The organism is Shewanella sairae (genome assembly GCF_023283535.1).
In the GTDB taxonomy this organism is placed as follows: domain Bacteria; phylum Pseudomonadota; class Gammaproteobacteria; order Enterobacterales; family Shewanellaceae; genus Shewanella; species Shewanella sairae.
In genome coordinates this window covers 57,672-173,014 of record NZ_JAKILT010000002.1, presented here as the reverse complement: position 1 = coordinate 173,014, position 115,343 = coordinate 57,672, and the positions used below count along the sequence as shown (strand labels likewise).

The following is a 115,343-nucleotide window of genomic DNA, read 5'->3' as shown; positions in this document are numbered from 1 at the left end:
AAGGTCGTTCTGAAACGTCTATTACTGCTAATATCGTCGGTGCGCTAGCAATGAAATTTGCTGTAATTGTGCGTTATAACGATTCACCATTAGATGATAAGAAAAGTACCGACACAGAGACCAATATGACTTTGTTATACGCTTTTTAAATGCGTTAACAAATGGCGCAGTGTTAACGCTTGAAATTTGACACTTTACGCTGTGCTGTAAAGTTTTGTCACTACAAGGCATCTTATGGATGCCTTTTTGTTGATTTTTGGTTTGTGTTCATAGTGCTTTTTGTTGTCTTTTTTGTGGGGTGGTTGGTTTTAATTATCAAAAGTATCAGAATGTTACGTGTTCGATTTAACATGTAGTAACATTTATGTGCGAGAAATCACGAAAGCAAAAACCGCTTTGCCTAAGCCCCATTAAATCAAGGACTCAACCTTAGAATAACAGTACACTGTTTACCAGTTATTTAGCCAGAGTTGTTAAAGTGTATATAGGTCCATATCGATTCGACCTCGAGCTTAGAGAGCTAGTCCATACTCGAACAGAATCAGCCCCTTCGTTTAAATTATCCGATATTGAATATCTAGTTTTACATCAATTGATGATGGCTAGAGGACAAGTCGTGTCTATTGACTCGATGTGCGCAGATCTATTACCTCAAGTCGTTAGCTATCAGGACATAGCTACTGCTGTGCAAAGTATCAAACGCTTTCTTGGCGCTGAATATGCCATGTTGATTGAAGATGTCGCTAAGCAAGGCTATATGCTGCATGTTAAGGCTAAAGATAAGCCAATGCTGGCATGCAGCTTAAGTGCTATCTCGATAAAGAACTATGTATTGTGTCTTATCTTAGGGGTTTTGCTGATCATCTTTTTAGCAACCAACCTAAAGACCACTTCAGATATTAGTTTATCGATTCCCTATAAATTACATATTAAGGATAGTGGTTCGGTTCTCGTGCCTATTTACGCAGCTGATGCTGATAAAGCGAAGTATAAAGCGAGAGTAGAGCAATTGGCTTTGAAGTTGGCGCGTTGCGAAAAGCTAAAGTGGCAGCGGATTTATGTCGCACCTTCAAGCAATGGTAATAAAGTTGACTTTTTAATGAATGATATAGCAGATGATGGTAAGGCTTGTAACAATTTGAAAGTGAGAAATGTAGAGGACAACTGGAACTTTATTGATGTTACTTGGCTGAAGGAAGCTGGATTCTGTGAATAAAATTATGCGTAAAAATCCTTTTGCAGGGTTCCAATCTACCCCTATTCTTACAACATTGACCTTTATTTTTGGTCTGTGTTTATTTCTTGAACATACGATTTCTTTGGATGATAGCAGCAGTTTAACCTGCACTTCCGGTGTTTATCGGGTGGGCACAGGCTTTGAAGAAAGCCAGCGTCTTGAAATGGTGAATACTGGGAATGGACTAAACGTATCACTGAGTTTTTTTAAAGGTGATCAGTTGACTAATAAAATTATGGCAAGAGGAACAGTTGAAAAGGTTCAAGCACCAATTTTAAGTTATGAAATACAGTTAGTAAGAGGGCAGCACTTAAAAAGGCTACTACAAAGTGAGTCGAGTGAAACTTTTCATGAAGCCATTGAAGATGTAAAGTATGCTGTTGCCGACAATCAAAGTGAGCCCTTTTTGATTAAAGTGCTTGAGATGAATAAAGCCGCGGGAGTGGTCACCTTGCAGGTTGAGCCTAATAATAACCTGTGGGCTTGTAAGATACAGTCATAAGATTCATCACGCCGGACTCAATTCAAATAGGTTACACTATATATAGGCTAAGGGAGCGACAAAGCTCCCACCTAGATGTAGCATATGGCATTAGTTTTATCTAATCTCTCAATTATTGTTTTTAAACCGCTAAAATATAAAATACACTCGCTTTAGGCTTACAGTAATAAGCACTACCTGTTTTGCATGTAAGCATCGTTAACTCGCTACATCATTTGTTCACAACTGTACCCTTGTCTCTGCTATTACAATTAAAAGGTGTCTGTGTCTAAAGTCAGGATAAAACAAGAAGAATCGCTGTCGATAAAATTTCTCCATCAGATGCAAGCTGGTGATAATCGGCGCTTGGATCTGTATTTTTTTCTGCCAAAAGAGATGGGGATTAACTCTCAAAGCCTCAATGAGGAGGAGTACTTTCACTCTTCAGTGGTTGGGCGGCGTTCCTACTATTCTTCTGGTCTGCATTTACCCTTAGTACAAAGTCGTTTTGCTAGTCAGAAAAAACGCACTATTGAAGAGTTTAGGCTCTATTTGAACCTGTTTGCTTATCAGTTTGCTGTAGCCATTGAGACTGACAGCAAAGAGTTAGCTCAAGTTGAAGAGTTTGATAAGTTCTATAGCTCTTTGGATGAATTAAGTGAACAGGTAGAGCATCTGCTTAAGCGTTTTAGGCGTAACGAACCTAGCGATGAAAAGTGGAAATCTTACTTTGAAAACGCCGATAATTATCTTTCGTGGCTTTGTGAGCAACGCTTACTAAAATTATTGGCCCATGCGCCAAGAACCAGCGACTTTAATGAAATTAACGATAGAGTAATAGCACTTTGTCGAGCTGAATCCCTTTATCGAAAAGAGCGTAATTACAACTCTTCGCAAACGGTGAAAGATCCGAATCGTATCGCCAATAAGATGCTGCTTCTGCGCCGCCTAATACAGCAAGGTGTGGTACTGAAAGAAGATCTTAAAACCTTGGGTGTGGGCTTGAAAAAGATGACCACAGGTATTGCGACAGGTATGGTGATGTTAGTGGTATCAGCCTTGATCATTAAGGCGCAAGGCTTCTTTAGTGGGTTAACCATCGCTCTAGTGCTGACGTTAGCGGTGATTTACGGCTTTCGTGAAATTTTTAAAGACGATATTCGTAATGCGATGTGGCGAGTGATTCAAAAAGGCCGGCCACGTTGGAGCCGTATGCTTAGCGACACCACCAGTAAAAACATTATTGCGCGCCAGCTTGTTTGGCTTGAGTTTATGCGTAAAAAAGAGCTGCCTAAACCGGTTGCTGAAATCCTCACTAAACGTCATAGCCAAAACAAAGTCGATGCCGAAATTTTGCATTACGGTATTCATACTCGTGTATCACAAAAAGATTTTCTTGCGGGTTATTCGACAATTCAGGAGCAAGTTAACTTTAGCTTTGTGCCCTTTGCGCGTAATTTAGAGCGCGGTAAAGACAAAATCTATAAAGAGCACGAAGGTAAAATTAGCAATGAGTCAGTTGAGCGGCGCTACCAAGTTAATTTGATTTTGGCTTTGAAAGAGGGCAAACAAGCTCCGCAATATGCGCGTTATAAGGTTACCATGAACCGCTCAGCTATTATTGAAATAACAGAAAGTGACTTGCCTAGTGGTGTACAAAATATGGAAGAAGCGCCCTATCAAGAAGAGCTAGAAGCTAAAGGGCCGCTAAAAGAGTAGTCGGCCCCAAAAGGGTATATACATACTTATGGGCTTAGCCCATAAAGCGAGTATATGCCTGACAAATATTTTGTTCTCCAGACTGCTTAGCGCGCTTTAACGCGACTTCAGCGTTGGCAATCAATTCATCCAGTGTTTGGCCGTCTTGATAAGATGCAATACCGATACATATCCCTTCACCTAGGCCGTTTTCATTAAGCTTGTTTAGGTTTTCAAGCGCAAAGTAATGCGCTTGATCTGAGTTGGTATCAGGCAAAACGATAATCAGCTTACCTAGCTGCCAATGGGACATTTGGTAGCGATGGGGGAGGTCGCGTAATAAGTGGATCTCAACTTCTTTTTGGCGTGACTCAAGTTGGCCAAGGTCACTCATATGACTTAGCATTTCTTCGGCACTGACATTGATTAATAACAAGCTAGAAAAGTCTTTACAGTTCTGGCTTAAGTTATTGAAGTAGCTTTCTAAATCAGCCTGATGGTTGAAGATAGTGCTACGTTGGGGCACGAGATTTCTTCTATCTTTATCGGCTATTCTACTGGCTGATTGCTCTAGGCTACAAACAATGTATTCCAGCTCGCCAGCACTATCTAAATGGCCTTTTAATGTGGCTTGTAAACAGTGGTCTTGGACATGATCGATGACGGCGAAAACCTGACCTTTCCAGCAACCTTGAATTTGCAGTTGCTGGGCTATTTGCGGCCACTGTTTGCTAAAGTCATCATTTAATAGACTCGCAATATTGAGTGCAGTTGAGTCCTCAATTTGCAGTAATTGATTAAAGGCTTCATTGGCTTTTAATACAATACCTTTAGGGTTGGTCAGCACGTTCGCCATAGGAACATCATTAAGTAATTGGTTCAACATCGCTTGCTCTTGGCTTTGCTTAAGCTGGCTTATATCTTCAAAGCTCACCAACATATAACGTCGCTTATTATCTGCACCAATTTCAATACGGATCCGCACAGCGAGCCAAGAGGCTAAACTAGCATCGACTAGCAGCTCTCCGCGCCATTCAAGATTGGTTTGGATTTGGTTTAAGAAGACACTGTATTCATCTTCATCCATCTCTAAAATACGTTGTAAGCTGCGGTCTGAAAGTTCTTCAATTGGCAGTGAAAGTAACGATGACGCAGCTTTGTTCGCAGTGACTATTCGACCACTGTCACTTGCAATAATGCAACCCACATCAGTATCGAATAAGCGATTGGTCATATAGATACTAAACTCACGCGAACGCTGTACTAGACGGTAAAGGTGGCTGAGGAAAATGACTAAGCAAGCGAGTAAAGTGAGCAGGGTTGCGCCAGCAATCAGAATATTACGCCACTGAGCAAACTTGGCTGCAATATCATCATTTTGAATGTATGAAACTAAGAAATATTCTCGGCGAGTTTCATATTGAGTTGTTAGCTCCACCTTTAAATAGACAAAGGTGGCTAAATCACCGTGAAACTGACCAAAGTTGCTCATGGCCATTTTGCGCCAAAGAGCCGGATAGGTCTGTTTTAGGCTACCGCCCATGGTTTCGGGTAGTCGGGTCACTTTGCCATCTTGTGGCACACCTGCGTATAGCAGTCCCTGTGTGTCTAGCATCATTAACGGCGACTGCTTACTTGAATAAGCGGGTTTAATGCTTCTGAGCATTTTCGCCATCGAGTTATAGGTGACTAGGTAGCCACGGATACTTTGATCGGGGTTTTCTAACCAAGCGAATTGGTATAAATAGGGCTCTAATTGACCATTGATGGGAGTGAACTCTAGCGGCGAAGTATAGATCTCGTTGCCGCCCATATTTCTGGTATTGCCCAGCAATGCCGCGGGTAGGCTCTCTTTGCCAAAGTCGTTACTATTGGCAAACTTGTGCTGACCTTTGGGATCATAAAGGGCAATACCTAATAGTTCAGGTACATTATCAACCAGCACATCCCAATTATTCAGTAGTCTTTTTTGGTTTTCAGCTGAAGGCAGCGCTAAATATTGTTTTAAGAGCTCTGACTTTGCAAACATCTGGGTTCTAAATTGCTGAAAAGTGACTTTATCAGAGATCAATGCGCCTACCGCTTGTAGTTCACTGTATCTTTGCGTAGCCCAGTCAGCCTGCAAACGTCTCTCACCTAAGGTGATAATAATATTAGTCAGAATGATCACCGTCACCAGTAGCATACAGATCTGACTGGCGGCGGCTAATATACGCTGTTGAGACCAATGGATCCCTTGAGCACTGATTAATAGAGGTAGTTTGCGGCTTAACATGTATTGAATTTTATTACGGTTATTATGGGCAGCATCTTAACACGAATTGCCCCCCTAACCAGTGTTTGTTAACCGACAATATCGAGCTCTCTTTGTTTAAACTGAGCGCCTCTCGACTCCACAATATGGCGGCAAGCTTCGATATTTACGCCTGTTAAGCCATTAATAGCAGATACTTGTACCTCGCTAATATATTGTGGCGCGAGGGCAATAAAATCGAGTAATGCTTGGTATGAGCCAGCCAGCTTTGGCTGACAATGCTGCTGGTAACCTATCTCGGTATCGGCATTAAGTGAAATCGATAGACTATCAACGCAGCTGGCTAATTCTGGCAAGATATTACGTTTATGGAATAGGTTACCTAAACCGTCGGTGTTGACTCTCACTTTGCCGCCACGCTGTTTAATCTCGGTCGCAACGCTAAGCAGTGTGGGTAGATTAAGTGTTGGTTCCCCGTAACCACAAAATACATACTCATCGAACTGCGTCACATCACCAAGCTGGTCGATAATCTCTTCGGCTTTAGGCTGACGGTTCAAGTCTAATTGATATTCATGTACTTGCTTACTGCCATTATGTTTTGGACAGAATTGACAGCGCAAGGTACAGCGGCCGGTAATATTGAGATAGCGGCTATTACGAATATCGTAAACAAGAGTCGGTTGGCTGGTGGTCATGATCACGCCTAGCTTGGTTTTTTATCGAATAAGAATAGCGCGTTGCTTAAGGGAAATCTGTTTGCTAGATCGAGTTACTTCATGTTCAATGAGAAGCAATGGCAATAGAAAAGGAGGCTTATAGCCTCCTTTTTGCATCAAACTGCCCCATTTTAAATAAGGTTAGCGCATGTTAATTGACGGGCTCTGATACGTTGTCGCCCTTAGGTTGCCACCACCAATTGAATACGCGACGTGAAGTGCGCCTAATATCATCTAAGATGATGTATAGCAGCGGCACTAACACTAAGGTCACCACAGTCGAGAATAAGATACCGAATGCTAGCGATGCAGCCATTGGGATCACAATCTGCGCCTGTAAACTCTTTTCTAGCAAAATAGGCACTAGACCAACAAAGGTGGTGAGTGAGGTTAAGATAATCGCTCTAAAGCGGTAACAACCCGAGTCGACAGCCGCCCTGACAATACTATGGCCTTCTGCCCGAGCGCGGTTAACAAAGTCCACTAAAATCAGCGAGTCATTTACAACTACCCCAGCTAATGCCACGATGCCACATAGGCTCAAAATACTCATGTTGAGACCTAAGATAAAATGACCAAACAGCGCACCAATCATACCAAATGGAATGACCGACATAATAATTAGCGGCTGGCTATAGGATTTAAGCGGAATAGCCATCAGCGCATAGATAGTAAATAGCGCAAAGAAGAAGCCCTGCATTAAGCTAATCAAAGCACTTTGCTCATCAGCGCTACCGCCATCTAAAGAGGTCGAAATCGTTGGATACTTAGCTTGCAATTGCACTAAGAAATCATCTTGGATTTCAGCGACAACTTTAGAGGGTTCAACCTTGTTGGTGTCAGCATTGGCATTAATGGTAATCGCGCGGCGACCATCAACTCGGGTAATTGAAGAGTAAGAGTCACCTAACTGCAAGTCGGCGACTGTAGAGAAAGGTACCGCCACGCCGCTTGGGGTGCGAATAAGCATATTCTCAAGATGCCCCACTGTGCGTCGCTGTTCTAGTGGGTAGCGCACCATCACCTTCACTTCTTCTTTATTACGCAAAATACGCTGGGCTTCATAACCGTAAAAGCCATAACGGACTTGGCGAGCAAGATCGGACAGGGTCAAGCCAAGCGCCTCCGCTTCGGGGCGTATTTGCAGTTTGATTTCCTGACTGCCCGATGAGAAGTTATCGGATACATCGTAAACGCCTTCATAGCTGCGTAGCTTGAGTTTAAGCTCTTCTGATGCTTGCGCCAGTTGCTCAAGGTTACTTGAGGTTAATCTAAACGAAATATCACCGCCGTTATCATTGGTGCTGGCATTGATATTGAGCTTTTTAACAGCGAGCAACTCGGGAAGTTGTTTACGCCATGCTGTGGCAATGGTTTCGCCGTCGACATCGCGGTCTTCACCTTTGGTTAGTTCAGCAAACAGAAACGCTGAAGTGCGTGAGCTCATATTAATAAAGCTGTGCTTAACCACCGGGTACCCAAGCTCTTTTTCCATTTCATCGTTCATGGCATAAAGCGCTTCTTCTACTTCTTGTACGACTTTTAAGGTATTTTCTTCTGAGCTACCTTCTTCCATCTCTAGGTTAACCTGAATAAAGTCAGACGGTAGGTCTGGGAAGAATACCCAACGCACTTGCCCGCTGAGTACCAGCGAGATCGATAAAATCAATACGCCAATAAATACTGCTACCGCATTATAACGCTGCACGATACAACGCTCTAAAAACGGTCGGTAATTATTGTGGATAAAGTACTGCACTTTATCATTGAGTTTTGCTTTTAAGCGCCCAAGTAATCCAAGCTGAGCACGGGGCTTACGCGGTTTCATATGGGCTAAGTGAGCTGGCAGGATAAGCTTAGATTCAATCAAAGAGAAGATAAGACATAGCACCACGACCATGCCGATGGATTTCCAGATAATCCCCTGTGGGCCAGACACCATCAACATTGGCATAAAGGCGGCAATGGTAGTGAGTACCCCGAAGGTGGCTGGCATGGCGACTTTATTAGCGCCCTTAATCACATTCTCAAGTGAGTGACCCTTTTCCTCAATTTCACTATAGGCACTCTCGCCAATCACAATGGCGTCGTCCACCACTATCCCTAGCACCAGAATAAATGCAAATAGGGTTAACAGGTTAATCGATAACGAAAACGGCTCAAGCGGCATAAACAGCATAGCGCCAAGGAAGCTAATCGGTAGCCCCATCATGACCCAAAAAGCCAACTTGATTTCTAAGAATAATGCCAAAATCAGGAACACCAATAAAGCACCGTAGAACATGTTAGATAACATCATGTTTAAGCGGCCTTTAAGGTAGTGGGTTAAATCGCCCCAAGTATCTAATTTAGCGCCTGTTGGTAAGGCATCACGCTTTTGCTCTATGTAGTCTTTGACCTGAGCAGAAATATCCAGTGCGTTTTGGTCATCGACACTGAGGATCTCGATAATCGCCGCGGGTTGACCATTAAAGCGGGTGTATTCTAGGCGCTCTTCAAAGCTATCATTGATGGTCGCCACTTGAGGCAGCATGATACGGCTACCATCAGGGCGAGTACTCACCACGATTTGCGCAAAGTCTTCGCCGGTATAGGCTTGGCCTTTAGTGCGTAGCAGGATGTCGCCATCTTTAGCGCGAATTGAACCGCCAGGCAGATCGATTGACGAGTTTTGTACTGCTTGCGCCACTTGCGAGAATGTCAGTCCATATTCACGCAGTTTATCTTCTGAAAGCTCAATGCCAATTTCATAGTCGCGTACTCCAGTGACCTGTGCTTTGGTAATGGCAGGCAGGGCGGCGACTTCATCACGAATGGTCTTGGCGAGCTCTTTCATTTCTTGCAGAGACTGGTCGCCATAAACAGAAATCCAAATCACATTGTTTTCTGGCTTAACGCGGTAGATATCGGGTTTTTCAATGTTTACCGGAAAGGTGGAGATCGCATCAATACGCAGTTTAGCTTCATCTAACACGTCTTGGGGATCGTAACTATCTTCCACTTCAATCGACACCGAACCAACGCCTTCACTGGCGACAGAGGTGACTTTCTTAATGCCATTAATATCTTGAATCGCTTCTTCGATTTTAATGGTAATCCCTTCTTCAATTTCTTGTGGCGCAGCGCCTGGGTAGGCAACGGTGATCCGCAGGTAATTAAGTTCAAACGAGGGGAAGATTTCTTTATTAATAATTAGCGTACTGAATAAACCACCAATGATCAGGATCCACATAAGTAGGTTAGCAGCGACATTGTTTCTAGCAAACCAAGCGATGATACCGGTTTGTGGCTCGCTAGGCGTATTGCTTGGTTCGGTTGTAGCGTGGTGATTATTGTCTGTGGTCATTATTGAGCACCTGCATTGGCAAGTTGCTCTTCTGTGTTATTTGTCTCTGAATCTATGTCTTGTGATGAACTCGACTCTTCACCTAGTACTTTAACGATTTGACCATTTTCGGCATTGGTCAGGTTAGTGAGTGAAATGCGCTCACCACTTTCAATGCTGCCTTTAATGTACACATTTTCTAAATCACTTTTAACCACATTGACGTTGCGTAGTTCAATGCTGTTGTCTTTATTAACGATAGTCACTTGGTTGTCACGCACTAAATGGCGCGGTAATTTTACAATCCCCTCAACAGTACGACCTTTAATAACGGCAGTAACAAAGGTGCCGTATTTAAGGGGTAACTGACCTTCAAGACGGTTATTACGTAGATAAGGATCTTTGACTTCTGCCACTAAGTAAACCATACGGTTCTCAGCATCAATTACCCCTTCGCTGCGGATGATCTGTCCTTGCCAGGTGATCGTTTTGCCGGCTAAGCCTGCACTTAAGCTCACATCGGTATCTGGGTTATCAACTGACTCTAGGTAGGCAAGATCATTATTTGATAGTGGCAGTCTGACTTCTGCAATACGCGTATCGTATAGCTCACCTAGATTCGTCCCTAAGGTAACGTATTGGCCTAAGTCGACAATACGCGATTTGATAATGCCATCAAATGGTGCGCGAATCACCGCGCGTTCTAAGTTACGCTGAGCACGGGCAAGGGCGGCTTGTTGGAACTTCACATTAGCTTGCTCTTGTTTAAGCTGAGGTAAACGCAGACCTAACTCAGGTGGCACGCCGCCGTCATAACCTTTCCAGTCATTTTTAGCGACTTCACCTTTTGCGCGCTCTTCTTCAAGTGCAGCTTTTGCTTGGGCAAGTGAGGCTTGCGCCTGCATCAAGTCCGCTTCGTAATCTGAAGGCTCAATGACTGCTAGCTCATCGCCTTTTTTAACAACGCCGCCGGCAACAAAGTTTGCCGATATGCTGAGCATACGACCTTTTACTTCGGTGACAAGCTGGGTTTTATATTTAGGGCTAACAACGCCGTATGAGGGTAAGTTTAACGATACAGTTTGTTGCTGCACTTCTGTGACATCAACAATGGCAACCGGTACTTCATCTGGTTTCTGCTCAGGGGCTTCTTTTGTGCCGATCAAAATCTGCGCAACAACAATAAAGGCAATAAGAATGAACAGTGGGCTCATTCTCCGCAGTAAGGTTTTTATTTTATTTATCATCTGATCCGCTAATCCATGCAAAGGTTCTTTCTAATTGCATAAATTACCAGAGTCAAAGGCAAGGTTAAATCATTATTTGTAAATGAAATATTTCAAGTTGTTGGTGGTGAGCAGAGGTATTTTGCAAGGGATAAAAAATGCATATTAAAAAGGGCCACATAATGTGACCCTTTAAGAATAAGCTGAAGTGTTTTACTTCTTCTTTTTCTTCTTGTTCTTCTTACTGAAGTTTTTGCTGTTATCTGGGCCAGGCTTTTTCTTTCCTGGTGGCTTAGCTTCTTTGTTCTTTGGACGCAGATCTTTAACGAAGCGGCGTTTTAGTGGTTGCTCGATATAACGCTCGATTTTACCCACAACGCGGATATCATGCGCTTCAACTAGCGAAATAGCAGTACCTTTTGCGCCAGCACGACCAGTACGACCAATACGGTGTACATAAGTGTCAGCAGAGCGAGGCATATCGAAGTTGATTACGTGAGTAATGTCGTCAATGTCAATACCACGTGCTGCAACGTCAGTCGCTAGCAAGATATTCACTTCGCCTTTAGTGAAGCGACCAAGGGCTTGGAAGCGCGCTTTTTGCTCCATATCACCACGCATAAATGCACAAGTGATACCTTCTTTTTGCAATAGACCTTCAAGGCTTGCAACTGCTTCACGGGTCTTTACGAAGACAATGGTGCGTTGCACATCTTCTTGTTTTAGCAGTGCGCACAATAAAGCAAACTTGTGAGCTTTATCGTCAGCAAGGTGGATCCACTGGTGGATCTTAGCTTTTTCACTGCGCGGTGCTTCAGCTTCTAACTTAACAGGGTTAGTCAGTAGGTTATGCGAGAAACGACCTACATCGCTGCCTTCAAGGGTGGCAGAGAACAACATCGTTTGTTTACGACCAACTGATTCGATAGCAATACTTTCAACTACGGCAGAAAAGCCCATGTCTAGCATGCGGTCAGCTTCGTCGATAACAAGTACTTCTACTTCTTCAGCGTTGAAGTGACCTTTATCTAGGTACTCCATTAAACGGCCTGGAGTCGCAACTAAGATATCAACGTTCTTTTGTAGTGCTTCTTCTTGCGGACCATAAGGAACACCACCAGTGATGATCACTGTGTCTAAACCTAAGCCTGTAGCCAAGTGGCTAGCGTAACGGTGAATTTGGCTAGCAAGTTCACGCGTTGGCGTTAGGATTAGTACGCGTGCACGGCCGCCGTATCGACGAGGGAAGTCGATAAGGTGTTGCAACGCAGGCAGAAGGAAGCTTGCTGTCTTACCCGTGCCAGTAGGCGCGCGAGCTAAGATATCTCTTTGCTCCATTGCGACTGGGATTGTTTGCTGTTGTATCGTAGTGGGTTTGTTATGACCCATTGCTTTCAGTGACTCTAACAAACAAGGGTCAAGCTGGAGATCTTCAAATTGCATGCGTGGCATCTCAATAAATAATAGCCGGACATTATAAAGCTTATAGAAGAGACTTTAAACGATTAGATCGTCGATCCTAGAGCTTTAAATAAAAATCCTGACTGAGTTGGATAAATTGGTCGCTGTACTGGCCGTTTTTCTGACGAATAGTCAGTTGCTGCTCAATCACTTCCGCCTTAACCGCATTCGCATTTAGGTGGCCGAGAAGCAGGACTTGTCTATTAGGGGCCTTACCTTCAACGCTTGCGGCTAAAAGTTTGCCTGTCAACATCAGCTGATGAGCGTTGAGCTTAGCCTCTAGTATAGCAACCGACTCGGTCGGCAGAATTAGGCTAGCGTTGCCGTCTGTAGCCAACAGTTGCTTAATAGACTGCAGTAATGTGTCAAAGCTTAGGCTGTCGGTATGTCTAGCACTTGCTCGGGCCCCTTTGCTTGATTGCGGCCCATTATCAAAGTAAGGCGGATTACAGATGATATGGTCAAACCGTTGCGCCTGATGCTGGCAATAGCTTTGGATATCGCAGCACACTAGCGATAAGCGTGCCGCCCAAGGGCTAGCGCTGAAGTTGCTAAGGCAATCAAGCGCCGCTTGTGGGTCAAGCTCAACGGCGGTAATGGCCGCGTGACTGCGCTGGGCTGCCATTAGACTCAACAGACCACTGCCAGCGCCAAGATCAAGAATGTGTTTGGCTTGAGTTAACGGCGCCCAAGCACCTAATAACACACCATCAGTGCTAACTGGCATACCGCAGCGAGTATCATCGATATGAAAACGTTTAAAGGTGAATGGCATAGCAGCAATATCGAATATATGAATGAAGCTAATTGTACGCTAAACAAGCCAAGCCTGAAATTAGTCGATGTCATGGAATTTGTTAATTGTTAAGCAAACGGTGAATTTTGCTGCTGGTAAGTGGTTACTAGCTTTAAAACGCTTGCTGGCTATTAAAGCAGATGTGTCTTGTTGTGGCGGCTAATAGGGCTAATGTAAGTTATGAAAACCACTTGTTAATAATGTGTTTTTGTTTATATCGAGAATGCGGTTTATTCCGTATGCTTGCTTGTTAATTAGATATTACTCTGATAATAGTATGCCCCTCTTTACTCGGTAAAAGCCCAGTTTTAGAGTCGGTAAACCAGTTTTAAAGCAATTTTAGCGTTAGTATTTTCCGCTGCTGTTCAAAAACTCGCCAAGAATAGGCCGTATTTACCACGGAACCATGTAAAGTAATAATTACACATTTTTGATGTCGTCCTAACGGGGTGCCTTAAAGGCATGACGGCATAAAATCGTTAACTAAATAAAAAATCTAGATGGGGAATAAAGTGCAGAATAATCAGTTGAGTATTGCAGATACGTTGGGGTTAGGGTTTATGACCTTTGCGTTCTTTTTGGGCGCGGGTAACCTAATTTTCCCACCTTTAGCAGGCTTCTTAGCCGGCGAAAACATCACGCTTGCCATGTTTGGCTTCCTTATTACTGCAGTGGGTCTGCCACTGATCACTCTGATTGCTGTCGCTAAAGCGAACGGTAAGATTATGCAACTGCTGCCTCCCATCGCTGCAACTGCACTTGCTGTGTCGATCTTTATCATTATAGGTCCTGCATTTGCGGCGCCTAGAACCGGTCTAGTTGCCTACGAAGTTGGCTTTAAGCCGTTTCTAGAAGATACCTCTGCTGTATTTATCATCGGTGGTCTAACGTTTAATATCACTCAACTATTTTATACGTTAGGTTTCTTTGGTCTTTCAATGGTGCTTGCTCTATTCCCTGGCAAGTTACTAGACAGTGTCGGCAAGGTATTAACGCCCATCCTTATCCTATTGTTAGTTGGTCTTGCTATCTCTGTTATTGTTATTCCGGGCAGTGACATTGGCGCTGCAGTTGGTGATTACCAAACTAACCCGCTAACTAAAGGTATTTTGGAAGGTTACAACACCATGGATACCTTGGCATCGTTGATTTTCGGTATGTTAATTATCGATATTCTACGTAAAAAAGGTATCAGCGAACCTGCTGCGCAAACTAAGTATCTAATTAAAGCAGCGCTGATTGCTGCTGCCGGTCTAGCTTTTGTTTATATCTCACTATTTTTCCTAGGTGCTACAGCGGGTGATTTAGCTGCGGGTGCTGAAAATGGTGGTGTAATTTTAACTAATTACGTGATTGCTAAGTTTGGCGCTAGCGGCATGATCTTGTTGTCATCAGTAGTTACCCTTGCTTGTTTAACCACGTCTGTTGGTCTAATTAGTGCCTGTGGTGAGTACTTTAACGAGCTAGCGCCAAAGGTTTCTTACCGCCGCTTTGTGATATTGGTAAGTGTTGTTTGTGCAACGGTTGCTAACGTTGGTCTAGCGCAGTTAATCGATATTAGTGTTCCAGTACTAATGACTGTTTACCCGGTTGCGATTGCTTTGGTTGCGGTAACTTTCCTAACAGAACGTTTTGCACACCCGAAAACAGCGCACCGTTTAGTGGTTAGTGTGGCACTATTCTTCGGTATTATTGATGGCTTTAAAGCCGCTAAAGTTGATGTAAGCTTCTTTAACTTTATGCCGCTACATAACGAAGGCATGGCGTGGTTACTGCCAACGGCTATCGTGATTATTGCTTGTCTAATGGCGAAGAAACCAAGTCAGCCAGTAGCTGCGAGCTAGAAACTGATATAGCCTAATTGCTGGTTTGATTAAGATAGCGAACCACAACGCAATGGCATAATATTGAGGCGATGATTCATTGAATCATCGCCTTTTTGTTTAAAGAAGGTTTAAACAAGGTTTAAAAGCAGAGGCTAGAAATAGCTAATGCGGCAGAACGCTTTTGTCGGTCGGCATTTATGCCGTCGTTGCTGTCGTTATTGATATTGCAGTTGATGATGGGCTAAAGCCCAACCTGCATAAGCATGACAGAGTTTCTGTGTAGGTCGGCATTTATGCCGTCGTTGGTATCGTTATTGATATCGTGATTGATGCCATTGTTGATATCGTGATTGATGCCATTGTTGATATCGTTGCTGTCGTTATTGATAGCGCAGTCGATGATGGGCTAAAGCCCAACCTACATAAGCATGACAGAGTTTCTGTGTAGGTCGGCATTTATGCCGTCGTTAATGCCGTGATTGATGCCGTCATTGGTATTGTCATTTATGCCGTTGTTGATAGCCTTGCTGTCGTTATTGATATTGCAGTTGATGATGGGCTAAAGCCCAACCTACATAAGCATGACAGAGCTTCTGTGTAGGTCGGCATTTATGCCATTGTTGATAGCGTTGCTGTCGTTATTGATAGCGCAGTTGATGATGGGCTAAAGCCCAACCTACATAAGCATGACAGAGTTTCTGTGTAGGTCGGCATTTATGCCGTCATTGGTATCGTTATTGATATCGTGATTGATGCCATTGTTGATAGCGTTGCTGTCGTTATTGATATTGCAGTTGATGATGGGCTAAAGCCCAACCTACATAAGCATGACAGAGTTTCTGTGTAGGTCGGCATTAATGCTGACTAGATTTTAGATTGGAATATTTGGATAGGAATGAGAAGTGTCAGATAAGTACACGCCTGATAGCATTATTGATATTTTCTTAGATGATCTCTGGTCAACCAAGGGGCTAAGCGATAACACCTTAAGCGCCTATCGTACCGATTTACGCCATTTAGACCGTTACTTGCAGCTGCGTGGTGGCAAACTGCTCTGTTGTTCGCAATTTGAGGTGCGTGACTACCTTGAAGAGCGTTTTGACAAAGGGGCGGCCAAAACCAGTAGCGCGCGCATGATGAGCAGCCTTAGACGTTTCTATAACTACTTAATCGTGAAAAAGCAGATAGAAACAGACCCGATGGCGTTAATAGAATCGCCAAAACTGGCGCGTAAACTGCCTGACTCGCTAAGTGAGCAAGATATCGACCGTTTGCTGGCAGAGCCGGTTGATGACGATCCGCTAGAAAGCCGCGATAAAGCCATGTTGGAACTCTTGTACGCCACAGGTTTGCGTGTCTCCGAGCTGGTGGGGCTCACCATGGAACAACTCAGTTTGCGCCAAGGTTTAGTGCGCATTACCGGTAAAGGCGGCAAAGAGCGCTTGGTACCGCTGGGTGAGTTAGCGGTGGCTGAGCTAGAGGCTTACTTAAAATTTGCTAGAGCAGAGCTACTGAAAGGCAAGCAAAGCGATGTGTTGTTTCCATCTAAACGAGCCCAACAGATGACGCGGCAGACATTTTGGCATCGAATTAAGCTATACGCATTAAGAGCTGGCATTAGCACTGAATTGTCGCCGCATACCTTGCGTCATGCCTTTGCCACTCACTTATTAAATCATGGTGCAGACCTGCGTGTGGTGCAGTTATTACTTGGCCACAGCGATTTATCAACCACGCAAATTTATACCCATGTCGCCACCGCTAGGCTTGCAAGCCTGCACAGTGAGCATCATCCTAGGGGCTAGTTTAACTTAATCTAATAGCATTAAATTGAATTGAGTGAGTGCTTTAGCTTTGTTGACTGGTAAATACAGCTTGGTCAATTTAGGCTTTAGCGGACACTCATTAGCACAAATATTTGATGGGTTTCACGTCTGTATGATTTAGTTACAGCAAATAATTTGCTTTAACTTGGTTGAGTCTGTAACTTTTCAGCTCCAAACTAGGTCTAATCGTTTATATCCAATAAGTCTGACCCTTACAAAAGAGTAGGAATACCCATGAAGTTCACTCGAACGTTTTCTTTGATTATGGCAATGTTAATTGCACCAGCCGCTAGCGCAGCTTCAAACACTAGTGACGACACTGCAGCGTTAAAGCAAAAGCTAAGCGACACCCTTAGCGTTGAAGTGATTTCAATTAAGCCATCACCGGTTGCTGAGTTATACGAAGCGTTTACCGATCGTGGCGTGCTGTATATTACTAAAGACGGTTCAAAGTTATTTCACGGTAACCTTTATGACTTAAATAAGGGCATGAAAAACCTAACTGAAGCGGCAATGGCGGGTCCTCGCATCGATATGATGAAGCCGCTTGAAGATCATATGTTGGTTTACAAGGCTAAGAATGAAAAGCACGTAGTAACTATCTTTACTGATGTCAGCTGTGGTTATTGCCGTAAATTACACAACGAAATGGACGGTTATAACGACTTAGGTATTACTGTACGTTACTTAGCGTTCCCACGCGCAGGTGTTCCATCTGCAAATGCTGATGAAATGGAATCAGTATGGTGTGCTAAAGACCCACTAAAAGCGATGGGCGATGCTAAAAATGGCAGAGCAGTTCAGAAAGCCTCATGTGATGCTAAAATTAAAGAGCAATATCAGTTAGGCCAAGCATTTGGCATTAACGGTACACCAGCAATTATTTTAGACGACGGCACTTTGATCCCTGGTTACCAGCCACCAGAGGCATTATTACGCACACTTGAATCGCAGCAATAATAGCGATTTTAGTTAAGCGACAAAAAAAGGTGAGCCAAGGCTCACCTTTTTTGTGCCCCTTTAGCGGCAGTCTTGTTATGCTAATCGAGTCAATTTTTCAGAGGATTTAATCTCACGTGATCCATCAGATAGTACGCCGTCCAAGAGTGGATGATAGCCACCTTCCCGATACGTTTTCGCCGATCTTAAAACAGATTTATGCCAGTCGTGGTGTTGCTGCATCTGACTGTGAATTGAGCTTAGCTAAGTTGCTGCGCCCAGATACTATGGCGGGATTAGCGCAAGCAGCGAAAATTGTTGCTGATGGCATAGAAGCGCAAAAAGCGATTCTTATTATGGGCGACTTTGACGCCGATGGTGCCACCTCTACCAGTGTATGTGTGCTTGCGCTGCGGATGATGGGCGCGCAAAAAATTGATTACCTTATCCCAAATCGCTTCGATTACGGCTATGGTTTAAGCCCTGAAATCGTTGCGGTTGCTGCGAGTAAAAATGCCGAACTGCTGATCACCGTTGATAACGGTATTTCATCGATTGAAGGCGTCGCTGCAGCTAAAGCACTGGGCATGACAGTAGTGATTACCGACCATCACTTGCCGGGCAACACAGTACCAGATGCCGATGCAATTGTGAACCCTAATCAAGATGGCTGCGAGTTTGCCAGTAAATCGATTGCAGGGGTTGGCGTAGCGTTTTACTTAATGTCGGCGCTTCGAGCCGAGCTAAGACGCCGTAATTGGTACCAACAGCAAAACATCGCGGAGCCGAATCTTGCTCAATTGTTGGATATTGTTGCCCTTGGTACTGTCGCCGATGTGGTATCACTCGACACCAATAACCGTATTTTGGTTGAAGCGGGTTTGCAGCGAGTCAAAGCAGGACGCTGTCGCGTGGGGATTACTGCGCTGCTTGAAGTGGCTAAACGTACACCATCGCGCATTGTTGCCTCTGACTTTGGTTTTGCCGTAGGTCCAAGGCTAAACGCCGCAGGACGTTTAGATGAAATGGCATTAGGGGTTGAAACCTTACTGTGCGATGACATCATGCTAGCAAGACGCATGGCATCTGAGCTTGATGGTTTGAATGCTGAGCGCCGCGATCTTGAAGCGGATATGCAACAAGAAGCGCTCAAGAGCCTTGAGAGTATCGAGCTTAATGAAGCAGAACTGCCTTGGGGCATTGCCATTTATCAAGCGGATTGGCACCAAGGGGTTATCGGTATTTTAGCCTCGCGTATTAAAGATAAATATCACCGCCCAGTGATCGCCTTCGCCGAAGCGGGCGAGGGTGAGATTAAAGGCTCTGCACGCTCGATTAAGGGCCTGCACATGCGCGACTTGTTAGAGCTAATCAACAGCCGCCACCCAGGAATGATTTTAAAGTTTGGTGGTCACGCTATGGCGGCGGGTTTGTCGATTCAAGCAGGGCAGTTTGCCCAGTTTGCTGATGCGTACGACAAAGCCGTACGTGAGGTGTTAGCGCCAGAATTATTGACCGGTGAGTTGGTATCTGACGGCGAACTAGTGCCTGAGCAGTTTAAACTGGATCTTGCTAGTGAATTACGTGCAGCTGGCCCTTGGGGACAGTCGTTCCCTGAGCCGTTATTTGACGGTTACTTTAGAGTGATACAGCAACGAATTGTCGGCGAAAAGCACTTAAAGCTGATTCTAGAAACGGAGTGCGGCCGGGTGATGCTCGATGCCATCGCCTTTAATGTGGACTTGAAGACTTGGCCTGATGCTACGATTCAATATGCGCAGGTGGTGTATAAACTCGATGTAAACGAGTTTAGAGGCAATCAGAGCTTGCAGTTGATGGTTGAGCAGATAGAGCCTAAGTAGCTATCGTCTAAAGCTAACGTTAACGGATTCTATATTCAGAGAAAGGATGCATTGATTGCATCCTTTTTTGTTTGATATTTACAGAATAAAACTTGGTAAATCAGCAAACTAGGCAGGTTTTAATGGTAAAACCGTGCTGAACTTCAATGACTCCATAGCAAAGGTTGAAGTGACATTGGTGAGGCCTGCAACTTGGTTAACCAAGCGCTTATAAAAGTGGTCAAAAGCCGCCATATCTTCAACTTGTACCCGCATCATATAATCATATTCTCCCGCCATGCGGTAAAACTCCATCACTTCAGGCATAGCGTACACAGCTTCAATAAAGGTTTCATACCAAGCGTGAGAATGGTCGCAAGTCTTAACCTGTACGAATGCGGTGAAATCAACGCCAATTTTACTTGGATTGAGCAGGGCGACACGCTTACTAATAACGCCTTCTTCTTCTAAACGCTTTAGGCGTTTCCAGCAAGGCGTGGTCGTTAAATTAACCGCTTTAGCCAACTCGTTAAGCGATAAGGTCACATCGTGCTGCAGCATGGTGAGCAGCTGGCGGTCTACTTTATCTAACTTTACTTTTTCAACCACAAGGTTTTCCTAATGCGTTTATTAATTGATTATCTATAGTTGCTTAATTAAGCATTTCTATAATTTAAGAATGTATTTTAGTAGAAAAAAATTCTCTTTGTTGTGTTATTTGTAGAAAAAATGGAAAAATATTTCTTCAGTCAATCCATTACAATGAATCAAAGATTGCAATGACGTTATTTAAAGTAGTGTCGATGACTAAAAGCGAGTAGAACAATGAACCAACACTTATGGCCTTTATTTCTTGAAGCAGTAAAACGTGATGTCGTTCCAGCCCTTGGCTGTACAGAACCAATTTCAGTGGCATTAGCTGCAGCCATTGCTATTGATGAGCTTGGGATAAAAGCTCAAGCTAGCATCGTTTCATCGGACATCAAGATTGACGTCAGTGTCTCTGCTAACTTAATGAAAAATGGCATGGGTGTTGGGATCCCAGGCACTGGTATGGTTGGTTTGCCAATTGCTGCCGCAATCGGCGCTGTTTCAGGTGATCGTGATGCTGGTCTTGAGGTGCTAAAAGGCCTGACCGCAAGCGATGTTCAAATCGCTAAATCGATGCTGGATAACAATCAAGTGACTGTCGGTGTGGCTGATGTGGCTAATGTCTTGTACGCTAAAGTTACGGTTTATTATCAGCAACAAACGGCGAGCGTAACCATTGCCGATAGCCACACCAAGGTTATTGCGATTGAAAAAAATGGCGAGCAATGCTTAGTTGAGTCAAAGGCTGAGGTTGTTAAAGGCAAGGCCAAAATCGACCCATTTATCGAAGCCAAATTGCAAGATATTTATGATTTTGCCATTCATGCACCTTTGGATGAAATCGATTTTATTATGCAGGCTAAAAACCTAAATGATGCCTTATCGGTTGAAGGCCTTAGCGGTAACTACGGTTTAAAAATTGGCGCGACTTTTATTAAAAACCAAGAAAGAGGTTTATTGTCAGGCGGCTTATTAACTGAAGTATTAACCCGCACCGCTGGCGCATCTGATGCGCGTATGGACGGCGCTATGATGCCAGCCATGAGCAACTCAGGCTCAGGCAACCAAGGTATTGCGGCCACTATGCCTGTGGTTGTCAGTGCCGACTTTTTAAAGTCGAGCGAAGAGAAAACCGTCCGCGCATTAATGTTGTCGCATTTAACCGCTATCTACATTAAGAGCTATCAAAACAAGCTGTCAGCGTTATGCGGTGCAACTACGGCAGCCATGGGCTCGGCTGCAGGCATTACCTATCTGCTTGATGGCGAGATTGAGCAAGTCAGCGCTGCCATTTGCAGCATGATTGGCGATGTCAGTGGCGTGATTTGTGATGGCGCCAAAACTGCTTGTGCCATGAAAGTATCTTCATCGGCAGGCGCTGCGGTAAAAGCGGCCTTAATGGCGATTGATGGTATTCGAGTTACTGGCACTGAAGGGATTGTTGCTGATGATGTTGACCAAACCATTCGTAACCTTGCAGCATTAGCCAATGGCGCGATGACCCAAACCGATGTGCAGATCTTAGAAATTATGATGCACAAGTAAGCCACTCCTGCTTAAATCTAAAGTCAAAAGTTTAAGCCAAATCGATTGTTCGTTGAGCATCGATTTGGCTTTTTAGTTTCTGGCTCATGCTCTTTCTCTGTCAACATTATCCTCTAGCCACTCTATCCCCCAGTATTAAAACGCTTATTCAAGCTCTCATTCAAAAATGCCAATCAATATAATTACCTCCTCTGTGACTCGGCTTTAGTAGCAACTGGCTTAAGTGCTTCTGTTAAAAAGTACTCTACAAGTTTGATTTTTAAGCAGATTTATCTTGTTGATGGGCACGTGACTTTACTCACACATCAATTTGAATTAGCCGTGGCTATCACTTTAATTGGCGAAATGTGCGCTGCACCTCTCTAAGTTAAAATCTAAAATATTGAAATAAATCACATTTTTGTGCTGTTGTAAGCTGAAGATTAATGACTAATAAGGTGAAGGGTATCAAACTATTGGGCGGTTAAAAGTGATTAACTCTTGATCTGGATCAGTACGGATAAATCATCTGAAAAATTCACTTAATTGAGAGCATGTTTTGCTAAATTTACGCTGATTGATGGCATTTTAAATAAAAAAATTCTCTCCATCCTTGAGTATGCTCAGGCCAAGCAAACGCTATAAAACCATGTGTTCTCATCGGCACAAATATAATTATAATTTTTATCATATCAGTGGCTTTAGCCAAATTTAATGGAATTGATATATGAGTGAAATAGTCCAAGGTGCACCAAGTGCTGACCTACAAGCGCAACCCTTACACGAACGCGCCAATATGACCAAAGCTGAATGGCAACAAGCGACCAAGTTTGACAGTGTCGACCTTGGCTGGATTGTAATGAGTATTGGTATGGCTATCGGTGCCGGTATTGTATTTTTGCCTGTTCAAGTTGGCGTAATGGGATTATGGGTATTTTTACTGTCATCCATCATCGGTTACCCAGCCATGTATCTCTTCCAAAAGCTATTTATCAATACACTCGCTGAGTCAAAAAAGTGTACCGATTACCCTGGCGTAATTGAAAACTATCTTGGTAAAAACTGGGGCATCGCACTCGGTGTGCTGTACTTCTTGATGTTGGTTATTTGGGTGCTGGTTTACTCGTTAGCGGTAACTAATGACAGTGCCTCTTACCTGCATTCATTTGGGGTGACTGAAGGCAAGCTTAGTGACAATGTGTTCTATGGTTTAGGACTAATCTGTGTGCTCGCTTTTATTGGCTCAAAAGGTGAGAAGCTGCTGTTTAAGCTGTCAGGTTTTATGGCGGTAACGGTACTGACATTAGTCGCGGTAATGGGCATATTACTGATGGCACGTTGGGATATGGCCAATATTCCAAGCATGGGTGAATTTGGCCCTATGCTAAAAAATGCCATTATTACCCTGCCATTTACCTTAACTTCAATTCTGTTTATCCAGTCGTTAAGCCCAATGGTTATCTCATATCGCTCACACGAAAAGTCGATTGAAGTAGCACGTTTCAAGGCTGAGCGAGCAATGAAAATTGCCTTTGCTATTCTGTTCGTGGTGGTGTTCTTCTTTGCAATATCATTTACCTTTGCCATTAGCCAAACCCAAGCGACTGAAGCGATGAATCAGAACATCTCTGCTCTGGCGATTATTGCGCAGTACTTCCCTGGCAGCTGGGCGACAGTGACGGGTATCGTGATTAACATCTTTGCGGTAGTGACTTCTTTCTTTGGTGTGTTCTTAGCATTCCAAGAAGCGTGTCGCGGTTTGGCGATGAACGTGTTACTGCGTAGTCGTAAAGAATCACAGATTAATAAAGAGCTAGTGAATAAACTCATCACTGTGTTCATTATTTTACTGGCTTGGTCGGCGATTGCGTTGAATGCACCAATTCTGTCATTCACTTCGATTTGTAGCCCAATATTTGGTTTAGTGGGGTGTTTGATCCCAGCTTACTTGGTGTACAAAGTACCGCACTTGAACAAGTACAAAGGTTGGGCGACTAACTTGATTATTGTGACGGGTGTTTTGTTGTGTATCTCGCCTTTGTTGGCGTTCATGTAGTTACCTTTTTCGCTGATTAGCGATTGGGTAATCAAGCTGGCGCTTGGGCTTTGGGTTAGACAGGGTCTAACTGACGCTTACAGCGATAGACAGTCAAACTTCGTTTGATAAAAGTGATTAAGTTAGACTGCGTCTAACAACTAAAGTCGTGGCGCTTTGCCCCACATTAGGGGCATCAGGCTGCGCCTGACCAACGCTTTACATCTATAGACAATCAAGCTGCGCTTGATAAACGTCGTGGGATTCCATCCCACACCCGGGCAAGAGGGGGACAACAGCTTCCCCCTCTTGCATCTCCCCAGCCGCCCCGACGAAGTTACATGCGTTGGATACGAGCCTCACTCATTTTCGAAAATCACTATCGCTTCAGAATCGCCATCCATGGCTCTACTAAAGCTACCTCGGCATCCCTGCCTCGCTCACGCGATTTTCTTCTATGAGTTCGGCAACTTCGATGGGGGATCGGTGTTTTCTGTTTGTTTAGTTATGAACTTAACCCTTTGGTAGCTAAAAAAAGTAAAGCAATTACTAATATTTTAGTAACCTACGGTGTTTCAAATATCTTCTCTTAGTTTTCCTACTACCTATTAAAACAATAGGTTATATTGATGTGTCTCGGTTTTAGTGAGACGCACAGATAAAATTAAAAAATGCTGCACCGATAACAATGTTATCGGTGCAGCTGTTTAATAAGCTGTTAGGCAACAGAGGTAACAATGAGCACTAATGATATTAAAGAATTGTTTCAGCTATTTGGTAGTCTTGGGTTAGGGGCAATTATTGGAGCTGGGTTTGTGTATCTTATACTCAAATCGTTCATACCTTCTTACCTCTCTTCCAAGGCAACTAATCTCGCTACTAAAGAAGATATCGGTGCGATAACTCATGAAGTAGAGCTTGTTAGGTCTGGCTATTCCGAGATGTTAGAAGAGGTTAGAAATAACCACCAACTAAAGTTGGCCTCTATTGAAAGAGAAAAACTTCTCAAGAAAGAAGTGTATCTAGACAGTGCAGAGGCTTTAAGTCGATATCAAAATACACTGGCTGTTATGAGCGATCTTAATGTTTTAAATCAGGTTGTCTCTAACTCATTCAGTGACAGTGCAGCTAAGTTATCAAAAATTAACCTAGTCGGCTCAGAAGCAACAGTTAAAAATTTGACTAACTTTATGGGTGAAGTAGCGGCTGCATACATGAGTTTATTGCTAGAACGTGAAGTTTTGGTTAGTCGAAAAGCTCATATCGAGTTCTTAGAAACCTTTCGTCAAAAACATAATAGTGAAATTGAACGTTGTTTAACAATTATGAAAAACATGAACCTCGAAGGTATAACAGACAAAGGAGCATGGGATAGGCTCAATCGATTATTTGAAAACGAATGTAAGTCTAGGGACAAAGTATCATCAGAAATAGATGCAAATTGGGCCATACAAAATGAAGAGCACGTAGAATTTAGCCAACGCTGTATATCTGAATTTTTTAGGGTTAACGACTTAACTCCATATTTGTTATTGTCTGTTCGTTCTGAACTAGATTTGGATCTTGATGAAAGTGAATATTTAGCTATACACACTGAAAGTACCAACAAAGGTAAGTTGGTCTTCGATAAGTTTATAAGCAGCATGCGTGAAGTTGCCTAACAATGCGCTTAAGCAGACACTTCACGCTTGGCATTTTTGCTTTGCAAAAGTATATGCCAAGGTTCGTGCAGCTTAGCTAAGCGTTAGTGCACTATGCTCGTTCTAAAGTGAAGTTAGTTCTAAGGTAAATAATAATGAAAGTGATTGATAAGCTTGCTTGGGTGTTGATTCGGGATGGCAAGTTGTTGGCGGTGCGTTCTAAAGGTAAAGCGTTGTTTTATCTGCCCGGAGGTAAGCGTGAGGCGGGTGAGAGTGATGAGCAGGCATTAGTGCGTGAGATTAAAGAGGAGCTGTCTGTCGATCTTGAGCTGAGCACTATTGAATATATGAACACCTTTACAGCGCAGGCGGATGGTAAGGCTGAGGGCGTGTCGGTTAAATTGACCTGTTACTTTGCGGATTTTAGCGGTGAATTACAGCCTGATGCGGAAATTGAACAGCTTGAATTTGTTGATATGAATGATGAAGCGGTTTGCTCGTTGGCGGCGTTAGTGGCTATGGGCTGGCTTGAGTCGCAACAGCTTCTTAATAGTAAGACTGCTTAACGGCAAGGTGAGTCAACAGCAAGCTGAGTTAACCATCTAATAGAGCAAGCTAATGGGTTTAGCTTGCTCTGATCAAATGTAATATCTTTCACGGCGAATAGGCTAGAGCAGCTTGCGCCACACTTCGTATTCTTTGATACCTTCCACTTCGCCTTCATGGTGCCAGTAGGTGACGGTTTTGCCGTTTTCTTCACTGGTTTCTAGCCAGCCTTTAAAGTGGTAGTTTTTGCCATGATGTTTGGCGCGAGTGCCGGTTTTTACCGCTTCGGTGTAGTTGTCGCCATCTACTAAAAAATCACCTGCTAGATAACCTAGAAACACGCCATCTTCGGTGTTGGTTAGCGAGAAGATATCGCCCTTAATTGATTTTACCGCCACTAGGCTGCTGTTGTCGGCTTTTAAAATGCTGCCGTCTGGTTTCTTGTATTCTCCCTTTACAAAATACCAGTTGCCCTCAAACGTGTGGGCTGACACTTGGGCTGATATAAGTACTGTTAGCGCGACAATGGCACTGCTAATAATCTGCTTCACTGTTTACTCCTTTTAGTGACTTTTAATACGGATAGGTATTAGTGAGAACTTTCCATGTACCTGCTTTTTAAGCGGCCTTTTATAAAAAAGATTAGTAACTTAACATCAACATTAATGTGGGGCAATGCAGCGCTGCTGGACCATGGTTTAGCGGTTGAGAGTGATTGATAGCTTTTTTATAATAGTGATAAAAAAGCCTCAGTCGCTGACTGAGGCTTGTTACTCATAGTGTTTATGCTTATGGCGGGGATTTAGTTCAGCTTATCCCAAGCCATTTGCCAGTGTGAACCTGTTGCTGGTTGGTACTGAGTCGCTGTGGTTGTCCACTGCACGCAGTAGCCTGAGTATGGGAAAGGTTTACATTGGTAAACACTGCCGTCACTTGCAAGTACCTTAGTGCCTGCTGTGTAGCTTGCTAGCCCTTGTGGGAACACAAAGTCATAATCACCCGCTGGTGGGGTTACAGCTTCATCTTCTAGATGAAAATCTAAGGTTTGCTGATCAACGAGCTTACCGTCTTCATCTTTGATGCGAGTCACTAGCATATGGTGACCTGCTTCTGACTTGGTTAGCGTTAGCGCTACGTCTGCATTTTGACCGTCAAACATCTTGCCTGTCCAGCTTGCTAGCGGCTCGCGATGATGGTTGTATACCGTTAGCTCTGTGCTTACATCGCCTTGTGCTGTCAGTGTTAGCTCAAGCGTGGTTGGCTCGCTCGTGATGGTGTAAGTTTGCTCTAGACCATCAACGGTTAGCGAGTATTCTGGCTCTGGGGTTTCGATGTTGTAACCCACTTCGACGCGCTCAAGGCCGCTGCCCGCTTTGATATATATCGGATTAGCGCCGTAAACTGGGGTGAATTTACCCTCGGTAAATTGGCCTGCTTGCAGTTTAGTTTGCTCTTGGTTCAGTTTACTGGCTAACGCATGAGTCCAGTTTTTCGCCTGACCCATATTTGCATCGCTAATGGTCAATTCTGTGCGGTAGGCTAAGTTCTCACCAGATTGGTCAAATACGCGGGTGTAAACTGAGTCGCCAACATTCAAATCAAGTGTTGGGTTGATTTGTCCGCCTTGAGACCAGTCAGGCACTACTGGGCCTTGGCCATCAAATTTAACGTCAATCACGTTATAGAATGACGCTGCAGTATCACCCACATCCCAAACCGCCAAGATCACTTGGTAACCTGCACGCTCAGGCACAACACAGTTGTGGCTGACTTGTTTAGGCGGCTGCACCATGTTGCCTTCAATCACACAGAATGGGGTTAGATCGAATGAGTCACGAGACAGCGAGGCATTCGGGTTCCAGTCAGGTTTAGTGATGTAGTATTTCCAGTCGTGGGTAACGTGGTTTGCAGTGAAGGTCCATTCAAAGGTCTGGGTACCAGATTGGATTGGGTTTTGGATCCAACGATCTGCAGTTTGCTCGTCTAATGCGGTTGCGAGTGCTGATTGAGCGCTAGCAATTTTACCATCTCGCGGGCCAGCTTCTGGGAATCCGTCTGGGCCTTCTACGCTTTGTGGTTCATATTGAATCGCACCACAATTGCTATTTTTTTGATTGGTATCTGTGGTTGGAAATTTACACAGTGCGACACGACTTGCTGCCACACCGTCGCTGTACGTAGACACATAGCCATGTGCCAAAACACCTGAGCTAAGACTGGCTAATGCTAGCGCGACTAACGATTTTTTTGGGAATGATTTCATCACATGTCCTTTATATGGTTGACAAATTAATGCCACACCTCGGCGCATGCTGAGCACTGAATTGACGGGTCTGAGTCACCCAGGAGTAATACCTCGGTGATAAGTCCGATTAACTTAGTGGCAACCCCGCTATCATAGTTACAGTGCATTATTGATGCATGACTGTGCCGACAGACCGGAAGCTTTGCGTCCCACTCTTTCAAGTGGTTTGCCGAAATGTGATTGAGCAAATGGAATCTATCTTAAAAAGCTGTCAGGAGGAAGCGAATTATTGAGCTCTTATCTAATTATCTGTTTGTAAAGTAAACACTTAAGTAGGGTTTGTTCAAAAAAACGCTGATAATCGCACCTTGGATGGTACGGGGTAATGTGATGGGGTTCTCTTAATAGCTTAAAAGTTCGTGCTGATAAATCGTCAAAACGCGCTTTTAAGGCAAGGACTATGGCAATGATTATCGCCAGGGCTGTCGCAAGGGCTATGGCAAGGAAAATATCCATAACACAGGGTGAGCTTTGTCACACTTTTATTACGATTCAAATGCGACAATAGCGCACTCTAATTTTGTCTCTAGCCTTGTAAACTCTCTATGCAACCCTCTACTGCTACTCATGCTGCCTCTTCATTTAAAGGCAATGCGCTTGCTGCGTTTTCGTTTTTATTATGGGGCTTAATGCCGCTGTATTATCAATTTCTGCCTAATGCGGATATTAACGAATTACTGGCGTTTAGAATTTTGTTTTCAGTGCCGTTTATGGTGTTGGTCTTTGTGCTGTTGGGCCGCAAAATGCCGTCGCTGGCGATGCTAAAAGCGGATAAAAAGTCGGTGCTCTTGTGCGGCTTAGCATCGCTGATTATGTGTGTGTCTTGGTATAGCTTTACTTGGGCGATGACCCACGGCCAAGTATTGGCTGCAAGCTTGGGCTTTTTCATTAATCCACTGTTCGCCATTGGTTTAGGCGTGCTGTTTTTGGGGGATAAGCTGTCTGCTGCGCAAAAGATGGCAGTGATCTTCGGCGTCTGCGGCATCAGTTATATGGTCTTTAGCTATGGCGAGTTGCCGTGGCTGGCATTGAGCATGGGCAGCTTTTTCGCGCTTTATGGCCTGTGTAAAAAGTTTATTCGTTTTGACTCGCTAACCTCTGTGACCGTTGAAGCACTGCTGCTTATTCCTTTTGCCGCGTTGTATTTGTTGTGGCTGTGGGGCTCAGATCAAAGCGTGGTGATTTCATCGGCTTTAGCGGGTGATGCAACTATGCTGTGGCTGTATATCGGCTCTGCGCCTGTGACCTTGATGCCGTTAGTGTTCTTTGCCTTAGCGATTCGCGCCACCAGTTTGTCGATGATAGGCTTAATGCAATACGTTGAGCCTAGCTTGCAGTTCTTACTGGCGGTGCTGGTATTTAACGAACATTTTGACCAAGTGAAAGCGATAAGCTTTGCATTGATCTGGACCGGATTACTGCTTTGTTCACTAGAGGCATTACCCGCATTAAGAAATAAGTACCGTAGTAAGCGTCATGCTTAGTGACTCGTCATCTAGTCAGCCTGTGCTGTGACATAAAGCACAGGCTAATTCACCGCTAAGCGCGGATGATTGAATCTGTTTGCTATTTAACATACATTGTAATGCTGCGTTAATTTTACCGCACTGGCTGCTGATGCAGTTTTAACATCGACTTCGATAGGTAAAATATGAAACATACAACTCCAGCAACACACCTAGCTTCTCTAGCGCCATGTGTATTTCCAAGCACGCTTCCTGCTAGCCATCAGCAACTGCTGCAACAAATCATCACAGTGTTTTCCAAAGACCCTCGGATAGTAGGCATAGGTGCGAGCGGCTCTTATGCGTCTGACTCAATGGACAAATACAGTGACTTAGATTTAGTGATTGCCATTGAGCCTGAAGACTTTGAGCAAGTGATGGCAGAGCGACTAACCATGGTCGATAAAATTAAAGGCAAGGTAGCCGCCTTTACTGGTGAACATGTGGGTGAGCCAAGATTGGTGATTGCGCTGTATGCGCCTGATGCACTGCATGTGGATTATAAGTTTGTAGCTTTGCCTGATGCGGCGCAGCGAGTGGATGATACTAAGGTTGTGTGGCAGCGCGATGAGCGTTTATCTCAGTTGCTAGACGGTTCAAGTTATCAATATCCACAGCCAGATCCGCAATGGATTGAGTCCAGATTTTGGACTTGGATGCATTACGGCGCTACCAAAATTGCTCGCGGCGAATATTTTGAAGCCGTTGAGTTTTTATCTTTTATCCGCAGCACTGTGTTGTCGCCTCTAGCGCTGCAACAGCAGGGATTAACCCCATCTGGGGTCAGAAAAGTTGAACAACGTTTGCCCGAGTTTGCTACCGAACTTGCGCTAACCATTAGCACTGCCGAAAAAGCACCATTAGTCGCGGCATTTAGGCAGGCAATTGCTTTGTATATTGGTTTGCGTGATAACAGTGAAGTAAAGCTTTGCACTGAGGCTGAGCAGCTTTGTGTTGCTTATTTTGAAAGTGAACTGAGCTCGATTATTGCTTAATAGCTAGGCTTTGACTTATCGCTAAGCCAGATTAAAACACTTAAGGTTATTAGCCTTAGGTGTTTTTTCTAACTGACTGTAGCAAGAGATGCTTGAGGTTTTAGTTGTAAGCGCTGAAAGGAGTTAACTATCGATTTAACTTTTTTAAACTAGCTTCTTAGCGAGTGTATTATCAAATAAAAGCGGGCTACAGCGCCATATGTAATATGGGGAAAGGTTTACCCATATCGTCTAGTGGCGAGCGTGATATGACCTTGAAGCCCATATGTTGATAGAAACCTACCGCCAATGGATTTTGCTCATTAACATCAACGCTATTGACCTTCATCTCGCTCAATGCCCATTGCAGCAAGGCTTTACCTACGCCTTGGCCTCTGGCGTTATCGCTAACAAATAGCATTTCTACCTTACTTTCGTGGACACCGATAAAGCCTACAATCGCTCCGTTTTGTAGCTTGATACACTTTAAAGTAACGGCTGGAAAGGCTTGATCAATGATGATAGGTTTAAAAAATGCGATATCATCTTCGGTTATAAAGCTGTGAGTTGCTCGCACGGAATTTTCCCAAACCTCAAGCAGTTCCGGGTGATCTGCGACCAGCACATTTTCAATTTTCATACTCAGTCTTTTTTGTCAGTTATTGATATGGCGCTATAGCTTAGCTACGGGCAATAAAAAGCCACTTAAACAGTGGCTTTTGCTATTTGTGGTAAGCGGTTATCACTAAGTGAATAAGGCTTAGAAAGTAACGGTTTTCACACCTTCTGGTGTGCCAACTAATAGTACGTCTGCGCCGCGCTTAGCAAATAGGCCGTTAGTCACAACACCAACGATACCGTCGATTTGCTCTTCTAGCTCTTTTGGCTTCATGATTTTCATGTTGTACACATCAAGAATGATGTTGCCGTTATCGGTTACACAGCCTTCACGGTAAACAGGGTCGCCGCCAAGTTTAACAATTTGGCGTGCCACGTATGAGCGTGCCATTGGGATCACTTCGATTGGCAGTGGGAATTCACCCAGAATATCCACTTGCTTAGTGTTATCCACGATACAAACGAATTTTTCAGCCACAGCGGCAACGATTTTTTCGCGAGTCAGTGCTGCTCCACCGCCCTTAATCATGTCCATTTGGCTGTTGATTTCATCGGCACCATCAACATAAACAGATAACTCATTAACACTGTTTAAATCGAAAACTTGAATACCTAGCGCTTTCATTTTTTCTGTTGATGCTTCAGAGCTTGATACTGCGCCTTGGATATCGAACTTCATTGTTGCTAGCGCATCAATAAAGTGATTAACCGTTGAGCCAGTTCCTACACCAACAATGCTGTTCTCTTCTACGTACTGCAATGCAGCCCAACCGGCAGCTTTTTTCATTTCATCTTGAGTCATTATGAAATCCCTTATTTAAGATAGAAGTTAAAGATAAAGTAATAGGCAAGGTTAAAAATATTGGCGACAGTATACTCGCTTAACCACCTAAGCGGGGCTGAATTTTGCTCTGAGCTAGGTAAAAGTTTTATCTAGCAAATATGAAGACAAAGGATTTGAAGCGGCTAACATTATATTGTCATTAGATTATTTAGCATAAGTGCGGTACTTTTTCAGATATACCGTTTTTAATGGTGTTGTGAGATGGATTTTCGGCGCAGTAATAGCAAGCTGTTATGGCAAGTCATTATGGCAAGTCGTTATAGTAAGCAGTATTAAGCGCCTTTAAGCGATAAAGGAGTCGATATGGCAGGGGCCAGTTTATTAACCTTGTTAGATGATATCGCGACGATTTTAGATGATGTCGCCGCAATGAGTAAAATAGCAGCCCGCAAAACAGCGGGCGTACTTGGGGACGATTTAGCCTTAAATGCCCAGCAAGTCACGGGTGTGAGTGCCGACAGAGAGCTGCCAGTGGTGTGGGCGGTTGCTGTGGGCTCCTTTAAGAATAAGTGCATTTTGGTGCCTGCGGCGATGTTAATCAGCGCCTTTATTCCGTGGGCCGTGACGCCGCTGCTGATGTTTGGCGGTTTGTTCCTCTGCTATGAAGGCTTTGAGAAAATCTATCATAGCTATTCTGCGAAAAAGCATTCGCAAGCGGGTGCTGAGGTAAGTGAAGAGCCGATTACCGACCTTAAAGAGTACGAGAAAAACAAAGTCAAAGGCGCTATTCGCACTGACTTTGTATTATCGGCTGAGATCATTGCTATTACGTTAGGCATAGTGGCTGACAAGAGCCTAAGTACCCAGTTTTTTACTTTAAGTGTTATCGCGATTGTGATGACCATTGGCGTGTATGGTTTGGTGGCTGGCATTGTGAAACTTGATGATGCTGGACTGTATTTGAGTCAGCGCCCAGGTGAAACTCTGTGGGCGCGATTTAAGCGCCGCTTTGGCATGATGCTGCTAAACTCAGCGCCTTATTTAATGAAGACGTTGTCGGTGGTGGGGACTATTGCCATGTTTATGGTCGGCGGCGGCATTTTAACTCACGGCTGGCATTGGATTGGCGATAAGATTAGCGCAGCTGCCGCTTGGGTTGAGGCGTTTGATTTTGTCGGCCCCGTAGTGGCATTTATCACGCCGAGTATTTTGAATGCGATTTTTGGCGTGATTGCTGGCGCATTAGCTGTGTTATTGATGCAATTGTTTATCAAACTGAAAGGTCATAAAGGCGCTGCATAGCTTGCTTTTATAACTAAAGCGCCCGCTTAGGCATCATATGTGAAAGGTAGTTAAAAGGTAGTAATGGCTGACATGGCAAATTCGAATACAGACGCTAAAACCAATAGAGTCAAACTGGCGAGCTTTAACCTGTTTAATTACATTGAGCCGCCATTAGCTTATTACGATTTTGAAAATATCTATAGCGCAGAGCAGTGGCAAAAAAAGCAGTCTTGGTTAACTGAGTTTTTAGCGCAGCATCAGCCTGATATCATTGGTTTGCAAGAGGTGTTTTCGGCGAAAGCCCTCGCAGAACAAATGCGCGCTGCGGGTTATGCGCATTTTGCCGTTGTAGATGAGCCAAGCGTCATTGATGATTATATCTGCCGTGACCCAGTTGTCGCTCTGGCCTCAAAATATCCTTTCACTGAAGTTACCGCGATTGAAGCTGAGCCTGAGTACATTTTTGGACTCGGTCTTAATGCTAACTTTGCATTTAGCCGCAAACCACTGCGGGTCACGGTGCAGTTGCCGCAAATAGGCCTTTGCGATATCTACGTGGTGCACTTTAAATCGAAACGGCCACATCTGGATGAGTTGCCAGCGCCTAAGTTTGTTCAGGCTGCAACTCGCACGTCCGCCGCCCCTTTGGTTAATTTTGGTGAGCTATTAGGGCGTAACAGTCTCGGCCAATGGGCGTCGAGTATTCAGCGCGGCAGTGAAGCTGTGTTGCTGCTGCATGCCATGCTGCAAAGACGGATTGAGACCAACCAGCCTATGGTATTAATGGGTGACTTTAATGAAGAGCTGACTAGCTCGGTATTATCGCCGTTAACTAACCGTGAGCTGCGTTTTGAAAAAGAGGGTCTAGGTGAGTTAGCAAATTACCCATTAACCGATGGATATAAGCTGTTTCAACAAGGTTTGCAGGACTTATTTGGCGATAAGGCTAGCGATGCAAGCGCTGATGAAATTGCCGTGGAAGAAGAGCGAATGCTTGCTAAAGCAAGGGCATCGCGGGCGCCGACTCATTACTACGGCGCGCAAGGTAATGTACTGGATTACATATTACTTTCAGCAGACTTTGATCCAAGTTTTGATAATAGCGTTGCCGAGGTTTGTGATTATCACACCGAAGATAGGCATCTAGTGAATCCAAGCTTTGAGCGCGATAGCCAAAGTAGCGATCACGCTCCGGTTGTTTGCACCTTACGTATTAGGCGCTAACGTCAAACCTTTATACTGATTGGTATTATTCTATCCATTGACCGTTTTTATAGACGCGTGTTTCTTTAATCGTTCCATCTTCATTAAAGTATGTCCACTGTCCTTCAGGTCGGTCATTTTTGTGAAAAGACTCTCGAGCTAGGGCGCCAGTTTCATAATAAAGCAGCCATTTTCCGACCGCTTCGCCCGCTTCAAATTGGCCTTGTTCTTCTATGGTGCCATCTTCATAAAACTGGGTGAAGATCCCATGGGGTTTGCCATCTTTAAAGTGTTCGGTTCTGATGACTCTGGCATAAATGTCATAGCTGACAACCTCTCCTTGGAGTAGACCGTCTTTAAGGTAACCTTTAGCTCTCACTCTTTGCTGGCTGTCCTTATGTATAAATATGCCTGTATAGAGGGCGTCTTGATAATAGATAGCATCGCCTTTTTGCTCTAAGTCGTCATAGAGAACTGTTTGCTCTGTGCTACTACAGCCTGCGAGTAAAGCAAGCAACACACTCAAGACTAAAATCGCTCGATTCATATTTATACTCCTTTTGGGCGCCCTTTTTACAGGCCGTTTACTAACAACTTTTTAGCTTCGATTCATCCTATTACACTGGATTCAACTTAATAAAAAAACACCCATACTATATGCCTCAATTGATTTTAAAAACTAAGTTTACACATTTTTTTTGTACTAATTTTTGCTGTTGTGTAAACCTTTTACAGCTTTAACAAGCTGTTTACATCATTATCTTCTTCGTGTAATGCTGGTGCTTTAGTATTAAATCTCATTAGACCTCGTACCACTAAGCACTGAAAAAACTAAGGCAACTTAGACAGAAAATTAAGGGAATAATAATAATGAAACGACCTTTTACTCGGAGAGACTTCCTAGCTATGTCGGCTAAAGGTGTAGGCGCTGCAGTAGTATCGTACGGCTTAATGGGCTGTAGCAGCGATGATGACGACAGTGGCATTTATGCCGAATTCTTACATGGTCTTGCCAGTGGTGACCCTAGCCATGACGCGGTGATTATTTGGACCCGCGTTAGTCCTGAGCGAGATGGTGATATAAAAGTGTCATGGGAAGTGGCAACCGATGCGGCTTTTAGTCAATTGCTCGTTACTGGCGAAACCATCACTAACAGTGATAGAGATTATACCGTTAAGGTCGATGCTGTTGGGCTTGAAGCTGGGACGCAATATTTCTATCGCTTTAAAGCCGGCAGTAAAACCTCACAATCAGCAATAACCAAGACTTTACCACAGGGCGAATTATCGCAAGCTAAGTTTGCGGTAGTATCTTGTGCCAACTTTCCTGCTGGGTATTTCAACGTATATGAGATGGCATCAAGAATGGACGATCTCGATGCAGTGATTCATCTTGGTGATTACATTTATGAATATGCCCGCGGTGAATACGCCAGTGAACGCGCAGCCGAACTGCAACGTGAAGTGTTGCCTGAAGGTGAATTAATCAGCCTTGCGGATTATCGTACTCGCTATGGCCAGTATCGCAGTGACATCAGCTTGCAAAAACTACATGGTAAAAATCCATTTATTACTGTGTGGGATGACCATGAAGTGGCGAATGATAGCTGGCGTGATGGTGCAGAAAACCATAATGATGGCGAAGGTGATTTTGATGCTCGTAAAGAGGCGGCGCAGCAAGCTTATTTTGAATGGTTGCCAATTCGTCCATGGCGTGAAGGTAACCATGAGGAGATCTATCGTTCGTTCCAATATGGTGATCTGCTAGATTTACATATGTTGGATACTCGTCTTGTTGGTCGTGATAAGCCATTAGATTACGCTGAGTATATGGATCCTGCGACAGGTGGCTTGGACAGTGCACGTTTTATGGCGGATGTGACAGATACTAATCGCACTATGCTTGGGCAAGAGCAGCAAGCTTGGCTGCAAAGCGCGCTGCTAACATCTACGGCTACTTGGCAGGTTTTAGGTCAGCAAGTGTTGATGGGGCAAATGATGCTACCTGCGGCAATTGCGACTCAACAGTTGTCTATTCCAGAGTTTGGTCAATTAGCTGCGCTGGCGCAGATTGCAGCAAGACAGGCTGCTGGCGACCCGACTTTGACTGAAGATGAGCTTAAGTATTTAGCCTTTTTTGGTGACAAGCTAACGCCTGAAGTGATGGCTCTGCTGCAGTTGCCATCTATTCCATATAACTTAGATGCGTGGGACGGTTACGCCTATGAGCGTGAGGTGATTCTTGCGACGGCAAAATCACAGGTTAAAAACCTCGTGGTGATAGCGGGTGATACTCATAATGCTTGGGCGAACGTGTTAGCTGATGCTGCCGGCGATCCAGTAGGGGTTGAGTTTGCAACCAGCTCGGTATCATCGCCGGGGCTTGAGTATTATTTGGGGATTGATGAAAAAGATATTCCAGCAACCGAGGAAGCGATAGTCGGTTTAGTGGATAACCTTACCTACGCCAACTTAATGAATCGTGGCTTAATGACGCTGACCTTCACGCATGAGGAAGTGCGCAGTGACTGGCGTTTTGTTGATACGATTTATACTCGTGCGTTTGTTGAAAATACTGAACGTAACTTTTCTATGGTCACTAAAGCAGGTTCTCATAAGCTCGAACCTGCAAGTTAGTACTTGCTAACTCATAATATCAGTGAGAGATAAATCTTGGGCTACCTTTGCTGGTAGCCCAATTTTTTTAGTGATTCTGGTGTAAGTTTTTGGCTTTTTTACAGCAATACTTATCGATTTAGTATAAAATTCGCCTCCAAAATCCGGTGGGTGTTTAGATGTTAAGCGGTTAATGCTTTTAAGTGATTAATCTGCGCCTATTACAGATCTTGGAATAGATATCATCACCTGCCTTTTTATACTCTTAGCCTATATTTTTTGATCTATTCTTAGTGGATAAATGCAATGCAGCATTGCCACTAATAGGTAAGATTTTAGTGCCATGAGTGTAAGACCTAATTTAGATATTAATAACAAGATGGGGACGGTCAGATGTCAGAGAAACGCTTTATTACCGCACAAGAATTGCTAGAAGATTCGTTTCGTTTAGCAGCGCAAGTTTATGAAAGCGGTTTCCGTCCGCAGTTTATTGTTGGTATTTGGCGTGGTGGTGCTCCAATCGGCATCGCAGTACAAGAGTTTTTTGATTTCAAAAAAGTGGAAACTGACCACATTGCTGTGCGTACTTCATCTTATTACGGCATCAATAAGCAAAGTAAACAGATTAAGGTTCACGGTCTGCATTACATCGTTGAAAACGCTAACGCTGGTGATGGTCTATTGATTGTTGATGACGTGTTCGATTCTGGCCGCAGTATTCATGCATTAATGGAAAACCTAAGCGATTTAATGCGCTTAAACATGCCAAAAGATGTGCGTATCGCTTGCCCATATTACAAGCCACAAAACACCGTCGTACCATTAAAGCCTGATTACTTTATTCATGAGTCTGACGAGTGGTTAGTGTTCCCGCATGAAGTCTCGGGCTTGTCGCCAGAAGAACTTGCTGAAGGCAAGGGCGACTTGAAAAACATTAAGCACCTATTTGTATAATGCTTAATTGATCCCATAAGGGATACGTTAATACTAAGCCACCTTAAACGGTGGCTTTTTTGTTTTAAAATAATGCCCCCGAATCTAGAGAACTTCGCGGTTAGAGCGGACTTCGTCCAGCTATACAATCAACCGCCGTGCTGTATTTACTGTAGGTTGGGCTTTAGCCCATCATCAACTGCGCTATTAATAACGATACCAATGACGGCATAAATGCCGACCTACATGTTCTATCGTCAACCTGACTCGGCTATACATTACGTAGGTTGGGCTTTAGCCCATCATAAACTGCGCTATTAATAACGACAGCAACGATACCAACAATGGCATCACTAACGGTATCAACAATGGCATCAACGACGGCATAAATGCCGACCTACAGGTTCCATCGTCAATTGCACCCTGCCATTTTTATGTAGGTTGGGCTTTAGCCCATCATCAACTGCGCTATTAATAACGACAGCAACGATATCAACAATGGCATCAATAACAGTATCAACAATGGCATCAATGACGGCATAAATGCCGACCTACAGGTTCCATCGCACCCTGCCATTCTTATGTAGGTTGGGCTTTAGCCCATCATCAATAGCATCATCCACTACAATATCAGCCACGATATCAATGACGGCATCACTAACGATTCCAATGACGGCATCAATGCCGATATCAATGACGGCATCAATGCCGATATCAATGACGATATCAATGACGGCATAAATTACGGTACCAACGACGGCATAAATGCCGACCTACATTATATTCCACCTTGGCTTTATCTGTGCTTTAAAGCTTATCTATCTCATCTTTCAGCTGATAAGACTTATCGGTAATGATTTTCTCTAGGGTTGCCACCCGCTGTTTTAACTCGCTAATCTCACTATTTACCTTGCTCAGTTCCTCTGCATCGACACGGTTTTTTTGCTTGTTATATTCTTTATAGGCTGTCAGCGTAAATACACCAATGATGGCTATCGCCGCAATGGAAAAAGGCCCCATAAATCGCTCCTCAATACGCTTTAAAAGTGGTATTCCCATCCAGTATAGTGGCTATAAAGCAGATTGGACTGAGTTCGATAGCGAGCTTTGCTTTAGGTGGAATGAGCAGTAGGCATAATTGCTTATGCCTACTGCGATTGTGTGGTTTAGGTTTACAGCTATAACATTTTTATCAATGCTTCATGTTGGTCTTAATCAGCAAGCAGGTTCGTTCCTGCTGTATGGCATCTTTAAGCGCGCGCTGAGTCGATACAGATAAACCTTTTTCAGCTGCTAAGGTTTGGCTAAGGTTACTGATACTGGCGTAACTGCAATCTGTTGGGATCAATGCGGCGCTATAACTGCGCATAAATACAGGGCTTTGCTGGCTATCTATCTGGGCTAGACTCGACAGCCGCTGCTCTGCGGTTGCTGCACTTAGTCGCTTTTGCTCACTTGGGTAGAGGTTTTCCATTACCGTGCGCACTTTGGCAAAAGGCAGATTGGTGGGCTGCTGAATACGCGTCAGCCATTGGCGTTTTTTAGCGGCACCAGGTCGGCTGGCCTCGGCGGCTAATGCGGCTTTTTGACCACTATCTGAATTATCCGCGCTTTGTTCTTTATTCAGCCAGTAGCGTGCATTGCGGTGGTCGTGGCGATTTAACTGCACAATCATCTTCCAGCGCAATGCTTGATCTATCTCTAGGCCATTAATAGTTGCGGTGCTATTGAGTAGTGCATCCATATGGTTAAGCGCGGCTTTACTCTGGGCAAACTCGATATAGCTATCAAACCAGATGCGTTGTAAATCACGCTTATCTTTATTGGTCATGACTTTTCTTAAGCTCATTTGCTCCATGGCGCTGATGGCTTTACCTGCGTAGCGCTGGTTATTGGGATGCATTTTGTCTAAGTAGACCTTTGCTTGCGATAAGCTGGTTAATACTTGATCCGAAATGATTTGATCTTGCTCTGCAGGGAGATTAATCAATACCGTGCCCATGTAATCATTGAGCGTTAAGCTGCCGCTTTTAACGCTGTCCCATAGGCTTTGCCACAACATGGATCGCAGCAGTGGATCTTGTACTCTTGTTAGCTCGGTTTGCGCCGTCTTAAATGACTTTTGATCTAAGCTGACTTTGACATAGCCCCAGTCTTGATAGTTAGGGTAAACCAAATCTGGGCAGTGCAGACCAATAAGCTGCTTAACGTGAGTCTTGGCACCGCTATAGATAACGGGAACACTAATATTGTGGTGCAGCTGTCTACGACCTTTAGTAAATAAGCCTACTAGCACTTTCTGTTCGCGCAGCGTTGGTTGCTCAGGGTTAGGTGCCGTTTGCTTTAGGTTAAATTGCGTGATGCGGCCATTACTGCAACTAAACTCCGCTTGAACCGTATTTACTCCTGCCTTGTATAACCAATCTTGACTCCACTGGCTTAAATCACGTTTGGCGGTCTTTTCAAGGCTAGCGATAAAGTCGCTGAGTTCGGCATTTTGGTAACTGTACTGAGTGAGATAGTTTTGTACGCCTTGCTGAAACACTTTTTCGCCGAGCAAATGACTTAACTGCTTTAATGTTGCTGCGCCTTTGGAGTAAGTAATGGCATCGATATTATCGAAAGCATTTTTGCTGCTTGGCACGGGCACTTCAATTGGGTGCGTGCTGGCTGAGCTATCGAGTACATAGGCACTTTGTTTGCCTTTAGCGTAAAAGCTACGCCACGCTGAAAATTCGGTGGTTTCGCTGGTGGCCATAGTCGCCATAAACGAGGCAAAGCTTTCATTGAGCCATAGCCCGTTCCACCATTTCATAGTGACTAAATTGCCAAACCATTGATGTGCCATCTCATGCATGATCACGCCTGCTAGGCGCTGTTTTTGCTCATGGGTCATGGCGCTATCGCTGAGGAAACGGCTTTCGCTGTAAGTAATTGCGGCAGCGTTTTCCATGGCACCGTACAAGAAGTCAGGCACTAGCACTTGGTCATACTTGGCAAACGGATAGTCGATGCCAAAGTAATTATTGAAAAAGTCGAGTCCTTTTTGGGTGTAGTTAAACCAGTCTTGTTGATTAACTTGTTTAGCAATGGACTGACGGGCAAACAAGCGCAGAGGGTATTTTCCAGAGTTATCTTGCCAACTATGATAAGGCCCTGCGTGCATTGAAAAGTTATAAGGGCTGAGTTTGGGGGACTCTGGGAATTGCCAGCGGCGCAGCTCACCTTGGTCAGTTATTTGGTTTTCTCTCATAGCACTAATTACGGTCCAGTCTTTTGGCGCTGTGACACTTAACTGAAATGTGGCTTTAAGATCGGGTTGGTCAAATAGCGCAAACATCTGCTGCGCGGCTGCTGGCTCAAAGTGGGAATACAGATACACCTTGTTATCAACTGGATCGACAAATTTATGCAGGCCTTCACCATTATTGCTGTAGTCGCGGCTATATGCGACTTCAATGGTGTTGCTGCCGCTATTTAATAGTCGAGGGTTAAGCTTAATATAGCTATTGTTGTAATTGGGGTAGACCTTTTTACCATTGATAACAAAGCTTTGGATCTGTGCTTGGTTTAGATCTAAGCTCAGGGCTTGGTCATTGTCGCTGAGATCAAAGCTCACCTTGGTTACGCCGTTAAAGCCGTTGTGCTCGGTTAGGGTTAAGTCGAGCTGGTAGTGCACATCGGTTATCCTTGCGGTGCGTTGTGTTGCCGCTTGCTGGCTAATGTAGGCACTATTGTCGCGCAAAAAATTGCCGTCATTGGAGTTGGCATGGCTTGCAGTGGTAACGCACAGTAAGGCAGTGGTAAAACCGATAAACAACAACTTCAAAACAGCATCCTTTTCTCATTATTCGGGGAGCGACAGCAAGCGCATACGTTACCCTATTTCCTTTGTATTCAGCCAGACTAATTTTGTATAGCAAAAAGCCAGCTAAATGCTGGCTTTGTTACCGATTAAATTCGTGTGGCTAGGCGAGTTTAGTCCAATCAGCGCCTTGCTGGGTTATAGACCTAAAAACGACTTAGACTTAACTTTACGAATTTCTTTTTCATCAGACCATTCGATTAGACCAGTTTCTAGATCCATTAAACGCATAGTCATCTTGTAGTAAACATCTTTAGTGCTGCCATCTTGCTTAACGATGCTAGATAGGTTGCCGTATAGCATGTACTGAGCACCGATTTGACGACCAAAGTTAATCGCGGTTGATGGGTCAACCATGCCTGAGTTGTTTTGGTAATCAAGCTGCTTACGTACCGAGTCAACCTTAGTCATATCGATAAAGCGGAACTTACCTGAGCGTAGTAACTTGTTGCTGATTGAATCGGTAACAGATTCGGTATCAATATGCTCAGAGGTTTTGTTCTTAATTTTATCAACGAAGATAATAGGGCGATCGTTTGCTGTCATTGCCACAACCGGTGGGAAGGTCAGCATGCTGTCGACCATCTTAGCGGCGATAGCCTGTAGATCGGTAGAACCGAAGTTCTCGTTAACGGTTTCCACTTCTGTGGCATCACCGTATTCAACTTTTGATTGGCAGGCAGATAAACCGATTACTGCTGCAAGAATAAAAACGACTTTTAAATGTTTCATAGTTAATTCCATACAAGTGATTGCTAAATGATTATTGAATAAAAACGGGTGTAATTACCAGTGTCAATTATCCAGACTAAGGTTGTACGACCGCTTTTGACTTCAATGGGATCAGCCGGATTGTTGTCCAGCATAAGTGAATAACTGCCTGGTTTAACATAAGAGCGGGCTATTTGTGCCTGCTCTGGAAGAGTTAACCAACTGCGCCTGTCGGCTTGTTCTGTGACCACGTTAAAGATCTGCATCGCGATAGAAGCGTAATCGATATCATTGTTGCGCCTTTTGGTTTCGCTTTCGACGCTTTGTGCCATTTCTGCCTTGGCATAAATTCGCGCGGCTTGGCGGACGAGTGCCGCAGGCAGTTCTTCTTTGAGTGCTGTGATTGCTAGCGCATCAATATTGGCAATGGGCGCGGTTTTTAATACTGTACCTAGACCTTGGATTTGACCTTGGCGTACAGGTTGTCGATTCGGGTAATAGGTTGCTAACGAGGCGGTTTGCCAGTTGCCGTGAATAGTGAAAGGCACGGTAAAGCTTTGTTTCTCTGGCACAAAGCCGCGCTCAAGCATGATAATGACTTGTCCATCGCCTTTGTTAGGTAACACAGCATCACCCCAACGGCGTTTAAACTCATCGTACTGCGGCATTGATAACTGCTTTGCCAATCTGACTAAATCTTTCTGCAGGTAGGGATTATTAGGTGTGATTTGCGCCGCTTTACGGTAGTCGATAAAGGCATCATTTGGCTCGCCTAAAATCTCATGTAGCATACCAGTGGTGTAGTAACTGTAGGCATTGAGAAATGAACTCGTTGTGGTGCCTGCAGCTTGCCCGAGTTTATTCATTTCAGCATCTATGGTGCCGTTTGCCATAGCTTGCACTGACTTATTCGATTTTTGATATCTGGCTTGCTCTTGGCTTTGTAGCTCATTACTGCGGCGTACTTCGACTAATGCACCTTGAGGATCACCTGCAAACAGATAGTTTAATGCCTGATACTGATGCAACATGATGCGCTCGTAACCAGGGCCGCGGTAAGGGATAACGTTATCGTTTACAAATAGGCTGCTAGCGGTGGCGCCGGCATCACTGAGACTGACTTTTGCTTTGTCATCAAACTCGCTATAGGCCGCAACGGCTTGTTGATAGTACTTTTTGCTATTTTCAAAGTCACCGGCTATTTGAGCGCTACGGCCAGCTTCTTGGGCATAAAGCAGTCCGTCAGCACTGACTATTTCCGATTCAACAATTTTGGCGGCATTTTGCGGGGTAGGCGAGTTGAGCTGAGCTTTGACTGGGGCGATCTGAGAGGGATAATTGATGAAAATGCTATTAAACGCACAGCCATTAAGGCCAAGCACTATTGTGGCTAGCAATAATAGGATTCTCATTTCAACATCTCTTTAGCTTGGATATAAAACATCGCCATCCTTGTTACCGTATGCGCTATGCGGGTGATTTGAGCTTTTATTAAGTGTTTATTAGTAGATATTAGGACAGACTTAGCGCTCATACTAAAAAATACAAAATTCTTCTGTTATATCAGGCAATTTATAGCGTTATCAAGCTGAACATAAGATGAATGTCTTTAACCTTTGCTTAATCTATAAGCGCTTAAATTTAGCTTATTAATTAAAGTTATTCATCTTCATTCTGTAACGATTGATTAATAGTGTGGCGGTGGCGTTTCATCTGCTTGGCTGGCCATATTGCTTGGCTCAACGGCTTGCAACTTACTAACAAGTAGCCTGAGTTGATCTTGCTGCGTGGCGAGCGCTTTATTGAGCATAATGACTTGTTGGTCTAACTCTTCAATGGTGCCATCTTGGAAGGCCACTTTCATTTCTAGCTCTTGGACACGAGTTTCTAAATTATCCAAATTAACCTCTGTATGGATAGGGGTCTTTATTTGCTAATAACCAATAATGGTATCAGTTGCTAAAGACTGTATATTGAGAACGCTAGTCTCTCAATCATAGTGACGGTGATTAGGCAGAGTATACAACATCTGTTGGCGTTTATAGAATAAGGGCTTAGCTTTGTTGTAATGGTTAAATAGTAATCTGCAAGCTGAATGAACGCTGACAAGTGGTTAACTCTGCATTTAAATTGATGAACTCGCGCCGTTTTATGTTGTCTGTAAGATGACTATTAAGATAATCATTGCTAAGTTAGAAGCCTAAAGGTTCCTGCAATGCACTAAGAGTTGTGATTGAGCGAGGCATAATCGATTAATATGTCTGGAAAAAGTACGCTTGTTTGTCATCAACACAGTTTTCGTAGTGCAAATTGGAATAACCTATTTAACTAGTATAAAGTGGTCGCCTAAATAAAAGAATTAGGTTCGTGTAACCACGTGTAAATGCTGAGGAAGCTTTAATGAAATCGATTTATAAATATTCACTAGTGGCTTTGGCCGTAGTTGGTCTAACAGCTTGTAACCAAGAACAAGCCGCTGTTGCTGCCCCAGTAGAATTAAAAACTGAAGCGCAAAAAGAAGCGTATAGCGTTGGCGCATCAATCGGTACCTATATGGCCGGCCACATTAAAGAGCAAGAAGAACTTGGTCTAAATGTTGATAGAAACCTAATCGTGACAGGTTTTAGCGAAGGTCTAAACAGTGAGCTAAAACTGACTCAAGAAGAGATGCAAACCATCTTACAAACACTTGATGAAAAGCTAAATGAAAAGCGTCAAGCGCAAGCTAAAGTTTTAGCAGAAAAAGCATCTGCTGAAAGCAAAGCTTTTCTAGAAACAAACAAAGCTAAAGAAGGCGTTGTAACAACGGATTCTGGTCTACAGTACGAAGTGATCACTGAAGGTACCGGCGACAAGCCAGTGGCTGAAGACACTGTTAAAGTTCACTACGTGGGTACATTAACTGACGGTACTGAGTTTGATAGTTCAGTTGCACGTGGCGAGCCAGCAACTTTCCCACTAAACCGCGTTATCCCAGGTTGGACTGAAGGCGTTCAGCTAATGTCTGTGGGTTCTAAGTACAAGTTCGTTATCCCTGCTGAACTTGCTTACGGTGAGCGTGATACTGGTACTATCCCAGCAAACTCAACGCTAGTATTTGAAGTTGAGCTACTGGATATTGAAAAAGCTGACGCGCCAACTGCAGATGCAGCGCACGCACACTAATCAGTGATTGATAGCCAAGCTCTGTTGAGCTTAGGCCAATAGAAGAGGACGCATTGAGCGTCCTTTTTTATTGGGTGCGCAATATGATTACTGTATTGCTCAATGGCTTTAAACAAGTGAGTCATCCTCTTGTAATGATGCTTAAGTGAGCAGCGCTTTGTTTTCGGTTGAATATCACAGGGCGTGGTGTGTGTTATTGGGTTAAAATGAGCTATTAGAGTGATTTTTAATTTTGAGCCAAGCTATGGAATACGAATTTTTACGCAACACTATTACTGATACGGTATTTGCTCGTTTCAGTATGGACCATGAAGCGATGGGTTTTTGGTTATCGGAAGAGTTGGCTGATAACACTGTGTTGTTTAATGAAATATGTCAGCAAATAGAACGTTTGCAAAGTGGCCAAGGTAATGAGTGGCGCTTAGTGGGTAAAGCATTGTCGCTTGAGCTCGACATTGAACAAGCACGAGTGTTTGCCAATGACATTGAAGACAATGATGATCAAGAGCTTGATGAGTCTATGTCATTTTATGATGGTGAGTCTGAAGCATTTTGCGGTTTAGAAGATTTTTATGAAGTGATTTTGAGCTGGCGCCGTTTTATCGACGAAAAATGATTGCCGATCTTCAGATTTATTCTTCATCAACCTGATGTAAATATCTACCAAAAAAGGCAGCGTTTAGCTGCCTTTTACTTTTTAGTGGTTTACTGGTTTAAGTAACGAACCGCCATTTCAGTACGTGATTTGGCATTGGCTTTACGCAGTAAGTTTTTCACATGTACTTTTACCGTGCCTTCACTGATATGCAGTTGCTCTGCGACGATACGGTTACTTTGGCCTTCGGCTAAGTGCTGTAGGATCTCCAGCTCGCGTGGGGTTAGGTTTTCAATCCACTCTTGCTCATTGACCGAGCTGTTTAGCTCTGACAAATACTCTTGTACGTTGTCACTAATAACTCGATGCCCAAGCATGGCATTTTTCAGCATATCGAGCAGTAAATCTGGCTCAGTATCCTTTAGTAAGTAGCCGTCGGCACCTGCGCGAACTAGACGGATAACATCTTGTTTGGCGTCTGAAACCGTTAAAATGACGATGCGTGAAGTGACACCTTCTTGTCTTAGTGCATTTAAGGTATCTAACCCAGTCATGCCTTTCATATTAAGATCAAGCAAGATGATGTCTGGTTCGCTTTCACTGACTGCTGACATCGCATCTAAACCGCTGCCCGCTTCACCGAATAAGGTAAAGTCTGAGTCTGAGGTGACAAGCTGACAAATCCCACGTCGTAATAATGGGTGATCATCAATGACTAGAACCGAATAGGGTTTTCCCATTTTAAGGCCTCCTGCTGAGGTATATGCGTCTATGTGAAAATGCTCGTTAACTAACTATTCCTAGTAAGAAACTCATTAAAAATAAGTGGTTACTTATTTTCAGGCTCCTGCTGAGGAGAAAAGGTTAATGCCACTGTGGCGCCACCTTTTTTATTCTGGCTAAATTCTACCACACCGGATAGGCGACTGGCGCGTTCGTGCATAATTCCTAAGCCAAAATGTTGATCTCTTTCTTTTAGCTTCTCAATCCCCACTCCATCGTCGCTAATGCTGATGATGACTTTTTGTTCTGAAATTTTCTGGCAGCTAATGTGAATGTGCTTGGCACTTGCATGTTTTATTGCATTCAATGTTGCTTCACGTGTGAGCTGCAAAATATGAATATGCTGATGTGCGCCCAGTAACTGAGTGGGCAATTTGTAGTCTAAGGTAATACTCGCATCAGACTGGCCACGAAGTTGCTCCACCATGGCTTCAATGGCATGACCAAGGTTAGGGTCTTTAATCGTTAGTCGGAAGGTAGATAAAAGCTCTCTTAGCTGCACATACGCGGTATTTACGCCTTCATTAATTTCTTGCAATTGCTCAGCAGCTCTTGGGCTTTTCGAGGTTTTATCTAACTCTTTGGATAACAAGTTAACTTGAATTTTTAAGAAGGATAGTAGTTGCCCTAGCGAGTCATGTAACTCTCTAGCGATTACCCCTCTTTCATCCATTAACGCGAGCTGCTGGCGCTGCTCTGCAGCATTATAGATCACCATAGATCGTGCTAGCATAATGGCAAAGTTATTAAAGAGTGCAAAGGAGAACGGCAGGGCTGAAACCACTTCTAGATAGCCAAGGTTATTATCTTCAAATTGTAATGGAAACTGCTTGGAGTTATCGCAATGATAAGGCCACTCTGCTTCATTGCCCGCAGTGATAATATCGGTCACTTCCCCATCTTCTACCATCACTAAGCGCAGGTTTACTTCTTTTTCATGGGACTGCAAGGCATCTAATGCTAAAGAAAGGGTATTTTTATTCAACTTACTTGAGTGCAACATCACCAAGCTATCGTAAAGCAGGGTTAACTCGTCATTGGCTCGAGTTAAGGCGATGGTTTTTTCTTCAACCTGTTCTTCTAACCCTTGGTATACAGCAGCCAGCTTTTTCACGGTAGAGTCTAGCGCACTACTTAGTGCACTTAGTTCTAGGTACTCTGTTTGAGGCATGGCTACATTAAAGTTGCCTTGTGAAATTGTATCAGCTGCCTGCATCAATTGTTGCAGAGGTTTAACAACTTTGCGCTTGGCAAGTCGAACCGTAAAAAAGGCAATCAGTAACATTAACCCCAAACCACCAATCTGACTTATGGCTAGAATTTTTAGCTTTAAGGCGGCGTATTGTTCGGTTTCAAGTACAAAAAGGTCAATTGTATCGACAAAGTCTTTTAAGGCTGCTGCATATAATCGAGAATCTTCAGATTCAATGTAATACCTCATCACCTGCCACTTATCGATAACCGCGAGATATTTGCTCTTTAGATCTTGCGGTGTATACCAAGTGAGAGAACGCTTAAGTGCTTGAGAGTTGAGTGTATTTTCAAATTCTACTATTTTTTCTTCAGCGGCTTCACTGCCTGAATTAGCGTAGAACATTAAGCGATAACTTTGCATACGTAACGAGCCTGAAGCATTGATCGCACGGGCATCGCCGAGACTATAAGACAGGTTAATAATGGCAAAGATGGCGAGTGCGCTTGACAGTAAAATCAGCGTTAGCATAAAGCCCCAAATGGCCGAAGTCAGTCTGCCTTTTTTCATTTTAAAACTCTCATAAATAGGGATCGCATTCAGCTTATTTATTGCTATTGAATATTAGCGATCAATTGAATGCATTAACAAATATGTAAAAGTGTGAGCAACAACACGTTCACAATTTGATCTAACGCAAACTTCAACTTGGATACCCCATAAGGGGTATGTCTTTGTTAATTGTAAGTGATTAACTTCAATCTTGAATTAGGTGGGACTATATAAAGATTATAAAAGTAACATGGAGATGAGATGGTGAAAACATTAACTAAGAAGTCTTTTGCACTGAGTGCAATTGTTGCTGCAAGCTTAATGGCTGGTAGTGCATTTGCAAGTGATAAAACTGAACCTCGTAACGAAGTTTATAAAGATAAATTTTCTAACCAGTATAAAACTTGGCATGACACTTCTGAAAGTGTTGAGATCATTGATGCGCTAGAGCAAGATCCAAACCTAGTAATCCTTTGGGCTGGTTACGGCTTTGCTAAAGATTATAACAAGGCGCGTGGCCATGTTTATGCGGTAACTGATTTACGTAATACGCTACGTACAGGCGCACCAAAAACGGCTGAAGATGGCCCTATGCCAATGGCATGTTGGTCTTGTAAGAGCCCTGACGTACCTCGCATGATCGAAGAGCAGGGTGAAGATGGCTACTTCAGTGGTAAGTGGTCTAAAGGCGGTGCAGAAATCGTTAACTCTATCGGTTGTTCTGACTGTCACGAAAAAGGTAAGTCTAAGCTACGTATTTCTCGTCCATACGCTGAACGCGCAATGGAAGCAATTGGCACACCATTCGATGAAGCGTCTCGCAAAGATAAGCAATCTATGGTTTGTGGTCAGTGTCACGTAGAGTACTACTTTGAAAAGACTGCTGATAAGAAAGGTTACGTTAAGTTCCCATGGGACAAGGGTACAACAGTTGAAGATATGGAAGCATATTATGATGCTATCGACTTCGCAGATTGGACTCACGCAGTATCTAAAACGCCTATGCTAAAAGCACAGCACCCAGGTTATGAAACTTGGCAGCTAGGTATGCACGGTAAGAACAATGTAAGTTGTACTGATTGTCACATGCCTAAAGTTAAGAGTGCTGAAGGTCGTAAGTTTACCGATCACAAAGTGGGTAACCCATTCGATCGTTTCGAAGAAACTTGTGGTAGCTGTCATGAGCAAAGCAAAGAGTTTATGGTTAACCTAGATAACGAGCGTAAAGCTAAGGTTAAGCAGATCCAACTACAAGCAGAAGAGCAGTTAGTTAGAGCTCACTTCGAAGCTGGCGCTGCGTGGAAAGCAGGCGCAACTGAAGCTGAAATGGCGCCAATCTTATTGGATATCCGTCACGGTCAATGGCGCTGGGATTATGCAATTGCTTCTCATGGTGTAGCATCTCATGCTCCAGATGAAGCGTTACGTGTACTTGGTACTGCGCTAAACAAGGCTGCTGATGCTCGCGTTAAGCTAGCGCAACTTCTTGCTAAGAAAGGTGTACCTCAGCCAGTAGCACTTCCAGATATCTCTACTAAAGCGAAAGCACAAGCAGCTCTTGGTATGGACATGAAGAAGATGAACGCTGATAAAGCTGAATTTAAGAAGACTGTTCTACCTAAGTGGGATGCTGAAGCTGAAAAGCGTGAAGCGACTTACAAGTAAGTCTGATTAAACACTTTGATTAATGTGTAATGTAAAAGCCCTCATTTGAGGGCTTTTTGTTTTTGGCCCTAAACCACCTACTTCAGTAGGTGGTTATCATTAATTAGGCTTTGCCTGAAGTACGTTCAATGGCATTGCGGAGTAAGGCTATGTTTAACGACTTATAAGCACGCCGAGGTTCCTTCCATGGAGGCTCGCTTATCGCATCCATGCGATACACGGCTTATAAGTTCATTTAAACATAGCTGATTAACTCAAGTGATACGTGAGCTTTGCTAATAGTGCGGTACAAGCTTCTAAATCAGGGATGATTTAGTAGAGCCTATAGGGATATATTTACGGCGTCTTGTAAACGCACGGTAGGAAAGCTCTCTTTTAGGGAGTTATATCAAAGCCACCTTCTTCAGAAGGTGGATCTTTTACTTGTAAGGCTAGTCACTTAATCAGTTTTAGCAGAGCGTTAAAACGCTCACCTTGGGCTTGATGTTGTAGTTCAAATAATAGTGACTCAACATTGGTTATGAGGGCGCCATGTTGCTGCATCATCGCAATTCCAGATTGTTTGTTTGCCTCTGTCCTCGAAGACATAGCATCGACAACAATATGCGTTTGATAACCATTGTCGAGCAGGTCTCGACAGGTTTGATACACGCAAACATGGGTTTCAACCCCAGCCAAGATAACCTGCTTTGTCCCAAGAGCCTTTAGTTGCTGTTGAAACGCCTCAGCCTGCCAACCACTAAAATGCTGTTTAGCGATAGGCGTAGTAGATTGCTTTAGTATGTTGGCGATCTCTTCTGTGGTTGCACCTAATTTCTCTGGGATCTGTTCTAGCCACAGTATTGGCATATCAAATAACTGCGCGGCTTTCACCAGTGTATGCAGCTTATGCTGTAACTGCTCACTTTGACGCACAACCTTAGCCAGCTTGCCTTGCACATCAACAATCACCAAAACACATTCTTCAGCTTTTAGCATTTTTTACTCTTTTAACGTGAGTATGGACAGCTGCCAGTAAAACCCACTGTGATGATAAGACCAATTAGAAATAGGTCTAATGCATCGGTGAGCGAGTCGTTAAATTATGCTGCGTTAAATTTGTGCAGCTACTGACTAAATGCACTTAAATGGTGCATTTATATTCAACTCAAATTCGTTGTTGTTAGCTAAGATGCTGAATATTAACAGCTAAAAAACATGGCTTGATGTTTGAATTATGTTTGTGCAAACAAAGAATAAAACTTGGGAGAAAGTCATGAAATTGGTTAGCGCAATTATTAAACCATTTAAATTAGACGATGTACGCGAAGCCCTTGCCGGTGTCGGTATTGAGGGAATGACGGTCACAGAAGTAAAAGGTTTTGGTCGCCAAAAAGGCCATACCGAGCTTTATCGTGGCGCTGAGTATCAAGTCGATTTTCTACCGAAAGTAAAATTAGAAATCGCCATTAAATCAGATCGTCTAGAGATGCTTTTAGAGGCAATTACGGACGCAGCTCGAACAGGAAAAATTGGTGACGGTAAGATTTTTGTCACCGATTTAGAGCAAGCAATCCGTATTCGTACCGGCGAATTCGACAACGATGCACTTTAAGGGGATAAGCATATGGATGATTTAACTAAGTTAGGCCTCACGGTAACAGAGTTGCGCTTTGCCCTAGATACATTTTACTTTTTGATCTCAGGTGCCTTGGTAATGTGGATGGCTGCTGGTTTTGCCATGTTAGAAGCAGGTTTGGTGAGGTCTAAAAACACCACCGAGATTTTGACTAAAAATGTCTGTTTATATTCTATTGCCTGCGTAATGTTTCTACTGGTTGGTTACAACATTATGTACGTCGATAATACTGAAGGTGGCTGGTTGCCTTCACTCGGCGCGCTTATTGGCTCGCAAGCGGAAGGGGCTGACCATGCTCTTGAATCTGATTTCTTCTTCCAGGTCGTGTTTGTTGCAACTGCAATGTCGATTGTATCGGGCGCGGTAGCTGAGCGTATGAAGTTATGGGCATTCTTAACTTTTTCTGTATTTATGACTGCAGTTATTTATCCGGTTGAAGGTTACTGGACTTGGGGAGGCGGATTCTTAGCTCAAGCGGGTTTTGTTGACTTTGCTGGTAGCGGTATTGTGCACATGGCGGGTGCGGCTGCGGCGATATCTGGGGTGTTATTACTTGGTGCTCGTAAGGGTAAATATGGCGCAAATGGTCAAGTTAACCCTATTCCCGGCTCTAACTTGCCCATGGCGACCTTAGGTATGTTTATTTTATGGATGGGTTGGTTTGGCTTTAACGGAGGCTCGCAGTTGCTGGTTTCTGACGCTGAAAATGCCAGTGCGGTTGCTAAGATTTTTGTTAATACCAACTCAGCTGCGGCATTTGGAGCTATTTCGGCGTTAATTGTTTGCCGTCTAATATGGGGCAAAGCCGATTTAACCATGATTTTAAATGGTGCATTGGCTGGCTTAGTGGCGATTACCGCTGATCCTTTGTCTCCTTCTTTAGTTATGGCGGGCGTTATCGGTATCGTTGCTGGCGGTTTAGTGGTGTTCTCTATTGTTGCTTTTGACCGTGTTAAAATTGATGACCCAGTCGGTGCGATTTCAGTGCATGGTGTGGCGGGATTACTAGGCTTAATTTTAGTCCCTGTTTCTAATGCTGAAGCATCATTGTTAACTCAATTATTTGGTGCTGGCGTGATTTTCACTTGGGTATTCTTGGCGTCATCGGCGGTATGGTTAGTACTGAAAGTGACTATGGGGATCCGTGTGACTGCAGAAGAAGAGTATAACGGTATGGACGCTTCAGACTGTGGTATTGATGCTTACCCTGAGTTTGTGTCGATTAAAAGCTCAAGCTGATAGCACTAAGTCCCTCCTATAAAACAGAGCTGCGGCTCTGTTTTTGTCTCTCAGTTTGCTTTCAGTGGCCTAGGTGTTTTATTGACGCTAGAGTAGACTGGATTGATAGCTGTTTCGAAAGTAGGATTGAAACAACGGCTTTTATGTATCAAGGGGCAATACGATGAAAGTGCTCAAGCAGTTATTTAGAAGTATGGGCTTGATCGGCCTAATAATAACGACAAGTATGGCTAGTGCAGGCCAAGTTGTAGTGCGTAAATCCAGTGAGCCTTTTGATGCATTTGCTGTTCGAGATGAAGTGCAAAAGCTGCACCAATGGCGCGAAGCCCTGCGCTTTCAGCAACAATTACAGATTTTACAGAGCCTACCTTTGGGTTGTATTGCTATGCCGACACCCTATCAGTATTTTTCCTGCCAAGGCTTATTTTACCGACCTTACCAGTATCAAAACCAAGATGTGTTTATTCAAATCGACCCACCCAATCCAGCGACTAATTAGCCGCTCGCTTTACTGTTAAATTGCTATCGCAGTATTCGCTTCTCAACAGTCTTTTAGTTGATTTAGCTGCAGAATATCGCTGTGAGTCGTCGCTTTAGATAAGGGGTATCGTATTTTGTAACGCTTTTTTTTATCAAGTTCATACCTATGACATATGCTTATTGTAAGTATCCTTTGTGTTGAGGGTGTGATGATTAGACCTATTTTGATGTTAACTTTATTGCTAAGTAGCTTTATTGGAGGCTGTGCGAGTAAAACATCCACACAAGATGTGGATCTAAATACTTATTTTCATGATGAGCATTTTACCGCGGTAACCACCTTACCTACACCTGAAGATATATTTACATTACCTGAACAAGCGCTTGTTGATTTAAAGCGAGAATTGAAGCGTTCACAAAGCCCTCTTCACCAGCCAAAAAAAATGATGCACGAGTGGCTTGCCGACTATATCAATGCGACTGATGGCGGTTTCCGTTATGCCGACAACCTTACCCGAACCGCGAGTGAGACTTTCAACGATCGTCAAGGAAACTGCTTGTCTTTAGTGGTGTTAACAGCAGCTTTAGCTGAGGCGGTTGATGTAAAAGTAGAATATCAAGATATTGGTATTCCCCCTATTTGGGATAGGCAAGGAGGCTTTTATTTAGTTAATGGTCATATCAATTTAAAGCTACTTCCTGCTGATAAAAGTAATGTCTTTAATATTTCTACTCGCTCAATTCAAATTGATTTTCTACCTGAGCGTGCAATGCAAGGGTACAGTACCCAAAGAATTAATAAGTCGACTGTCACCTCTATGTTCTATAACAACCTCGCTGCCGAGGCGTTGATTGTCGGCAATTATGATCGTGCTTATGGATTACTTAAGCTCGCACTGGCTGAGCAGAACCAGTTTTTACCTGCATTAAACACCTTAGCGGTGTTATACCGTTATAAAGGCTTAGATACACAAGCTGAAGCCCTTTATCGTTACGCACTAATGGTTAGTCCTGAAGATATGAATGCACTCAATAACTACGCCATTATGTTGTCTGTTCAAAATAGACTTGATGAATGGGCTGAGGTGCACAAGGTGTTAGAGTTAGCACGTATACGTAACCCTTATTATTACTATGGAATGGCACAACAAGCTTATTTGGAACGAGAATATCAAGATGCACTAAGTTGGTATAAACGTGCGATTGCTAAGGCTGATTATCGTCATGAATTCTATTTTGGTCTTTCACGTACTTACTGGGTTATTGGTGATGAACGGCTTGCGGAGAAACATTTAAAAAAAGCGCTTTCACTGACTAAGGACAGTAAGAATAAGCAACGCTACCAAGCTAAGTTACATGCCATGGCAAGTCATTAGTGGAGCACATTTATCGCTTGTGAGGCTGTGTAGTTATTAATATAAACATACGTGGGGCTATCTGATCTAAATAATTGCGGATTGCTCACATTAAAACAAGCTTATCTTTTAATGGATAAGCAGTTCTGCTTATCTAATCTCGGTGAAATAAATTCAAGTTTAGTTTTAGTCTAATGTATTAGAAGAAGTTTACGTGAGAAAATTTGTATGTACGAAATAAAATCTATCGTTATATCCCTTTAGTTCCCGCTTAAAATAAGAGTTTTATACAGGTAAATGATTTTTATGTTGTTATTAAACAATGCATTATAAATATTATTGTTTAATAATCATAACTTGATTGCATTTAAGCTTCATACTGGATAAATTGAATGCAGTATCGCAATTGAGAGATCTGTATTCATAGGCTAGACGGAGCTAAGTATTACCATGTATTACCAAAATGATGATGTTCGAATTAGTAAAATAAAAGAATTGTTGCCTCCTATTGCTATTTTGGAGCGATTTCCTGCAACAGAGAACGCATCAGCGACCGTATTTAACGCCCGTGAAAGCATTCATAATATCCTCGCAAAGAAAGAAGATCGCCTGTTGGTGGTTATTGGTCCATGTTCTATCCACGATCCTATTGCAGCGCTTGAATACGGTAAGCGCCTCGTTGAATTAAGAGAGCAATATAAAGATCAATTAGAGATTGTTATGCGAGTCTATTTTGAAAAGCCGCGCACAACAGTTGGCTGGAAAGGCTTAATTAATGATCCTTACATGGACAACAGCTTTAAGCTTAATGATGGTTTGCGTACCGCGCGTAAATTACTGTTGGATCTTAATGATATTGGTTTGCCAACGGCAGGTGAGTTCTTAGATATGATCACCCCACAGTATGTTGCAGACTTAATGTGTTGGGGCGCGATTGGTGCGCGCACAACAGAGTCTCAAGTTCATCGCGAATTGGCCTCCGGTTTATCAAGCCCTGTAGGGTTTAAAAATGGTACTGACGGTACGATTAAAGTTGCGATTGATGCGATTGGTGCGGCAAGCGCACCACACCATTTTTTATCTGTGACTAAGTTCGGTCATTCAGCCATTGTAGAGACTAAGGGTAACCCTGATTGCCATATTATTTTACGTGGTGGCAAGGAGCCTAATTACAGCGCTGGTCATGTAGCAGAGATAAACCAGCAGCTTGATAAAGCAGGCTTAGACAGAAATATTATGATTGATTTTAGTCATGCTAACAGCAGTAAGCAGTTTGAGCGTCAAATGTTAGTTGCTGATGATGTTGCAGCACAAGTTGCCGGTGGTGAAACGGCTATTTTTGGCGTGATGGTTGAAAGTAACTTAATTGAAGGGCGGCAAGATCATGTTGAAGGGCAGTCTTTATGTTACGGTCAAAGTGTGACTGATGCATGTATCGGTTGGTCAGATACTGAACGTTTATTAGCTGTGATGAATAACAGTATTATTGAACGTCGGAAAGTTTAAATATTGATGAAAAGGGAGGCGATAAGCCTCCTTTTTTTATGCAATTAGTTTATTTATTATCTTGTTCTAATAGATATTCGTTAGCCTTAGCTAGGCTGCCAAAAGAAGCAATAAGATTGTTTTGTCCCTTTTCCTGAATTTCAGGATTTCCAGATTGGGTCATCATCCATATCCATGTTTGGATGAGTGGCAAGGGGGGATAGTTGGGCTTGGATGAGTCAAGCATATTTGCATCCTTTTTATAGTAACTTGAAAAGAGTCAATGGACTCTTCTAACTTGTTCACTTTTGATTTTGTCGGGCAGAGGGTATCAAATTCTTTTCTTTGGGTTAACACAATTTGCATCACTTGGAATAAAATTGCTAAAAAGTGTGCATGTCAGCCCAGTTTAAGAGTTTTCATCCTCTACATTTCGCCTAAAGTAGTACGATTAAGTGGTCTCTAGCAAGTGTTTGTTAACTTTTAATCTACAAATCATAATCTCGTATAATACCTAAATACTGGTTAACCTATTGTGATTAAAATAGAAATAAACATTATTATCATTTCTATTGATTGGAATAAAAAATGCGCCCCTCTTTATACTTCGATGGACCAATAGGTAAGCTTAACTGGAAAGTGTTACGAATGCTGTGGCCATATTTGCTTGAGTTTAAGCAAAGAGTCGGCTTGGCATTACTTTGCTTAGTGATTGCTAAACTTGCCAGTGTGGGCTTGCCATTTGTGCTTAAGGCGCTGGTTGATGGTCTATCGACAGCATCAACAGCCAAGCTGGTATCAGTCCCTATTTCCTTGGTGATTGCCTACGGCTGTATTCGACTGCTTAATACTATTATTTCTGAAATTAGAGATACCCTATTTGGTCGCGTTACTGAACGGGCGATTAGACGTTTAGGTATGGCGGTGTTTGAGCATTTACATCGTCTAGATATGGCATTCCATTTAGAGCGGAGAACTGGCGGCCTATCGCGTGATATAGAGCGTGGCATCAGCGGCATGAGCTTCTTAATGCGCTTTATGGTGTTCAACATCGTACCGACTATGCTTGAGATTGTTTTGGTGGTGGGGATTTTATTTTATAACTACGGCTATGAGTTTGCTGGTGTGACTTTGCTGGCGGTGATTGCCTACGGTGCTTTTTCTGTTGTGGCTACCGAATGGCGTACTGGGTATGTGCGCGATGCAGCAAAAGCAGACTCAATATCAAATACACGAGCAATAGACAGTTTGCTTAACTACGAAACGGTCAAATACTTCAATAATGAGCAACATGAAGCTAAGCAATATGATGTTGCTTTGGCGCAGTGGGAAGATGCAAAGCGTAAAAACCGTTTGTCACTGTTTGCGCTAAATGCGGGCCAAGCTTGTATTATTGCAGTGGCAATGACATTGATGCTTGGCATGGCTGCAGCTGATGTGGCAAGCGGCGTGATGACAATTGGTGACTTTGTATTAATCAATGCATTTATGATGCAGTTGTTTATCCCGCTCAACTTTCTGGGCTTTGTGTATCGCGAGATCCGGGGTGCATTTGCCAATATTGAACGCATGTTTGCTTTACTGGATAAAACGCCATTAATACAAGATGCCAGCGATGCGTACGATAAGCCACTAACACAAGGCTCGGTCTCTTTTGAAAATGTGGTATTCAGCTATGACTCTCGAGAGATATTAAAGGGAGTTAGTTTGACGGTGGAAGCAGGTCAGAAAGTCGCGATAGTTGGCGATAGTGGCGCTGGTAAGTCTACTTTGGTGAAACTGCTATTTCGTTTTTATGATGTGGTGGGTGGCCGTATATGTATTGATGGTCATGATATTCGTGATGTCAGCCAGAATACCCTTAGGCAGGCGATAGCGATAGTGCCGCAAGATACTGTGTTGTTTAACGATACGTTAATTGAGAATATCCGTTATGGCCGTCCATCTGCGACAGATGAAGAGATTAGCGCTGCAATACAAATGGCGCATCTAAGTCAATTTATCGAGAGCTTACCCGAGGGCGGTGCAACCAAAGTTGGCGAACGTGGCTTAAAGTTATCAGGCGGCGAGAAGCAACGCGTTGCCATAGCAAGGGCAATCTTGAAGAAATCGCCTATATTAGTATTTGATGAAGCGACATCTTCTCTGGATAGTCGATCGGAACAAGCGATTTTGACGGCGCTTAAAGAGGTGGCTAAAGGCCACACTAGTCTGGTGATAGCTCATCGACTTTCAACCGTTATCGATGCAGATAAGATTATAGTGCTAAGCAAGGGAAAAGTGGTTGAGGCGGGCAGCCACAATGAGTTATTAGCAGCGAATGGGTTGTATTGTAAGTTGTGGTATGCGCAGCAAGAATCTGCTGATTTTTGAGTATAACGCTGTTTTGCTGATATCGATTGAAATTAATGACCTAGTTTAGGTTAAGTTTATTTAGAGTTCAGCATAGGTTCAGATTGGTAAGGATATAATCGCTAAAACTTAAAGGGTAGTGCATGCAAAGAAGGTGACGATGAAAAATATACCTATACGAGCTCAGATTGAAGGGCAAGACAGTAAAGTGAATACAGATTGGCTCGCAATTATGGCCACCCTTAAAAAACGTGGGTTAGAAACTGATGAGCTTGAAGTTGTGTATTTTGAATTGTGTGCCGGTATGCGAGTCACGACCCGAGGGCTAAGTCTTGCTAAAGCAACGCCTGAAGCACAGTTACAAGGCTTGTTATATGAGCCTAAATTTTCAGCTAGAGACTATGCCGGGATGTTAAGCGCTTAAAAGTTTATTTTACCTATTTTCCAGCCATCACAAATCAGGCTAGATTTTAAAGAGGGCTTTTTCATCGGCGTTAAGCTGGTTATCTGGCCCTCTCTAAAGCAGATAAACTCTCCTTCGATTACCGTCATACGCTCACAACTATTGCAGCTCTTAGACAGAGCTTTTTGCTTAGGTGATATGTCTAAACTGTTCATTTTACTCAGCCTTCTGAGATTGCAACGCTACTAAATTGAGATGATTTAGTCTAATGGCTTTACTGGCTGGTGCCTGTTTTAGCATTATATGTAGACTATTTGTCGGTATGTATTTGTGTAGAAAAGGCATCGGCTTTGGTTGGCTTGCTCTTGTCTCGCTAACGCATAGTTAATTGTTTAAACAACAATTGGTGAACTAACGTCATCTGGGTTAAATCTTATTCTACAGTGATGCGCCTCACATATCACGCTTTTTCTGTGCACTGGGTTCACCAAAGTGCGTTTTAAGTAAATTGGTTTTGTCGTCTTTACAGATAACAAGCTGATAAAGCCCACCATATTCCTCTTCCTCTATTTTTATATTTCTCGGTCCGCCGAATGATTCAATTATCAAGGGAACAGTGTTGGAGTGAGCTGCGATAACGGCATTGCCCTTGCTTTGATTAACCAGAGCGACGATTTGGGCAATATGAGAGTCAATACCAGACTCTGTCGTAGCGATTATGATAGGCAATTGTAGGTGCTCGGCTAATGGCGCCAGCGTGAGTTGAGTTCTTTGGTAGTTAGATGCAATGAGTTGCGATACAGGTAGCCCTGATAATGCTTTGATTAGCGCTTGCGCTCTTTGTTCTCCCAAAGCACTTAACTTCGGATCTTTGCTGCCGTCTTGGTGTTTTTCAGCATGACGAATGACGACAAGTGTTTTCATCGCGGGCTTGTCACAACGATTTGGCTGTGATGGTTGGCTTAAAGCGAGCGGGCTAAAGCTGCTTATTAGGCTAAATAAAATAACCAGAAGGGTGAATTGCAAGCGCTTGGGGATAGTCGGTATTTTTTCTAGGTGCATAGGTAAACCTCTGTTTTCCTGACGCTGACAATGTTTAGCTTAACTCAAGTTAGATGATATTTAACGATTCGTTATTAGATTAGGCTTTCTGAAATTGAAATAAAAGCTTATGCTGATTTACAGCTTTAATTTCCTTTGGTAGCGGTTAGTTGCGATTCAGGCTCAGATAAAACTATTGGGTTTATCAAAGCGGGTCGTTACCCATTTTACTTAACTCTGGCTTAATGCTTGGAGTGAGAACAAATTGATTAGGGGTATGCTATGTGGATAGAAGGCAAGGTCATTGAAAGGATCGACTGGAGTGATAAGCTATTTTCACTGAGAATCAAAGTCGACATTGGCGATTTTATTGCTGGGCAGTTTATTAAACTGAGCCGGGTGGTTGATGATAAAAGAGTTGGGCGAGCTTACTCATTGGTTAACCCTCCGGGATGTGATTATATTGAGGTTTTAGCGGTAGCGGTTGATGAAGGTCAGTTGTCCCCAAACCTGCAGCAGCTTAATATTGGCGACAGTATTGATGTTGCCACCAAAGCGACAGGTTTTATGACGCTTGATGAGTTACCCAAAGATGAACTCAAGGGTAAACATTTGTGGTTTCTCGCCACTGGAACCGCAGTGGGTCCTTTTATCTCTATTATGGATACGCCTGAACCTTGGCAATCCTATGACAAGCTCGTCATGGTCTATGGCGTTCGCCATATTGAAGACTTAGCCTACCTTGAACACCTTAAGCGCTTTGAGCAAACTTACCCAGAACAATTTAAGTTGGTACTGTCTGTGACTAGAGAGTCTTTAGACGGTGCACTTACTGCCAGGATCCCTGATGCAATTATCAGCGGCGAGCTAGAAGCAAAAGTCGGTTTAAATTTAACTGCCGCAGAGTCGCAAGTCATGCTATGCGGTAACCCTGACATGATTAGCCACGCACAAGAAGTACTTAAAGACCGCGGTCTTGCTAAGAACTTACGCCGTGCACCCGGGCAGATCACCGTTGAGAAATATTGGTAAGCAAAGGAGATGTTTAACCATGAAATTGTTCTATTCAGATGCCTCACCTTATGCCCGCTGTGTGCGGATTTTTATTCAATACTATAAGGTTTCAGGTATCGAAGAGGTGATCGTTGATCCTTTTGCCAATGAGGAAGAATTCCTACGTAGCAACCCGCTTGGTAAAGTGCCTTGTTTAAGTTTAAATGATGGGTCTTCACTATACGACAGCGAAGTGATTATGCGCTTTATCGATGATAAATATGGTGATGCTGCACTATTTGGTGGCCAATATGACAACTGGACCAATCAATGTCACTTTTCACTTTTAAAAGGCATGTTAGATAGTGCAGTAGCCCTGAGGCAAGAGCAGGTGCGAGACAATGAAGGCTTGCGTTCTGATTTTTGGACCGCCAGATTTGAACAGGCCTTATTGAGAGGGCTTAAACAAGTTGAGCAATTAGGCTTAGTGCATTATCAACAACTCACCGCGCAACAGGTTTTGTTAGTTTGTTTATTGGATTACTTGGACTTTCGTCATCCGCAACTTGCTTGGCGAAACTTGGTTCCAGCACTCGATTTATGGCATGAGCAAGTATCAATGCAGTTGCTATTTAGCCAAAGCCGCCCTAATTAAGCCGATGTTTCCCTCCTAAAATGAGCGTGATAATTACATATAAGTTAAGCGTTTACTGATGTTAGGCTTAGTTAAATTGTTTACATAAATCGCTCACAAATACTTGCTGTTAAGGTCAGTTTTGATTACCCTTTGTGCAATTGAGAATTGTTATCACTATCAATCAAAGTTGTTCGATATTGTTCAAGGGAGAGAAGTAATGAAAGTAATAAAGAGTTTAGCTGTGATGGGCTTTGCCTGTTTTGCATCAATCGCGAATGCTGCAGAAAATTTAACCGTATACTCCTATCGCCAAGCTTTTCTTATCGAACCTATCTTAGCGGACTTTACCAAAGAAACAGGTATTGGTGTTGATGTGGTATTTTCAAAGAAAGGTATTGCTGAGCGCATGATGCGTGAAGGTCGCTTATCTAAAGCTGACATTGTACTAACATCCGATTTTTATCGACTAATGGAGTTGGTTGAAAAAGATTTAGTTGTACCTGCTAAAAGTGACGTCCTACAACAAAATATTCCTGCTAAATATCGCTCGCCAGATGATGAGTGGTACGCACTAACGATGCGTGTACGAAATATTTATTCTTCAAAAGACAGACTCGGCAAGCTTGATATTAATTATGAAGATTTAGCTGACCCGAAATACAAAGGCAAAATCTGTACCCGCAGTGGTAAGCATCCATATAACGTTTCACTGGTGGCATCGATGATTGCGCATCATGGTGAGCAAGAGACCAAAACTTGGTTAGAGGGCTGGAAAGCTAATCTAGCACGTAAACCACAAGGCAATGATAGAGCGCAAGTTAAAGCGGTTAGCGAAGGTCTTTGTGATCTTGCTATTGGTAACAGCTATTACCTCGGGAAAATGATACAAGACCCAAAGCAAAAGGTTTGGGCTGATGCGATAGAAATTAACTTCCCTAACCAAGATAACCGCGGTTCGCATATCAATGTCTCTGGTATGGCTTTAGCTAAATACTCTAAGAATCAAGAGTCAGCGCTTAAATTGATGGAATACTTGTCGGGTGATAAAGCGCAGCAAACCTATGCTGAAGTTAATTTTGAATACCCAGTTAAAGCGGATGTAGCACCATCGAAGCTAGTTGCTTCTTGGGGCGAGTTTAAAACTGATGATTTACCTATCTATAAGTTAGCTGAATATCATAGTGCAGCGATTAAATTACTCGATGAAGTGAAGTTTGATCTGTAACTTAATGATAAATTTGTTTAAGGTTAGGCTAACGTATCCGGCGTAGACTACGCCCAACTGGCTATAAGCTAGTAATATGTTATTGCCAATGAAACGTCATTGAACCTATCTTATGCTGATGGCAATAAGATAGGTTTTCTTGTTTATAACGATAATGGTATCTAACAATAAATTGTCCCGTATACTTAGGTAGTTAATATTATGGTTCTAGGCTTAGCCAGAGGCTGGTCTGTCACGAGTTACACCTTGGCATTCTTGATTGTTATGCCGCTTATTGCACTAATTGGGCAGTCACTAATGCCTGATGAATCAGTGTTTCCCCACCTTTTTAATACCGTACTGCCAACGTACATCAGCAATAGTTTATGGTTGATGTTTTGGGTGGTTATCGGTTCTCTTGTTATTGCGATCCCTGCCGCTTGGCTTGTTGCCAAATGTCACTTTCCAGGCAGACGTGTATTTCAATGGGCGTTACTACTGCCACTGGCTATGCCTGCTTACGTTGTGGCATATGTTTATACTGATTTACTTGATTATGCCGGTCCTGTGCAGCGAGGTTTGCGTCACTTTTTTGCTTGGCAAACGCCGCAAGACTATTACTTTCCAGAGGTTCGCTCTTTAGGCGGCGCAGCTATCATGTTAGCGCTGGTGTTATTTCCTTATATTTATCTGTTAGCAAGAACTGCTTTTATGGAGCAGTCAGCCAGTTTAACCCAAGCGACACGCGTGATGGGCTGTGGGCCTTGGAAGAGTTTTTGGCGCTTAAGTTTGCCAATGGCTCGTCCGGCGTTAGCCGTCGGTGCTGCATTAGTGGCAATGGAAACCGCTGCTGATTTTGCCACAGTGAGCTATTTTGCTGTGCCAACCCTAACCACTGCGGTTTACGACACTTGGTTTGAGTACGGTAGTTTGACCGCAGCAGCTAAGCTTTCAACCATTATGCTGTTGGTGATTTTTGCAATGGTGGGCTTTGAGCGGTTTGCAAGGCGTAAGCAAAAGCTATTTCAAAAGCAGTCAACTCCAGGGGAGTTGGATACCTATTCGCTAACAGGCGTTAAAGCGTACCTGGCTACGGGATATTGCACCCTGTTATTAACATTAGCCTTTCTGCTGCCTTTTGTTATTTTACTGCAATATGCTTACGGCTATTTTGCTGAAAGTTGGAACGCTAAGTTTTTTGAGTACAGCTTTAATAGTTTATGGATCTCGTTATTAGCGAGTCTTATCTGTGTCGGCATTGGCATTGTATTAATGTTTATTCGCCGTATTAGCCCAAGACGGGCAGATATATTGCCCTCTCGGCTAGCTTCAACGGGGTACGCATTACCCGGTACTGTGCTAGCGATAGGTATTTTAGTGCCTTTTACCATAATTGATTTCGCGATTGACGATATTGCTGTGTACTTTGGTGTTCAGGGGCCGGGGTTAATCTTAACCGGAAGCAGTTTTATTATTGTGTGCGCATTTTGTATTCGCTTTGCGGCAATAGCCATTGGCAGTATTGAGAATAGTTATAAACGCATTTCACCATCGCTTGATATGGCAGGTATAACCATGGGCTTAAAGCCTATGAACTTGTTGCGTTTGGTACATATTCCTTTACTTAGAAAAGGCATTTTTGCAGGGCTATTGTTAGTTTTCATTGAGTGTATGAAAGAGTTGCCTGCTGCCTTGTTGCTTAGGCCAATAGGCTTTGAAAACTTAGCGACTTATGTATATCAGTTTGTATCGGATGAGCAACTTGAGCACGGGGCCTTGGCGGCAATTGTGATTGTGCTAGTAGGCCTAATTCCGCTTATCTATCTGAATCGTTCCTTGGAGCAAGATAATTAATATGGCGACATTAGCAATACAACAAGTGTTTAGTGACTATCAAGGGCAAGTGATTTTAAAAGGCTTAGATCTTACTGTTGAGAAGGGCGAAATCGTTGCACTGCTTGGCCCGAGTGGTTGCGGTAAGACAACCTTATTACGTGCAATAGCCGGGCTGCAGGCAATTAGCCAAGGTTCAATCGCCATTAACAATAGAGTCGTTGCCGATAAGCATCAGTTTATTGCCAGTGAGCAACGCGGCGTAGGGATGATTTTTCAAGATTACGCATTATTCCCGCATCTTACTGTTGCTGAGAATATTCTCTTTGGTCTTAAAAGTCGTGACATAACACTAAGGAAAGCAAGGCTACAAGAAATGTTAACCTTGGTTAAGCTAGAAGGCTTAGCTAAGCGTTATCCTCATGAATTATCGGGTGGTCAACAGCAGCGAGTATCGATAGCAAGAGCTTTGGCCTACGAACCAGAGGTGTTATTACTTGATGAACCGTTTTCTAATATCGACGCTAAAGTGCGTAAAGAGATGATGTTAGAGATCAGAGAGATCCTTAAAAAGCATAATGTTAGTGCGGTATTTGTTACTCACAGTAAAGATGAAGCGTTTGTGTTCGCCGATAAATTGGCCTTGTTTAATGAAGGGCGTATTGTGCAGTGCGGTAATGCTGAAAACTTATATTCGGCACCTTCTGACCGATACGTTGCAGATTTTCTGGGTACTGCGAACTATTTAACGGCGCAGATCATCGATAGCCATACTGTTGAGACCTCGATTGGTCAAATTGTCAGTAATAAGCCATTGGATCTTGCTGCAGGAAGCGAGGCCCAGCTCCTGTTAAGGCCGCAACATATACATTTATCTGCGATTACTAATGGGGCGGGAGAGATCCTTGAGCGACGTTTTCTTGGCAATATCTGCCAATATCAAGTTCAGGTCGGGCAAAACGTATTAGATGTGCATAGTACCGAACTTGATTTTGCAGTTGGTGAGCGGGTCGATATAAGCTACCAGAATCACAATTTGGTCTTGTTTTCATAAGACTGTGTAAGATATACGTGTGGGTTAAGCTTGGCTTTAACTTAACAGTATAAGGTAATGATCAAGCAAATGGCTTAGGCTGCAAAGATGACTGGGTGCATAACCGACCTCTATGTAGAGGTGAAGGTCATATATTTTGCGATCTTGATCTAGTTGGCCTTTGCCTAAATCTGCGTCACAACCAACATTTCTGTTTTAATTCTAGTTATTGTGCGTCAGTTAATGATATTAATGACTAAAGTTGTACATAATGTTGCCGAAATTAAATTCAGCAAAAGGGTTACTTAAAATAATGGATAGTCAGGTTATGCCGCGTGAACAGCTTGGAGTATGTGCAGAAGGGAACTTGCACAGTGTCTATTTAATGTTTAATGCTAACGACAGTGTTGAGTCTGATATGCGACCTTGCGTGGCGAACGTAGCTCAATATATTTATGAATTAGCCGATCAATACTCTGATAGTGCATTTAATGGCTTTGTGGCCATTGGCGCTAACTATTGGGACACACTATACCCAAGTGCTCGACCTGAGCAGCTAAAGCCTTTCCCTGCAATGAACAAAGGTACTCGTGATGCGCCTGCTATCGAATACGATTTGTTTGTTCATATCCGTTGTGATCGTTTTGATATTCTGCATTTGGTGGCTAATGAAGTTAACCAGATGTTTGAAGGTCTCGTTGAGCTGGTTGATGAAGAACGTGGCTTTAGATTTATGGACGCACGCGACTTAACCGGTTTTGTTGATGGTACTGAAAACCCTAAAGGTCGTAGTCGTCAAGAAGTGGCGCTGATTGGCGAAGAAGATAGTCGCTTTAAAGGTGGCAGTTATATTCATGTGCAAAAGTTTGCTCATAATTTAAGTAAGTGGAATCGTTTGCCAGTTAAAAAGCAAGAAGACGTTATTGGTCGTACTAAAGCTGATAATATTGAGTATGCGTCTGCAGACAAGCCATTAACCAGCCATATCAAGCGGGTTAACCTTAAAGATAGCGAAGGTAAGTCGATGGAGATCTTAAGGCAAAGTATGCCTTATGGCTCGGTTAAAGAGCAGGGGCTGATGTTTATTTCCACTTGTCGTAACTCTGTCAACTTTGAAAAAATGCTGGAAAGCATGGTTCATGGTGATAGCGAAGGCAATCACGATCACCTAATGCACTTTACTCAAGCATTAACGGGATCGTCATTCTTCGCTCCGTCTTTGGATTTTATGATTAACGCATAGAAGCCAGACAATGATTTAGACAAAAACGCACCGATATAAGGTGCGTTTTTTTGTGGCGCTCAGTCACGGAATATGAGTTACGAATTATTATCTTCGTCTTTATCCCAGTAGTTAGTTGGGCGACGGGCATAAACTTCATTGACAGATTTTACTAATACTTTATTGTTTTCAGGGTAGACGACCACATCGTGTATATCGCGATTGCCTACTACGAGAAACACAAAATCTTGCTCACTATGGTTGACCAATTTGTGAGAGATCCCGGTATCGGCGTTAAAGCAGATATATTCCCCCTGACTAAAGGGGTGAGGCTCGCCATCAATGTATAGAGTCGCTTCACCATGCATCGCATAGATGTGTTCTTCTTCTTTGGTATGATAGTGGGCAACGGCTGAAGATTTGCCTGGCGCTAAACGCTCCATTGTGACACCTATTTTTTCACCGCCAGCGGTGTCACCAATGTGTTTTTGCTCACTGGCATATTGATCTTCGTGCTGCCAAGATTCCCAGCATATATCGTTGATATTTATTATTTTACTTTTGTTCATCATCCACTCTCGACTCACAATACTGTAAAGCAAGACTATCACTATTAGTGGCTAAGAAAAAAGATACTATGCAATATATTGTATAAAAGATACTGATGGGCGTCTGGCTACCTAAAGCTCAATTACATCCTGAGTAACTACATCTGGGGGAGGGCTAGGTATTTATTGGGTTATAGAAGAATTAATGGTGAGCAGAAACAAAAATGCCATGCAAAGGCATGGCATTAAATCGCAACTTAAATGTTTTAGTCAGCGTAATTAAATAGCGACTTAACTGTTTCTAGCGTGTCTTCAACATTGTGAATACTCGATGGACAGATGAAAATCGTATCATCGCCAGCGATGGTGCCGAGTATGCCTTCTGGCTTACCTATTGAATCGAGTAAGCGTGCAATTAGCTGAGCGGCACCTGGGCTAGTTCTAACCACAATCATAGCCTGATTGTGGTCAACATCGAGTACTAAGTTCTTAAGCGGGCTACCGGCCGTTGGTACGCCTAATTCAGCAGGTAGGCAATAAACCATCTCTTGCTTAGCATTGCGGGTTCTCACTGCACCAAATTTACTCAGCATGCGAGATACTTTTGATTGGTTGATATTGCTAAAGCCTTCAGCCTGAAGCGCGATAACAATTTCGCTTTGTGAGCCAAATCTCTCTTCTTTTAGAATAGATTTGAAAGTCTTAACTAAATCGTCTTGGTTTTTGCTTGCTTGCATATCTTGTTATTCTTTATTCAAAAAAATCTGCCTCATAATGATTATTTTCGGTTTTTTTGTCAATATCTATTCGTTTTTCTGAATAAAAATGCAATTGAGATTCAAGTTACCTGAAAACGCTATTTAAGTTAGAATGATTATTCTAATTTTTATCATGCTAATTTAATTGGTTTAATTGTCTGTACATAGCATGTTTACTCGATTTCAGCATAGTGGTCTGTATATTAGCGTTCTAGATTATGCTGAACACGACTAAGGGATAATTGAATTTTATTTGTGAATCCAGTACTGTTGCGGCATCGGGAAAATGGATCTAAATCACAAAAATCCGAGAATTGACGGAGATAATTATGAAAGTTGCTGTACTTGGAGCTGCTGGTGGTATTGGCCAAGCGCTTGCCCTACTGTTAAAAACTCAATTACCTGCGGGTTCTAAACTGTCGCTATATGATATCGCACCTGTTACACCTGGTGTTGCGGTTGACCTTAGCCACATCCCAACGGCGGTTGAAGTGAAAGGTTTCGCTGGTGAAGATCCTACTGCTGCACTAGAAGGTGCTGATGTTGTGCTTATCTCTGCAGGTGTTGCGCGTAAACCTGGCATGGACCGCTCAGATCTATTTAATATTAATGCCGGTATCGTACGTAACCTTGTTGAAAAGTGTGCTGCGACTAGCCCTAAGGCACTGATCGGTATTATTACTAACCCTGTAAACACAACGGTAGCGATTGCTGCTGAAGTGCTTAAAAAAGCAGGTGTTTATGACAAAAACCGTTTATTCGGTGTCACGACTCTTGATGTGATTCGTTCTGAAACCTTTGTTGCTGAAGCTAAAGGTTTGAACGTTGTTGACGTTAAAGTACCTGTTATTGGTGGTCACAGCGGCGTGACTATCTTGCCGCTACTTTCTCAAGTCGAAGGCGTAAGCTTTACTGACGCAGAAGTTGCTGCATTGACGACTCGTATCCAGAATGCGGGTACAGAAGTTGTTGAAGCTAAAGCCGGTGGCGGTAGCGCGACTCTATCTATGGGTCAAGCAGCATGTCGTTTTGGTCTGTCTTTGGTTCGCGGCTTGCAAGGTGAAGCAAACGTTGTTGAGTGCGCTTACGTTGACGGTGGCAGTGAACATGCTGAATTCTTCGCACAACCTGTTGTACTAGGTAAAAATGGCGTAGAAGAAGTATTAGCTTACGGCGAAGTGAGTGCATTTGAAGCAAACGCACGTGATGCGATGCTAGATACACTGCAAGCAGATATTCAACTTGGTATCGATTTCGTTAAGTAATGCGATTGCGAAATTAAAAAGGGAGCCTTGAGGCTCCCTTTTTGTTTATAGGTTCATCACAATTATTCGCAGAGTTAATTGCTACGCTGCGTTGCAATCATTGCCAGTGAGATTAACGCAGTCTTGTAGTCTGAGTCTGGAATGATAGAAAGCGCCGCAATGGCTTTTTCAGACTCTTCAATTGCGCGCTGCTCGGTATACTCAAGCGCACCACAATTTTTAAGAGCTGCAAGAATTGTCTCGATGTGCTCAGTGCCATCGCCTTTTTCAATCGCTTCACGGATTAATGCTTTTTCGGCATCGCTACCATTTGCCATTGCAAAAATTAGCGGCAGAGTAGGCTTACCTTCAGCAAGGTCATCACCAATGTTTTTACCTAACTCTTCAGTTTCAGCTGTGTAATCAAGTAAGTCATCGGTTAACTGGAATGCAGTGCCTAAGTATTTACCGTAATCAGCGAGTGCGGTTTGTACTTCTATTGGGCTATCAGCTAACAGGCCTGCTAAGCGAGTCGCTGCCTCAAACAGTTTTGCTGTTTTGCAGTAGATGACACGCATGTAGCTGTCTTCTGTGGTGTCAGGGTCTTTACAATTCATTAATTGTAAGACTTCACCTTCAGCAAGTACGTTGGTTGCGTCAGCGAGAATTTCTAGTACTTCCATCGACTTTAATTCAGTCATCATCTGGAAAGAACGGGTATATAAGAAGTCTCCCACTAATACACTGGCGCTATTGCCAAATAGTGCATTGGCAGTTTCTCTGCCACGACGCAGCATTGATTCATCAACAACATCATCATGTAAAAGAGAGGCTGTGTGAATAAATTCGATAATTGCTGCTAATTTTAGGTGAGAATCACCTTTATAGTCGATAGCACGAGCTGCTAGAATAGACAGCAGAGGTCGTAAGCGTTTACCGCCACCGTTAATAATGTAGAACCCAAGTTGATTAATTAGGGCGACATCTGACTCTAGTTGTTTATAGATCAGTTGATTGACAGCTTGCATATCGCTATCAGTCAATTGACGAATGGCGTTTAAATCCATAAGTAGGCTCTAGTTCTTTTGTTGGCTGCAGATTAACATTGCAGCTCAATTAAGGCTTAAATGTTATAATAATTGGATTCTACCTAAATTTACGGTACAAGACAGCAGTTGTAAGTAATTGTGAGAGTTATTTGGGTCTTTTTTTATTCTAAGTTAATTAAGACTTGTCAGCAGCCAGTTCTTAGCGTAAACTCCGCGACCATTGTCATTAAAGCTTTTATAGCACCCCTGCATCAAACATATATGTTTTGAGCGGCGTGTTAGAATATCGGAGTAAAATAGCTATGTACGCTGTTTTTCAAAGTGGCGGCAAGCAACATCGCGTTGAAGCCGGCCATACAGTTCGTTTAGAGAAATTAGAAGTTGCTACAGGCGAAACTATCGAATTTGACCAAGTTCTTTTGGTTGCTGATGGTGAAACTGTACACGTAGGTGCACCTTTAGTTGAAGGTGGTAAGGTTGTTGCTGAAGTAATCAGCCACGGCCGTGCAGACAAGGTAACTATTGTTAAGTTCCGTCGTCGTAAGCACCACGATAAGAAAATGGGCCACCGTCAGTGGTTCACCGAAGTTAAAATTACAGCTATCAACGCTTAATTAGGAGAATAACTCATGGCACATAAAAAAGCTGGCGGTTCTACTCGTAACGGCCGCGATTCAGAAAGTAAACGTCTTGGTGTAAAGCGCTTCGGCGGTGAATCAGTTCTAGCTGGTAACATCATCGTTCGTCAACGTGGTACTAAATTCCACGCTGGTGTTAATGTTGGTATCGGTCGTGACCACACTTTATTCGCTCTTACCGATGGTAAAGTGAAGTTTGAAGTTAAAGGTCCACAGAACCGTAAGTTCATCAGCATCGAAGATTAATTTTTAGCTTAAGCTAATAATTAATATAAGCCCCGCCATTGGTGGGGCTTTGTTTTTTTTAAATTAAGTAAATTGTGTTTTGGCGACTAGAATCGTTAAGAGTATAATTCTTTCATTCTGTGGTGCCAGGAGTTGGTATGAAGTTTGTCGATGAAGCTATTATCCGTGTTGAAGCCGGAAATGGTGGCAGTGGTTGCGTTAGCTTTAGACGCGAAAAATATGTTCCGGATGGTGGTCCTGACGGTGGTGACGGTGGTGACGGCGGCAGTGTTTACCTGCAAGCTGATGAAAACCTTAATACACTGATCACTTTTCAGTTTGAACGCTTCCATATCGCTGAGCGCGGTAAGAATGGTCGCGGACGTGATTGTACTGGTCACGGCGGTGCAGATCTTATCCTTAAAGTACCTGTTGGTACTCGCGCTATCGATAACGATACTGAAGAGTCACTCGGTGACTTAACCACTCATGGGCAAAAACTGCTTGTGGCTAAAGGTGGTTTCCATGGTTTAGGTAATACTCGTTTTAAGAGTAGTACTAACCGCGCGCCAAGACAAAAGACCTTAGGTACAGATGGCGAAGTTCGTAGCCTTAAGCTAGAGCTATTATTACTTGCAGACGTAGGTTTGCTAGGTATGCCAAATGCGGGTAAATCAACGTTTATTCGTTCAGTATCTAAAGCTAAACCAAAGGTTGCAGACTACCCGTTTACAACATTGGTGCCTAACTTAGGTGTGGTTAACCCAAGACCGGGTCAAAGCTTTGTTATTGCCGATATTCCTGGTCTTATCGAAGGTGCTGCTGACGGTGCAGGCTTAGGTGTTCAGTTCTTGAAGCATCTAGAACGTTGCCGCGTATTACTGCACATTCTAGACGTTGAGCCTATCGATGGTAGCGATCCTGTTGAATCTGCTAGAGCGATTGTTGGTGAACTTGAGAAGCATTCACCTAAACTTGCAGGTAAGCCACGTTGGTTAGTCATCAACAAAGCTGACTTGATGCTACAAGATGAGCTACAAGAGCGTATTGACCGTATTGTTAAAGAGTTAGAGTGGGAAGGTGATATTTACACTATTTCTGCTTATAACCGCGAAGGTACAGCTGAGTTAGCCCTTAAACTATTAGACTTTATCGCTTCACTTCCTCCAGAAGAAGAAGTTGATGCTGATGCTGAAGTTGAGTTTAAATGGGATAACTACCATCAAGATGCGAATGATTCTATCAATGAAGATTTTGACGATGATTTTGATGATGACTTCGACGAAGATGATTACGATGTAGAGATTATCTACCAAAGATAATTATTTGCAGAAGGGAAGTTGAGATAAGGTGTACGCTACAACGCAAAATGACATTACACGTCAAGTCGTTAGGGTTGCTCAACTTCTTTTAGCTTATGGCGCTGAATCTGAACTTGTTGAAGAGATCACTCAGCGCCTAGGCCACGCCTTAGGTTTAGAAAGTGTCGAGATATCTATCTCTTCAAATTCATTAGTGTTAACCAGCCTTTCTGTCGGTCGTTGTATCACTACTACCCGACGTATTCGTGAACATGGCATTAATATGACTGTGGTTTGCGAGTTACAACGCATTTGTTTATTAACTGAAAAAGGCATCTATGGCCTAAATGAAGTGCGTAAGCGTGTCGCTAGAATCCGTCCCAGAGCTTATCCCGCAAAATATGTAGTACCTATGATTGGCTTGTCATGTGCGAGCTTTTGTCATCTATTTGGTGGCGATATCGCTGCATGTTTGATTACCTTTTTAGCCTCCGCCTCCGGGATGTTCGTTAGATTATCTATTGCCAAGCGCCACTATAATTTATTGCTTAATTTTAGTGTGACCGCTTTTGTTACCACGCTTATCGCGCAAACCGGCTATCAATTTGATTTAACTGAAACACCAAAATTACCAATGGCGGCAAGTGTATTAATGCTTGTTCCCGGTTTTCCCATGATTAACGCTATATCCGATATGGTTAAAGGTCATCTTAATGTAGGGATCTCTCGCTGGGGGCACGCGACTTTGCTGACTGTAGCTTCTGTAATTGGTATTACGATTGCGATGCAGATAGGGGGCTTGTTCTTATGATGTCTCTTATCTTAACCATGCTTAACGACGCGATATTCTCTGCTATTCCAGCCATAGGTTTTGCAATGGTATTTAATGTACCGAGTCGTTACCTGCCTTATTGCGCCCTTGCAGCAGCTCTGGGACACGGCAGTCGTACTCTGTGGCTCAGTTTTGGTTTACCAATTGAGTGGGCGACGTTCTTGGCTGCGGCGCTAGTGGGGGTTGTCACCATCGCGTTTGCACGTAAACATCTTGCGCCGCCACTAATGTATGCCGTTGCAGCTATTATCCCGATGATCCCAGGCACTTATGCTTTTAATACGGTTATAGGTTTAGTACAACTTACTGCACAAGCGGAGATGAGTCCTGAACTTATCTATGAAGTTGTAAGTAATGGTCTGAAAACCGTCTTTATTTTAGGGGCACTGTCAGTGGGTCTTGCTATGCCGAGTTTACTGTATTTCCGCTCACGTCCCGTCATAAAATAGTTAGGCTGAATTCTTTGCTAGGCAGCAAAGCCCTTTTTTACCTTGCGCACAGCCAGTCTTTCGAACTCAACAATCACAATAAAAGGAAGTTAAAATGAAAATCGCTATGATTGCCGCAATGGCAAATAATCGTGTTATCGGTAAAGATAATCAAATGCCATGGCACCTTCCTGAAGATCTACGCCATTTCAAGGCGATGACATTAGGTAAACCGGTGGTTATGGGGCGCAAAACCTATGAATCTATTGGCCGTCCTTTGCCTGGTCGCCACAATATCGTGATTAGTCGCCAAGCTGATTTGCTAATAGATGGGGTGACTACGGTAACCAGTTTTGAGTCTGCTAAACAGGCTGCTGGTGAGTGTGAAGAGTTGGTTGTGATGGGCGGCGGGCAGCTTTATGAAATGTTGCTTCCTCAAGCTGATATTTTATACCTAACTGAGATTGCTTTGGATGTTGAAGGAGATACCTACTTTCCGGAGTGGAATGATGGTACTTGGCAGCAAGTTTCAGTCGATGTAGCTAAAAATGATAAACAACTTGAATATAGCTTTATCAAGTTGGTAAAAAAATGTTAAATTCAAGAGGTTTGTTTAGTACCCCCTAAAACGATAAGCAGGCCTACTAGATAGCGCCACTTTTCAAATAAATAAAAACTAAAAAAATAAGGAGTGACTGATGCGCTTGTTGCCTCTAAGCATCGCTGCAGTAATTGTGGCATCTTCAATTTCCATTTCATCTAACGCTGTTGCCAATCAAGACCAATTGGCTGCCAATATTTGTAACTATGTTGCAGCAGATGATAAAAATCGTCTTCGTAAAAAATTAAAAGAAAGTCGCGTAAAGCTACGTAATATTTACAGTGGCGTATCTTGTAATGGTGACAGCTTGCTGAGAACTGCCTATAAGAGCGGTTCTAACAAGGTTGGTACCTTTGTAGCAAAACGTCTTCCTGCAGCAGCTTTGAGCTCTACAGAGGCTGATGGCAATACAATCGTTGCTTGGGCAGAAAGTAATGGTCACGGTGGTAGTGAAATTACCACTGCGATTAAATCGCGTATTGCTGGCGGTTAAGCCTGATTTAATAAAAATACCGGGACATTCCCGGTATTTTTTTGCCTGTTGATTACACCTTGGTTTACTCATTCTAGTTACAGACAGTAAAAAAGGTGCATTTAGCACCTTTTTCTTTTACTGCTTAACTCTAATAAGTATTGGTTATACCAATCAGTATAAACATTTAGTCGCTCAGCGAGAGTTTAGCGGTTTTGAGGCAAGGCAACGAGCGAAGGGCATAGTTGTTCTACGTTCAAGTTCGTTAACACAGCATCAGAATCGCTAAAACTCGCCAGTCTGGAACGTTTTTGGCTGCCTACTTCTGCGTTGAATAGATTTATAAGGGAATAGCCATTATTACAGCTATTCGCCTTGAATTAGTTTGCCAAAAATCGTTCTGAGCTGATCAAATTCTTATACTGATTGGTATTATACCTTGAACTCTTTGACTGAGGCTTGCAGCTCTTCAGCAAGTTGAGCAACTTGGTGGCTAGATTGTGCTGTTTGATCTGCGCCAGTCGAAGTTTCCTCTGAAATAGCTGCAATATGCTCAAGCTTTTCAGATACCTGTTGGCTCACTAAATTTTGTTCCTGCGCAGCATGGGCTATTTGGGTGCCAGAGTCATGTACTCGGTGGACCGCATGACTAATACTCTCAAGTGCATTATTGGCTTGCTCTGTTTTCTCTACGCATGAATTGGCTTGAGTTTGCCCTAAGTCCATAACGGCAACAGCTTCTTGTGTGCCTTGTTGTAGCACTTCAATCATTTGCTGGATCTCTTGAGTCGAGTCTTGCGTTCTAGATGCTAGGCTGCGGACTTCATCTGCAACCACGGCAAAGCCTCGACCTTGCTCACCTGCGCGCGCGGCTTCAATCGCGGCGTTAAGCGCGAGTAAATTGGTTTGTTCGGCAATGCCGCGGATTACGTCAAGAATAGAGCCGATAGATGCACTATCAGAGTGTACTTTGTTAATTACGACGCTAGCTTTGGATACTTCATCTGCAAGGGCTAAAATTGTCCGTTTATTCTCATCGGCAATAAGGCGCATATGCTGACTTTCATCATCGGCGGCTTTAATTTGATCTAATGCCTCGTCGGCACTCGCTGTAACTTGCTGTGCGCTTGAGCTTAGTTGGGTCGTCGCTGTTGCAACCTGATCGACTTGGCTCTTTTGCTCTTGTATCCCAACAGTTGTTTGCGCTGTTATGGCTGATGTTTCTTCAGCTGCAGCAGCAAGTTGCTCTGAACGTTCCAAGATCCCTTTAATCAATCCTCTTAAGCTATCAACGAGCTTATTGCAGTTTGCTGATAACTTTGCAAACTCATCATGACCGCTATCATCGAGCTTATGAGTGAGATCGCCTGAAGCAAGTACATTTAATGCATGGTTTACTTTATCTAGGGAGCGAGTGAGAGGTTTAACAACCGCAATACTCACGACTACAGCAACAACGATAGCGACTAACATCAGGAAAATGGTTCGCATACTGGCGCTATCAATACTGGCAATGGCATCGCTACTTATCTTATTTGAGGTGGTTTCGATGTGGGTTGTTAAGGCCTTCATTTGTTGATTCACGTTATTGGCAGTGGCTTCAACATCTTTGAGCAGTGACGATGCGCGGTTATTTAGGGTTATCTCACTGCGTTTTAAGGTAATGAGTGAGTTAGTCCCATTCGCCATATTAAACACGTTATCTGCTTCAGCGACGATTTCATCAATGAGGCTGGTCTCAACTACACCTTGCCAGTGAGAGGTGATGTAATTTACTTTACTTTTTGTGTCACTTATAAGGTAATCAAGCTCTTTTGAAATCGTTTCAAACTTGGCTTTATCAGTACTGGTTTTTAGATCAAAGCTCGTGCTTACAATACTGCTAAAGCTGATATCTAAATTACTTGCTGTTGCGGCGACCTCTTGTTCTACAGGGTTGTCGCTGAGCTCAAGGTCAATCAAGTCAAGTAGCAAGGAAGCGGTATCATCTGCTCCATACTCAATGTCGTCGTACTTACTGTTAATTTTTTTGCTTGTAGCAAGGGCTTCTTCATGGGAAGCCATCATTTCGTTACCGACTTTATTAAATTGGGTGTAATGACTTTCAAGTTTTTGTATTACTGAGTCAAATTCTGAATTATTAACCAAGGCTCCAAGCTGGTTTAGTTCGCGACTAAAGTCGGAGCTTGCTTTTGAGAAGTTTGTTTTTATGACGGCAAGCTCGGCGACATTTGAATTATGGTAAGCGACAAGAATCTGTTTTTCTTGTTGAGCAATGGTTTGCGAAAGTAAATTGCTAGACTCTAATGCTGGTAGGCTTAACTGCTGTAGAGTTTGGGTACTTGTTTTGAGCTGATTATTGGTGAACCAAGAAGCGGCCCCTAGTACAAGCAATAATAAGGTGACAACCGTAAATCCACCTATCACTCTTGTGGCTACATTTAACTTCATAAGCACTCCATTTTTATTATTTTTATAAAAGGCACAGCATTAGTCTTGCGTCGTATATTATATCGACCAAATTTAGCGATAGTTTAACTCTTTTTTAACTTTCTTTAACGTCTTTTAATTTAGTTTGTGTCACTTTCTGGTCTGACTCTAGATGCCAAAGCGTTAAATGCTCACCCCAGCAACAGCCTGTATCAAGTGCTAGGCGATTTTTCAAATTGGTCATTCCCATAATGGCGGCCCAATGGCCAAATACTAAGGTATAGTCGGTAGGTAACTTTGACCCTTGGTTAAACCATGGGTGCAGATCTGCATGGTTACAGTCTTGTAGCGGTGACTTACAATTAAAGTCTAAGTTGCCTTCACTGGTTAAATAGCGCATACGGGTCAGCGCGTTAATACAATAGATTTGTTGTTCAAGCGGTGTGAGTTCGTGGCTAAACTTATCAATATCGTTACCGTACATCTGGCTGATTAAGTTTTGTAAATAGTGCTCAGATTGCAAGGTTTGGCTAACAAAGTCTGCTTGTTGTCGCAAAGTGGCTAGATCCCAATCTGGTGGTACACCAGCGTGGGTCATAATAATCTTATGTTCTGTGAGTTCTTGATAAAGTGGTTGCAGCCTTAGCCAATCAATAATGTTATCAATATCGTCGGCAGCGAGAAGTTGGTCTAAATGATCTTTCGGATTGGCGCGCTTTAATTTGCCATGAATAGCCATTAAGTGTAGATCGTGATTGCCGAGTACGATTTTCGTTGAACCTTCAAGCGACTTAAAAAAGCGCAGCGTTTCTAATGAACCTAGTCCTCTTGCAACTAAATCACCAACAGCCCATAAGCAGTCTTTAGATGGATTAAAAGCTACTTTGTCCAGTAGCAAGGTGAGTTCCTTAAAACAGCCTTGGATATCACCAACAAAATAATTTGCCATTTTTTCCTATATTTCTTTTTAATGAAGCAGGCCGGGGATGGAAAGTCTAAATGCAGGGATGGCCGCTTTAAATTCTTCGCCGAGAGGGTTAATCATGGTGTATTGCCCCTCCATTACACCTAATGGCGTTTCTAATACTGTGCCACTGGTATATTCGTAGCTGCTATTGGGGGCTATCGTTGGGGTTTGCCCTACCACTCCAGCGCCCTGAACTTCGCTTTTCTGACCATTAGAATCGGTAATACACCAATGACGACTCTTTAACGTGACATTCTCTTCGCCAAGATTGTGTATGGTGATTGTATAGCTAAATAGGTATTTATCTTCATCTGGAGACGATTGGGTTTCTATATATTCTGTTTGTACGTCAACTCTGACAGATGATGCTAAATGACTCATATAGCCCCCTAAAAAGCTTAATTTAATCTGATGTTTACGCGAGTGTAGGCTTCATATTAAAGCCTGTTTTGAATAATTAATAGGTAAATGTCTACCGTTAAAGTATAAAAAAAGGGCAGTTAATGCCCTTATTTAGTTCGTCAATGAATAGAAGGTTACTTCTTATCAAATACGTGGTTAGCCATGGCGACATACTGGTCGACACGGATTTGCTCTGGTCGTAATGTCGGATCAATGCCTAACTGTGCAAAGTCTTCATCAGATAGCATTTGCTTAAGGTTATTTCTTAACGTTTTACGACGCATATTAAAGGCGGTAGTGGTTAAGGTTCTTAACAACTCAACATCTTTACAAGGCCAAGGTTTAGTTTTGTACGGCACTAGACGTACTACTGCTGAATCAACCTTTGGTGGCGGCGTGAAGCACCCTGGTGGTACTTCAAGTACTGGCATCACCTGGCAATGGTATTGAGCCATTACGGTCAAACGACCATAAGCCTTAGTCCCTGGCGCTGCCGATAGACGAAGAACCACCTCTTTTTGTAACATGAAGTGCATGTTCTCAATATGTTGAGCAAACTCAAACAAGTGAAACATTAGCGGCGTTGAGATGTTGTATGGCAAGTTGCCAAATACTTTCATCTGTTTGTCTTCACGTACTAACTGATTAAAGTCAAACTTAAGCGCATCACCTTGATGGATCTCTAGCTTATCTTTAAGCACTGGGTGCGTTTGTAAACGTTCAACAAGATCTTTGTCTAGCTCAACTACGATTAATTGGTCGATACCACTGGCTACGGGCTCGGTAAGTGCGGCAAGGCCCGGACCAATTTCAACCATAACATGATCGTTATCAGGTGAAATGGCGCCAACGATGCGATTAATCACGTTCTCGTCGGTTAAGAAGTTTTGTCCAAAACGCTTTCTGGCCGTATGGCCTAAATGTACTTTATTGCTCATGAGGTAACTTTTATCACTAATTCTTGGCAGCCAAATCAATGGCCTTATTTAATGCGCAGACGAAGCTGCCGATATCTGCAGTACCTGTGCCTGCAAGCTCTAGGGCCGTACCGTGGTCGACCGACGTTCTTATATAGGGTAATCCTAGGGTGATATTGACTGAACTGCCAAATCCTCTAGCTTTTAGTACTGGAAGCCCCTGATCGTGGTACATAGCCAGTACTACGTCAGCATCTTCTAGGTATTTGGGTTGGAAAAGGGTGTCCGCAGGTAAAGGGCCAACAATATCCATATCAAGCTCACGCAGCTCATTGAGTGCTGGGGAGATGATATCGATCTCTTCTCTACCTAAGTGACCGTCTTCTCCTGCATGAGGGTTTAAACCACACACATAGATACGCGGTGATTCAATCGCAAACTTTTCGACTAAATCTCGGTGTAATATTTTGATTATTTGATGCAGGCGATCACGTGTAATAGCCTTTGATACATAGGCGAGCGGAATATGGGTCGTGACTAAGGCGACCTGCAAGCCTGGTGCTGCTAGCATCATGACGACGTCTTGACAGCCTGCTTGATTGGCAAAAAATTCAGTATGGCCGCTAAATGGGATCCCAGCTTGATTAATAATGCCTTTATGGACAGGGCCTGTCACAACGGCATCAAACTCACCAACCATATTCTTTTCACCTGCGAATCGCAGGGTTTCGACGACATAGGCGCTATTAAGCTCATTGAGCTTGCCACAGAGCGATTCCGCTTCCAGTGAGAAGGGCACAATTGTTAGTGTGCCTGCCTCTTGTGCTTTTGGCGGTTGATTCGGTTGATAGGGACGCAACTGAATAGGTAGCCCAAGTTTTTTTGCTCGAGATTGTAATAATTTCGGATCAGCACAAACGACTAGCTCAGCAGGCCAAGGCTGCTGAGCTAGTTGTATCACTAAATCTGGGCCTACACCCGCCGGTTCACCCGGCGTGATGGCTATTCGTTTAGTCGACAATAGTATTAACCTCGGTTTGTTTCTGGCTCAAAAATATCGATAAAGGCTTCTGAGCGCATTTCGTCTAACCAGTTTTGTAGTTCTTCATTAAACTTACGACGGAATATTAACTGGTGAGCTCGGTTAGTATTAAATTGATCTGTCGCGTCTGTTGTACGTTTGTCTTCTAACTGGACAATATGCCAGCCATGAGTCGAACGGAATGGCTCGCTGTACTCACCAATTTCTAAGCTATTTAGCTCTTGTGCGAAAGCGGGTACATACATACTTGGATCTGCCCAACCGAGTTCGCCACCTTTTACGGCAGAACCAGGATCTTCTGAATACTGACGCGCTAAATCTTCAAACTTGGCTTCACCTGATTTTACTTGAGCTAGGAATCTATCCATCATGCTCTTTGCACGTTCTTCAGACAAAATTGGTGACGGCTTAAGTAGAATGTGACGCGATTTAACTTCATCAACTTCTTTAGTTTGTAGGCCACGAGCATCCATAACTTTAATAATATGTAAGCCAGAACCACTTTTGATTGGGCCTATTATATCACCAGTTTTAGCATCACCTACCACTTCTGCAAACAGAGTTGGCATTTCGTTGATGTTCATGTAATCCCAAATACCCCCCTCAAGTGCTTTAGGGCCTGATGAAGCGGCAATGGCGATACTTCTAAAGTCATCACCGTCTTGTAATCTTTTTAGTACTGCAGCAGCACGCTTACTTGCAGCATCTAATTGCTGGCTGTTTGCATCGCTTGGTACATCAATTAAAATGTGGCCAATCTGGAATTCGACTTCTTTAAGGCCTTGTTCATTAATGATTTTTACAAGGTTATTGATTTCTTGTGGCGAAACTTGAATACGACGCTGAACTTGAATGCGCTGAATTTCACCTAGGGTGATCTCTTCACGTAACTGTTCACGGTATTGCGCAAAAGTTGTGCCTTCGCTTTCGATTTGGGCTTTCATCTGCGCGACAGTAATATTTTGCTCTTTAGCAATATTTTCAATTGTTTGGTCTAGCTGTAAGTCACCAATATGTAAACCAATTCGGTCTGCCATCTGTAACTGCAGGCGAGTTAAGATTAAGCGTTCAATGACCTGGGTACGTAGTGCCGTGTCTGACGGTAGCTTTTGACCAGCCTTATTCGCATTAGCTTTAATGGTTTGCACCATTCCACTAACTTCACTTTCTAAAATAATCCCTTCATTAATTTGCACTGTAACGCGGTCTAATGGCGTCGGTGCAGCTTGAAGAGTCTGGCTCATTGCCAAAGTAAAAAGGGCAAAAATTAATTGGTTACAGCGTTTCATCCACTAAAATCCTTGGCATTTATTGAGTGTCATTTACGGTATTTTCATACCGCACTAATGATTCTTTTGTCCTGCTTTGACTGCATGTCTTTAGCTAGGTTCAGCATTTTTTAAAGTTATTTGTTTGCTAATTCTTCAAATAAAGTGGTTTACGGTAGTTAAACAAACCTTCATCCAGCATATCTGACACACCTAACGGGCCTGAACCACCGAGTCCTTTGACAACAAAGTTGAGGTAGAAGCCACTTTCGAACAACTCTCGAGTATCCTGTACTGGATTATTTTCGTCAATATAGTTGGTCTTAATGCGGTAATGATAACTCAAACGTACTGCCCAGCAACATGATTCATATTGAAAACCGGTATAGGTTTCTACCGCGCGGCTTTCATTAAGGTCGTAATACCAATTGCCGACAAGGTAAACACTGTCGTTAAGAGGCCAGGCGCCACGAAAGCCTAACTGCTTTATATCAACCGATTCATTGGTGTTGGTATTAAGCAAATCAGGTACATAGCGATAACTCGCTTGTAAAAGCTTATTCTCACCCGGTCGATAGTCGACCGTGACTTCGCTTTTTTTGTTTTCGCTCTCTTTAACATCATATTGAATCGAACCACTTAAGAACCAATCAGAATACAGTTGGGTACTTAATTCTGCTGCGACAGCTGAATTTGATGTATTTTCTTGAACAAACGTATCGTTACTGCCTTTGATATCATTAATACCAACGCGACTATCTTCGATATAGATGATTTGACCTAGGCTAAATTTAAACACTTCACGGTTTTGTTCGTTAAACAGTTTGGTGGTTAAACCTAAGGTAAACTGATTGGCATCTGCAATACGGTCTAAGCCTGAGAAGCGACGATCCCTAAACAGACCGTTATAATCCTCTTGTAGCAATGCCGTGTCATAGATACCGATATCTGATTGATCTTCATAACCCACATAAAGGTATTGGAATTGTGGTTCCAATGTTTGCCTATAGTTGGTATCAAAGTAATCGGTGAAACGCTCAAAGTTAACTTGGCCATGAATACGCACCTGCGGCAAGGTTCGATTGACGGTGTCACTGAGTTCAGAGGCCATCAAGTTTGAACGATCATCTTGCCAGTAGTTAGTTTGTAATAACTTAACTTCGCTGGTCAGAGAGCCTGCGGGGCCATGTATTGGGTAAGAAATACTTGGCTCAAGGTGTAAACGAGTCGCAGTGGAATATTCGCTATCTTGATGCTCAAAGTTTGTTAGTTCACTATTGAAGTTAAAATCTAAGCCTTGCCAGTAGTCAGGCGCTCGATAGTTAAATACAAACTGTGGCATAACTTGATAAGGTTTTTCTTCCTCACCAAGTACCTTGATATCTTGCACACGCGCGCTGATGTCCCAGTTTTGTTCAAAATAAGCAATTTCACCAATGCGGGTTAATTGGTTATCTGTTGCACGTTGTACATCAGAGCTTAAATCATTGAAATAGTTATTATCCGATACGTCAGTGTAGTTAGCTAAAACGCGCCAGTTTTTATTAATCGCGCCTTGGTGCTCCCAGTGGTAAAGGTATCTGTCTGGGCTACCAACCAGTTTGTCATCGTTACCTAGGTATTCTAGGTTCAGCTTGCCTTGTTGTTTTTCACCTGCAAGGTATCTAAATTCGGTCTTGGTAAATAGACCGCGGGCTGACATATAGTTAGGCGTAAAGGTTAAATCATACTCTGGTGCAATATTCCAGTAATAAGGCGTGGCAACTTCGACACCATTGGTGGTGCTAGTGCTAAATGTTGGAAACAAGAAGCCTGACTTACGTTTATCTGAAACCGGAATGGTCATGTATGGCACATACATAACGGGCACACCGGCTATCTTAATTTTAGCGTCCCAAATCTCGCCCCATTCTTCGGTGCTATCGATTTTGATACGGTCAGCTTCTAACAGCCACGCGGGATCTTCGCCCGGGCAGGTTGTGAAGTTGGTCCCAGCTAGCAGTAAGTTGTTTTCTTTGGTTATTTCTAACGTTTCTGCATCACCATGGATTTGTTGACCATGTAACCAATACTGGGCTCCGCTTAGCTTAGCGCTGTTACTTTGCATTTTGGCAACGAGAGAATCGGCCGTAACGGTAAACATTTCATCTTGAAAGACTAAGTTGCCATTAGCGTGTAGCTCTTCTGCTTGTTGGTTTAATATTGCTTCGTCGGCAGCGATATTACGGCCACCTTGACTAAAGTTCACATTACCGGAAAAGGTCGCTTCTTGTCCCATTTGGGCTTTAGACCTATCAGAGCTAATGTAAATACGCGCAAGATCGGCTGGGGTGTTGAGCTCGTAAAGCGGAACGTATGGCTTTACGGGAGGAACCACAACACACTGTGCGCCTGATGAGGCCACAGTTTCGGTTTCGTCTGCTAAGACTAATTGGGGAAGCAGGCTCAAGGCCAGAAAATAACGGATCTGCATCTTAGGTCAATTAATTATGATTTCTTAGTCTGGACGGTGAAAAGAGGTGAAAAGTTGACCCTTTCTTGGGCAACCCAGCCAAATAAATTTTTTCAATCGCTTAGCTGTTTCCATTTTGTCGTTATAATAAAGCAATTTCTTCTTAAGAGCCATGAGGTGCCCTTGTCAGATCCTAGATTTCTTCAGTTAAATGCATGGCTAAACCAGTATTTTAATGTAAAAGTTGCGCCACAGTTAATATCTGGCGATGCAAGTTTTAGACGCTATTTTAGAATCGTGGTCGATAACCTGTCTTATATTGTAGTCGATTCACCGCCTAACCTTATCGATATTAGACCGTTTATTCAATTAGCTGACAGCTATTCTCGTCAAGGTATTGCTGTGCCTAAGGTGATTGCCAGTGATGTAGAGCAAGGCATTATGCTGCTCAGTGATTTAGGCGATGTACAGCTTTTATCAGTATTGAATGAACAAACTTTGCAGCAGTATTATGCCGAAGCTTTATTACTGCTTAATGATATTGCTAAAGTTACAGAAACTGCACAGGGCAGACTACCACACTATGATGCGGCTTTTGTTGAACGCGAGTTAGCTATTTTTATAGAGTGGTTAGCGGTGCATCATTTAGGGCTTGCTATTGATGAGGTGACATTAGCAACGCAGGACGCTTTTAACTTGCTGACTGATAACGCGTTGGAGCAACCGCAAGCAGGCATGCATCGAGATTACCATAGCCGTAATTTAATGCTGCAAGCGGACAAGCTTAACGTTATCGATTTTCAAGATGCAGTCATTGGCCCTGTGACCTACGATGCGGTTTCTTTATTACGAGACTGCTACATTCGTTGGCCGGATATCGCGGTTGATAAACTGATGGCGCAACATTATCAACAGTGTATAGATAGTCATCTTATTGCAGCAGATACGAGCATTGAGCAATATCGTCGTTGGTTTGATCTTATGGGGATTCAAAGGCATGTAAAAGCGGCGGGGATTTTTTCAAGACTGAATTATCGCGACAATAAGCCTGCCTACATGGCGGATATTCCGTTGACGCTAGAATATATCCGTGACATTGCTGCTCGATATGAAGAGCTTAAAGTCTTCTCTGCTTGGATTGATACGGTTATCATTCCAGCTTTCAATCGTCAGAAGCTGTAACAGCCTAAGGCTGGATAGATAGACCAATAAAAGGCGGATTAATGAAAGCGATGATACTCGCGGCTGGGCGTGGTGAACGATTGCGGCCGTTAACTGATTCAGTGCCTAAGCCTTTAGTCAAGGTTGCAGGAAAACCACTGATTGTTTACCACATTGAAAAATTAGCTGCCGCAGGTTTTACCGAGATTGTTATCAATCATGCTTGGCTAGGGCATAAATTGATTGAAGCTCTTGGTGATGGCAGTCAGTGGCAAGTCAATATTCACTACAGTAAAGAGTTATCAGCTTTAGAGACTGGAGGCGGCATTAAACAAGCCTTAAGCCTGCTTGGTGATGACGCTTTTTTTGTGATTAATGGTGATATCTTTATCGATAAACTGCCAGACATTAAGCCACTAACAGCTAATAGCTTAGCCCACCTGTGGTTGGTAGATAACCCTGTGCAACATCCTAGCGGTGATTTTTCGCTGGATAATGGCAAGTTGAGTGACAGCGGGGCCAATAAGCTCACTTTCTCTGGTATGGGGGTTTACCATCCGCTGTTATTTGCCGATACGCTTGATGGGGCTTTTGCATTAGCGCCACTGTTAAGGCAAGCGATGGCTAGTGAGCGAGTAACGGGTGAACACTTTTGCAGCCACTGGTGCGATGTAGGCACGATAGAGCGGCTTAAAAAAATTGAAGAACGTGAGATAACAAAGGTTAGATAATGCGTATTTGGGGTAAGTTTTTTGGCTTTGGTATTGGGTTTATGTTTGGCCGATTAGGCGGCGCGATTTTTGGGCTGTGGTTAGGGCATATGTATGACCGCCACCAAAGCCAAAAAGCAGGTCTTAGCGGCAGTGCTAAAAGGCAGGCATTATTTTTTAATACTACGTTTGCCGTTATGGGGCATGTGGCTAAAGCGTCAGGTCATGTAACTGAAAATGATATTCGCATGGCAAGTTCGTTGATGGACCAACTTAATTTAAGTGGTCAAGCTCGTGCTGATGCGCAAGCAGCGTTTAGAGAAGGTAAAGAATCTGATTTTGACCTAAATGCCTGTTTGAAGACTTTTAGGCTGATTTCAATGGGCCGAAAAGAAGTGTTGCAAATGTTTTTGGAGATCCAAATTCAGACGGCTTTGTCTGACGCGCAGTTAGATCAAAAAGAACGTTCAATACTCGCTATCGTTGCCAAAGAGTTAGGTTTTAGCCAAAAACAACTCGATGATTTATTAACCAGATGGCAGGCAGAGTTTAATTTTCATCGCAGTGGTGGTGCGGGCAATCAGACATCGATTAAAGATGCTTATGATTTATTGGGGATCTCTGAGTCAATGTCAGATCAAGAAGTCAAAAGAGCCTATAGAAAACTGATGAATGAACATCATCCCGATAAGTTAGTTGCTAAAGGTTTACCTGCAGAAATGATGGAGCTGGCTAAGAAAAAAGCACAAGATATTCAAGCTGCTTATGATAGAGTCAAAGGTGATAGAGGTATGCGTTAGCACTCGATTAACCGCCAAATAGGGACATATTATGAACACACGTTTACTGCTTTTATTAGGTTCGCTTTGCGCTTTCCCTGTTGCAGCAGAGGTCTATGTTGCACCTTTTGGTGGTTATAGTTTTGGTGCGAGTGAATTTGATATTTCTACCAGCGCTTCAGATGAATCAGGTAAAGGCAAATTGGCAGAATCCGAGCATTACGGTTTAATGCTAGGCATCACCACGAAAGATCCGGGTAACGTTTATCTGTTATATAGTCACCAAGCCACCGATCTAAGGGCTGGCGATAATTTTAGCCCCGATGTACTGACCTCAATGGATGTGGACTATTTTCATGTTGGCGGTAGTCTTTATTTTCCAAATAAAAGCATCAAACCTTATGTGACTACGAGTGTGGGGCTTACCCATATGCGTCCGGGGGGAGGTTATGCAAATGAAACTCGATTTTCTATGGCTATTGGCGGTGGTATCGCTTATCAAGCGAGCCAATCATTGGCTTTATTTGCCGAAGTAAAAGGTTATGCGACCTTTATTAATGCCGACAATGCACTGTTTTGCGATGCGGGTGGATGTCTTTGGAATATCCAAGCTGACATTATGTGGCAAGGGCAGGCAAACATAGGTGCCAGCTTCGCGTTTTAATGGGCAAGATAATTGTAGGTTTTACTAAATGAAAATTGTTGTGCTAGATGGCTATACATTAAACCCCGGCGATCTTAGCTGGCAGCCGTTAGAGCAAATGGGGAGCGTGAGTTACTACGACCGCACAGACCCTGCTGAAGTACAGCTTCGTAGCCAAGATGCTGCAATTATTTTAACCAATAAAACAGCACTCGATTCGGCTCTATTGGCACAATTACCTAAGCTCAAATACATTGGCGTTCTTGCTACAGGGACTAATGTGGTTGATATTGATACCGCGAGAGCCCTAGGTATAGTAGTTACCAATGTTCCGGGTTATGGACCCGATGCAGTCGCACAAATGGTGTTTGCCCATATCTTACAAGCGACCCAACAAGTGAGTCGTCACTCTGACGCGGTTAAATCTGGTGCTTGGAGCGAGTCAGCAGACTTTTGCTTTACCTTAAGTCCGCTGCAATCTTTAAAGGGAAAGACACTAGGATTAATTGGCTTTGGTGATATAGGTAAAACAGTGGCGCAAATCGCTATTGCTTTTGGTATGCAGGTGGTTGTTAATACGCGTAATGCTGACTTAAAACTGCCTAAGGGCTGCACTTGGCTTGAACAACAGCAGTTATTAAAACAAGCCGATATCGTATCGTTACATTGTCCACTCACAGCTGAAACTGAAAAATTGATCAATGCCGCGAGCCTAAAAACGATGAAGCGCAGCGCCATGTTAATTAATACGGCGAGGGGCGGCTTAATTGATGAAGCAGCTTTGGCTGCTGCATTGGATACCGGGCAACTGGCTTATGCTGGAGTCGATGTACTATCGACTGAGCCACCTGCTATAGATAACCCATTGTTAAAGGTTAACAATATTAGCATCTCGCCGCACAATGCGTGGGCGACGATTGAAGCGAGGCAAAACCTGCTGAATATAGCCGTTGCTAATCTACAAAGCTTTCTGATGGGAAAGTCTCAAAATCAGGTTAATTAGCTAACTATTACACGCGATTTTTTACTCGTGATTTTAAAACAGCCCCAACTTATTCAATTGGGGCTGTTTTATTATGCATAGTCGCCGTTACTTAAACTGGTCAGTGCTCGTTACAAAATGACGTTAATCTTATTTGCTGCGGTTAAAGCTTTTTCAACCGCAGAATCAATATCGGCCGCTCTAGCAAGCGTGACCCCTAAGCGTCTGCTACCATCAATTTCAGGCTTAGCAAATAGCCTAACTTGAGTATCTGGCTGGGTTAGTGCCTCGGCAACGCCGGAAAATTGAATATTGTTTGATGTGCCGTTTGCTAAGATCACCGCTGATGCGCTAGGACCATGTTGAGCGATATTGCTGATTGGCAAGCCTAAAATCGCGCGTACGTGTAGTGCAAACTCTGACAGATCTTGGCTGATAAGCGTGACCATGCCTGTGTCATGTGGGCGTGGAGAGACTTCAGAAAAGTAAACGTCATCGCCTTTGATGAATAACTCGACCCCAAATAAACCATATCCGCCTAATGCTTCAACCACTTTCTTTCCTATGGCTTGCGATTTTGCGAGTACAACATCAGACATGACCTGTGGTTGCCAGGATTCACGATAGTCGCCACCTTCTTGTCGGTGACCAATGGCATCACAAAAGTGAACGCCGTTGACAGCACTAACAGTTAACAGGGTTATTTCATAATCAAAAGCAATAAAACCTTCTACAATCACCCGGCCTTTGCCGGCACGACCGCCTTCTTGGGCATATTGCCATGCAGACGCAATCTGTTGTTGATTACGAATAACGCTTTGGCCTTTGCCAGAAGAACTCATTATGGGTTTGACCACACAAGGTAAACCGATAGTGGCGACAGCGTCGTTAAACTCGGCTTCAGTATCACAGAAAAAATAAGGCGAGGTTGGGATTTGCAGAGTTTCAGCCGCAAGGCGGCGAATGCCTTCTCGGTCCATCGTCAGCTGAGTGGCTTTGGCTGTTGGTACAACATTGACGCCTTGCGCTTCCATCTCTACCAAGGTTTGAGTGGCGATAGCTTCAAGCTCTGGAATGACTAAATCGGGCTTTTCGAGCTCGATGATCTCTTTCAATGCTTTGGCGTCGAGCATATTAATGACATGGGAGCGATGTGCAATTTGCATCGCGGGGGCGTTGGGGTATCGATCAACCCCGATTACTTCAATACCGTAGCGTTGTAATTCAATTGCGACTTCTTTGCCTAGCTCGCCGCAGCCTAGCAACATGGCTCGTTTAGCACTGGCAGATAAAGCTGTACCTATCATTTTATTTACCTTTTAGATTGTAGGGATGACTCTCTATTGCAACGTCAAGTATGCAGACCAAGCAACAGTTGAAAGCATCGTGGCTTTCTTTGTTATTTGGGGTTTAGTGTAACGTGTGGTGGGGGGATTAAAGCCAAATTTGCCGACAAGTGTGCGCAAGATCACTGTGGTTTACTAATATGTCTCTAGCTAATGTTTAGATTTCAATCGAAAAAAATGGATTTATCGGGGTATTGTTGTCAAGATGTTGTCAGTGTGTTTTCAGGTTCTGCCACCGTCACTAACGGGTTGAAAAGGAGTGCGCCGTGTTTTTAGATTATTTTGCGTTAGGCATTATTTTTTTCGTTGCTATCTTCATCTTCTATGGGGTGATAGCGATTCATGACATCCCTTATGAAATCGCGAAGAAGCGTAATCATCCGCAGCAAGATGCTTTGCATATTGCTGGCTGGGTAAGCTTGTTTACGCTCCATGCGATTTGGCCATTTTTATGGATTTGGGCAACGCTTTACCGCGAAGACAGAGGCTGGGGTTTCCAAGAGGTTGTGGAGAAAGAGCAATTACTGGAAAGTGAAGTTAAGGGCTTAACGGAATCGGTTAGAAAGCTAGAGCAAAAAATAGCGGCAATGGAAAGTGCGAATCATAAGGTAGTCGCTACGGCAGTGGATGTTTCTGCTACCAGTAAAGAGTTAGAGCAAACTGATACATTGAATCAATCTTCTAATAATCAAGCTGATAAGGTAGAGGTGTAATATGGATTTACTTTTAGTTCTCACCTACACCGCAGTTTGTATTGCCGTTTTTAAGATCTTTAAAATCCCGCTGACGAAGTGGACAGTACCTACCGCAATTCTTGGGGGGATCTTTATTGTCGGCGCGTTAATTTTGCTGATGAACTATAACCACCCCTACACGCCGTTTGCCAAAGAATACTTTGTGACAACCCCTATTAACCCAGCCGTTAGAGGCGTGGTTATTTCTGTTGATGTGGAACCAAATACACCCATTAAAAAAGGCGACGTGCTATTTAAAATTGACCCGACCCCATTTGAAGCGATTGTTAAGCAAAAGCGCGCAGCATTAGTTGCCGCTGAGTTAGAAGTGCCACAACTTGAGGCTGCATGGGAAACGGCAAAAGCATCGGTGACAAGAGCAACGGCTGATAGAGACAGAACTAAATCTGCTTTTGACCGTTACGAGAAAGGTCGTAAACGTGGCGGGGCAAACTCTCCTTTTACCGAGCTTGAACTGGATAACAAACGCCAACTTTATTTGGCGTCTGAAGCGCAATTAAACGCGGCTCGCGCGGAAGAGTTGAGAGTACGTTTAGCCTTTGAGTCTAATGTTGATGGTGTCAATACTAAGGTTGCAGGTATTCAAGGCGAGCTTGAAAAAGCCCAATTTGATTTGGCGCAAACCGTAGTAAAGGCGCCTGCAGATGGTATGGTGACTCAAATGGCACTACGCCCTGGTATTGTGGCTGTCCCTATGCCATTACGACCATTACTTAGCTTTATCCCTGATGAAGAACGTGTATTTGTGGGGGCGTTTTGGCAAAACTCATTGCTGCGTTTAAAAGAGGGCGATGAAGCTGAAGTCATTCTAGATGGCGCACCAGGGCAGGTGTTTAAAGGTAAGGTCGCTAAAGTGTTACCTGCAATGGCTGAAGGTGAAATCCAATCATCGGGATCATTGGTCTCCTCAGCTCGCTTGATGACTCGAGGCCGCGCTTTAGTGCTGATCAAGCTGGAAGACCATGAAGTCAGAACGCGTTTCCCAGCCGGTGTTTCTGGGCACGCTGCGATTTATACTGAGCATTTTGCCCATGTGTCGATTATGCGTAAAGTGCTACTGAGAATGCAGGGCTGGCTTAACTACCTATTCCATTAAGCTTGCGCGAATAAAAAAGTTTAAAAGGGACCTAAGTGTCCCTTTTGTTTTAACTGTTTTAACTGTTTTGTCTGTATTTGTTCAAGGATTAACATGCAAGATATTCAAGATCTCACCGCGGTACTGCGCTCAAACACGCCAATAGTGGTGATAGAAACTTACGAAGAGTACCGAGTGATAGAGTTATTGAGAAGGGTATCAAATATCCTGTTTCAGCCACTCTTTAGCTGGAGTGTTACCCAAGGTTTAACCCGCGTTGATAGCGGCCTTGGGCGGCAAAAATTTAATTGCGAACCAGAAGATATTCTGGTGCAAATAAAGTCGACGGCACAAAAAGGGATTTATGTGTTGTGTGACTTTCACCCCTTCGTTGAAGATGCCCCCAAAAATGTTCGGTTATTAAAGGAGATAGCGCTTGAATATGAGTCGCTAAATCATACTATCGTTTTGGTGAGTCATGAGTTTGCTATTCCTGCTGAGATTAAGCATTACTGCGCCCACTTTAGATTGTCACTACCTGACCCCTCGCAGCTACTGAACGTCGTTTATGAACAAATAGAGAAAGTGAAAAGCGAAGGCGTTTTGCTCAATGTTGATGACGTAGCGGTCATTAAGTTGGCTGAAAATTTACGCGGCTTGACCTTTGATGATGCGCGTCGCTTAGCCCATAAGGCAATCGTCGACGATGGTGCGATTACTTTGTCCGATGTTGATAGCATTAATCGCGGTAAATTCGAGCTGCTTGATATGCAAGGTGTACTGCATTATGAGTACGATACCAGTGATTTTACCCAAGTCGCAGGACTGCATAATCTCAAGCAATGGTTAAGCCATCGGACGCCATCTACTTATACCCAAAGTATTGAGGATAAGCCTAAAGGGATCTTATTACTCGGGGTACAAGGCAGTGGTAAAAGCTTAGCAGCCAAAGCTGTTGCGGGCATGTGGCAAAGACCGCTGTTAAAAATGGATATGTCTGCGCTTTATAATAAATATATAGGTGAAACAGAGAAAAACTTGCGTAAAGCATTGGAGTTGGCTGACTTAATGTCTCCTTGCGTACTCTGGATAGATGAAATTGAAAAGGGCTTAAGCAGTGGCAGTAGTGATGATGGTACTTCAAAGCGTATTCTAGGCACCCTTTTAACTTGGATGGCTGAACGAAAGTCCGATGTATTTTTGGTGGCAACCGCCAATGATATTAGTGCATTGCCGCCAGAACTTATGCGTAAAGGGCGTATGGATGAGATATTCTTTGTCGATCTGCCTGATGAAACAATTCGTAAAGCGATATTCTTGATCCATCTTAAGCGTCGAAATTTAGAGCCTAGCCAATTTGATTTGGCGCAATTAGCGAAAGTAAGCCAAGGATTCTCTGGAGCTGAAATTGAGCAAGGGATCATTTCCGCTATTTATACAGCAAAAGCATCATCCGCAGCCGTCGAGCAAGGCTTGCTTGTTGGTGAGTTAATGAAAACTCGACCTTTATCTGTGGTAATGCGGGAAAAGCTATTATCATTGAGAACATGGGCCGAGGGACGAACTGTCAATGCGCATCAGTAAAAGTTTTGCATAGCCCGCCAATAAACGAACCCTATATTGATAGTGGTTCGTTGGTGTTTTATGTGGATATTATGCCGCTACAAAGCCTTGTTGACTTGCGATTAAGGCTGCTTATTATACCAATTAGTATAAGAAGTTGATCTACTCAGAGCGATTTTGGCAAACTAATTCAAGGCGAATAACTAAAAGAATGGTTGCTCCCTTGTGAAGTTATTCAACGCTGAAGTAGGCAGCCAAAAACGCTCCAGAATGGCGAGTTTTAGCGGCTCTGATACTGCGACTCTTGATAAAAAGAAGAAGCTTGAACCTAGTTTAACTATGCTCTTCACTCGTTGCGAGCTGCATGGATGCAGCGAATGTCATTAAAGCAGGAGCACTTAATGACCTTGTCTCAGTGCCGCTAAATTCTCGCTGAGCGACCAAATCTTTATACTAATTGGTATTAGGTGGGAATTGAGCAAGTATTTTGGCAACAGTGATATTGGTTTCATCAGCTTTTGCTGCGCCACCTTCATCAAAAGTAAACTTATCTGAACCACGCCAAATAAGCTGATTGCTGCTTGGGTCAATGATATCTATTTGAATCGTTTGAACCTTAGCGGTATCACTACCCACAGGTACATCAACGCTAGTGCCGATACTTGCTCCACCAGAACTGCCCCAAGTTCCGGTACCTAAGCCAATGGAAAAACCTGAATCTTTAGGTTTGTTTTCTACTTTAAAGCTATAGCTAACATGGAAATCTGCTGTTTGCTCCTGCGCGCTAAAGCCTTGATTGACCAAGGCGCTGGCTATCGCTTGCTGAATTCGGTTTGCGCTTAAGGGGTCATTGTTGGTTGCTGGTGCAAGTTGACTAAATGTCTTTAGTTGAGAAAAGTCATAATTAACATCATAGTCATTTTTTGGGGTGGAACTACAAGCCGTTAAAAGCAATAAGGAGGTGGCGGCTATGCTAGTGAATGTACGTTGTAATAGCGTTTTCATTATTATCATCCTTATTGAAAGCTTGAACAAAGCTGAGCGAGTAGCGTATTAAACTAAAGAGCAACGCTGTTAAATCAATTAGATGACCTAGCGTTTAGTTGCCGAAAAGGAACATCTACTGTATTTATTTTAGCCTTTCCTTGTCAAGATGGTATATGTTTAACCTATGGAGCAATTAGAGTTTTTTGAGATCCCCAGCCCTTGCATAGGTGTATGCCAAAGTGATGCTAGAGGCTATTGTATGGGGTGCTTGCGCAATCGTAACGAGCGTTTTAATTGGCTTGAGTTTTCTGATGCGCAAAAATACGATGTGATCCGTTTGTGTAAGCAGCGCAAACGTCGACGTCAGCTGGCCTTTTTAAAAGCTAAAAAGGCGCAATTACAGGATGAGCGAAGTAAGATTAATAGCAATTTAGATTTTGGCGAGGAAGCTCTCGAAGCTGATGTTCCTGTTAAAGACTAAGTTAGCCTGTTTTACTTGGGCCAAAATAAGGTGAAACGGGTATCGCCTGGCTCACTAAATAAAGTCACTTCACCGTGATGCCTTTCCATTATCCGCTTAATAATAGCTAAGCCTAATCCGTGACCTTTGTTGCCATTTTTGCTACTCGCACTGCGGTAAAAAGGCTCAAATATTTTGCTTTGGTCCTGCTTTAGGATCCCCTCACCATTGTCAGTTACGCTTAATCTAATTCCATCATTTTGTTCAGATATCTTCACTACAATGTTATCGGTCGAGAAGCGTTGTGCGTTGGTGATAAGGTTTTGCAACGCTCTCTCAACCAATGATGGCTCAGCGGTTAGATAAATGGTTGTTGCAGGTTCATTGAGTACAATCGGTGTTGGATGGTGGCTTTGTAAGCGTCTAATTGTCTGGGCGACCAAACTGTTTAAATCGCAACGCTCAAAGTGTAGAGATTCACGCTGGGTTTCCAAGCTGGCGTAGGTTAATAACTCTTGTAGTAGGTTTTCCATCTCTTTAATGTCGAGTTGCATCTCATCGAGAAAACGCTGACGCTTGTCTTTATCTGAGTCGGGTAGGCAGTATTGAGGCAATAATGCCAAGGCAAACTTAAGCCTTGCTAGTGGCGTTCTAATTTCGTGAGATACGGCATTAGAAAGATGTTTTTGGTTTTCGATAAGGGCGCTAATATGAGCCGCCATATCATTAAAGGTATCTGCTAGCGGTAAAACTTGCGAGCTTTTTGTTAGCTGAATACGTGTATCCCACTTCGCTTGACCAAACTCTTTGGTGGCTTTACCCAGTATTTTTAAATCTTTTGAAAGAGGCCATACCCAAATAAGGACAATGAAGCCTAATAGTAGATAGAAAAAAATATTATAAAGGTTTCTTAGGCTTGCCCGTGGATCTAACTCTATGGGGCCGGCCATTAGGAGCTGCTCGCCAACAGCCACAAAATGCAGCTCATGATTAATATCATGAGGCGTTGCTATCACCTTATTAGCTTGCACCATTTGCTCACTTGAAAAAGCGACTTGCTTAGCATCGAGTAAAGTTAGGGGAAGTTTTGGATCTGGCTCGATGGCATCTAGCATGGCTTGGCGCTGCTCGATGGGTAAGGCTGCTAGCACCTGTGCTAAAGCAATTAAAGGTGCATCTTGTGCACCTTTATCATCAACATTACTTTGCCATAAGTTATCTAAGGCCCAGCCAATGCCTAAAACACCAAGGCTGAGCAGTAGATACAGGCTGATAAATAATCGCTTCATCGACTAAATAAAGCTGAATTAATTGTTCCAGGCTTCAGGTGCAAATAGATAACCTTGGCCCCAAACGGTTTTAATTCTAAAAGGTGTTTCGATGTTGTCGCCTAGTTTCTTTCTTAGGCGTGAAATGCGGACATCGATTTTTCTGTCTTTACCGTCAAAATCAATATTGAGTAAATACTGATAGATATACTGGCGGCTCATGACTTGACCTGCCTGTGACGCTAGTAACCACAATAACTCAAATTCATGGCTGGTTAAGTCGACTTCAGTCTCTCCTAAACGGATTGCTTGAGTATGTGGATCAATGCTTAATTTACCAAAGCTTAGGCAGTGAGATTCGACTTGAGTAGGTTTGGCTTGACGACGCAGCAGGTTATTGATGCGTGCAACCAGTAAGGCTGGGTCAACCGGCTTAACAACGTAATCGTCTGCGCCGAGTTCTAGACCTTTGATCTGATCTTCGTTAGAGCCAAGTGCGCTCATCAGTAGAATTGGGCCGGCAAAGTAGTCAGGTAGTTTTTCACATAAAGTTAAACCGTCCATACCTGGCAGCATAATGTCGAGTAAGATAATGTCAGGTTTATAGTTAATTAGACGGGTTAGAACGGTGTCGCCTCTACGTTCTACTTCGACATGCATGCCATGGGACTTTAAATAGTCGACAATCAAATTGGCCAAACGAATATCATCTTCGACTAACAATACTCTATGCGTAGATTGCAAATTGGTCATTAGAATAAACTCCATGGGTTGCGGTATCTTCGCCTGACTTGAGGCGGAGACGCTTGTGTAACTTTTAATTTTACACCTGCAATAGTCTCGTGGGTATCTTTGTCTATCATCACAAACTGAATATCACGTGTAGCACTGATATTGACGCTAAAAGAGTGAATATTAGGTGATGAACTACACCACTTGTTTAAATCTTTGTAATCAGAAATGATGCAAACGGTTTTATTTGTTTCAGCTTGCCAGTTGAGTGTAACTTCAATATCGCAAGTCTCCTGATCTGCCGAAGTGATGCATATTTCCGGAGATAATGTTAGTTTGGGTTCTGGTACAGGCTCTTCAGTTGTGTTTTCTGCAATAGCACTAGCGCTAAGCAGTAAACTTAACAATAGCGGTAAGAAGAGTAGTTTAGATTTTGAAAGCACTTGAATTAGAACCTATATGCAGCACTAACAAAGTAAGTGGTCGTATAACCTTTATCTAACAAGGGACTCTCAGCTATTTCATCAGCAATATCGGTATAGCGGGCAACGAGAAGTAAATTCCAGTTTTTTGTTAAAACGTACTGGCCAGTAAACTCGATGCTTTTATTCAACGCTGACTCCGCTTGATATGCTTGACTCCAATAGAAACTTTCACTTGGCCTAACACCATAATAGTAATCAACAACTTCTTCGCTTTTCCAGTCTAAAACGGCAGCAAACTCAAAGTTCCATCTGTCTAATGGAATGTTGTAAAACCATTTTAATCTAGACTCGAAACCGCCATGTACATCTAAGATGTCATGAGCAAGGCTAGCATGGACTATACCAAAACGGGTGTAAATAAATGCCTCTGCTCCGCCAAGATATGTAAAGTTTCTATTTTTAAGTTCGCCTATAGCTCTTTCGTCTGGCGTGTCAAAAGCTTTCATTGTGCTCGCCATCGGAGCAATTGCGCTCTGAGTGTTATCACCGCTAAGTAAGAATATATTAGAGGGGTCCCAGCGGTGGAAAAAGGCGCTATCGTTACTAAATGTTGTAATTAGGTTGATGGTGAAGTTTTCACCTTCAGCAAGGGTATAACCGATATTGCCATTATCAAAAAACCAGCTTTCGCCATAGTAAGCAAGTGTCGGAACCGCATAGATAGGAATATCATCGAAGTCTTTTAGCGGATTAGATTTCATGCCATAGCCTAAGGCCAAGCCAATATCCCAACGACCGACTTCAATGCAGTCAGTATTGTTTTCACAGTTAGTTGAAGCCTTGGCTACCCCAACCCCAAAAAACAGGCTAGCGGCCAGTAATAATACGAAAAAAAGTGGCATCTAAAAGTTTGACTCATGATTACAAAATTAACATATGGATTCATAGAGTATCATCTATTCCAAAAAGCAGCATGCGAGATAAGAAGTTTGTTGCAAACTGATACAGGTTGTAAATTAGTCACCTGCTGGTTAATGTTGATGTGTTAACAAAACCTTAAACTGATTCCTCTTGATTTTAGCTATTGATATTTAAGGTGTTTTTTTTACTAAGTTTTTAGCGGGTAATATTGACTAAAAGGGATTGAGAGTGATTGATGCAAATGTAGTACAAGGATTAGACAAAACTATTTTAATAGATATTGATATTCGTCACAGCTTAGATGCTGATATTGAAGGGATATATCAGCTATACAGTCAATCAAGTTGCTACAGTGAGACTCTGCAGCAGCCATTTGCTTCATTACAGGTATGGCAAAAACGCTTACTAGATTTAGCTGATAACTTCTATAGCTTGGTAGCTATCAGAGACGGAGAAGTGATTGGCCAGATAGGTATGGAGGTCTTTTGCAACCCAAGGCGTAAGCATGTTGCCAATATAGGCATGGCTGTGCATGAAGACTTTAGAGGCATGGGGATTGCCTCTGCGCTGCTTGAGGCTATGGTTTCTTTAGCGCAAAATTGGTTGGCGATAAGACGTATAGAACTAGAAGTTTATACTGACAACCATTTAGCGATTAGTTTGTATAAAAAGCACGGCTTTGTGATTGAGGGAGAAATGCGTGAATATGCTTTTCGCAACGGCGAGTATATCGACGCATTTCTAATGGCAAATGTTAGAGATTAGCCTTGGCTTGCGGAGCTTGTATATCTTTAGTTTTGTTCAATACAAAGGCTATGGCTTCTTTATCTAAACTGCGCTTTGATAAATAACTTACCGACTTAGGTAGCTTGAATAGAAATCCTTGTTCAGTTTCGGTGGACTCAACAATGTCTTGCCATAAAATTGTGCCTTGCACATAAAATGAATCGTTACTTATTCCTGATTCATTCAGTGTTAAGGTCACTTCATTATTGGCGGCTTTACTCATCATTTGACGCATCAACCACCATGGCTTTCTAAATTTTACGCTTAGCGCTTCTAATGCACTTAGCGCTATCAAAAACCACGAAGCATAACCGTTTATATTGGTTAGCATGAGTGCGGTACCGACAACGGCAAATATGATCGCCTTACGATAAGCTTTGATTGAGGAGTCAACCACAGCTGATTCATCATAACATTCACTAAAATGGCTTTTATCTAGGGTATATTGGGTAGTGTAACTATATTCTTGATTCATTGGTTCTCGTTGTCGCCTGAGGTGTATGCGCTTTATATCGATATACTGGCTGTGATTATAGTATTTAGTTTGCTGCTAGTCGCTTAACTTGAGCTTAAATCGGATTAATTACACTTTAACAAAAGAGGTTTAATGATGAATGCGATCCCGACTGATTATGTGAATTATAAATCCACTGCTGTTTTTGAAAAAGACGCCGTCCCTAAAATGTTCCTGCACCTGCATAATACTAAGGCTGGAGTCTATGGACAGATCCATGTGCTCAGTGGTGAACTCAAGTTTTATGGATTTACTGATAGGCGAGGTGAAGTTGAGCAAGAGCTTGTTATAGCTGCTGGGGAAACGGCAATATCACCTCCACAGTATTGGCATAAAGTTGAATTTCTTAATGCAGATACTCGTTTTAGAGTCGACTTTTGGGCACATAAAGACTCAGAGATAGTCGCGCAGAATCAATCAGAGCGCGATTAGCGCTTAATACATCAAGTTAGTGAATCTGCGGTTTGATAGCCAGTATGTCGCATTTTAACTGGTCAATTATCACTGATGAAGTGTGTCCTTTAAGCTCGCTGATCAAACCGTGATGTTCTCCAGCACCAATAATTAGCATGTTTGCATTACATTGGTGGGCGACATGAGGAATGACATGGTCGGGCAAGCCTTGTTCTAGGTGCAAGTGATCATGCTCGAGCTCGTATCCCTCTGCACTCTCTAGTAACCGCTGCCAATGCTGTTGTTTCTGCTGTGAGTCTGAGCTGCAGTGTTTTACTGGGTTAACCGACATACTTAAATCGTCTAATTGGTAACAATTGACCTGATGGATATCGTTTTCTAATAACATGGCTAGCTGTCGAGTATCATCAAGTAAGCACTGGTTCAATTGCTGGTGTTGTTGATTTGATTTACAGGTTTCTATTGCGGTAAGAATATGCCCTTTAACTTGCCAGCTTTTGTTGCCGACGATCATTACAGGTTGTTGGCAGTCTCTTAGAAGGTGCGCCTCACAGCTCGGACGCCACTCATCAAGAAAGTTATTGTGATGGTTATTATTAATCACGACCAAATCATAATGCTGAGTCTGGATTTCATTGATAATAGCCACATGGTCTTTGACATTGTGAATGGTTTTGACTTCGACTTCGACACCTTGGCGCTGGTATTTGCTGAGCAGCTTTTTAACAAATAGCATAGGATCAAGTGCATTGTTAGGGATGAGCCCAAGTCGGCTTAATAGGTTGTTATAGGGGCGTTCAATTTTTAACGCTGTGACTTTAGCTTTAGTTTTTTTAGCCAATTGCAGTGATTTATTCAAGGCGACTTGCGCTGAAGAATTATTGTCAATCAAGGTTAATGTGTGATGCTAAGTAATCATTGGAGTACTCCGGCAACTATTTCTCCACTGGATCAACTTTAGTCCATAGCCCTGCAAACACGTGGGATTGCTAAGATCAAATCACGCTTAATTTAGTATTGGTAAGCGTTTTTCAGTCTACAAGTTTTTAAGTGGTTGATTTCATGGTTTTGACATTTTTCCGCTTTGGCTAAATTCAAAAAAATTCACAATATATAACAGTGTTAAATGTTAACAAGCTTTAACTTTGCTTTAACCTTTAAGGTGGGTAGGCTAGTCGTTAATGGATGGAGACGATATGAACACCGAAGATAAGCAAGTTACCTCTAAAATGAATGCTAAGCCAAAAGCTAAAATTACGACCATGGATAGTGGTTCTAGCACGTTAACTGATTTGTTTGCTATGCAAACTGAAGTGGCATTACTGCAATCTATGGCCCGCTCCAAAACACTCACGATTATGGTTGTGGTTGGTGTGCTAGGTTTTGCTGGTTTTATATTGTTTTTATATAAAATGGCGGGTTAGTCGCTCAGGTTTATCTTTCACCTCAAACCACTTGCTAAGGAAAGCAATATGTTTATGTTTGCCGCTGAATTACTGTTTACCATCGTCTGGGATTATGTGCTGTGTTATGTATTTTACGCGACAGGTGCAATCGTGCTTTATCTCTGCACTTGGGGAAAAATCAACTATCCGTTGGCTCCAAGTACATTTTTATCCCATTCTAGAGTTAAAGGAAAATCGACGACTGATAAGCCCCTTTTAGTGGGCATGGCTTTTTATATTATCTTGTTCATTATTGCTATTTGGTTGGCTTGATTTAGTTAATTTGATTGCGCTTTTAAGTCATTAAATGAGTTGATCAAGCTCATTCATTGTTACTTATGCGTTGCTACCTAAGCGCTGGCACCCAACCATAGGCTGTAAGCTTAAGCTATTAACGTTAAGGCTATTAACGGTAAAGCTTTAGTCATAGCGATTACGTAGGGCTGGAATATCCGTTAAGTATTCAACAAACTCTACTTCATAACCGTCAGGGTCGATAAAATACACGTTGCGTCTGTAAGGGTCATCCATACCGGGTTTTGCAATCTCATAACCCGCAGCTTGGAGCCGACTAATAACGCCATCAAGATCATCAGTGGCATAGGCAAAGTGAGCCAGTCCTACTTGATGCCCGCTCAAGTTGCGGTTATCAGCATCACCATCATCGTTAAAGGTTAAATATTGATAGTCATCGCCAAAGTGCACCCAGTTACGTTCAACACCATGCCAGGTAGACTCGCCGCCACCGCGTATTTGCCAGTGGGGAAATATCGCTTGGTAAAAGTGTAGAGCTGTTGGAATGTCTCTCACGACTAAGTTCAAATGCTCTAAATGAATCATATTACTCTCCTTGTTGTCGTTAATGCTGTTGGTATTTCACCTTATCGTTACTCATTAAGGCTACATGCCGTAACTGTATTCTTGCTGATTGGGATAAACCTGTTGTTGATGGTTAATTCGCACTGATTTTAATGCAGTGCTGTACTGGGCAAGCATATGCAAACTGTAGTCTATGCGCTGGCGTAAATGTAAATCGCGATCTGATTGTGGTTGTGAGCCATTAAGTACATTCTCAGCATCTCGAATAATTAAATGATCAGGTGTCGGGACTAATTTATTATTTTTAAATGCGTTCATTCTAAGCTCTGCAATCGGATAAGCGCCGTTAATGCCGCTAGCAACGCCAACAAGTAACGCGGGTTTATGGGCTGTGTCTTGACTGTTGGACATCAATAAAAAGTTCTTCATTAATGGGGATGCCGTGCCAGCCCACTCTGGGGTAATTAACACCAGTGCATCGGCCCTTTTTATTTGTTGAGCAATTAAAGGCCACTGGCTGCCATCTGCTGATTTTGAGCTAGGGTCACCATCCCAGAATGGCAGTTGGTATTGACTCAATTCGATGTGATTAATCTTAGTAAAAGCTGAGTTTTGTTCCTTGAGGTAGCGGCCAACTTTTGCACTTTGAGACGGGCTTCTTTGGCTTGCACTTACGATAACTAATTCCATTTAAGTAAACCTTTTTGTTTATTTAAGGTTTAAGTAAAGTAGTATCTTTACTTAAGAAAGTAAAGATAAAGTAAATAAAAAAGTTTACTTAATTACTGGGTGAGTAATAATGGCCTTAGTTCAACTGCGCTACTTAGCGCTTTTTATGGGCGTGTAGTTGCCAAAAAGAGATAATGATGAAGACCAGTGATAAGATTTTGCAGATGTTAAAAACCCAAGGTGAGCTAACCGCTAAAGTGATTGCTAGTGAGTTAGGTCTAACGACCATGGGCGTGCGTCAACACCTACAAAGCCTGGAAGAAAGCCAAGATGTGGTGTTTGAAGATAGAAAGGCGACTCGTGGACGACCAACACGCTTCTGGGCGCTGACCCCGCAAAGTAATAGTCATTTCTCAGATCGCCATGAAGATCTGACTGTGCAATTAATCGACTCGGTAAAAGTTGTGTTTGGTGATGGCGGATTAGAGCAGCTGATTAGCCATCGTGAGCAGGCAACTTATACCTTGTATAGCCAAGCGCTGGCGAATGTCGATGGTTTAGAAGCCAAGCTGGATATGCTAGCAAAACTACGTACTGACGAAGGCTATATGGCGACCGTTGAGCAGCATCAAGACGTATATTTCTTGCTAGAAAACCATTGCCCCATATGCGCTGCAGCAACCAAATGTCTAAACTTTTGTCGTTCTGAGCTACAGCTGTTTCAGACCTTGCTACAAGATGATGCGATAGTCAGTCGCGAAGAGCATATTATTGAAGGTGCACGCCGTTGCGCATATAAAGTCGTGCCTCATCGTCAAGGTAATGGTCAATAAGTATGGAATCGAAACGTGCACGCTTAGATAGATTTATTAGCGTTAAAACCGGTGTCAGTAAAAAAAACGTCAGAGTACTTTTAGCGAAGGGCCAAGTGCTGGTAGACGGAGAAATTGCCCGTGACATCGATTTAATTATTGATGAGTTCTCTCATGTCACCATAGATGGGCAGATCCTGCAAGCTTGTCAGCCTAGTTACGTCATGCTGCATAAGCCTATTGGTGTTGTCAGTGCCACAGTCGATGATAAACATAAAACGGTTATCGATTTGCTAGATAGAGATGATAAGCATAGCCTGCATATTGTTGGACGGCTTGATCTGAATACCTCTGGTTTATTACTGCTGACTAATGATGGCCGCTGGTCTAAAAAATTGATGTCGCCAGAGCATAAGGTCGGCAAATTATATCGAGTCCAGCTGCAGAACCCGATTGATGAATCCTATATCGCTGCTTTTGCTAATGGCATGTACTTTGAGTATGAAGACATCACCACATTACCAGCCAAGCTTGAGATTGTGGATGACCACACGGCATTGGTGACACTTATGGAAGGACGTTACCATCAAATAAAACGTATGTTTGGTCGTTTTCGTAATCCGGTTATTGGTCTGCACCGGATCTCTGTAGGCGCGATAACGTTAGACGCGGACCTTTCAGTAGGAGCAAGTCGCGACCTAACTGCAGATGAAGTGCTTAATGCTTAAGTGAGCCCAAGCGTGGCAAAAGTAAAGCAGTTGCTAACCGTAGCACTTGCCATTTGTTTGGCATAGATATCTAAACTGGCTAATGAGATCCCCAGCCTCTCATTAGCCATTGACCCTTTTGGGAGCCTACGGGCTCCCTTTTTTTGGCTATTTCCTGCACAAACGATTTATTTGTCGCTATTGCGAGTTAATGTTCAACTTTGTGAGCTGGTGCAATTTATCGACACTTTCGGATTATTAAATTCATTAATTACTAATGTGCTAATGAGCTACTCTAGCGATCAGTGTCTCGTTTTTGTGAATTTCGAGACATTGATCTGGAACGTGCTTTTTGTTAAATGCTTGATTGCTAATGTTATTGTAAGTCGTTGATTTTTATTGATTATAATCCTGCTATCGAACGCATCAATGGGATGCATAAGCAATAGGAGGTATTTGCTCAGCGTAGTGGCTTCAACTAGAATGCGCGCGCTCAAATTAACTTAATTTAATAATGTGCCTTTAGTGAGGCGCATTTGTTAGTGAATACTTCCTGTAGGGGAACTCAATGTCTACACAACTAGCTAATCCTGCGCCACTTGGTCTAATGGGCTTCGGTATGACTACCGTGCTATTAAACATCCATAACGCAGGCTTTTTCCCAATCGATTCAATGATTTTAGCGATGGGTATTTTCTACGGCGGTCTAGCTCAAGTTATCGTTGGTATCATGTGCTTCAAGCGCGGTGATACTTTCGGTACTACTGCATTTACATCTTACGGTCTATTCTGGTTAACGCTAGTGGGTTTACTAGTAATGCCAAAAATGGGCTTCGCGGCTAGTCCTGCGGCGTTTATGGGTTGGTACTTACTTTTATGGGGCATGTTCACTGCTGCGCTATTTGTAGGTTCACTACGTTACCCACGTGCTAAGCAAGTTGTATTTGCTTCATTAACGATTTTATTCTTCCTACTTGCAGCTCGTGATTTCACTGGTAGCGAGTTAATCGGCACTATCGCTGGTTACGAAGGTATTTTCTGTGGTCTAAGTGCAATTTACTTTGCAATGGCTCAAGTATTAAATGCTGAGTTTGGCCGCGTTATTTTACCAGTAGGCCCAGTTGCCGTTGCTGCATACGAGCCAGCTGCAGAGAAACAAGCCGCTTAAGCTAACCACCAATTATCACTTATCTCCGATAATGCATAGTTAAAAGCGATAAAAAAAGCTGACCAATTGGTCAGCTTTTTTGTATCTGCGGTATAGCGGTTGCTATCACTTACATAGCTATTAACGCTGTTGTAGCTTGAACAACCACTTACCGTATAAGTAAATTCCTACTGCCGAGATAGTACCAATAGCAGCAATAATGTACCAAGCCATACCAATATTGTGGCTGTTGTATAACAGAGTCGTTAGCTCTTGAGCCGGTTCGCCAGTAAAGGCAACTAATGTGGTAAAGGCTTCACCTTGTGGAATGGCGCTAATTTCACTTGCACTCATGCCACGCTCGGCAAGCAATTCTAATGAGAAGATCTCTTTAGATGCATACATCTCATAGAGTTTAGGGCCAAAGTAACCTTCTAATGTCCAGCCGATACCTTGTGGTAGCATCACAAATCCCAGGTACATCGCCTTTTTACCTTCAGGGGCAATGTTACCCATAAATTCATTCTTCTTTGGGCTGATCACCATCTCGCCGAAAGAGAACATCGCAATGGCGAGTACAATCATCCACGCCGCATTGGTCGCGCCAATCAATACGAATGCAAAAATACTTAATAAACAGCCGCCTAGCATAGCAGTGGTAATACGGTATTTAGCGGTTAACGCAGCCACTAAGAAACAGGTAGTCATAATCATACCTGCGTTAAGGTTAAGCATGCCCTCTGGCATCACCTTAGTACCGGTGTTATCAAGGCCGAGCCAGAACTGGAAGATACCGTTTGAGGTGCCTTCTGGACCAAATAGTGAAGTCACAATAACGCTGGTATCTACCCATTCGGCGATATGGATTGGTAGTACGTCAAATAGTGAGTTGAACAGAAACCAGAAACCTGCAAACACTAACATGTAGTAGATAACCACAGGCTTTTTAAGTTCATGCCATGCATCTTTCCAAAGCGCTTCTTGATGGATTTCACCGGCTTTAATTTTACGGTTACGTTCCATGCGCTCCTCTTTTCCTGGCTCTTTATAGGCAAGTAAGAATAGGAAGTTGAGCGAGATAATCGCTGCACAAGCATAGAATACATTGTCCCAAGAAAGCTGGCGCATATGCACCGCAACCAATGGTCCTAAGAAACCACCAATGTTGACCACTTGGTAGAAAATTCCCCAAGCCATAGAGGTATTTTGTCTACCGGTTGATAGCACTAAAGTGCCTTGAATACCGGGTTTAAAAATACCTGTACCACCGGCAAGTAAAATGGCACCAAACAAGAAACCATAGAAACTTGGGAAGAATGCCATCACTAGATAGCCAGCAATCTTGATAAAGGTCGAGGCGAAAATGGTCTCTTTATAACCGACTCGGTCTGAGATCCCGCCGGTAAAGACTGGAATAAAGGTCTGCATAAATGCCCAGATCGCGATAATAATACCGTAATCGCTGAGGCTAATACCTAGACCGCCTTCTGAGGTAGGTGCTTTTGCATATAGACCTGCACTGGCTTTTACGCCGTAGTAAGCAATTCGCTCTACGAGCTCCATGCCACCGACAATCCAAAATATATAACTTAAGCTGGCAATAGAGGCCCACATACCAAGCTGTTTAACTTCCCTTAGGTCGTTATCTGCATAAGTATCTTTCGAATCACTCATAACTTTCCTTCAATTTTTGTAATTATTTATAGTTATTCTGTATGTTTTTATTGTGTTGGTTTTGAGTTTATCGAGCGTGTCACTCTTTATCAAAACGCTGCAAGCTTGTAATTGCAGCAGACACTTTACCTAATTTGTTGTTAAACGCAAAAGTGTTAATTTTCGCTTTAGTGAACCAAGCAGCATTTATTGCCATATCAAAGCGGCGTCAGTTCAGCTGCTTTAATGCAGTCGTTAATAGCGCGAGTAAAGCATCTTAGGCTTTGGAGTTTAAGCTCATTGAGGGGAAGAGGAACAAGGTGTTTGCGAATAAGAGTGAATGTTAACTTTAAATGCTCGGGCTAACATTCACGGTAAAACAGCAAGTTATACTGTTGTAGTTAGTTGATTATCGAGGCAAAAAAAGGCGCTGCGATGACCATAACAATGCCTGTAAATATCATAGTAAGGCTGGCGATAACGCCTTCTTGGCGACCTAGCTCACTGGCTTTAGCTGCACCCGCCCCATGAGCCGATGCGCCAAGGGCAACACCTTTAGCAATCGAGCTGTTAATCTTGGCGACCTTGAATAAAGGTTCGCAGATCAGCATACCGATAATACCGGTGAGCAGTACCAGCATAGCGGTCAGTTCTGGTACACCACCAAATGCATGGGTTGCCTCTACCGCAAAAGGGGTGGACACCGAGCGTACCATTAAGCTATGAGCCAGCTCTGGGGGCAGATGTGTTAGCTTTACTAATAGCCATGATGACGCCAGCCCCATCAATAGCCCTGTTAATACCCCTAAACTTAAGGTGAGTGGATATTGCTTGATTAGCTGACGTTCACGGTAAATGGGTAACGCAAACGCTATGGTGGCTGGCGCTAACATTGCTGCTAACCAATGGCTATAACTGAAGTAATCATCAACATCGATATTAAGTGTGACGACAACTACCAATATCGTTGCTGGGGCAATGATAATCGGCGCAAACCAGATTTTACGTTGGCGGCGGTATAACGCCTTGCTAGCGTAATAACAGGTTAAGGTTAGCAGCAAACAAAACAGACCTATATAAGTGTGGCTCATGCGGCTTTACTCTCATCATTGCTAATATTGTTGCTGACAACTGGTGGTATCTCTTTTGCAATGGGCGTTGCAGTGAGTGTCGCTGAAGCATCAATAAATAACGCTTGAGGCGTGACTTTCTCATGAGCCTGCAGTGGAATGATTTGCGCTTTGGTGGCTCGTTGTTGGCGCTTTAAATTTCGCTGGCTTTCAAATTTAAATAGCTTATCGACAGTAAAAGCAGTTGCAACTAAAACAAAGGTACTTGCTGTTAGCATCGCCGCGATAAGTACCGCTCCATAATGGGCAAGTAGGGCTTGATACTTCACGGCGGCAACGACAGGTGGAATAAAAAATAACAGTAGCTCACCGACTAACCAGGTTGCCCCAATATTGACCCATTTCTCAGGCAGCCATTTTACGCTTAGTAACAGCAGTAAAGTGGCTAAGCCAATGACACTGCCGGGAATGGGGGAGTTAATACTCGTCGCAATGCTTTGGCAACCCCAAGCGAATAGACAAAAACCAACCACTTGTAAGGTGGCAAATGCCTGGTGTTTAAAAGAAGACTTAAAAGCGTGTCGCTTGATTTTGCTAAAGAGTGCCATGGTGACTGTAAATCTTAAGAGCTTTAAAACGTAGCCCTAGTTTACGCTTGCTTATTTAATAGAAAAAATGAATATTAATGATGTAATCTATAAAAAATGGTTATCTAAATGGATCTCAAATCGCTACAGTATTTTACGCAAGTGGTCGACGCGGGGGGCTTTGCTAAGGCAAGTCGTATCGTATTTTTGACTCAACCAGCACTTTCTAAAGCGATAAAAATGCTAGAAGAAGAGCTGGATATGGTGTTGTTAGAGCGGGGAAAGCGCGGTACGCAAATCAAGCTAACTTCAGCTGGTGAGGTCGTTTATCGACACGCACAGCAATTACTTGCAGGGCGTAAAGCACTGTTGGTCGAACTCGATAGTCTGCGTCACTTAACGGGCGGCAGCTTGAAGTTGGGTTTAGCCCCCCTAGGCAGTGCAGAGCTTTTTGCGCCGGTTATAGCTAAGTTTAGGCAGCTTTATCCTAAAGTGGATATGCAGTTATTGGTGCGTGGTGGTGTAGAGCAAACCATGGCGCTACAAAGAAATGAAATTGAACTAGCAACCGGGATTATTGCGTTTGATGGTGAGTTTGATGGCTTACGTATACGCAATGACCCTATGGTGGTTGTGGTGCCTAAAACCCATCCACTGGCGGGGTATAAACAGCTGCAGCTTAAAGATTTACAGTCACTAGCACAGGTGATGTTTGAGCCGGAATATGCGCTTTATGAATTGATCCTAGATGCCTGCGATAAAGCCGGCTTTGTCCCAGCAGAAATTACCCGAGTGAGTCACGCAGACTTTGGTATTGCGCTGGTGGCTGCCGGCACGGGGATTATGGTGTTGCCGCAAATCATTGCCGAGCGCTACCGGGTTGATGCTGTGGTTAACGTGCCACTTGCCAGTGAAGATTTGCGCTGGGAGTTGTCGCTATTTTGGCGTAAACAGCAAAGCTTGTCGTTTGCTGCAGAGGCGATGATAGAGCTAGTAAAGCAGCAGCTTGAACATAGTTAAAAGAGCCAAATAGGTGAGTGGTAAAGTAGACACTAGAGTGGGTATATAAAGTCTAACATTTGTTAGGCTTTATATACGCAGCAGCATGTTTAGCACCTGTTTACCGCGCTCTTATTACACTATTTAGTCACTACCCAGAGTGCGTGTAATAAACCGGGAATAAAGAACAACAGACATAAAATAATATTGATAAGTAAGTCTTTACCTACGCCACTTTTTAGAAATACAGCGACTGGCGGCAGTAAAATAGCGATGATGATGAGTAATAGCTTATTGGTGTCCATAGATCGATGTCCTTTTATTCCTATATTCCACTCACACTTTAAAGGCTGCGAGCGGTTTAGTGGTAAGAGGCGATTAAACGCTATATCAAACTTACTCCATATCTATTTTTTTGCAAATAAAGTGTCTGCTTATCTATATCCAATGATTCACTCTAACTCTCTGCAGTATCTATGATGGTTGTATTGCGCTGTAATATGTGACCTATATCAATAATTTAGCGTGTTGGTTTATCATTTATATACCAAATTGAGGCAATTTCTCTATGCTGCATGCGGCTCACATTATTAGCTGCAAATTATCTGCAACTATGGGCCAACGACTTCTACCATTCTTAAGGGCAACCCGACACTAGGGATTTATATGTCTGTAAAAATTGACCAGTTAGACCGAGAAGAAATTCGCCAGCCGAATCATTCTTCACCGAGCTTTATCTCTGCATTTAAATCAGTACGATTTCAGCTGAAACTTATTGTAGTGTTAACTGTTATGTCGTTTGTATTTCTGGGATACAAAGGAGTATCCGGAATGCAAGATGCCGGGGAGTCGATAGGACAGCTGCATGCCCAGGGCATGCAGCTAAGTATTAATGCTGGTCAAACACTTACAGAATTGGCTACTGCACGAAGTGAGCTATTGTTGGCATTCCAACATGATCCAAGTTCTGCGTTTTCAGAAATGCATAATCATCCACTTGCCTTGCACATTACTCAAGCTCAAAATGCGCTTGTGCAATTGCAAGACATTGTTGAAAACAAAATCTTGCAAGCAGATTTAGCAGACGATGAGCGTAACCAAGCTAACCGTTTGCAAAGCTTGCTAGAGCAAGTAATAAGAGTGGGCTTCTCGCCAACAATAAACTCATTGCAAAATAGCCGCTATGAAGAGGCTAATGAGACTTTGTTGAATCAAATTAATCCACTTTTTAAAAGAATTACTGAAGAAGCACAGTCATTCTTAGCGTTACAAATTGCAGAGGGCGAAGAGACCTTCACGCAGTTTAATGACAACATGCAGACCTATATTATTTTAGTGGCGCTGTTTTCAAGTATCAGTATGTTATTGATCGCAGTGAGTTTAACCCTCATAAGAAAACGGGTTGCTAAGTCAGTTATCGAGTTAGAGAAAACGGCAATAGATATTGCTGGTGGTGATTTAACCAAGCGCATTGATATTGATGGTGACGACGAGTTTTCGCATATTGCTGTATACGTAAATCAAATCGCAGCGGGTTTTCAACATGCGATACAAAATACTCATGAGTCAACCTCTCGTCTTGCAAGTGCTGCTGAAGAAAACTCGGTAGTTTCAAGCCAAACACAACGTAATGTTGTTGAACAGCAGCAGCAAACTCAGCAGATTGCTGCTGCGATTCATCAATTTACAGCTACAGTTAGAGAGGTAGCACAAAGCGCTGAAGCTGCGGCTGCAACATCGACTGAAGCGAATAGTGCTGCGCATCAAGGGCAAAGTGTGGTGACAGAAAGTATTACTGTTATTGAAACCCTTTCTGTTGAAATGGATGGGGCGACAGAAGCGATGCATGTGCTCTCTAAGTCGTCTGATGAAATTGGCTCAGTAGTTGATGTTATTCAAGGTATTTCAGAGCAAACTAATTTACTGGCGCTAAACGCGGCGATTGAAGCGGCTCGAGCGGGTGAGCAGGGTAGAGGCTTTGCGGTTGTTGCTGATGAAGTGCGCTCGTTAGCTAAACGCACCCAGGACTCGACTGAAGAGATCCAAAAGATGATTCAGCGTTTACAGCAAGGAGCTCGTGATTCGATGCTAATGATGCAACGAGGCACAGAGCAAGCAAAGTTGAGCGTGAGTAAATCACAGCAAGCAGGTGAAGCTCTGCAGCATATTATGAGCAGTATTGAGCAGATAAATGCCTTAAATATGCAGATTGCGACGGCTTCAGAAGAGCAAAGTTTGGTGACTGAAGAGATCAATCGCAATATCATCAATATTAGTGATATCTCAGATCAAACTGCGGCAGGAGCCGAGCAAACTCAAGCATCAACGCATGAGCTGGCAAGCCTTGCTGAATCTATGCAACAAGAGATTGCTTACTACCGAGTGTAGCTCGCGAGTCGTTTGAAAAATGAGGTAATAAAAAGGGCTGTCGATAACAGCCCTTTTTTATTGACTCGCTTCCGCGATGGAAGCGAGTGTTAAACTTACTTCGAGTTAGCCTTCTAGCTTAGCAAGTTCAGATTTTTGCTCTGTAAGCTTGTCCATATCGCGTTGGTATTCAGCTTGCTTAGCACGTTCTTTTTCAATGACGGCTGCAGGGGCTTTAGCAACAAAACCTTGGTTTGATAGCTTACCTTCGATGCGTGCAAACTCAGCTTGTGCTTTTTCTAATAGCTTGTCGATACGCGCCACTTCTTTAGCGACATCGATTAGGCCTGCCATTGGGATCAATAGCTCCATGTTGCCCACTAACTGTGTAGTCGACATTGGTGCTGTTTCACCGTCAGCTAGAATCGTCATAGACTCAAGCTTAGCTAGCGTCTTGAAGAAAGTTTGGTTAGCTTCAAGGCGTGCCTTATCTTGCTCGCTCACGCCACGTAGTAGTGCGTTTAGTGGCTTAGATGGCGCAATGTTTAGCTCAGCACGGATGTTACGTACAGCAACAATCACTTGCTTAACCCATTCCAAATCTTCCATTGCTGTTGCATCAACTTTATCAGCTTGGAACTCTGGGAACTGAGCAAGCATTAAAGTATCACCTTCAACACCGGCAAGTGGTTTAACACGCTGCCAGATTGTCTCGGTTAGGTAAGGCATGATTGGGTGCATTAGACGCTGCATTTGCTCTAGTACGTTAACCAAAGTATGGCGAGTACCACGAAGCTGTGCGTCAGTGCCACTTTGCATCACAGGTTTAGTTAGCTCTAAGTACCAGTCACAGAACTGGTTCCAAGTGAACTCGTAAATCGTGTTAGCTGCTAAGTCGAAACGGTAGTTAGCCATGTGCTCGTCATAGGCTTTAACTGTTTCATTGAACAGACCGATAATCCAGCGATCTGCAAGAGATAACTCCATCTCGCCGCCATTTTGTCCGCAATCGAGTGCTTCACCAATTGCATCATCTGCAGAGTCTTCAGCCTGTACTTCAGTGTTCATTAACACGTAGCGAGAGGCATTCCAGATCTTGTTACAGAAGCTACGGTAACCATCTAGGCGCTTCATGTCCCAGTTGATGTCGCGGCCAGTTGATGCCATAGAAGCAAGGGTAAAGCGCAGTGCGTCAGTACCATGGGGTTCAATACCATCAGCAAACTCTTTACGCGTGCTCTTTTCAATCTTAGCGGCAAGCTGTGGCTGCATCATGTTGCCAGTACGCTTTTCAACTAAAGATTCAAGATCGATACCGTCAATCATGTCTAGTGGGTCAAGTACGTTACCCTTAGACTTAGACATCTTGTTACCCGCTTCATCACGGATAAGGCCGGTAACATATACCGTCTTAAACGGAACTTGCGGCTTGCCGTTTTCATCTTTGATGAAGTGCATGGTCATCATGATCATGCGGGCAACCCAGAAGAAGATGATGTCAAAGCCCGTAACCAACACATCAGTTGGGTGGAAAGCTTTTAGCTCAGCGGTATCTTCTGGCCAGCCTAGTGTTGAGAAGGTCCACAATGCAGAGCTGAACCAAGTATCGAGTACGTCAGCGTCTTGGCGCAGAACCACTGAGTCGTCAAGCTTGTGCTTAGCACGAACTTCAGCTTCATCACGGCCAACGTAAACCTTACCGGCTTCGTCGTACCATGCTGGGATACGGTGACCCCACCAAAGCTGACGTGAAATACACCAATCTTGAATGTCACGCATCCAAGAGTTGTACATGTTCTCGTATTGCTGTGGTACAAACTTGATGTCACCGTTTTCAACGGCTTCCATCGCAGTCTTAGCCATAGGTGCAACAGCAACATACCACTGGTCTGTTAATAGTGGCTCGATAACAACGCCAGAGCGGTCACCATAAGGAACCTTTAATGCGTGTGGATCGATTTTGCCGAGTAGACCTAGTGTTTCAAATTCTTCAACGATAGCAGTACGTGCCTTGAAGCGTTCAAGACCTACGTAACGCTCTGGAAGGCTGTTATCTAAATCGTTGTTGGCTGTGCCGTCAGTATTTACAACTTCAGCGTTTGAGCGAATAGCCGCATCAATCGTTAGGATGTTGTACATAGGTAGTTCGTGACGCTTACCAACTTCATAGTCGTTAAAGTCGTGCGCTGGAGTGATTTTCACACAACCTGTACCGAACTCCATATCCACATAATCGTCAGCAACAATTGGGATAAGACGGTTAACGATTGGTAGTAGAATAAACTTACCGATCAGCGACTGGTAACGCTCGTCTTCTGGGTGAACCGCAACCGCGCTGTCACCTAACATGGTTTCTGGGCGTG

The 115,343-nt window shown here is 43.2% G+C and carries 110 protein-coding genes and 1 riboswitch (2 of these 111 cut by a window edge); of the genes, 62 read left to right on the top strand and 48 right to left on the bottom strand.

Annotated features, from left to right (window positions below; all coding sequences use genetic code 11):
• The 4 genes from L2748_RS01585 to L2748_RS01570 form a co-directional block, all read left to right on the top strand.
• On the top strand, positions 1 to 149 hold the final stretch of the coding sequence (locus L2748_RS01585) for a DUF481 domain-containing protein (protein ID WP_220778648.1). 592 nt of this gene lie to the left of the window's left edge; the window shows 149 of its 741 coding nt (coding positions 593-741); the start codon falls outside the window, past its left edge; its stop codon occupies positions 147 to 149.
• Between the two features lie 329 nt (positions 150 to 478).
• A complete protein-coding gene (locus L2748_RS01580; protein ID WP_220778646.1) occupies positions 479 to 1,216 on the top strand; it encodes a winged helix-turn-helix domain-containing protein in 738 nt (245 codons plus the stop codon).
• The gene (locus L2748_RS01575) at positions 1,209 to 1,739 is read left to right on the top strand and encodes a hypothetical protein (protein WP_246616060.1); all 531 of its coding nucleotides are present in this window, start codon (positions 1,209 to 1,211) and stop codon (positions 1,737 to 1,739) included. The genes L2748_RS01580 and L2748_RS01575 overlap by 8 nt, the downstream gene beginning before the upstream one ends.
• A 264-nt stretch (positions 1,740 to 2,003) precedes the next feature.
• Positions 2,004 to 3,437, top strand: coding sequence for a hypothetical protein (locus tag L2748_RS01570; protein WP_220778643.1), 1,434 nt, complete (start codon positions 2,004 to 2,006; stop codon positions 3,435 to 3,437).
• A 34-nt stretch (positions 3,438 to 3,471) separates the two neighbouring features.
• On the opposite strand, the gene L2748_RS01565 is transcribed toward L2748_RS01570, so the two are convergent.
• From L2748_RS01565 to L2748_RS01540, 6 genes are all read right to left on the bottom strand, one after another.
• A complete protein-coding gene (locus L2748_RS01565; RefSeq protein ID WP_220778642.1) occupies positions 3,472 to 5,691 on the bottom strand; it encodes a PAS domain-containing protein in 2,220 nt (739 codons plus the stop codon).
• A 68-nt stretch (positions 5,692 to 5,759) separates the two neighbouring features.
• Complete coding sequence (locus tag L2748_RS01560) at positions 5,760 to 6,368, bottom strand: TatD family nuclease-associated radical SAM protein (protein ID WP_220778641.1); 609 nt, start codon at positions 6,366 to 6,368, stop codon at positions 5,760 to 5,762.
• Positions 6,369 to 6,540: 172 nt separating this feature from the next.
• Complete coding sequence (locus tag L2748_RS01555; protein ID WP_246616059.1) at positions 6,541 to 9,735, bottom strand: efflux RND transporter permease subunit; 3,195 nt, start codon at positions 9,733 to 9,735, stop codon at positions 6,541 to 6,543.
• On the bottom strand, positions 9,735 to 10,961 hold the full coding sequence (locus L2748_RS01550) for an efflux RND transporter periplasmic adaptor subunit (protein ID WP_220778640.1): 1,227 nt from the start codon (positions 10,959 to 10,961) through the stop codon (positions 9,735 to 9,737). The genes L2748_RS01555 and L2748_RS01550 overlap by 1 nt, the downstream gene beginning before the upstream one ends.
• Before the next feature lie 192 nt (positions 10,962 to 11,153).
• Positions 11,154 to 12,383, bottom strand: coding sequence for an ATP-dependent RNA helicase SrmB (gene srmB / locus L2748_RS01545; RefSeq protein WP_220778639.1), 1,230 nt, complete (start codon positions 12,381 to 12,383; stop codon positions 11,154 to 11,156).
• A gap of 76 nt (positions 12,384 to 12,459) precedes the next feature.
• Positions 12,460 to 13,176 carry a tRNA1(Val) (adenine(37)-N6)-methyltransferase gene (locus tag L2748_RS01540; protein ID WP_220778637.1) on the bottom strand — a complete coding sequence of 239 codons (717 nt, stop codon included), beginning with the start codon at positions 13,174 to 13,176 and terminating at the stop codon, positions 12,460 to 12,462.
• A 521-nt stretch (positions 13,177 to 13,697) separates the two neighbouring features.
• On the opposite strand from L2748_RS01540, the gene brnQ reads away from it, so the two are divergent.
• The 6 genes from brnQ (at position 13,698) to recJ (ending at position 19,650) form a co-directional block, all read left to right on the top strand.
• Positions 13,698 to 15,041, top strand: a complete 1,344-nt coding sequence (gene brnQ / locus L2748_RS01535; RefSeq protein WP_220778635.1) for a branched-chain amino acid transport system II carrier protein — start codon at positions 13,698 to 13,700, stop codon at positions 15,039 to 15,041.
• 304 nt (positions 15,042 to 15,345) lie between these two features.
• A complete protein-coding gene (locus L2748_RS24395; protein WP_276516250.1) occupies positions 15,346 to 15,471 on the top strand; it encodes a hypothetical protein in 126 nt (41 codons plus the stop codon).
• A gap of 27 nt (positions 15,472 to 15,498) precedes the next feature.
• Positions 15,499 to 15,624 (top strand): hypothetical protein, encoded by a 126-nt coding sequence (locus tag L2748_RS24390; RefSeq protein ID WP_276516249.1) that lies wholly within the window; start codon positions 15,499 to 15,501, stop codon positions 15,622 to 15,624.
• 301 nt (positions 15,625 to 15,925) lie between these two features.
• Positions 15,926 to 16,828 (top strand): site-specific tyrosine recombinase XerD, encoded by a 903-nt coding sequence (xerD, locus tag L2748_RS01530; protein WP_220778633.1) that lies wholly within the window; start codon positions 15,926 to 15,928, stop codon positions 16,826 to 16,828.
• A gap of 255 nt (positions 16,829 to 17,083) precedes the next feature.
• Positions 17,084 to 17,809, top strand: a complete 726-nt coding sequence (gene dsbC / locus L2748_RS01525; protein ID WP_220778632.1) for a bifunctional protein-disulfide isomerase/oxidoreductase DsbC — start codon at positions 17,084 to 17,086, stop codon at positions 17,807 to 17,809.
• A gap of 116 nt (positions 17,810 to 17,925) precedes the next feature.
• Complete coding sequence (gene recJ, locus L2748_RS01520) at positions 17,926 to 19,650, top strand: single-stranded-DNA-specific exonuclease RecJ (protein WP_220778629.1); 1,725 nt, start codon at positions 17,926 to 17,928, stop codon at positions 19,648 to 19,650.
• A gap of 108 nt (positions 19,651 to 19,758) precedes the next feature.
• Here recJ and L2748_RS01515 read toward each other — a convergent pair whose 3' ends face one another.
• Entirely contained in the window at positions 19,759 to 20,238 is a 480-nt protein-coding gene (locus L2748_RS01515) for an Lrp/AsnC family transcriptional regulator (RefSeq protein WP_220778627.1), read from the bottom strand.
• Between the two features lie 216 nt (positions 20,239 to 20,454).
• Between L2748_RS01515 and L2748_RS01510 the strand changes: the two genes are divergently transcribed.
• From L2748_RS01510 to L2748_RS01495, 4 genes are all read left to right on the top strand, one after another.
• Positions 20,455 to 21,765: an L-cysteine desulfidase family protein gene (locus L2748_RS01510; protein ID WP_220778625.1), complete on the top strand. Its 1,311-nt coding sequence runs from the start codon at positions 20,455 to 20,457 to the stop codon at positions 21,763 to 21,765.
• A 775-nt stretch (positions 21,766 to 22,540) separates the two neighbouring features.
• The gene (locus L2748_RS01505) at positions 22,541 to 23,800 is read left to right on the top strand and encodes an amino acid permease (RefSeq protein WP_220778705.1); all 1,260 of its coding nucleotides are present in this window, start codon (positions 22,541 to 22,543) and stop codon (positions 23,798 to 23,800) included.
• Positions 23,801 to 24,516: 716 nt separating this feature from the next.
• Positions 24,517 to 25,440: a chromosome segregation ATPase gene (locus L2748_RS01500; RefSeq protein WP_220778623.1), complete on the top strand. Its 924-nt coding sequence runs from the start codon at positions 24,517 to 24,519 to the stop codon at positions 25,438 to 25,440.
• A gap of 134 nt (positions 25,441 to 25,574) precedes the next feature.
• On the top strand, positions 25,575 to 25,985 hold the full coding sequence (locus L2748_RS01495) for an NUDIX hydrolase (RefSeq protein WP_246616058.1): 411 nt from the start codon (positions 25,575 to 25,577) through the stop codon (positions 25,983 to 25,985).
• A gap of 102 nt (positions 25,986 to 26,087) precedes the next feature.
• On the opposite strand, the gene L2748_RS01490 is transcribed toward L2748_RS01495, so the two are convergent.
• Positions 26,088 to 26,516: a hypothetical protein gene (locus L2748_RS01490; RefSeq protein ID WP_246616057.1), complete on the bottom strand. Its 429-nt coding sequence runs from the start codon at positions 26,514 to 26,516 to the stop codon at positions 26,088 to 26,090.
• 251 nt (positions 26,517 to 26,767) lie between these two features.
• The gene (gene gbpA, locus L2748_RS01485; protein ID WP_220778621.1) at positions 26,768 to 28,228 is read right to left on the bottom strand and encodes an N-acetylglucosamine-binding protein GbpA; all 1,461 of its coding nucleotides are present in this window, start codon (positions 28,226 to 28,228) and stop codon (positions 26,768 to 26,770) included.
• Positions 28,229 to 28,344: 116 nt separating this feature from the next.
• Positions 28,345 to 28,451, bottom strand: a riboswitch (cyclic di-GMP riboswitch).
• A gap of 364 nt (positions 28,452 to 28,815) precedes the next feature.
• Between gbpA and rarD the strand changes: the two genes are divergently transcribed.
• Together rarD and L2748_RS01475 are read left to right on the top strand one after the other, a co-directional pair.
• Positions 28,816 to 29,754 carry an EamA family transporter RarD gene (gene rarD / locus L2748_RS01480; protein WP_220778618.1) on the top strand — a complete coding sequence of 313 codons (939 nt, stop codon included), beginning with the start codon at positions 28,816 to 28,818 and terminating at the stop codon, positions 29,752 to 29,754.
• A gap of 167 nt (positions 29,755 to 29,921) precedes the next feature.
• The gene (locus L2748_RS01475; RefSeq protein ID WP_220778611.1) at positions 29,922 to 30,770 is read left to right on the top strand and encodes a nucleotidyltransferase domain-containing protein; all 849 of its coding nucleotides are present in this window, start codon (positions 29,922 to 29,924) and stop codon (positions 30,768 to 30,770) included.
• 187 nt (positions 30,771 to 30,957) lie between these two features.
• On the opposite strand, the gene L2748_RS01470 is transcribed toward L2748_RS01475, so the two are convergent.
• Together L2748_RS01470 and rpiA are read right to left on the bottom strand one after the other, a co-directional pair.
• On the bottom strand, positions 30,958 to 31,389 hold the full coding sequence (locus tag L2748_RS01470; RefSeq protein ID WP_220778610.1) for a GNAT family N-acetyltransferase: 432 nt from the start codon (positions 31,387 to 31,389) through the stop codon (positions 30,958 to 30,960).
• A 120-nt stretch (positions 31,390 to 31,509) separates the two neighbouring features.
• Positions 31,510 to 32,169, bottom strand: a complete 660-nt coding sequence (gene rpiA / locus L2748_RS01465; protein ID WP_220778607.1) for a ribose-5-phosphate isomerase RpiA — start codon at positions 32,167 to 32,169, stop codon at positions 31,510 to 31,512.
• A 345-nt stretch (positions 32,170 to 32,514) separates the two neighbouring features.
• On the opposite strand from rpiA, the gene L2748_RS01460 reads away from it, so the two are divergent.
• Together L2748_RS01460 and L2748_RS01455 are read left to right on the top strand one after the other, a co-directional pair.
• The gene (locus L2748_RS01460) at positions 32,515 to 33,453 is read left to right on the top strand and encodes a DUF808 domain-containing protein (RefSeq protein ID WP_220778605.1); all 939 of its coding nucleotides are present in this window, start codon (positions 32,515 to 32,517) and stop codon (positions 33,451 to 33,453) included.
• A gap of 72 nt (positions 33,454 to 33,525) precedes the next feature.
• A complete protein-coding gene (locus L2748_RS01455; protein ID WP_220778603.1) occupies positions 33,526 to 34,659 on the top strand; it encodes an endonuclease/exonuclease/phosphatase family protein in 1,134 nt (377 codons plus the stop codon).
• Positions 34,660 to 34,684: 25 nt separating this feature from the next.
• Here the strand turns inward: L2748_RS01455 and L2748_RS01450 are convergent, their stop codons facing one another.
• On the bottom strand, positions 34,685 to 35,185 hold the full coding sequence (locus tag L2748_RS01450) for a toxin-antitoxin system YwqK family antitoxin (protein ID WP_220778601.1): 501 nt from the start codon (positions 35,183 to 35,185) through the stop codon (positions 34,685 to 34,687).
• A 323-nt stretch (positions 35,186 to 35,508) separates the two neighbouring features.
• Between L2748_RS01450 and L2748_RS01445 the strand changes: the two genes are divergently transcribed.
• Entirely contained in the window at positions 35,509 to 37,275 is a 1,767-nt protein-coding gene (locus L2748_RS01445) for an alkaline phosphatase D family protein (RefSeq protein WP_220778599.1), read from the top strand.
• Between the two features lie 372 nt (positions 37,276 to 37,647).
• Complete coding sequence (locus L2748_RS01440) at positions 37,648 to 38,208, top strand: phosphoribosyltransferase (RefSeq protein WP_220778598.1); 561 nt, start codon at positions 37,648 to 37,650, stop codon at positions 38,206 to 38,208.
• Between the two features lie 786 nt (positions 38,209 to 38,994).
• Here the strand turns inward: L2748_RS01440 and L2748_RS01435 are convergent.
• The 5 genes from L2748_RS01435 to L2748_RS01415 form a co-directional block, all read right to left on the bottom strand.
• Complete coding sequence (locus L2748_RS01435) at positions 38,995 to 39,207, bottom strand: hypothetical protein (RefSeq protein ID WP_220778596.1); 213 nt, start codon at positions 39,205 to 39,207, stop codon at positions 38,995 to 38,997.
• 172 nt (positions 39,208 to 39,379) lie between these two features.
• Entirely contained in the window at positions 39,380 to 42,016 is a 2,637-nt protein-coding gene (pepN, locus tag L2748_RS01430) for an aminopeptidase N (RefSeq protein WP_220778594.1), read from the bottom strand.
• Between the two features lie 174 nt (positions 42,017 to 42,190).
• On the bottom strand, positions 42,191 to 42,784 hold the full coding sequence (gene lpoB / locus L2748_RS01425; RefSeq protein ID WP_174208590.1) for a penicillin-binding protein activator LpoB: 594 nt from the start codon (positions 42,782 to 42,784) through the stop codon (positions 42,191 to 42,193).
• Between the two features lie 23 nt (positions 42,785 to 42,807).
• Positions 42,808 to 44,175 (bottom strand): COG3014 family protein, encoded by a 1,368-nt coding sequence (locus L2748_RS01420; protein ID WP_220778592.1) that lies wholly within the window; start codon positions 44,173 to 44,175, stop codon positions 42,808 to 42,810.
• A gap of 275 nt (positions 44,176 to 44,450) precedes the next feature.
• Positions 44,451 to 44,663 carry a SlyX family protein gene (locus tag L2748_RS01415; protein ID WP_220778590.1) on the bottom strand — a complete coding sequence of 71 codons (213 nt, stop codon included), beginning with the start codon at positions 44,661 to 44,663 and terminating at the stop codon, positions 44,451 to 44,453.
• Positions 44,664 to 45,163: 500 nt separating this feature from the next.
• On the opposite strand from L2748_RS01415, the gene fkpA reads away from it, so the two are divergent.
• Entirely contained in the window at positions 45,164 to 45,928 is a 765-nt protein-coding gene (gene fkpA, locus L2748_RS01410) for an FKBP-type peptidyl-prolyl cis-trans isomerase (protein ID WP_220778588.1), read from the top strand.
• 244 nt (positions 45,929 to 46,172) lie between these two features.
• Positions 46,173 to 46,544, top strand: coding sequence for a YacL family protein (locus L2748_RS01405; RefSeq protein ID WP_220778581.1), 372 nt, complete (start codon positions 46,173 to 46,175; stop codon positions 46,542 to 46,544).
• An 89-nt stretch (positions 46,545 to 46,633) separates the two neighbouring features.
• Here the strand turns inward: L2748_RS01405 and L2748_RS01400 are convergent, their stop codons facing one another.
• Positions 46,634 to 47,263, bottom strand: coding sequence for a response regulator (locus L2748_RS01400; RefSeq protein ID WP_220778579.1), 630 nt, complete (start codon positions 47,261 to 47,263; stop codon positions 46,634 to 46,636).
• Between the two features lie 89 nt (positions 47,264 to 47,352).
• A complete protein-coding gene (gene narQ, locus L2748_RS01395; protein ID WP_220778577.1) occupies positions 47,353 to 49,068 on the bottom strand; it encodes a nitrate/nitrite two-component system sensor histidine kinase NarQ in 1,716 nt (571 codons plus the stop codon).
• A gap of 243 nt (positions 49,069 to 49,311) precedes the next feature.
• Between narQ and nrfA the strand changes: the two genes are divergently transcribed.
• Complete coding sequence (gene nrfA, locus L2748_RS01390) at positions 49,312 to 50,715, top strand: ammonia-forming nitrite reductase cytochrome c552 subunit (protein WP_220778575.1); 1,404 nt, start codon at positions 49,312 to 49,314, stop codon at positions 50,713 to 50,715.
• 435 nt (positions 50,716 to 51,150) lie between these two features.
• On the opposite strand, the gene L2748_RS01385 is transcribed toward nrfA, so the two are convergent.
• On the bottom strand, positions 51,151 to 51,693 hold the full coding sequence (locus L2748_RS01385; protein ID WP_220778573.1) for a hydrolase: 543 nt from the start codon (positions 51,691 to 51,693) through the stop codon (positions 51,151 to 51,153).
• A 277-nt stretch (positions 51,694 to 51,970) separates the two neighbouring features.
• Here L2748_RS01385 and L2748_RS01380 point away from each other — a divergent pair, with 277 nt between their 5' ends.
• The 5 genes from L2748_RS01380 to aroG all read left to right on the top strand — a co-directional run bounded on the left by L2748_RS01380 (position 51,971) and on the right by aroG (position 56,913).
• Positions 51,971 to 52,309: a P-II family nitrogen regulator gene (locus tag L2748_RS01380; RefSeq protein ID WP_220778571.1), complete on the top strand. Its 339-nt coding sequence runs from the start codon at positions 51,971 to 51,973 to the stop codon at positions 52,307 to 52,309.
• A gap of 12 nt (positions 52,310 to 52,321) precedes the next feature.
• Entirely contained in the window at positions 52,322 to 53,572 is a 1,251-nt protein-coding gene (locus L2748_RS01375; RefSeq protein WP_220778570.1) for an ammonium transporter, read from the top strand.
• Between the two features lie 193 nt (positions 53,573 to 53,765).
• Positions 53,766 to 54,071 carry a hypothetical protein gene (locus L2748_RS01370; RefSeq protein ID WP_220778699.1) on the top strand — a complete coding sequence of 102 codons (306 nt, stop codon included), beginning with the start codon at positions 53,766 to 53,768 and terminating at the stop codon, positions 54,069 to 54,071.
• Positions 54,072 to 54,261: 190 nt separating this feature from the next.
• Positions 54,262 to 55,428 carry a tetratricopeptide repeat protein gene (locus L2748_RS01365; protein ID WP_246616056.1) on the top strand — a complete coding sequence of 389 codons (1,167 nt, stop codon included), beginning with the start codon at positions 54,262 to 54,264 and terminating at the stop codon, positions 55,426 to 55,428.
• 429 nt (positions 55,429 to 55,857) lie between these two features.
• On the top strand, positions 55,858 to 56,913 hold the full coding sequence (gene aroG / locus L2748_RS01360; protein ID WP_220778565.1) for a 3-deoxy-7-phosphoheptulonate synthase AroG: 1,056 nt from the start codon (positions 55,858 to 55,860) through the stop codon (positions 56,911 to 56,913).
• A 49-nt stretch (positions 56,914 to 56,962) separates the two neighbouring features.
• Here the strand turns inward: aroG and L2748_RS01355 are convergent, their stop codons facing one another.
• The gene (locus L2748_RS01355; protein WP_220778564.1) at positions 56,963 to 57,139 is read right to left on the bottom strand and encodes a hypothetical protein; all 177 of its coding nucleotides are present in this window, start codon (positions 57,137 to 57,139) and stop codon (positions 56,963 to 56,965) included.
• Positions 57,140 to 57,480: 341 nt separating this feature from the next.
• Between L2748_RS01355 and L2748_RS01350 the strand changes: the two genes are divergently transcribed.
• Both L2748_RS01350 and L2748_RS01345 read left to right on the top strand, forming a co-directional pair.
• Positions 57,481 to 59,265 carry an ABCB family ABC transporter ATP-binding protein/permease gene (locus tag L2748_RS01350; protein ID WP_220778563.1) on the top strand — a complete coding sequence of 595 codons (1,785 nt, stop codon included), beginning with the start codon at positions 57,481 to 57,483 and terminating at the stop codon, positions 59,263 to 59,265.
• A 139-nt stretch (positions 59,266 to 59,404) separates the two neighbouring features.
• The gene (locus tag L2748_RS01345) at positions 59,405 to 59,668 is read left to right on the top strand and encodes a hypothetical protein (protein ID WP_220778562.1); all 264 of its coding nucleotides are present in this window, start codon (positions 59,405 to 59,407) and stop codon (positions 59,666 to 59,668) included.
• Here L2748_RS01345 and L2748_RS01340 read toward each other — a convergent pair.
• Both L2748_RS01340 and L2748_RS01335 read right to left on the bottom strand, forming a co-directional pair.
• Positions 59,665 to 59,862 carry a hypothetical protein gene (locus L2748_RS01340; protein WP_220778561.1) on the bottom strand — a complete coding sequence of 66 codons (198 nt, stop codon included), beginning with the start codon at positions 59,860 to 59,862 and terminating at the stop codon, positions 59,665 to 59,667. The genes L2748_RS01345 and L2748_RS01340 overlap by 4 nt on opposite strands.
• Before the next feature lie 238 nt (positions 59,863 to 60,100).
• Positions 60,101 to 60,571 carry a histidine phosphatase family protein gene (locus L2748_RS01335; protein ID WP_220778559.1) on the bottom strand — a complete coding sequence of 157 codons (471 nt, stop codon included), beginning with the start codon at positions 60,569 to 60,571 and terminating at the stop codon, positions 60,101 to 60,103.
• Positions 60,572 to 60,970: 399 nt separating this feature from the next.
• Between L2748_RS01335 and L2748_RS01330 the strand changes: the two genes are divergently transcribed.
• The 6 genes from L2748_RS01330 (at position 60,971) to L2748_RS01305 (ending at position 67,631) form a co-directional block, all read left to right on the top strand.
• Complete coding sequence (locus tag L2748_RS01330; RefSeq protein WP_220778557.1) at positions 60,971 to 61,720, top strand: ferredoxin--NADP reductase; 750 nt, start codon at positions 60,971 to 60,973, stop codon at positions 61,718 to 61,720.
• A gap of 19 nt (positions 61,721 to 61,739) precedes the next feature.
• Positions 61,740 to 62,336 carry a glutathione S-transferase gene (locus L2748_RS01325; protein WP_220778555.1) on the top strand — a complete coding sequence of 199 codons (597 nt, stop codon included), beginning with the start codon at positions 61,740 to 61,742 and terminating at the stop codon, positions 62,334 to 62,336.
• Between the two features lie 199 nt (positions 62,337 to 62,535).
• The gene (locus L2748_RS01320; protein WP_220778550.1) at positions 62,536 to 63,543 is read left to right on the top strand and encodes a Fe(3+) ABC transporter substrate-binding protein; all 1,008 of its coding nucleotides are present in this window, start codon (positions 62,536 to 62,538) and stop codon (positions 63,541 to 63,543) included.
• A 201-nt stretch (positions 63,544 to 63,744) separates the two neighbouring features.
• Complete coding sequence (locus L2748_RS01315; RefSeq protein ID WP_220778546.1) at positions 63,745 to 65,376, top strand: ABC transporter permease; 1,632 nt, start codon at positions 63,745 to 63,747, stop codon at positions 65,374 to 65,376.
• A gap of 1 nt (position 65,377) precedes the next feature.
• Entirely contained in the window at positions 65,378 to 66,409 is a 1,032-nt protein-coding gene (locus tag L2748_RS01310) for an ABC transporter ATP-binding protein (RefSeq protein ID WP_220778544.1), read from the top strand.
• Positions 66,410 to 66,701: 292 nt separating this feature from the next.
• The gene (locus L2748_RS01305) at positions 66,702 to 67,631 is read left to right on the top strand and encodes a Dyp-type peroxidase (RefSeq protein ID WP_220778542.1); all 930 of its coding nucleotides are present in this window, start codon (positions 66,702 to 66,704) and stop codon (positions 67,629 to 67,631) included.
• Between the two features lie 77 nt (positions 67,632 to 67,708).
• Here L2748_RS01305 and L2748_RS01300 read toward each other — a convergent pair whose 3' ends face one another.
• Positions 67,709 to 68,179, bottom strand: a complete 471-nt coding sequence (locus L2748_RS01300; RefSeq protein WP_220778540.1) for a cupin domain-containing protein — start codon at positions 68,177 to 68,179, stop codon at positions 67,709 to 67,711.
• Positions 68,180 to 68,424: 245 nt separating this feature from the next.
• A complete protein-coding gene (gene argR / locus L2748_RS01295; protein WP_220778538.1) occupies positions 68,425 to 68,895 on the bottom strand; it encodes a transcriptional regulator ArgR in 471 nt (156 codons plus the stop codon).
• Between the two features lie 350 nt (positions 68,896 to 69,245).
• Between argR and mdh the strand changes: the two genes are divergently transcribed.
• Positions 69,246 to 70,181, top strand: coding sequence for a malate dehydrogenase (gene mdh, locus L2748_RS01290; protein ID WP_220778536.1), 936 nt, complete (start codon positions 69,246 to 69,248; stop codon positions 70,179 to 70,181).
• 74 nt (positions 70,182 to 70,255) lie between these two features.
• Here the strand turns inward: mdh and ispB are convergent, their stop codons facing one another.
• Complete coding sequence (gene ispB, locus L2748_RS01285) at positions 70,256 to 71,227, bottom strand: octaprenyl diphosphate synthase (protein WP_220778535.1); 972 nt, start codon at positions 71,225 to 71,227, stop codon at positions 70,256 to 70,258.
• Between the two features lie 284 nt (positions 71,228 to 71,511).
• On the opposite strand from ispB, the gene rplU reads away from it, so the two are divergent.
• From rplU to L2748_RS01250, 7 genes are all read left to right on the top strand, one after another.
• Positions 71,512 to 71,823 carry a 50S ribosomal protein L21 gene (gene rplU, locus L2748_RS01280; protein ID WP_012154113.1) on the top strand — a complete coding sequence of 104 codons (312 nt, stop codon included), beginning with the start codon at positions 71,512 to 71,514 and terminating at the stop codon, positions 71,821 to 71,823.
• Positions 71,824 to 71,838: 15 nt separating this feature from the next.
• Positions 71,839 to 72,093 (top strand): 50S ribosomal protein L27, encoded by a 255-nt coding sequence (gene rpmA / locus L2748_RS01275; RefSeq protein ID WP_012154114.1) that lies wholly within the window; start codon positions 71,839 to 71,841, stop codon positions 72,091 to 72,093.
• A 137-nt stretch (positions 72,094 to 72,230) separates the two neighbouring features.
• Complete coding sequence (gene cgtA / locus L2748_RS01270) at positions 72,231 to 73,394, top strand: Obg family GTPase CgtA (protein ID WP_220778532.1); 1,164 nt, start codon at positions 72,231 to 72,233, stop codon at positions 73,392 to 73,394.
• Between the two features lie 28 nt (positions 73,395 to 73,422).
• Positions 73,423 to 74,184, top strand: a complete 762-nt coding sequence (locus L2748_RS01265) for a threonine/serine exporter family protein (protein WP_220778531.1) — start codon at positions 73,423 to 73,425, stop codon at positions 74,182 to 74,184.
• Positions 74,181 to 74,654, top strand: coding sequence for a threonine/serine exporter family protein (locus L2748_RS01260; protein ID WP_220778527.1), 474 nt, complete (start codon positions 74,181 to 74,183; stop codon positions 74,652 to 74,654). Before L2748_RS01265 ends, L2748_RS01260 begins: the two co-directional genes overlap by 4 nt.
• Before the next feature lie 94 nt (positions 74,655 to 74,748).
• On the top strand, positions 74,749 to 75,231 hold the full coding sequence (gene folA, locus L2748_RS01255; protein WP_220778525.1) for a type 3 dihydrofolate reductase: 483 nt from the start codon (positions 74,749 to 74,751) through the stop codon (positions 75,229 to 75,231).
• Positions 75,232 to 75,331: 100 nt separating this feature from the next.
• On the top strand, positions 75,332 to 75,727 hold the full coding sequence (locus tag L2748_RS01250; protein WP_220778523.1) for a DUF3718 domain-containing protein: 396 nt from the start codon (positions 75,332 to 75,334) through the stop codon (positions 75,725 to 75,727).
• 411 nt (positions 75,728 to 76,138) lie between these two features.
• Here L2748_RS01250 and L2748_RS01245 read toward each other — a convergent pair whose 3' ends face one another.
• The 7 genes from L2748_RS01245 to lptD form a co-directional block, all read right to left on the bottom strand.
• Positions 76,139 to 78,157: a methyl-accepting chemotaxis protein gene (locus L2748_RS01245; protein ID WP_220779249.1), complete on the bottom strand. Its 2,019-nt coding sequence runs from the start codon at positions 78,155 to 78,157 to the stop codon at positions 76,139 to 76,141.
• Between the two features lie 94 nt (positions 78,158 to 78,251).
• Complete coding sequence (locus L2748_RS01240) at positions 78,252 to 79,085, bottom strand: symmetrical bis(5'-nucleosyl)-tetraphosphatase (RefSeq protein ID WP_220779264.1); 834 nt, start codon at positions 79,083 to 79,085, stop codon at positions 78,252 to 78,254.
• Between the two features lie 18 nt (positions 79,086 to 79,103).
• A complete protein-coding gene (gene apaG, locus L2748_RS01235) occupies positions 79,104 to 79,484 on the bottom strand; it encodes a Co2+/Mg2+ efflux protein ApaG (RefSeq protein ID WP_220779267.1) in 381 nt (126 codons plus the stop codon).
• 155 nt (positions 79,485 to 79,639) lie between these two features.
• Positions 79,640 to 80,443, bottom strand: a complete 804-nt coding sequence (gene rsmA / locus L2748_RS01230; RefSeq protein WP_220779269.1) for a 16S rRNA (adenine(1518)-N(6)/adenine(1519)-N(6))-dimethyltransferase RsmA — start codon at positions 80,441 to 80,443, stop codon at positions 79,640 to 79,642.
• A gap of 16 nt (positions 80,444 to 80,459) precedes the next feature.
• Positions 80,460 to 81,443: a 4-hydroxythreonine-4-phosphate dehydrogenase PdxA gene (gene pdxA, locus L2748_RS01225; RefSeq protein WP_220779271.1), complete on the bottom strand. Its 984-nt coding sequence runs from the start codon at positions 81,441 to 81,443 to the stop codon at positions 80,460 to 80,462.
• A gap of 5 nt (positions 81,444 to 81,448) precedes the next feature.
• On the bottom strand, positions 81,449 to 82,753 hold the full coding sequence (surA, locus tag L2748_RS01220; RefSeq protein WP_220779273.1) for a peptidylprolyl isomerase SurA: 1,305 nt from the start codon (positions 82,751 to 82,753) through the stop codon (positions 81,449 to 81,451).
• 127 nt (positions 82,754 to 82,880) lie between these two features.
• On the bottom strand, positions 82,881 to 85,205 hold the full coding sequence (lptD, locus tag L2748_RS01215; protein ID WP_220779276.1) for an LPS assembly protein LptD: 2,325 nt from the start codon (positions 85,203 to 85,205) through the stop codon (positions 82,881 to 82,883).
• A gap of 156 nt (positions 85,206 to 85,361) precedes the next feature.
• On the opposite strand from lptD, the gene L2748_RS01210 reads away from it, so the two are divergent.
• Genes L2748_RS01210 through L2748_RS01190 form a run of 5 tightly spaced genes read left to right on the top strand, consistent with a single transcriptional unit; the run spans position 85,362 to position 89,480 of the window.
• Entirely contained in the window at positions 85,362 to 86,366 is a 1,005-nt protein-coding gene (locus tag L2748_RS01210; protein ID WP_220779278.1) for an aminoglycoside phosphotransferase family protein, read from the top strand.
• Positions 86,367 to 86,407: 41 nt separating this feature from the next.
• Positions 86,408 to 87,076, top strand: coding sequence for an N-acetylmuramate alpha-1-phosphate uridylyltransferase MurU (gene murU, locus L2748_RS01205; protein ID WP_220779280.1), 669 nt, complete (start codon positions 86,408 to 86,410; stop codon positions 87,074 to 87,076).
• A complete protein-coding gene (gene djlA, locus L2748_RS01200; protein ID WP_220779288.1) occupies positions 87,076 to 87,855 on the top strand; it encodes a co-chaperone DjlA in 780 nt (259 codons plus the stop codon). Before murU ends, djlA begins: the two co-directional genes overlap by 1 nt.
• Positions 87,856 to 87,886: 31 nt before the next feature.
• Positions 87,887 to 88,498 (top strand): outer membrane beta-barrel protein, encoded by a 612-nt coding sequence (locus L2748_RS01195; RefSeq protein WP_220779290.1) that lies wholly within the window; start codon positions 87,887 to 87,889, stop codon positions 88,496 to 88,498.
• Positions 88,499 to 88,526: 28 nt separating this feature from the next.
• Positions 88,527 to 89,480: a D-2-hydroxyacid dehydrogenase gene (locus tag L2748_RS01190; RefSeq protein WP_220779292.1), complete on the top strand. Its 954-nt coding sequence runs from the start codon at positions 88,527 to 88,529 to the stop codon at positions 89,478 to 89,480.
• Positions 89,481 to 89,590: 110 nt separating this feature from the next.
• Here the strand turns inward: L2748_RS01190 and purT are convergent, their stop codons facing one another.
• Positions 89,591 to 90,766 (bottom strand): formate-dependent phosphoribosylglycinamide formyltransferase, encoded by a 1,176-nt coding sequence (gene purT / locus L2748_RS01185; protein ID WP_220779295.1) that lies wholly within the window; start codon positions 90,764 to 90,766, stop codon positions 89,591 to 89,593.
• Between the two features lie 305 nt (positions 90,767 to 91,071).
• Between purT and L2748_RS01180 the strand changes: the two genes are divergently transcribed.
• The 3 genes from L2748_RS01180 to L2748_RS01170 all read left to right on the top strand — a co-directional run bounded on the left by L2748_RS01180 (position 91,072) and on the right by L2748_RS01170 (position 94,219).
• Positions 91,072 to 91,518, top strand: coding sequence for a DUF3302 domain-containing protein (locus tag L2748_RS01180; protein WP_220779297.1), 447 nt, complete (start codon positions 91,072 to 91,074; stop codon positions 91,516 to 91,518).
• A gap of 1 nt (position 91,519) precedes the next feature.
• Complete coding sequence (locus L2748_RS01175; RefSeq protein ID WP_220779299.1) at positions 91,520 to 92,656, top strand: HlyD family secretion protein; 1,137 nt, start codon at positions 91,520 to 91,522, stop codon at positions 92,654 to 92,656.
• A gap of 93 nt (positions 92,657 to 92,749) precedes the next feature.
• Positions 92,750 to 94,219, top strand: coding sequence for an AAA family ATPase (locus L2748_RS01170; RefSeq protein ID WP_220779301.1), 1,470 nt, complete (start codon positions 92,750 to 92,752; stop codon positions 94,217 to 94,219).
• Positions 94,220 to 94,651: 432 nt separating this feature from the next.
• Here L2748_RS01170 and L2748_RS01165 read toward each other — a convergent pair whose 3' ends face one another.
• Entirely contained in the window at positions 94,652 to 95,203 is a 552-nt protein-coding gene (locus L2748_RS01165; RefSeq protein ID WP_246616086.1) for a DUF4136 domain-containing protein, read from the bottom strand.
• 166 nt (positions 95,204 to 95,369) lie between these two features.
• Here L2748_RS01165 and L2748_RS01160 point away from each other — a divergent pair, with 166 nt between their 5' ends.
• Positions 95,370 to 95,666 (top strand): DUF1289 domain-containing protein, encoded by a 297-nt coding sequence (locus L2748_RS01160; protein WP_220779303.1) that lies wholly within the window; start codon positions 95,370 to 95,372, stop codon positions 95,664 to 95,666.
• An 11-nt stretch (positions 95,667 to 95,677) separates the two neighbouring features.
• Here L2748_RS01160 and L2748_RS01155 read toward each other — a convergent pair whose 3' ends face one another.
• Genes L2748_RS01155 through L2748_RS01140 form a run of 4 tightly spaced genes read right to left on the bottom strand, consistent with a single transcriptional unit; the run spans position 95,678 to position 98,972 of the window.
• Positions 95,678 to 96,934 (bottom strand): sensor histidine kinase, encoded by a 1,257-nt coding sequence (locus tag L2748_RS01155; protein WP_220779305.1) that lies wholly within the window; start codon positions 96,932 to 96,934, stop codon positions 95,678 to 95,680.
• Positions 96,935 to 96,952: 18 nt separating this feature from the next.
• Entirely contained in the window at positions 96,953 to 97,666 is a 714-nt protein-coding gene (locus tag L2748_RS01150) for a response regulator (RefSeq protein ID WP_220779307.1), read from the bottom strand.
• A complete protein-coding gene (locus L2748_RS01145; RefSeq protein ID WP_220779309.1) occupies positions 97,666 to 98,088 on the bottom strand; it encodes a DUF3019 domain-containing protein in 423 nt (140 codons plus the stop codon). Before L2748_RS01145 ends, L2748_RS01150 begins: the two co-directional genes overlap by 1 nt.
• Before the next feature lie 5 nt (positions 98,089 to 98,093).
• Positions 98,094 to 98,972: a MipA/OmpV family protein gene (locus tag L2748_RS01140; RefSeq protein ID WP_220779311.1), complete on the bottom strand. Its 879-nt coding sequence runs from the start codon at positions 98,970 to 98,972 to the stop codon at positions 98,094 to 98,096.
• A 247-nt stretch (positions 98,973 to 99,219) separates the two neighbouring features.
• Here L2748_RS01140 and L2748_RS01135 point away from each other — a divergent pair, with 247 nt between their 5' ends.
• Positions 99,220 to 99,756, top strand: a complete 537-nt coding sequence (locus L2748_RS01135; RefSeq protein ID WP_246616087.1) for a GNAT family N-acetyltransferase — start codon at positions 99,220 to 99,222, stop codon at positions 99,754 to 99,756.
• Here the strand turns inward: L2748_RS01135 and L2748_RS01130 are convergent.
• On the bottom strand, positions 99,746 to 100,252 hold the full coding sequence (locus L2748_RS01130) for a YcxB family protein (RefSeq protein WP_220779313.1): 507 nt from the start codon (positions 100,250 to 100,252) through the stop codon (positions 99,746 to 99,748). The genes L2748_RS01135 and L2748_RS01130 overlap by 11 nt on opposite strands.
• Positions 100,253 to 100,387: 135 nt before the next feature.
• Between L2748_RS01130 and L2748_RS01125 the strand changes: the two genes are divergently transcribed.
• Positions 100,388 to 100,723: a TehB family protein gene (locus tag L2748_RS01125; protein WP_220779452.1), complete on the top strand. Its 336-nt coding sequence runs from the start codon at positions 100,388 to 100,390 to the stop codon at positions 100,721 to 100,723.
• Positions 100,724 to 100,739: 16 nt separating this feature from the next.
• On the opposite strand, the gene L2748_RS01120 is transcribed toward L2748_RS01125, so the two are convergent.
• Positions 100,740 to 101,597, bottom strand: coding sequence for a universal stress protein (locus L2748_RS01120; RefSeq protein ID WP_246616088.1), 858 nt, complete (start codon positions 101,595 to 101,597; stop codon positions 100,740 to 100,742).
• A gap of 304 nt (positions 101,598 to 101,901) precedes the next feature.
• On the opposite strand from L2748_RS01120, the gene L2748_RS01115 reads away from it, so the two are divergent.
• Positions 101,902 to 102,129 carry a hypothetical protein gene (locus tag L2748_RS01115; protein ID WP_220779454.1) on the top strand — a complete coding sequence of 76 codons (228 nt, stop codon included), beginning with the start codon at positions 101,902 to 101,904 and terminating at the stop codon, positions 102,127 to 102,129.
• A gap of 48 nt (positions 102,130 to 102,177) precedes the next feature.
• Complete coding sequence (locus L2748_RS01110; RefSeq protein WP_220779314.1) at positions 102,178 to 102,423, top strand: hypothetical protein; 246 nt, start codon at positions 102,178 to 102,180, stop codon at positions 102,421 to 102,423.
• Between the two features lie 147 nt (positions 102,424 to 102,570).
• Here the strand turns inward: L2748_RS01110 and L2748_RS01105 are convergent, their stop codons facing one another.
• Together L2748_RS01105 and L2748_RS01100 are read right to left on the bottom strand one after the other, a co-directional pair.
• Positions 102,571 to 102,990 carry a VOC family protein gene (locus L2748_RS01105; protein ID WP_220779320.1) on the bottom strand — a complete coding sequence of 140 codons (420 nt, stop codon included), beginning with the start codon at positions 102,988 to 102,990 and terminating at the stop codon, positions 102,571 to 102,573.
• Between the two features lie 60 nt (positions 102,991 to 103,050).
• Positions 103,051 to 103,659, bottom strand: coding sequence for an NADPH-dependent FMN reductase (locus L2748_RS01100; protein ID WP_220779321.1), 609 nt, complete (start codon positions 103,657 to 103,659; stop codon positions 103,051 to 103,053).
• Between the two features lie 176 nt (positions 103,660 to 103,835).
• Between L2748_RS01100 and L2748_RS01095 the strand changes: the two genes are divergently transcribed.
• The 3 genes from L2748_RS01095 to L2748_RS01085 all read left to right on the top strand — a co-directional run bounded on the left by L2748_RS01095 (position 103,836) and on the right by L2748_RS01085 (position 106,325).
• The gene (locus tag L2748_RS01095) at positions 103,836 to 104,471 is read left to right on the top strand and encodes a helix-turn-helix transcriptional regulator (RefSeq protein WP_220779323.1); all 636 of its coding nucleotides are present in this window, start codon (positions 103,836 to 103,838) and stop codon (positions 104,469 to 104,471) included.
• 2 nt (positions 104,472 to 104,473) lie between these two features.
• Positions 104,474 to 105,178, top strand: a complete 705-nt coding sequence (locus L2748_RS01090) for a pseudouridine synthase (protein ID WP_220779325.1) — start codon at positions 104,474 to 104,476, stop codon at positions 105,176 to 105,178.
• A gap of 547 nt (positions 105,179 to 105,725) precedes the next feature.
• Positions 105,726 to 106,325, top strand: coding sequence for an acetate uptake transporter (locus L2748_RS01085; protein ID WP_220779327.1), 600 nt, complete (start codon positions 105,726 to 105,728; stop codon positions 106,323 to 106,325).
• A gap of 120 nt (positions 106,326 to 106,445) precedes the next feature.
• On the opposite strand, the gene L2748_RS01080 is transcribed toward L2748_RS01085, so the two are convergent.
• The 3 genes from L2748_RS01080 to L2748_RS01070 form a co-directional block, all read right to left on the bottom strand.
• Complete coding sequence (locus L2748_RS01080; RefSeq protein WP_220779329.1) at positions 106,446 to 107,978, bottom strand: MFS transporter; 1,533 nt, start codon at positions 107,976 to 107,978, stop codon at positions 106,446 to 106,448.
• 380 nt (positions 107,979 to 108,358) lie between these two features.
• Positions 108,359 to 109,048: an LrgB family protein gene (locus L2748_RS01075; RefSeq protein ID WP_220779331.1), complete on the bottom strand. Its 690-nt coding sequence runs from the start codon at positions 109,046 to 109,048 to the stop codon at positions 108,359 to 108,361.
• The gene (locus tag L2748_RS01070; protein ID WP_220779333.1) at positions 109,045 to 109,635 is read right to left on the bottom strand and encodes a CidA/LrgA family protein; all 591 of its coding nucleotides are present in this window, start codon (positions 109,633 to 109,635) and stop codon (positions 109,045 to 109,047) included. Before L2748_RS01070 ends, L2748_RS01075 begins: the two co-directional genes overlap by 4 nt.
• A gap of 108 nt (positions 109,636 to 109,743) precedes the next feature.
• Between L2748_RS01070 and L2748_RS01065 the strand changes: the two genes are divergently transcribed.
• A complete protein-coding gene (locus L2748_RS01065; RefSeq protein ID WP_220779335.1) occupies positions 109,744 to 110,634 on the top strand; it encodes a LysR family transcriptional regulator in 891 nt (296 codons plus the stop codon).
• A 119-nt stretch (positions 110,635 to 110,753) separates the two neighbouring features.
• Here L2748_RS01065 and L2748_RS01060 read toward each other — a convergent pair whose 3' ends face one another.
• A complete protein-coding gene (locus tag L2748_RS01060) occupies positions 110,754 to 110,918 on the bottom strand; it encodes a YqaE/Pmp3 family membrane protein (protein ID WP_012144718.1) in 165 nt (54 codons plus the stop codon).
• Positions 110,919 to 111,279: 361 nt separating this feature from the next.
• Between L2748_RS01060 and L2748_RS01055 the strand changes: the two genes are divergently transcribed.
• Positions 111,280 to 113,001, top strand: coding sequence for a methyl-accepting chemotaxis protein (locus tag L2748_RS01055; protein WP_220779337.1), 1,722 nt, complete (start codon positions 111,280 to 111,282; stop codon positions 112,999 to 113,001).
• Between the two features lie 105 nt (positions 113,002 to 113,106).
• On the opposite strand, the gene L2748_RS01050 is transcribed toward L2748_RS01055, so the two are convergent.
• Positions 113,107 to 115,343 carry the 3' portion of a valine--tRNA ligase gene (locus L2748_RS01050; RefSeq protein WP_220779345.1) on the bottom strand. Its footprint extends 664 nt past the window's final position, so 2,237 of the gene's 2,901 nt are visible here — the last part of the coding sequence; its start codon lies beyond the right edge, outside the window — the gene reads right to left on this strand; the stop codon is at positions 113,107 to 113,109.

Excerpts from the sequence above, each read along its gene's own strand:
- purT (WP_220779295.1), bottom strand. The coding sequence starts at position 90,766 with ATGATAGGTACAGCTTTATCTGCCAGTGCTAAACGAGCCATGTTGCTA.
- L2748_RS01550 (WP_220778640.1), bottom strand. The coding sequence starts at position 10,961 with ATGATAAATAAAATAAAAACCTTACTGCGGAGAATGAGCCCACTGTTC.
- L2748_RS01420 (WP_220778592.1), bottom strand. The coding sequence starts at position 44,175 with ATGAGAATCCTATTATTGCTAGCCACAATAGTGCTTGGCCTTAATGGC.
- L2748_RS01070 (WP_220779333.1), bottom strand. The coding sequence starts at position 109,635 with ATGGCACTCTTTAGCAAAATCAAGCGACACGCTTTTAAGTCTTCTTTT.
- L2748_RS01365 (WP_246616056.1), top strand. The coding sequence starts at position 54,262 with ATGATTAGACCTATTTTGATGTTAACTTTATTGCTAAGTAGCTTTATT.
- L2748_RS01440 (WP_220778598.1), top strand. The coding sequence starts at position 37,648 with ATGTCAGAGAAACGCTTTATTACCGCACAAGAATTGCTAGAAGATTCG.
- rsmA (WP_220779269.1), bottom strand. The coding sequence starts at position 80,443 with ATGAGCAATAAAGTACATTTAGGCCATACGGCCAGAAAGCGTTTTGGA.
- L2748_RS01300 (WP_220778540.1), bottom strand. The coding sequence starts at position 68,179 with ATGAACAAAAGTAAAATAATAAATATCAACGATATATGCTGGGAATCT.
- mdh (WP_220778536.1), top strand. The coding sequence starts at position 69,246 with ATGAAAGTTGCTGTACTTGGAGCTGCTGGTGGTATTGGCCAAGCGCTT.
- L2748_RS01460 (WP_220778605.1), top strand. The coding sequence starts at position 32,515 with ATGGCAGGGGCCAGTTTATTAACCTTGTTAGATGATATCGCGACGATT.
- L2748_RS01140 (WP_220779311.1), bottom strand. The coding sequence starts at position 98,972 with ATGCCACTTTTTTTCGTATTATTACTGGCCGCTAGCCTGTTTTTTGGG.
- murU (WP_220779280.1), top strand. The coding sequence starts at position 86,408 with ATGAAAGCGATGATACTCGCGGCTGGGCGTGGTGAACGATTGCGGCCG.
- L2748_RS01250 (WP_220778523.1), top strand. The coding sequence starts at position 75,332 with ATGCGCTTGTTGCCTCTAAGCATCGCTGCAGTAATTGTGGCATCTTCA.
- L2748_RS01445 (WP_220778599.1), top strand. The coding sequence starts at position 35,509 with ATGAAACGACCTTTTACTCGGAGAGACTTCCTAGCTATGTCGGCTAAA.
- L2748_RS01160 (WP_220779303.1), top strand. The coding sequence starts at position 95,370 with ATGGAGCAATTAGAGTTTTTTGAGATCCCCAGCCCTTGCATAGGTGTA.
- L2748_RS01370 (WP_220778699.1), top strand. The coding sequence starts at position 53,766 with ATGGGCTTGATCGGCCTAATAATAACGACAAGTATGGCTAGTGCAGGC.
- L2748_RS01500 (WP_220778623.1), top strand. The coding sequence starts at position 24,517 with ATGAGCACTAATGATATTAAAGAATTGTTTCAGCTATTTGGTAGTCTT.
- L2748_RS01355 (WP_220778564.1), bottom strand. The coding sequence starts at position 57,139 with ATGCTTGACTCATCCAAGCCCAACTATCCCCCCTTGCCACTCATCCAA.
- L2748_RS01375 (WP_220778570.1), top strand. The coding sequence starts at position 52,322 with ATGGATGATTTAACTAAGTTAGGCCTCACGGTAACAGAGTTGCGCTTT.
- L2748_RS01495 (WP_246616058.1), top strand. The coding sequence starts at position 25,575 with ATGAAAGTGATTGATAAGCTTGCTTGGGTGTTGATTCGGGATGGCAAG.
- fkpA (WP_220778588.1), top strand. The coding sequence starts at position 45,164 with ATGAAATCGATTTATAAATATTCACTAGTGGCTTTGGCCGTAGTTGGT.
- L2748_RS01470 (WP_220778610.1), bottom strand. The coding sequence starts at position 31,389 with ATGAAAATTGAAAATGTGCTGGTCGCAGATCACCCGGAACTGCTTGAG.
- L2748_RS01505 (WP_220778705.1), top strand. The coding sequence starts at position 22,541 with ATGACCAAAGCTGAATGGCAACAAGCGACCAAGTTTGACAGTGTCGAC.
- L2748_RS01130 (WP_220779313.1), bottom strand. The coding sequence starts at position 100,252 with ATGAATCAAGAATATAGTTACACTACCCAATATACCCTAGATAAAAGC.
- L2748_RS01540 (WP_220778637.1), bottom strand. The coding sequence starts at position 13,176 with ATGCCATTCACCTTTAAACGTTTTCATATCGATGATACTCGCTGCGGT.
- L2748_RS01330 (WP_220778557.1), top strand. The coding sequence starts at position 60,971 with ATGTGGATAGAAGGCAAGGTCATTGAAAGGATCGACTGGAGTGATAAG.
- L2748_RS01125 (WP_220779452.1), top strand. The coding sequence starts at position 100,388 with ATGAATGCGATCCCGACTGATTATGTGAATTATAAATCCACTGCTGTT.
- lpoB (WP_174208590.1), bottom strand. The coding sequence starts at position 42,784 with ATGAAACATTTAAAAGTCGTTTTTATTCTTGCAGCAGTAATCGGTTTA.
- rpiA (WP_220778607.1), bottom strand. The coding sequence starts at position 32,169 with ATGACTCAAGATGAAATGAAAAAAGCTGCCGGTTGGGCTGCATTGCAG.
- L2748_RS01555 (WP_246616059.1), bottom strand. The coding sequence starts at position 9,735 with ATGACCACAGACAATAATCACCACGCTACAACCGAACCAAGCAATACG.
- L2748_RS01510 (WP_220778625.1), top strand. The coding sequence starts at position 20,455 with ATGAACCAACACTTATGGCCTTTATTTCTTGAAGCAGTAAAACGTGAT.
- L2748_RS01320 (WP_220778550.1), top strand. The coding sequence starts at position 62,536 with ATGAAAGTAATAAAGAGTTTAGCTGTGATGGGCTTTGCCTGTTTTGCA.
- L2748_RS01405 (WP_220778581.1), top strand. The coding sequence starts at position 46,173 with ATGGAATACGAATTTTTACGCAACACTATTACTGATACGGTATTTGCT.
- L2748_RS01325 (WP_220778555.1), top strand. The coding sequence starts at position 61,740 with ATGAAATTGTTCTATTCAGATGCCTCACCTTATGCCCGCTGTGTGCGG.
- L2748_RS01155 (WP_220779305.1), bottom strand. The coding sequence starts at position 96,934 with ATGAAGCGATTATTTATCAGCCTGTATCTACTGCTCAGCCTTGGTGTT.
- L2748_RS01335 (WP_220778559.1), bottom strand. The coding sequence starts at position 60,571 with ATGAAAACACTTGTCGTCATTCGTCATGCTGAAAAACACCAAGACGGC.
- L2748_RS01475 (WP_220778611.1), top strand. The coding sequence starts at position 29,922 with ATGAAACATACAACTCCAGCAACACACCTAGCTTCTCTAGCGCCATGT.
- L2748_RS01565 (WP_220778642.1), bottom strand. The coding sequence starts at position 5,691 with ATGTTAAGCCGCAAACTACCTCTATTAATCAGTGCTCAAGGGATCCAT.
- L2748_RS01190 (WP_220779292.1), top strand. The coding sequence starts at position 88,527 with ATGAAAATTGTTGTGCTAGATGGCTATACATTAAACCCCGGCGATCTT.
- L2748_RS01305 (WP_220778542.1), top strand. The coding sequence starts at position 66,702 with ATGGATAGTCAGGTTATGCCGCGTGAACAGCTTGGAGTATGTGCAGAA.
- cgtA (WP_220778532.1), top strand. The coding sequence starts at position 72,231 with ATGAAGTTTGTCGATGAAGCTATTATCCGTGTTGAAGCCGGAAATGGT.
- L2748_RS01085 (WP_220779327.1), top strand. The coding sequence starts at position 105,726 with ATGTCTACACAACTAGCTAATCCTGCGCCACTTGGTCTAATGGGCTTC.
- argR (WP_220778538.1), bottom strand. The coding sequence starts at position 68,895 with ATGCAAGCAAGCAAAAACCAAGACGATTTAGTTAAGACTTTCAAATCT.
- L2748_RS01195 (WP_220779290.1), top strand. The coding sequence starts at position 87,887 with ATGAACACACGTTTACTGCTTTTATTAGGTTCGCTTTGCGCTTTCCCT.
- L2748_RS01105 (WP_220779320.1), bottom strand. The coding sequence starts at position 102,990 with ATGATTCATTTAGAGCATTTGAACTTAGTCGTGAGAGACATTCCAACA.
- L2748_RS01150 (WP_220779307.1), bottom strand. The coding sequence starts at position 97,666 with ATGACCAATTTGCAATCTACGCATAGAGTATTGTTAGTCGAAGATGAT.
- L2748_RS01260 (WP_220778527.1), top strand. The coding sequence starts at position 74,181 with ATGATGTCTCTTATCTTAACCATGCTTAACGACGCGATATTCTCTGCT.
- brnQ (WP_220778635.1), top strand. The coding sequence starts at position 13,698 with ATGGGGAATAAAGTGCAGAATAATCAGTTGAGTATTGCAGATACGTTG.
- djlA (WP_220779288.1), top strand. The coding sequence starts at position 87,076 with ATGCGTATTTGGGGTAAGTTTTTTGGCTTTGGTATTGGGTTTATGTTT.
- L2748_RS01385 (WP_220778573.1), bottom strand. The coding sequence starts at position 51,693 with ATGCTAAAAGCTGAAGAATGTGTTTTGGTGATTGTTGATGTGCAAGGC.
- L2748_RS01435 (WP_220778596.1), bottom strand. The coding sequence starts at position 39,207 with ATGGGGCCTTTTTCCATTGCGGCGATAGCCATCATTGGTGTATTTACG.
- L2748_RS01380 (WP_220778571.1), top strand. The coding sequence starts at position 51,971 with ATGAAATTGGTTAGCGCAATTATTAAACCATTTAAATTAGACGATGTA.
- L2748_RS01110 (WP_220779314.1), top strand. The coding sequence starts at position 102,178 with ATGTTTATGTTTGCCGCTGAATTACTGTTTACCATCGTCTGGGATTAT.
- rpmA (WP_012154114.1), top strand. The coding sequence starts at position 71,839 with ATGGCACATAAAAAAGCTGGCGGTTCTACTCGTAACGGCCGCGATTCA.
- L2748_RS01350 (WP_220778563.1), top strand. The coding sequence starts at position 57,481 with ATGCGCCCCTCTTTATACTTCGATGGACCAATAGGTAAGCTTAACTGG.
- L2748_RS01345 (WP_220778562.1), top strand. The coding sequence starts at position 59,405 with ATGAAAAATATACCTATACGAGCTCAGATTGAAGGGCAAGACAGTAAA.
- L2748_RS01455 (WP_220778603.1), top strand. The coding sequence starts at position 33,526 with ATGGCAAATTCGAATACAGACGCTAAAACCAATAGAGTCAAACTGGCG.
- apaG (WP_220779267.1), bottom strand. The coding sequence starts at position 79,484 with ATGAGTCATTTAGCATCATCTGTCAGAGTTGACGTACAAACAGAATAT.
- L2748_RS01245 (WP_220779249.1), bottom strand. The coding sequence starts at position 78,157 with ATGAAGTTAAATGTAGCCACAAGAGTGATAGGTGGATTTACGGTTGTC.
- dsbC (WP_220778632.1), top strand. The coding sequence starts at position 17,084 with ATGAAGTTCACTCGAACGTTTTCTTTGATTATGGCAATGTTAATTGCA.
- L2748_RS01095 (WP_220779323.1), top strand. The coding sequence starts at position 103,836 with ATGAAGACCAGTGATAAGATTTTGCAGATGTTAAAAACCCAAGGTGAG.
- ispB (WP_220778535.1), bottom strand. The coding sequence starts at position 71,227 with ATGGATTTAAACGCCATTCGTCAATTGACTGATAGCGATATGCAAGCT.
- lptD (WP_220779276.1), bottom strand. The coding sequence starts at position 85,205 with ATGCAGATCCGTTATTTTCTGGCCTTGAGCCTGCTTCCCCAATTAGTC.
- L2748_RS01115 (WP_220779454.1), top strand. The coding sequence starts at position 101,902 with ATGAACACCGAAGATAAGCAAGTTACCTCTAAAATGAATGCTAAGCCA.
- L2748_RS01240 (WP_220779264.1), bottom strand. The coding sequence starts at position 79,085 with ATGGCAAATTATTTTGTTGGTGATATCCAAGGCTGTTTTAAGGAACTC.
- L2748_RS01165 (WP_246616086.1), bottom strand. The coding sequence starts at position 95,203 with ATGAAAACGCTATTACAACGTACATTCACTAGCATAGCCGCCACCTCC.
- L2748_RS01090 (WP_220779325.1), top strand. The coding sequence starts at position 104,474 with ATGGAATCGAAACGTGCACGCTTAGATAGATTTATTAGCGTTAAAACC.
- L2748_RS01075 (WP_220779331.1), bottom strand. The coding sequence starts at position 109,048 with ATGAGCCACACTTATATAGGTCTGTTTTGTTTGCTGCTAACCTTAACC.
- L2748_RS01560 (WP_220778641.1), bottom strand. The coding sequence starts at position 6,368 with ATGACCACCAGCCAACCGACTCTTGTTTACGATATTCGTAATAGCCGC.
- surA (WP_220779273.1), bottom strand. The coding sequence starts at position 82,753 with ATGAAACGCTGTAACCAATTAATTTTTGCCCTTTTTACTTTGGCAATG.
- L2748_RS01315 (WP_220778546.1), top strand. The coding sequence starts at position 63,745 with ATGGTTCTAGGCTTAGCCAGAGGCTGGTCTGTCACGAGTTACACCTTG.
- L2748_RS01100 (WP_220779321.1), bottom strand. The coding sequence starts at position 103,659 with ATGGAATTAGTTATCGTAAGTGCAAGCCAAAGAAGCCCGTCTCAAAGT.
- L2748_RS01175 (WP_220779299.1), top strand. The coding sequence starts at position 91,520 with ATGGATTTACTTTTAGTTCTCACCTACACCGCAGTTTGTATTGCCGTT.
- folA (WP_220778525.1), top strand. The coding sequence starts at position 74,749 with ATGAAAATCGCTATGATTGCCGCAATGGCAAATAATCGTGTTATCGGT.
- srmB (WP_220778639.1), bottom strand. The coding sequence starts at position 12,383 with ATGCAATTTGAAGATCTCCAGCTTGACCCTTGTTTGTTAGAGTCACTG.
- rplU (WP_012154113.1), top strand. The coding sequence starts at position 71,512 with ATGTACGCTGTTTTTCAAAGTGGCGGCAAGCAACATCGCGTTGAAGCC.
- aroG (WP_220778565.1), top strand. The coding sequence starts at position 55,858 with ATGTATTACCAAAATGATGATGTTCGAATTAGTAAAATAAAAGAATTG.
- L2748_RS01055 (WP_220779337.1), top strand. The coding sequence starts at position 111,280 with ATGTCTGTAAAAATTGACCAGTTAGACCGAGAAGAAATTCGCCAGCCG.
- L2748_RS01450 (WP_220778601.1), bottom strand. The coding sequence starts at position 35,185 with ATGAATCGAGCGATTTTAGTCTTGAGTGTGTTGCTTGCTTTACTCGCA.
- L2748_RS01065 (WP_220779335.1), top strand. The coding sequence starts at position 109,744 with ATGGATCTCAAATCGCTACAGTATTTTACGCAAGTGGTCGACGCGGGG.
- L2748_RS01060 (WP_012144718.1), bottom strand. The coding sequence starts at position 110,918 with ATGGACACCAATAAGCTATTACTCATCATCATCGCTATTTTACTGCCG.
- gbpA (WP_220778621.1), bottom strand. The coding sequence starts at position 28,228 with ATGAAATCATTCCCAAAAAAATCGTTAGTCGCGCTAGCATTAGCCAGT.
- nrfA (WP_220778575.1), top strand. The coding sequence starts at position 49,312 with ATGGTGAAAACATTAACTAAGAAGTCTTTTGCACTGAGTGCAATTGTT.
- L2748_RS01310 (WP_220778544.1), top strand. The coding sequence starts at position 65,378 with ATGGCGACATTAGCAATACAACAAGTGTTTAGTGACTATCAAGGGCAA.
- L2748_RS01080 (WP_220779329.1), bottom strand. The coding sequence starts at position 107,978 with ATGAGTGATTCGAAAGATACTTATGCAGATAACGACCTAAGGGAAGTT.
- L2748_RS01340 (WP_220778561.1), bottom strand. The coding sequence starts at position 59,862 with ATGAACAGTTTAGACATATCACCTAAGCAAAAAGCTCTGTCTAAGAGC.
- L2748_RS01400 (WP_220778579.1), bottom strand. The coding sequence starts at position 47,263 with ATGGGAAAACCCTATTCGGTTCTAGTCATTGATGATCACCCATTATTA.
- L2748_RS01170 (WP_220779301.1), top strand. The coding sequence starts at position 92,750 with ATGCAAGATATTCAAGATCTCACCGCGGTACTGCGCTCAAACACGCCA.
- rarD (WP_220778618.1), top strand. The coding sequence starts at position 28,816 with ATGCAACCCTCTACTGCTACTCATGCTGCCTCTTCATTTAAAGGCAAT.
- narQ (WP_220778577.1), bottom strand. The coding sequence starts at position 49,068 with ATGAAAAAAGGCAGACTGACTTCGGCCATTTGGGGCTTTATGCTAACG.